Below are 99,117 nucleotides of genomic sequence, written 5' to 3' on the forward strand. Positions count from 1 at the left end.
CAGGATCTGGGTTGCCATTGTTGTCCGACACATGCCAGTCGCCGAGAAAGATTAACGCATCAATATGATTATGAGAGGCAGCCGCTTCCATGACTTGAATCGCCTTGTATTGGTCCGGCTCTGTGCCTCGACCATGGAACAGCGCCACGCCCATTTCGAACTTATGTTGTAAGCTCCCTTCAGATGCCGCTATGCAAACTTTCCAGAACTTAGATTGCTCTCTGAGAATGACGTCTTGCTGCATTTTGGCACTTAAGCGAATAATCCCATACATGCCTGTCACATTGTCCAACTTTGCCGCTTTGGTGTACCAATATAAGGCTTCTTTCGGTTTGGTTCGCTCTGCTTCTTTCGCCAAAAATAAGATCGTCGGAATGTGACCACCTTCCGCCTTATAAATGCGATCTTCGCGCTCCTGTTTGCGATTTTTCTCCATAGCTTTGCGATAAGCGATCTCTCGCTCTTTTCGTTCTTGTTCTAAACGCTTTTTGCGTACCGACAATGCCAGCATCCACAAGAACATGCAGAGTAATAGCAACCCCGTGATACCTATCGCAATACCTATAATATTCATTCAGACTTCTTTGTTTTTCTTCAACATTTGGTTATCGGCTGTCTGCCCAATAAATTGAGCGCTAACATCATACCCTATTTTGTATGCATATCACTTAAAGCTAGTCTATTGGCGAACATTTAGCGGTTGTATTGCCTTTATCATCATTGAAGCATCAAAAATTAACGGTGTGAATTAATGCCCTCCTGCCTCGAAATCAAGCTGCTAAACTCAATAACGACAACGTTTAACCGTGCAAAACTTAATCGCAAATCAAATTAATCAAGAAAATTTGACCGAAAACAATAGAAGATCGCAAAAACTTATTTTATAATGCGAATTAATGTTTCAGAGCATCATAAATTCTAATACTTAGGGGCAAAAAATGAGACTTATCCCGTTAAACCAAGCAGCACAAGTAGGTAAGTGGGCAGCAGCACACATCGTTAAACGCATTAACGACTTCAAACCAACTGCAGAACGTCCTTTCGTTCTTGGCCTACCAACTGGTGGTACTCCTCTTGCAACTTACAAAGCGCTTATCGAGCTACACAAAGCTGGTGAAGTAAGCTTCAAACACGTTGTAACATTTAACATGGATGAGTACATCGGCATCCCTGCGGATCACCCAGAGTCTTACCGCTCTTTCATGTACAACAACTTCTTCAATCACATTGATATCCAAGAAGAGAACATCAACCTTCTTGATGGTAACGCTGACGACAACGAAGCTGAGTGCAAACGCTACGAAGATAAAATCAAATCTTACGGCCGCATCAACCTATTTATGGGCGGTGTAGGCAACGACGGTCACATTGCGTTCAATGAGCCAGCATCTTCTCTGTCTTCACGTACTCGTATCAAAACGTTGACTGAAGATACTCGCATCGCTAACTCACGCTTCTTCGATGGCGACATCAACCAAGTACCTAAATACGCACTGACTATCGGTGTCGGTACTCTGCTTGATTCTGAAGAGATCATGATCCTAGTAACAGGTCACAACAAAGCGCTTGCTCTTGAAGCCGCGGTTGAAGGCAGCGTAAACCACCTATGGACGGTTTCTGCACTGCAACTGCACCCGAAATCAGTCATCGTATGTGACGAACCTGCAACGCAAGAGCTAAAAGTGAAAACAGTTAAGTACTTCACTGAGCTAGAAGCAAAAAACATCGAAGGTTTCTAAATTCTTAGAACGCCAGAATTAAAAAATCCGAGCCCTTATGGCTCGGATTTTTTCTTTTCACTCGAAGAGTGCATTCAGCATCAGCTTTCTGGCATTTCAGAACTGCCCTGATGAGGAGACGACGCGCTCCAGTGCTCATTCGGATCAAACGCCTCATCGCACAAATCGATAGAGTAGCCCATTTCCAAGACTTCTTTTATGGTTAGGTTATCGGCAACTTGGGTCACCTCACCTTTTTCATTACGTAGTTCCATAGTTCACCTTCCCAGTGTGTTGACCACATAGTCCATCACTACTTCGAGTATAGATGACATCGCACAATTATGGCTGCTGCTTAGTCGGTGCGAGCGCAATTTCACGCACACACACGTTTTGAGGTTGGTTGTAGGCAAACTCAACGGCTCTCGCAATATCATCCGCCGCGAGCACACCTCCCATCTCCTGTTTCCAATCGTCATAGCCCGCTTTGATTTCTTGCGACGTGGTATGAGAGAGCAACTCCGTTTCTACCGCGCCTGGTGCAATAGTTGTAACACGGACATTGGAAGCGGCCACTTCCTCACGAACATTTTCCGAAATCGCATGAACGGCAAACTTAGTACCGCAATAAGCCGCATGGTTTGGGAAGGTTTTTTTACCCGCAATCGAGCTGATGTTAATGATGGTACCGCTATTGCGCGCCATCATAGGAGCCAACACTGCCTGCATACCATTGAGCAATCCGATCACGTTAACGTCGAACATCTGTTTCCATTCGTTGGCCTCTTGGCTATCGATTTGGCCAAGAAGCATCACGCCCGCATTATTGACCAGTCCATCGACCGGACCAAATTGCTGCTCAGCTTTGGCAATCGCTGCTTCAAACGTAGTTTTGTCTGTCACATCGACTTTTTCACACAGTGTATTTGGAAGATTGAGTTCAACCAAACGCTCAACACGACGAGCAAGTAGAAGAAGAGGATGTCCAGCCTCACTGAGTCGACGCGCAATGGCTTCACCAATACCCGAGCTCGCGCCTGTAATTACGATAAGTTTTTTCATTGTCTATCTCTCACCTGTTCAACATTGCAGCTCAGTTTGGCTGCGATGGCGATATAGTAAAAAAATCCGGTTTGTTGATATATACGCCTACAGTTGAAACACTGTTGCTAGGGTGCAACAATAAAACACCTGTACAGGAGGGTCATGATGCTCAACCAAATCAATCTTGCCGATATTCGATCTTTCGTCCTTATTGCCCAATTAGGAAACTTTACCAAAGCGGCCGAGGCGCTGAACGTCTCTCGCTCTCATGTCTCGCGCCAGATCAGTCAACTGGAAAAACAGATGGGCGTTACCCTGCTGATCAGAACCACGCGGACGCTGAAACTAACCGACGCAGGAAGGCTCTTCTACCAACAGTGCGCTCACGCTCTGGGCACGATCGATCAAGCCTTGAGCGCCGCGACTGAAGACACAGAAACTCTTCAAGGCATGATAAAAGTGAATGCGGTTGGTGGTTACTTGGGTGAAGAGCTTGTAGCGGATTTGATTTCAGAGTTTATGATCAGCCATCCGAACGTGACGGTCAGTCTCGAATTTAGCAGCCATCGCGTTGACCTCATTGAAGATGAATTTGATATCGCGTTTCGAATGGGGCAACTTGAAGGTGCAGGATTTGTGGCACGCAAACTGATGAACGTCGAGATGGGCACATTGGCAAGCCCGAGCTACTTAGCAAGTTCGCCACCACTTGAACACCCCAACCAACTTCGCCACCACCAATGTTTAACAGGGTCAGTCACGCGTTGGAGCTTTGAACACCCGAGCACAAAGCAAGTCATGGATGTGAATATTAATGGCCACCTAAAATGCAAAAATGGCAGGGTGCTGGTTAAGGGGGCATTAAAAGATCATGGCATTATTCGTGTCCCTCTTATCTATTGCCAAGAAGAGCTGAAGCAGGGGGCACTCAAAGAAGTATTCCAAGATTGGCGCGTGCCCAGCGTTGAATTCTCTATGATTTATCCCAAAGACCGCTACCAACCCAAGCGGCTCAAATTGTTTATTAGCTTTGCAAGAGAGTACTTCCACAGACAAAACGAAAGGATTAAGGACAATGCTGCTCTCTAACGGCGAGAGCAGCAAAAGGAAGATTAACGGATAAACAACTTAGCCAACGCGCTCTGAGCGAGCTTTCGATATTTTAGTATCAGGCGGCTTCTTGGTAACCAGCTTGGCGTCATCAATACAGTTTTGGCTTTAGAAAACGTCATAAAACCTTCAATACCGTGATAATGGCCAAGACCAGACTCTCCAATTCCACCAAATGGAGCATCTTCAGCCGCAACATGCAGCAAGGTATCATTGATAGCAACGCCACCACTGTGCGTATGCTCGATAACTTGACGTTGGAGCACTTTATCATCGGACATCAAATACAGAGCAAGAGGTCTTGGCTTCGAGTTGATGTAGGCAAACACCTCATTAAGATGTTGATAGCCAATCACTGGCAAAATCGGACCAAAAATCTCTTGATTCATCACCTGCATCTCTTCCGTTGTTCCGGTGATTAAGTGCGGTAACATTCTGCGCCCAGATACCTCCACCCCTTCGATGGTATGAATACCCGCCCCTTTGGTTCTTGCATCCTCTAGCAACTGAGTTAACCGTTGGTACTGCGCATCATTGATGATCTGAGTGACCGAATCCGCGCCTTTTTTGTCTATATAAAGCGACTTGTAACGTTCTAAATAGAGGCGAATGAACGCAAGCTCTTTCCCCTTTGGCACCAGCACATAGTCGGGTGCGACGCATATCTGACCTGCATTGACCGATTTACCCAGCATGACTGCGTCGACGGCGCGGCGAAGCTCGATCTTATCGTCGACGATCGTCGGGGACTTCCCACCAAGCTCTAGCGTGACAGGGGTAAGATTTTTTGCCGCCGCCTGAGCAACAAGGCGGCCAACAGGAGTAGAACCCGTAAACATTAGATGATCAAAAGGCAATTGAGAGAAGTGACTGGCAATATCGGCTTCACCTTCCACTGAGTAAATCTGCTTATCTAGCTCACCAAAAATTTCACTCAGCACTTGGTTTGTATGAGGAGTATGCTCGCTGAGCTTCACCATCACTCGGTTTCCTGCCGCAATAGCGGTGACAATCGGCGCAATACTCAAAACAATCGGAAAGTTCCACGGCACAATCACGCCCACCACGCCCAGAGGTTGGTACTCAACGTTGACTGAAGATGGCGTTAGCAATAAACCCGCAGAGCGACGACTGGGCTTCATCCACTTTTTAAGATGCTTAATGGTATAGTTGATGTGCGAAACCGCTGGCAAAATGTCGCAGATGACGCTGTCAAACTGGCTGCGAAAACCGTAATCCTCACTGAGCGCATCCGCCAAGATTTGCTGCTTCGCCAACAGAGCACTTTTTAGCAACTTGAGTTGTTCAACTCGTGATTGATAATCAGGATAAGGTTGAGCGTTGTAGCATGCACTCACTTCGTGAAAGAGCAGCTTAAGATCATGCTCCGATTTGATGTGCTCTTTTTGCCAACGATTCAGGTCAACCACTCTTTCCATAACTTAGCCAATACTTGTAGATAATCTCGGCATAATCTTAGTCACAAATCCCCTGAAAGTCTCGCCTGCTTGGCTCTAGAGTGAGTGCTCTATCTCACTGTTTAACATTTATGCACATCGTAAGTTGGAAAGAGCACTGGTTGATATGGTCGTGGGGGTGTCAGGAGCATATTGCCAACCAGTGCCCGAGGTGTGGCAAACCACAGAGCCAGTTTGCCGAAAAAATAGGACAACTAAAACTCAACAATAAAAATAAATTCCTTCCTATTTTTACCACACATTCCTACCAACTAGCGCAATCTCGGCTGAAAAGCGCTAATATGAGGAACAAACAAACGGTTTCGCCTTCACCTATCTGGAGATTATTGTGTCTGACCTCACGCTACTTCGCTACTACACGCGTCTGGTGCCATTGGGCATAAACGAAGAGATCAAAACGTCCTTGCCGGAAGTGGCAGATGCCATGTTTACCAGCACTCGTCATGCACGTAACTTGTTGCAAGATATGCAAAAGATCGGATGGTTAACTTGGTCTCCAAAGGTCGGGCGAAACCAACGTTCCACGCTTTGTTTGGCATACTCTCTTAGCGATCTCAAAGTCCAACTTGCGACCTTACGTATCCAAGAAGGAAGATATGAAAAAGCACTCAGTTTATTAGACGGCGACCAACAAGCCTTTGGTCGACTACTGCAAAGCACCTCGGGGGCGACAGTACGGGAAGGTCAATTGCATATTCAGCTTACTTACAAACGACCTTTCGAACGCCTCGTTCCTCACCACCTGCAACGTTCGAGCGAACGCTACTTGCTAAGACAAATCTATTGCTGTTTGGTATCCAGTGGAGCCGACGGGGAACTTCAGCCTGAGCTTGCACACCATTGGCATTATGACCAAGCAAGGTACGAATGGACCTTCTATCTGCGACCTGGTCTCACCTTCCACAATGGTGCTCCGATTGACGCGATCAGTATTGCAACCTTGTTCAACCAGCTTAAAACATTGGAACACTACCAAAGCGAAATGTCGCACCTTATCGAGGCAACCGCGCCACTTAGCAACAAGGTGGTATTTAAGTTGGCCATACAAGACAAGGGATTTGGCGGTCTAATCTCTGGGGTGAAGTATGGCGTCCAGCCACCAGCACAATTGGAAAAAACTGCTTCAAAGCTCGTCACCGGTAGTGGCGCGTTTGCGGTGGTTGAGCACTCTGGCGAACGCCTGCGCTTAGAAGCCTTTGATCACTACTATGCGTGCCGAGCGTTGACCGACCAAGTCACCATTTGGCAGTTGGATGAGAAAGAAATGGTCAACAAGCAGATTGAAACCAATCAGCCAGAAGCGCGCGACCAAGGCTGTAACTATTACCTCTCTCACGCTGTGGAGCCAAAAGCGCAAGCAGCCAGCCAACAATCGCGAGTGGAAGATGGCTGTCTGTTTGTTCTGTTTAATCAGCAATCGCCATCGACGCTGAATGATAAACAACGTCGATATCTATCCAGTTTTATCCGTCCCGAAGTAATCTTACAGCAGCTCGAGCAAACCAATACGCTGTTTGGCTGCGAAATTGCCTCGAACCTCTTGCCCATGTGGCGCAAAATCGTCAGACCAGACGCGCCCAAAGTGGCGCTTCCAGAGCATATTTCCATTGCAGTATACGATTACACGGCCCTAAAAAACTGCGCATTGGCACTTCAATCCATACTTGAGAAGCAAGGAACGCACGTTAGCGTCAGCACCTACTCATTTCGTGAAATCAATCAGCTGGCTATGGAAGGAAAGCTCAACGAATCGCTTATTCTGACCAACATTAACTTGGACGATAATCGGCACGCGTCCGCCTTCAACAGCTTGTATCACAATCCAGTATTACAAAGCTGTATTGGTCATGAATCTAAGCTTTGGCTAACTCAGGCTTTAAGCGATTTGCGAGCACAAACACCTCTGCCAGACTACTTAGACGCTCTTGAGCCCATCGCCTCAGCCTTGATCAATCAATACTGGCTAACGCCGCTGTTTCATCATCGGCAAACGTTGCGCTTTCATGGTGTGCTCAAGGACGTAGAACTCACTAACTGGGGCTGGCCTGACATTAAGAATGTCTGGTCCGCAGATTAATCATTTGAGCTCGAACCAACAAAGTTGACATACCGATCTAACCCCAACTTTCATTAAGTAATAAAAGTAAATTCAACCGTACATTTGTGAAATTGATCACGTAATTATTGAACTCAAAGCCCAAAATCGACAATTTTTAATTTGAACTCTAATCATTAGATCTCTATTTTTATAAGGCATTCATTAAAAAGGGAAATTATGATGAGAGTAACAACGGCTGCATTGTTAGTAATGAGCGCAACCGCTCTAAATGCGCAGGCTAGCGAATGTGGCAAAGTGACCATCGCGGACATGAACTGGAACTCAGCGACGGTTATTGCCAACATTGACCGCTTTATTCTTGAGCATGGGTACGGCTGTGACGCTGAACTTATTCCTGGCGATACTATGCCGACAGGCACCTCGATGATTGAAAAAGGCCAGCCTGATGTGGCCCCAGAATTGTGGAGTAATAGCCTAAAAGATGCGCTCGACAAGGGGGTAGCAGATAAGCGCTTACGCTATGCTGGTAAATCTCTGGTCGATGGTGGTGAAGAAGGTTTTTGGGTTCCAGCAGCACTGGTTAAAAAGTACCCTGAGATTGCCACCATTGAAGGGGTGAAAAAACACGCAAAATTGTTTGAGCACCCAGAAGACCCCGATAAATCCGCTTTTTACAGCTGTCCAGCCGGTTGGAACTGTCAAATCAGCGCGGGTAACCTGTTCAACGCAATGGAGTTAGACAAAGCCGGATTTGCGATTGTCGATCCAGGTTCGAGCGCGGGTCTTTCAGGCGCTATCGCGAAAGCGAATGAGCGCGGAGAAGCATGGTTTGGTTATTACTGGGCACCTACTGCTGTATTGGGCAAATACGACATGGTGAAAGTTGACTTTGGCAGCGGTGTCGATGAAGAAGAATTCGTTAACTGTACCACTCAAAGCGAGTGTGCAAATCCAAAACCAACCATGTACCCACCTTCACCGGTTCATACTATTACCACTGAAGAGTTCGCAACGCGCGCGCCACAAGCCTATGACTACTTCAGTAAACGTGGCTTTACCAACGCAGACATGAACCGCCTGCTCGCGTGGATGGAAGATAACCAAGCCGACGGCGAAGAAGCGATGTTCCATTTCCTAGAGGACTATCCGCAAATTTGGCAAGCTTGGGTCTCACCTGAAGTCGCAAACAAAATCAAACAAGCTCTTTAATCCTGCTAGCCATTCAACGCTAAACTAAAGATGTACTCCTCACCCTACTCATCAACAGGGTGAGGAGAAGAAAAGGAATTTATAGATGTCTAACGAAAACTGGTTCAGTAGCTTTCCAGAAATGGATCGCTCCGATCTGAGGGCTATCCGCAAAACACTCGATGGTGCATATCGCGACTTTTCTCGCGAATATGGCGATATGATCGAATCCTTCTTTGATCCTCTGCTCTCGTTCCTAGTTTGGTTCGAAAAACTGCTTATTTCGACACCTTGGGTCATTACACTCGCGGTGTTTACAGCGCTCGTTTACTTTGCGAGTCGCTCATGGAAACTGGGTGTCGGTTGCCTAGTTTCTCTCTTGCTCATTGGTTATTTCGGCATGTGGGATGACACAATGCGCACGCTAAGCATCATTACCGTCTGTACCATGCTCTCCATTGTGCTTGGAATCCCCATTGGCATTGCCATGGCACGATCCAACCGTGTCCAATCGACGGTGACACCGATGCTCGACATTATGCAAACCATGCCAGCGTTTGTTTACCTGATCCCCGTGGTCATGCTACTAGGTATCGGTAAAATTCCCGGTCTCATCGCGGTCGTCATTTACGCCATCCCGCCCGTCATTCGACTCACCAATCTGGGTATTCGTCTAGTCGACAAAGAGGTATTAGAGGCATCGACTGCGTTTGGTGCCAACGCCAAGCAGAGACTGTTTGGTGTCCAGCTGCCGCTTGCCATGCCAACGATAATGGCAGGTATCAACCAAACCATCATGATGGCGCTTTCCATGGTCGTGATTGCGTCGATGATAGGCGTAAAAGGACTGGGGCAACCCGTTCTAAAATCCATTACTAACCAATACTTTACTCTTGGCCTTCTTAATGGTTTTGCCATTGTTGCATTGGCCATCCTATTTGACCGCGCGTCGCAAGCGTACGCCAAACGAACTCAGGCTCACTTAGGAGATCTAAAACATGACTAAGCCTCTTATCGAAATCAGTGGTCTGTACAAGGTGTTTGGTCCAAAACCCGCTTCGGTCATGGAGCGGGTGAAACGCGGTGACAGTAAAGACCAAGTTTTGGCTGATACTGGCCACACAGTAGGTCTCAAAGAGATCGACTTAAAAATCAATAAAGGTGAAATTTTCGTCATCATGGGGCTTTCGGGCTCAGGTAAGTCGACGCTCATTCGTCACTTCAATCGCCTTATCGACCCAACCGAAGGAAAAATTCTGGTGGAAGGCACCGACGTGATGCAGCTCAACCAAAAAGATCTTGAGCAATTTCGTCGCAAAAAGATGTCGATGGTGTTTCAGCGCTTTGGTCTTCTCCCGCACAGAACCGTTGTTGACAACGTCGCCTATGGGCTAGAGATTCAAGGACTCTCGAAACAAGAGAGAACAGACAAAGCGTTTCAGTGGCTCGATACTGTGGGTCTAAAAGGGTACGAAAACCAATACCCTTCGCAGCTATCTGGCGGGCAGCAGCAACGGGTTGGCCTAGCGCGTGCCCTGTGTACCGATGCAGAAATCCTGCTAATGGATGAAGCCTTCTCTGCGTTGGATCCCCTTATTCGCAGTGAAATGCAGGATCAATTGATCGAGCTGCAAGAAAAGCTGCACAAAACCATCGTGTTCATTACTCACGATCTCGATGAGGCGCTGCGCCTTGGAGACCGAATTGCCATTTTGAAAGATGGTTTACTCGTGCAGCAAGGCACGCCAGATGAAATCTTACTTAACCCGGCAGATGATTACGTTGAAGCTTTCGTCAAAGACGTGAATCGCGCGCGTGCATTGACGGTTGAAACGGTGATGAATCCCCCAGCGTCACGAATCACCGCAAACACGATTCAAGAAGCCATCGCGCAGATGAAAGGCATCAAACAAGATTACGCCTATCATGTGACCGACGAAGGCTATCAAGGCGTTTTGACCAAAGAGGGATTACTCGATGCTGCCAAGCAAACCTCTACGGAAGAGATCGGCGACGAAATATACGAAGAAGTCCCTGCTATCTCGCCAGACTCAGCGATTGAAGAAGTCTTGATGGAAAGTATTTCAAGCGATTATTCGCTCCCCGTCGTGGACGATGAAGGGAATCTTCAAGGCGAGTTGGAACGCAGTGCTGTTGCGGAAATATTTGCCGATAACGTGGAAGGAGAAAATCGCCCCGACCCAAAGCTCCATAAGGCTTCGTAGGCCGATTTTTAAAACATAACACCCGATAAAAAACGCTGGTCTCGCCAGCGTTTTTTATTAGTACTCAATACAAAGACAGACATGAATTAGAGTCAATTTCGTGATCAAACTTTAGTTTAATTACTATTTCTGTTAACCTTGTCGCGATTTTTTGTTTCGAACTCTAACTATTTGCGAGGATAAATGAGTAGTACTAAGGATAGGTATAGCATCGAAAACACTGATTACACTGTGGGTCAGGACAACGTCCAGAAATGGGGATTTGACGTTCACAACCCTGTGTTTGGTGCCAGTGCCGGATTAATCATCCTCTTTTTAATCGCCTTGCTGGTTGTGGATCCTGCAACAGCGAAAGCCTCTCTTGATGGCATCAAATGGCAAATCATCGGAAGTTTTGACAACCTCTTCATGTGGTCTGGAAACTTGTTCCTCATTTTCTGTATTGGCTTAGCGTTATCTCCCTACGGCAAAATCCGTATTGGGGGCGTAGAAGCCAAACCGGAACACTCCAATTTGTCGTGGATTGCGATGCTGTTCGCTGCTGGCATGGGTATCGGCCTTATGTTTTGGGGCGTGGCAGAGCCCGTTGCGTACTTTACTGGTTGGTATGAAACGCCGTTAAATGTCGAGCCATATTCTGAAGAAGCAGTACGCGTGGCATTGGGCGCGACCATGTTCCACTGGGGCTTACACCCTTGGGCAATCTACGCAGTGGTTGCCTTAGCCATGGCATTCTTTGCCTTCAATAAGGGCTTACCACTCTCCATTCGCTCCGTGTTTTACCCACTACTGGGTGACCGTACTTGGGGTTGGTTTGGCCATATCATCGATATTCTAGCCGTACTCGCGACTCTATTTGGTCTTGCGACCTCTCTAGGCCTTGGCGCTCAACAAGCAGCGAGCGGTATTGGTCATGTATTTGGCTTTGAAACTGGCCTTGGCCTGCAATTGGGTGTGATTGCGTTTGTCACGTCACTGGCGGTTGTCTCAGTGGTACGCGGTATCGATGGCGGAGTAAAAGTCCTCAGTAACACCAACTTGATTGTCGCTTTTGCCCTATTGATGTTTGTAATTTTGGCGGGTTTAGCCGCTGCACTGGGCTCAATTCCAGATACCTTGATTGGCTATGCGGAGAATGTCATTGCCCTGAGTAACCCTCATGGCCGTGAAGACGAAGCTTGGATGCATGGTTGGACCGTCTTTTACTGGGCTTGGTGGATCTCTTGGTCACCATGTGTCGGTATGTTCATCGCTCGCGTGTCAAAAGGTCGTACCGTACGTGAGTTCATTACGGCAGTAATCTTAATCCCAACCAGCATTACGCTAATTTGGATGTCGGCGTTTGGCGGTATTGCCATTGAACAGGTGATCAGCAAAGTGGGCGAACTCGGTGAAAACGGGCTCAGTGACATCACCCTTTCACTCTTCTACGCGTATGAAGCGATGCCAATGAGTGAGATCTTATCGGTGATTTCGATTGTGTTGATCATGGTGTTCTTTATCACTTCTTCAGACTCTGCATCACTGGTTGTTGATAGCATCACCTCTGGTGGTAAAGTTGATGCCCCTGTACCACAGCGTATTTTCTGGGCCTCCATCGAAGGTGCTATTGCCGCAGTATTACTGTGGGTTGGCGGTACCGAAGCGATTCAAGCACTTCAAGCTGGTACCATCTCGACGGGCTTACCGTTCACCGTGATCTTATTGGTCATGTGTGTCAGCTTAGTGATGGGAATGCGAACGGAAATGCAGCATCATAAATTAAGCTACGCGTAGTAGAATCAACAAGGCCTGCGATTGCAGGCCTTTTTATTGTTAATCTCGCGGTTTTTGACACTCTTTTTTGTCTTTGGTTAAGTTAGCCAGCGCTCTTGCTTCTATGTTTTCCGAGTCCTGATAAACCTCAAACGCATCGCCATTTTTATACCCCGCGAAATGCATGATTGACTGCAGCGCGCAGGTGAAAAATGCCATCACTGCAATAATGAACATCACGACACCGCCCACCTCTAACTGCATCATCAACAGCGCGAACCCAAACACAGCCGCCGCAACAATCGCTTTGTTTTTACTATTCATACCACTCCCTAACAACAACGAGTCTTTTGATTGATGGTACAAATAGTGAGTCACGCATAGTTTGAGTAAACACTCAGATGCTCATTGAGTTAGTAACAGTTGGCTCAAAAAGCCCCCACAGACTAGTAGAGGCTTCATCCAGATTTAAAAAACGGTGCTATGACAGGTTGAAAGTTAGGGTTTCAATTTCTGCCCCTGGTTTGACGAAATCTATCGACAGATGGTACTGGCCTTTTTCCAGTTGAACCTGAAGGCCATCAACGCGCACTGACTTTCCACCTGTGCCGTTAATTGCCAAACTCATACTGAACTCATCATCAATGTAAAGGCTGCATGACGACTGAGCCAACGCATCTCGCGAGTACTTCATCACCGCTTGGCATTGGTAAATACCCGCCTGTTCGACCACAATATCCAACTCGATATTCTGTGAGGCGCCGAGCTCCATAGGTACATCGACTGGATGTGCGGTCGTTATCTCCTCCTGTGTTTTGGCTTTAAAGCGTTTGATTGGCTCATAAGCGGTAAGCGGTCTTCCCATCACTGGCGCATTCAGAATAAAGCGACAAATGTTCATCGCACTGCGTTGCAACTCTGCAAGGGTTAAGGCTCCCGACTCCAGTGCTGCAAGGGTGTCATCTTCCATGGCATTGCGCTGCGCCCCATCATTCTCAACCACCATATAGAGATCGTTTTGCGCCCGCAGCATGTAGGAGGTGTAGGTTTTTGACTCCTCTCCCGCCGAGATTGGGTTGTTCATCTTCGCCCACCAGTCGGTCATCACTATGCCGCTAAATCCCCACTCTTCACGTAACAAGGTGGTATTGAGGTCGTAGTTTGAGGCAGCCCAATGGCCGTTAACCGGGTTATAAGAGGTCATGATTGTCGACGCTTTACCCAGTTTCACCGCCATCTCAAACGGTTTGACGTGAACTTCACGCAAGGCTCGCTCAGACATCACGCTGTCAACGTCTACCCTAGCCGTTTCTTGATCGTTCGCTGCATAGTGCTTAATTGTTCCTGACACACCCGCTTGGTGTAAACCTAGCGTTTGAGCCGATGCCATCATGCCAGTCAAAAATGGGTCCTCAGAGAAATACTCAAAGTTGCGACCATTTAATGGGTGGCGATGAATATTGATCCCGGGGCCAAGCAAGGTATCAATCTGATTGGCACGCAACTCTTGGCCAATGAGATTGAACAGTTGTTGGTTAAGCTCTCGGTTCCATGTACAGCCTAGCAATGTCCCTATTGGAACTTGCGTTGCTTTGTGTCCACTGTCCATGCGGATACCGGAAGGCCCATCGGCAGCCGCGGCAATAGGAATGCCAAATTCGAACAGACTGTCACACACACCACCAAACGCGGCCGCCGTGCCTGGGGTCACCTTAGGACTGCACATACCTTCGCCACGCACCAAAATCGCCATTTGCTCCGCCGATAATTGACCAACAAACGCCTCTAACGATGCCTTACCTGATTTAACGTCGCCCAGTTTTAAGCCCACGTCTCCCGTTTGCGCGATCTCACGCGGCTGATTGGCTTCTATGCGCTCTCGCATGCAAACGGTTCGCTTTGGCGTCACTTCATAGCGAGCCTCATAGACCGCGTGCTCATTCATTTGACCAGGCTTTAATCGCTCAATAGGCTCTATAGGCGCACAGACTTCCTGTAATTGCTCAATCACCAATAAAGTGGCCAAACACCAAGTCTCAGCAATGGGCTGCGCTTGACGCACGCTGCCACCAAGAAAGAAACGATACTCGCCTTCTTCGAGCAAATAACAACTCTTGTGACCCGTTACCCCACTGTCGTCATACGATGCGAGTCGATCAATAGGTACCACCAGATGGAGCACTTGCGACGTATGAGGAGCCAGCTTGAGTGTTTTATCAAAGGCGATCAAAGTACGCGCAGGTTTACCCAACTTACCTTGAGGCGCCTCTACATAGAGCTGAACAACCTCTTTCGCCGAGAAACGATCACCTGTATTGGTGACTTCAATGTCGACATGTAACGCTGCTTTTGCCCCTTCCCCCTCAACACGGAAATCAAGCACCCGCTTAGAAAACTCACTGTATGACAGACCAAAGCCAAATTCGAATTGGACGTGTTGCGGCGCAAAAGTTTCAAAGTAACGATACCCGACATAGATATCTTCTTGATAGACATTGCGCTGCTTGTCGCCAAAATTAGCGGAAGATGGATAGTGCTCAAGCCGATAGGCAATGGTATCTGTCAATCGACCACTGGGTGATTCGGTTCCGGATAAAACATCAGCCAGCGCATCTCCAGCTTCCATACCCGCAGCCCAACTGAACATCACCGCTTTAATTGACTCATGCCCCTCTAGCGTCTCCAGCCACGACATATCCATAATGTTGGTCACGTTCATCACGACAATCACGCAATCAAAATGTCGACACACTTCGACGAGTATCTGGGTTTCTTGGGAGGTCAATCGATAGCTGCCCGGCTGGTCGTCATTGTCTTGATCTTCACCCGCCGTTCGACCAATGAACACAATCGCCTTAGTCGAGTTTTGTGCCGCCTCGCTCACTAGAGTTGAAGTGACGGGCATCTCTTCTTGAAACCAAGGCTCTGCCGCCCAACCGCCACCGCCATCGTCAAAAGGATGCGCGTCAACCCAACGTCGATACGTTGCCGCTAACTCTGCATTAAGGGTGATGGCAGGGTGTGCCTCTAACCCGTCGAGCGCACTGATTGCGTACGGCACATTCACCGCACCGCCAGAGCCAGTGCCGCTTCGATAGGTGTCGATTTGGCAGCGACCAAACAACGACACCACATCATTGTCAGAAAGCGGTAACGCATGCTGTTCATTTTTAAGCAAGACAATTCCCTCTGTCGCCGCCTGACGACTGACAGGAACCAAGTTCTGTTGCGCGGATTGAATCTGTTTGTTTCGCATAATGGACCACATGATTGAATGATGAATACCTTGTGCGTCGCCCAATGTGAGTGACTCACTGTGCTTCTTATACAAAGCATAGTATGCTGACCGCGTTCGCTTATCTCCTAACAAAGCGACACAAATAAGGAAATTAACGACATGGCAATCCGATATAGACTTAGCTCACACCAACGGCACCAACATCTAAGTTTTGCCTTTGTCGATGGCGACCATCAGTCCGATTTCGCGCTGCATCAACATGACTTTTCTGAACTTTTTCTTGTGGTTGAGGGAAGTGGCAAACACTTGGTGGCAAACTACCAATATCCGCTCACCGCAGGGGATGTATTTGTTATAAAGGGCGAAACAGAACACGGCTTCAAAGACGTCAAGGATCTCAAGCTGATTAACTTGATGTTTGATGCCAACGCCCCTTTCTTCGAGCTTCCTTCTATGCGTGCTCTTTCGGGATACCAGGCGCTGTTCAACATTGAGCCTTTGGCGCGACAAACGACTGACTATCAAGCCAAGTTGACCCTATCCCAAGCTCAGCTGACGGATATCAAACACCTTCTTGAATCGATCCGAGTCGAGTACGAAACAGGGCGAGCTGGCTTTGAAGTGATGATCAACAGCTTAATGCAGCAATTGATTATCACCTTGGCAAGGATCTACGCCGATCAGCAAGAGGCAGCGCCGAAACCGACACACGCATTGAGCCGCGCAATGGTTTATATCGAGCAGCACTATACGTCTGGTGAGGTTTCTCCTGAGCATATTGCTCATGCCGCATTTATCAGCCAGCGTCAATTGGAGAGGCTTTTCAAACAGTATTTAAACAGCTCCCCCAACCAGTACGTCCGCCAACTGCAAATGTCCTACGCCCATAAGCTGATTACGGAAGAGAAACTCACCTCGGTGCAACAGATTGCCGAACAATCTGGGTTTCATGACAGCAACTACTTCTCAAAATGCTACAAGCAGCGCTTTCATCTCACCCCGCGAGAAGAAATAAAAAAAGCCGCTACTATGAGCGGCTAAGTGAGCGTTAGGAGCAGTCCCTAAGTCTTCAGAACGTGTTTGCCTGAACAGTTGCAACACGAAAAAGGATAGTATGAAAAAGGAAGGCATCCTGTTCTTGGCCACAAGACGCCTTCAACATTTGCGCTCGTCAGTGTATTACCACCACATATCCGCTTGGATACCCACAATAAAGTCGCCATCTTTGCCATTGCCATCACGGTCTTGTCCGTCAAGGTATGACGCTAGGAAGCGGATTTCTGGGTTAGGACCAAAGCCTGAGCTGACAACCATGGTTGGTGCGATAGTTAACTTGTAATCGTAAGAATCGGCTTTTTCGCCATTACGATCTTCGTAGTTGAACATGTAGCCTGCTTCTGTTGCGATAAAGAAGTTGTCAGACACAGGGAAGGTAGGACGTACCATCGCCGACACCCAACCATCACTCGCGCCATTGTCAAAGTCATTGTATTGAGTTTGTAGCGAGTGGAAGATGTTCACACCGTTATCGAAGAAATAGCCACCCCAAGCGAGCGCGCGGAAAGAAGTATCGTTGTCATCAACCGCTTTAACACATGAAGTGCCACAGCCCGAACCTGTGGTTAGCCAGCTTTGATAATCACTGCCTGGTTTGTAAGTATTGTATGTTGTAATCGTGCCACCTAGCAGGTTACCCGAGCCCAACCCTTTACCCGCTTGGGCGATGTACTTGGTAAAGCCTTTATCAGACAACCCAAATACCGAGTCGGTATGAACGATGGCTGTCATCTCGTAACCTTTTTCCGCAAAGGCCTCTTCACCCGCGCCAAAACCTAAATCAATCATGTTGTCTGGCATAAACTTCGCCATGGCATGCAGCTCGACGCTACCCAAGTTCACGCCAGTGTGGAACGCGTGCATGATGTTGTTGCCATCACCCCAAAAGCCGGTATCGCCAGAGTCATCACTCGCGATGTAAGCGAAATCCCATTTGTTGCCACCTAGCTCCACGCCTTCGATGCCCACACCCGTACCCGACATATCGGTGTAGAAAAAGTCGGTCATAAAGATGTAGTTATCTTTGCCGTAGAATCGTTTACCGCCCCATACAACGCCGGTATCGGAGACACCTTCAAACTCAACAAAAGTTTCCGCCATACCAATTTCACTGTTGGTGGCATCGGCGTTTGCACCTAACTGGTTAGTCGCGTATTGCGCGTTATCCGCAGCAGCGCGGGTTTTGATTCGGATCTGCTGGCCCGCGTCGTTGACAAAGTTCTTTTGCAGTGCCAATTCAAAGTGGCTATCAGATTCTACGCCTAATCGACCTAAACGCTCTTTCGATGCAGGGAACTTAGCACGCTTGAAGTCATCATTTTTGCTGTAAAGGACACCCGCACGGAAATAACCGTGAAATTCGAATCCTTCGGATTTTTCTGCTAACGCAGGTAGTGAGGTGACTCCAGTCGTCGCGATAAGGCAAGCAAGAGTAATCTTAGACAGTTTCATAGTAACTCCATGTTATTTCGCGCCAAAGAAAGCGCTTTCTTTTGTTTTGATATAAAAATCCAAAAATAAGCAGCATTCAAAAGCGTAGGGCATTCAATAGAGCGATACAGACTCAAATGAAGACAGAGTTGCTATTCATGTTTGGATTGAGGACAGAATACCCACCCTCAACCCCTACAAAAAGTTATTTAAATCACAAAGAAAACGCTTTCTTTTAAGATCGATCACAAATTCCAATCTGATGATAAGAAGCTCAGGAACAAAAATACCGCGCATCAGGCGCGGTATTTTACGGGTTGGTTGAAGAGCCAAGCAGCGATTACTTGGTCATTCGGATGTTATCCAGCAATATGCTCATTTCTCCGGTCGGCTCAAATACCAGCAAGTTATTGATGTTGGCGGGATCGGCGCTACCGGAAACATAGCGATTGCCCCCTGCAATGATATCGGCAACAGGGATTGAGATGGTTTGCCAATCGCTCGTTCCATCCAGAGGAACTGTAATATCACTGGTCGCAGGCCAACCACTGTCCATCTTCACGACCAACTCCACACCGGCACCGATGCTCTCGACTTTAACGTCAAAGCTCAGTACCCCCGATTCCAACCAAGAAGACAAATCGGTCTTTGGTGAGCGGAAGTAGAGGTTACCCCCACCATTGAGTTTCGAGATAGACAACACCTTGCCTCGGCTCGGTTCATCAACCTCCGCGTGTTCCACAATATCAGCCGGGTCATAACTGCCATAAGCTAAGCTGGTATTGAGTGAGTCCTCAAATATTATCAACTCGGGTCCATTCGCATAGCTGTCATCTTGAACCAAAATAGCAGGTGGTTGATTTCCTTTTACCAAAGTGGCGTTTTCTGAAGTAGCAGCGCAGCCCTTCCCTTTCCAGCGGTCAACTGAGCAGCGGTACACTTTGACATAATCAACCAACATGGTTTGCGGGAAAATGTCACTATTAACGCCTTTTTCATTCGCATTGGCCGCCCAAGAACCACCAACAGCGACATTGAGCAATAAGTGAAACTTCTCATTGAATGGCGCAAGCGTGTCGGCATTCACCAACTGCCCATCTTGTTCATACTGAGCGTACCAACCTTCATGGGTTTGCGTTGCATAGTGAATGTTGTCTACATACCAACGAATTTCGCCCTCTTCCCATTCAATAGCGTAAGTATGGAAATCGTCGGCTGGGTTAATCCCATTCGGTAAGGTGACGCCCAACCCACTGTGCACGTTATCTGGCCACGCTTTACCGTAATGCAGTGTCGCATGAATTCGGTTTTCTGCGTCACCCGGTTTCGCGCCTGGCGCATCGGATTGAGTGTTCAGGTTGACCGCTTCAAGAATGTCGATCTCTCCCGAGGCGGCCCAAGTGCCATATTTGCTATGTGTCGGCAGCATCCAAATCGCGGGCCACGTACCTTGCCCAGATGGCAGTTTGGCGCGAATCTCGAAACGACCATATTTTTGGTCACGCTTGCCTTTGGTTCTCAGCCTTGCCGATGTGTAGGGCAAGGTTTTCGTCGCGCCTCCCTTTATGCCGTCAGGGTTATCAGGTCCGGTAAATGACTCTTTGCGCGCAACAATATGAAGAAAACCGTCTTTAACAAAGGCGTTTTGCTCTCGGTCTGTGTAGCACTGTTGTTCATTGTTACCGCCGCCCCAGCAATTTTGCTCAAACGACCAGTAGCGAGGGTTAATACGCTCGCCATCAAAGTTATCTTGCCACGCAAGCTGCCATTTTTCGCTCGGCGTTATCGTCTCTTGCTTCAACGCCACTGGCTTTTTACCCGTGATAAATGACGCATCTGGGGTGTCTGTCGTACTGGCGCATCCCGCAATGATCGAGCCCGCAATTGCAGTCAGCATAAGCTGAGTAATCGGTGTTTTATCCAACATAATTATCCTTTCTAACGTGCGATAGGACCCAAGCCCTATCGCCTAAAACATCATGGGTGTTATTTCGAGTAGTAGACGTTGCTGACTTCGACCGTTACGCCATCTGGAATGTAGTTTTCTCCCGCTCCGTCCACTTCGCCAAGGAAGAACATCAATGCCACTACGGCGCTAAGGTCCATTTGCTCATAATTGGCAAGTTGTGACAGAGGAATGGAATAGCTTTGTGTTTCGGTAGAGATTGGGTACGCCGTGTTCCCGCCCACTTGAACGAAGTGGTTAACGGTGCCAGATCCTGCCGTTTGCATGCCCAGTTTGAACGTCACATCCGTTAGAGATTGCGTCGCTTTGATATCAAAATGTAAGCTGCCCTGTTCAAATCCCGTTAGATTGGCTTCAACGCTAGGCTGAACCCCCGCTCCCCACCAGCCAGGGAAGTTATCTGCACCCCCTGTCACCATAATTGATGAGCCTGATTCGCTGAGATAGATTCCCGAGTTCCCGCCCCACCAATAGAGATTGATTCCGTCAGCTAATGCGCTATCAATCACTGAATAACTGTCGCTGTTCACTGGTGCTTCTTCGTAAGGTGGTAGCTGAGCATCGAGCATAAGAGCATCAAGGTTGCCTGCGTAAGTTTTGCTGATCGCAATCGGGTTTCCATCACCATCTTGACCGCGAGTCAAGCCATCAAACGCTCCCTGATCAACCAAATCCCAAAGCAGGTACTTCGCTTGGCCATTCATATCGATCATGCCAAAGTGCTTTTCAGAATGGTTGCCATCGGCGTGTTCCCAACCCGCTTTCCACTGCTCATCAAACGCTTCAAAGAAAAACAGCGAGGCACCAAACTCATTTGACCACTCTCTCAACCCGTCGTAATACAGTTTCTGTTTGTATTCGTCCGATGCCTTGGTTCCTGTCGCCCCGAACCCGTCACTCGACACGGTTGACCAACCGGTTTCACCGATATGAATCTGTTTTGTTGCATCAATGGCATTCACATTGTCTTGAACCATTTTGACCTGACTTAAGAAGTGCGCTTGCGCTCTTTCCATGGCGGCCTCAAGCTGCTGTTGTTTTGGCAAGTCTTGTTCATCCAACGGTACCGCCCAAAAGTCGCCATTCCAGTGGGTATCATGAAATGGGTACGAATGGACCGAAACATAGTCGACCGCTTCAATAAGTGCTTTATAGTCATCGCCAGCATAATCGCCTTGCCCCGCCCAAACTGCAAAGTTGTCCGAACTGGTAATCCAAACGTCCGCAGGAAGTTCATCAACCAAGTCATCATAACCCTTGGTAAAGTCAGCCGTTTTGAGAGCCTGAAGTTGATTCACATAGCCTGTTACCACGGTTGGGGAAACATGATAGTTCGCCCAATGGACCATAGATTCATTCCCTACAGCGAGCACTTTGATGATTTCGGGGTAGAGGTTGACCAGTTCAATCGCCTTGTCCATTTCCGCTTCGCTGGTCGCACTGCCTTGGGTTCTATCGATGTCACCACCACCCCAAGCATTGACTGCATCGACCCAGATCCCCAACATGACAAACATTTTGAACCCTTCACGATAGTCCGGAGACGCGGGATTCATGAAAGCATCAATCGCAGCAAGGACTCGCTCGGTATCAATGAAATCTTGCGTGTGATAGGTACGAATCATCTTGATTCCCATCGCTTCCATTAACAGCAGATCTTCTTTTATCTCCTCAATAGACGGCGCATTGTCGCCACTGTCACGGACCGCTTTGCGAAATGATCCGTAAGAGATAGCCTGATAATCCGGATTGCCAAGCAGAAAATCAGAGCCCGCAGCACGACTCGCCGCAGCGTCATAACCATAGATATTGGGATAAGGGGCAACAGGGGCAGGTTGAGCAGCAAGCGTCACTCGCTCAGTGTTATCAGGTGTCGAGCTCGATTCCTCCAACAGTTCTGAGTTACAGCCAGCAAGTAATAAAGGCAAACAGACCAGTAGAGCACTATTTTTAAGTTTGAATTTTTGCATAGGGTGCATTTCCATATCGTTCCACTATTTCATCATCTGACACAGGAAAGCGCTTTCTTGTAAATTTTGTTAAACACTCACCTGATGATATCCAGTTGTCATTCGACTGTCTTTGCTCAATACTACTGCGCTTAATTTGATCAATGACTTAGAAATAACATTGGAATATGGCGATTTTGCCAACAGAACACCCCTACATTACGAGATCCAAATCATATTGAAAGCGCTTTCTTTGGTTTATGCTCACATTTATGGGGTAAAATGGAGATAAATGTAGAGTCCTCCAAGAAAAGCGAGTAAATAGTAAAACACCATGCACTCGTAAACGAATAACGACACCCTTTTTAAAAGAGTTAATGCCTTGATTACAATAAAAGAAGTCGCAGAGTTGGCCAAAGTTTCCCAAGCAACTGTCTCTCGTGCAATTAACAATCACCCGACTGTGAAAGAAGCGAACCGTAAGAAAGTGTTTGCTGCGATTGAGCAACTCGGATACAAGCCCAATGCATTTGCTCAGGCATTAGCATCCAGTCGTTCTAACAGCATCGGCATGCTTGTGGGCTCGTTAGATGGCCCCTTCTATGGTCCGTTAATGCACCACACGGAAGACACTATTCGCCGTAACAACAATCACTTGATTGTGACTAGCGGTCAGGAGTCTCACACCAAAGAGCGCGAGTCGATTGAATTTTTGCGCTCTAAACGCGTAGATGGCTTCATTTTGCACTCAGACAAACTCTCTGACGACGAACTCATTGAGGTAGTCAAAGAGACCCCTGCGACCATCATTTTGAATCGCTTTATCCCAGATATTGCTGACAACTGCATTTTTATCGACAACGAGTTGGGCGGCTATCTTGCAACCAAGCATTTACTCGACAAAGGCCATCAGAAAATCGCTTGTATTACGGGTCAACTCAGTAAAGGGGATAGCCGAGACCGACTGCAAGGCTATCGTCTAGCCCTTGCAGAAGCGGGGATCACCTATAATCCGTCCTATGTGATTGAAGGGCGATTTGACCATAATGGCAACCATGAACGCACTCGACGCCTTTTGGATCGCGCCCCAGACATCACCGCGGTCTTCTGCCAAAACGATAACATTGCCCTTGCGGTGTATGACGTTGCCGCTGAACGCAACATCACCATAGGCAAAGACTTGTCTGTGGTAGGCTTTGACAATGATTACCACAGCGCCCACATTCGCCCTAGATTGACAACCGTTAACTTCCCAGTCGAAGAGATGGGCAGGGAAGCGGCAAGAGGTGTGCTGGCGATTGTGCAAGACAATCCAGCGAATATGAAAAAGCAGCTTCAACCAGAGCTCATTGTGCGAGACTCTGTCGGCACGCTATAACCGCCGGAAATGATCGGCTCGTCATAGCGATAGATAACCGATTCAATCAGAGCCGTCGTCCACTTAGAACTATCGTCGAGAAAAAGCGGATTCACTCCGCTTTCTCACATGCCCATGTGGGCTCAAAAAGGCTCAGTTAACCGATACAAGTCCGCTTCAACAAGCGCCTCATACCCCTCTGGCAACATAGGATTGGTTAACGTCATCACCTGACGATGAGCCAAGTCTGCTTTTGCGATTGCTTCCCCATAGTGAGCGAAGAAATGCTCCGCCACCATTTGCTGTTTTTCCTGCCACTGTTGCCCTAAGCGCTCAGCTAACTGTGCCCCGTTTTTGTTCACATAAAACACAACTGGAAATGGATAATAGAGTGCCAGTGTTGGCTCGATGGCTAAATTACGCTTTTGCTGGTTGGGGTCAGCCAAAATGTCATGGATTTCATTAACTCCGAGCGTCATAAAGTCGACCTCACCCTGCTCGATCCAACCTAGCATATCGTCCAACGAGCCGCGCTCAACAACATCAAACCCGTTGGCACGAAAAAGCTCAGCATCGACCCAAGTGGCAGGCACACCCACTCGTTTAGATTTCAACTGCGCTAATGTTAAATCTCGAAACTCGTCGATACGCTCACGAGCAACCACCATTAAACGCCAACCAAGCAGCCCTCGACAAAGTGGAATCTTCACTTCAATCAAGGGTTTCCCAGCAAACTTCTTGTTTCCGGCAATCGTCACCAGCGCATCCGCACCATTGTCAAACACAGCGCCTTCATCTTCCGCAGCGGGATAGTCGGTAAGGTCGTTATGTATTGGTTCTAATTCCTTGCTATCTGTGGCCAACAGCTCGAATAATTGATACTCATATTCTTGCCTAGCAACAGACTTATTTCCGTTCCAAAAAGTGATCACGAGATTCCCCTAAGTGCACGACAGAAGTGCTAAGAATTTCCTTTTTGCCCCACCAAAGAAAGCGGTTTCTTTAATTTTGGTAAAATTTGTGAAGATCCGCAAATTTAACACATAGAAAAGAGTGATCGACATCTAAAAATGTCGTTTATTTCACCCTGCCTGTTGTAGCAAGCTAGCATAAAAACGCTCAAGGACACTAACAGTAAAAACGCGGAGTATCACTTTAAATTACTGATTATATTGAATAATAAATCAAATCTCATTCTAATTTCATTATCTTGGCACAAAGCAATGATCTGTGATCCAAGGTCTATTTTGAACACAAAAGTTTGTATTCATGACTTCATGAAGCTAAAACAACCTCAAGAAAGCGCTTTCTTTTAAGAAAAACGCTTCCGGGGGATGAATCAAACCAATAATGAAATAAGGACAATGTGATGCATAAGAAAACTCTGCTCGCGACTATTGCTGCCAGCATGCTGCTTTCAACGGCGGCTCAAGCGGAAGACATCAAGCAAGGTGGAACACTGACGGTTCCAATCATCAACACAGGCTTTGTGGAAAACTTCAACCCATACACCACCAAAGACCTGTACCACGGCATCATGTTTGAGCCACTTATGGTCTTCAACAATATGACCGGCGAAACAGACTTCCGCCTAGCCGAGTCATTTACCTACTCTGATGATCTTAAAACGATCACCCTAAAACTTAAAAAGGGCTTGAAATGGTCTGATGGTACGCCGTTAACTGCGCAAGACGTAGTCTACAGCTTCATGCTTACGAAAGAGGCGCCTGCCTTTGACCAAAAGGGGATTTGGTCGGGTAAGAACTTGCAAACCATCACAGCGACAGATGCAACCACGGTGGTTTTCGAGCTAGCGAAAGCCGATTCAACATTCGCTTGGAATCTAGAGCGTTACCACATTGTTCCAAAACACATCTGGTCAAAAGTTGATGACCTCACCACATTTACCAACCCTAACCCTGTTGGTAGCGGCCCAATGACGGTGGTGAAATACCTCAAGCCTCAGCAAATGGAACTGTGTCGCAATCCAAATTACTACCTTGAAGGTCGTCCTTACTTAGATTGTGTCAACTTCCGCTCGTACAACGACAACTCACAAATTCAACCTGCTTTGATCAAAGGCGAAATTGACTGGGGCTCCAACTTTATTGCCGACGTTGAGTCGACCTTCGTGGCTCAAGATAAAGCGAACAACCACTTCTGGTACCCAGCAAACGACGCGATCCACCTTTACGTAAATACCAAGCAAAAGCCATTTGATGATCTTCGCGTTCGTCAGGCGCTTTCAATGGCGCTAGACCGTGAAGCAATTGTTGATATCGCCGCTTACGGTTACCCAACAGCCAACTACAACCCAGGTGGCATCGCAGAGCTGTATAAAACGCACATTGATAAAAACGTGAACGACAAGTACGGCTACCTTACGCGCTACGACGCAGACAAAGCAAAAGCACTGCTTGATGAAGCAGGACTGGTCGATAAAAACGGCGACGGCTACCGCGACAATGCCGACGGCTCAGATATTTCTTTCGATATTGAAGTGGTGAACGGCTGGACCGACTGGATTCAAGTTGTGCAAATGGTCACCGAATACTTCGACGAGGTGGGCATTAAAGCCAATGTGAAGACGGTCGACTGGGCGGTGTATGACAAGAATCTTAAAGAGAGCAACTACACCATGTCGATTAACTGGTCGATGGTGGCAACCAACCCAATCTTAGCTTACCAAGAGTACTTCTCAACGTCGCGCATTGGTAAAACATGGCACGCGGGTCACGGCATTAACTCACCAGAGATCGACAAGCTGATCGACAGTTTCGGCAAGATTGGTGATGCCCAAGAACAAGAAGCGGTGATCTCTGAGTTGCAAGAATACACAGCTCAAAACATGCCATTTATCCCACTGTTCTCAAACCCGACATGGTTCCAATACAGCACCAAGAAAGTGGTGGGTTGGCCGAACGAAAAAGACCCATACGTTCAACCAGTTTGGTACGACGGCGGTAAGCGCGTGATTATTTTGAACAACTTACACCTTAAATAATCTCTCTCACTAGCAATTATAAGGAGCCTAAGTTGTTAGGCTCCTAGGTTAAAAGGTTCGTTATGTCGTTTTTAGTTCGCCGATTTGGCTTTTATTTCACCGCTTTTCTTATTGCCATATCCTTCAACTTTATGTTGCCAAGGTTAATGCCCGGAGATCCCGTGGATGCCTTGTTTGCTGCAGCCCAAGGTCGAATGGATCCTGCGCAAATGGATGCGGTGCGCGAAATGTATGGCTTTGTGGATGGCAACATCTTCGAGCAATACATCGCTTACATAAAAAGTGTTTTTACCCTCGATCTTGGCCCTTCCGTGCTGATGTTCCCTGTGAGTGTCTCTGAAGTGATCGCCAACGCCCTACCTTGGACCATGTTCTTAGCCTTGGGCTCTTTGATTGTCGCGCTTATCATCGGTGTCAGTATTGGTACTTATGCCTCTTACCGACGCGAAGGCTTTTTTGGTCAGGTAGTACCACCGGTTCTCGCGTTCATCAGTAACTTCCCTTACATCGTTACTGCGCTGCTGCTGTTTTACTTCTTTGGCTTAAAACTCGAGATGCTTCCCCTCGCCTACACCTATGACCCAGCACTCGACCCCGGCTTTACGTGGGAGTTTATCTCCAGTGTCGCGAAACACGCCGTATTACCCGTTGGTTCGATGGTGATCGTCGGAATCTCAACATGGGTGTTTAACATGCGTAACGCGATGATCAACGTCTTGGGCGAAGATTACGTCACCATGGCGGAAGCGAAAGGGTTAAGCAGCTACCGCGTCATGTCTCGCTATGCTGGACGCAATGCCATCCTTCCTGTCGCAACAGCCATTGCGATGGCGATTGGTTTCTCGTTTGCAGGCTCGATCATGACCGAAGTGGTATTTAACTACCAAGGACTTGGCAACATCTTGCTAAAAGGCATTGTGGCGCGCGATTACCCACTTATTCAAGCCATTCTACTCATTCTGGTGTCAGCGGTTCTGACTGCGAATTTCATCGCTGACTTACTCTACGTTTGGCTCGATCCACGTATTTCGAATTAAGGTGCATCATGGACAAACTCATTAACACGACTTCATCGTCCGCCCACGCTTTGACAAAACGTGAATCAAAGTTTTCGTGGCGACGAATCAAGAAATCGCTCGGCAAAGTGTACGCTTTCTTTTATGGCAACCCACCAGCCATCATTGGCGGCCTGTTACTCTCTATTGTATTGGCTGGCGCTATTTTTGCTCCAGTATTGGCAACGCATAACCCAGAAAAACGGGTCGCAAGACCACATGTCGCCCCCAACGCAGAGCATGTGCTTGGCACCACTCGTAGCGGACGCGACGTTTACAGCCAAGTGCTCTATGGCGCACGTAAATCGTTAACTGTGGCAATCTCTGCGGGCATCATTGCCATGAGCCTTGCGGTGATCATTGGCGTCTCATCAGGCTACTTTGGTGGAAAAATTGATGACCGTTTGAACTTTTTAACCAACGTTTTTTTGGTCTTCCCTCAATTGCCATTGTTGATTGTTCTGGCCGCGTTCTTAGGTCAAGTCGGGTCTCTGGTGATAACCATCCTCCTCGGGATCACCTCCTGGCCGTGGGGGGCGCGGGTCATACGCTCGCAAACCATGGCGATTCGTAATAAGGAGTTCATCATCTCTGCGGAAGTGATGGGCGAATCCAAAATCCGCATCATCCTCGTTGAGATCCTGCCAAACCTTGTCTCAATTGTGTTTGGCGGCTTCCTAGGCACGGTTATCTACGCAATGGGCTCAGAAGCGGGGCTAGGCATTCTCGGTTTGGGCGATGCAACCGAAGTGAGCTGGGGATCCATGCTCTACTGGGCACAAACCTCGTCAGCGCTGTACACCGGAGCGTGGTGGGAAATGCTGGTACCAGCGATGGCATTGGCAATTACCGGCGGTGCGCTTGCGCTCGTCAATATGTCGATTGACCAAGTGAGCAACCCGAAACTTCGTACCGGTCCGCACATCAAGCTGTGGCACAAACTGAAAAAAGAAGCCGATAAACGCCGAGGTCTAAGATGAGCAAGTTACTAGAAATCAATAATCTATGCGTTGACTATGTCTCTCCAAATGGCGTAGCTCGCGCGGTAAACAACGTCAGCCTGTCCATAGCACCGGGTGAAACCTTAGGTATTGCAGGCGAATCCGGCTGCGGCAAGAGCACACTCGCGTTTGCGATCTCTCGCTTGCACAAAGCGCCCGCGCTAATTTCCGAGGGTGAGATCATCTACAACGGCCAAGATGTGTTGAAGATGAATGATCGCCAGCTACGTAAGTTCCGCTGGAACGACGTCTCGGTGGTGTTTCAAAGTGCGATGAACTCACTTAACCCTGTGATTACCATTGGCGAGCAGTTAACTGACGTCATTCTTGCTCACCGTAAGATTCCATACAAACAAGCGTATGACCGTGCCGTAGAGCTACTAAACGTGGTGGGCATACATGGCGACCGTATGGCGAGCTTCCCACACCAATTAAGTGGCGGGATGCGTCAACGCGTGGTGATCGCAGTCGCGTTAGCCCTTGAGCCAAAACTGATCATTATGGACGAGCCAACCACCGCGCTTGATGTGGTGGTCGAGCGCGAAATCCTCAACGAACTGTATGAGCTTAAGAGCAAATTTGGTTTCTCGATTCTGTTCATCAGCCATGACTTGAGCTTGATGGGTGAAATTGCAGACCGAATTGGCGTGATGTACGCAGGCAATCTGATTGAACTTGGCGATGCCCAGAATGTTTTTGGTGACCCTCAGCATCCTTATACCAAAGGACTGATTTCGTCGTTCCCAACCATTCACGGACCAAAAGAGCGCTTGTACGGCATCCCGGGTAACCCAGTGAACTTACTGCAAATTCCACAAGGCTGTAACTTCCAAGAACGATGCAACGACTGCTTTGCCCAGTGCAAACAGGCAGAACCTGTATTGGCGCGTGTCAACAACGGCAACTTAGTCTCTTGCCACCTTGTTTAACAGGAGAGAAAACATGGAAAACGCAACAAATCCTGAGGTCATTCTCTCGGTAAAAAACTTGGTCAAAGACTTTCCACTCGGTCAGTCAGTGAAAAGCAATCTAATGCGCGCCGTAAACGACGTATCGTTTGAGCTGCGTAAAGGCGAAGCACTGGCCATTGTTGGTGAATCTGGCTCAGGAAAAAGTACTGGCGCACGCGTCTTAACTCGTATCTATGATAAAACTGGCGGTAATGTTGAGTTTAAAGGCCAAGAGCTCAGCGAGTACATCAAAGAGCATGGTGAGCTTGAATACGCACGCCAAGTGCAGATGATCTTCCAAGACCCATTTGGCTCATTAAACCCTGTTCATACCATCTATCATCACATCGCTCGCCCTTTGATGATTCACAATCGTGCGAGCAAAGAAGCGATCCCACAACTGGTGTATGAGTTGCTCGACTTGGTCGGTCTGTCACCAGTAAAAGAGACGGCAGAAAAGTACCCACATGAGCTAAGTGGCGGTCAACGCCAACGTGTCGCGATTGCCCGCGCGATTGCGGTCGATCCCGAGGTCATCCTTGCCGATGAGCCAATTTCAATGCTCGATGTGTCGGTTCGACTCGGCATCTTGAACTTGATGTCAGATCTTAAAGACAAACACGGCATTTCATTTATGTACATCACCCACGATATCGCTACCGCGCGTTACTTCGCGGAAAAGACCGCCGTGATGTACGTCGGGCACATGGTGGAATGGGGAAACAGCGACAGCGTGACGCAAAATCCACAGCATCCATACTCGCAGTTACTTCTTTCTGCGGTACCGGAAGTGGGCAACTCAGGAAAACGCGAGTTAATGGCAAAAAAAGGCGACATCCCACTGTGGAAACCCAGCAGTGTCGGCTGTCCGTTTGCCAGTCGCTGCCTAAAAGCGACCGAGCAATGTACGCAGTCCGTGCCCGAGCCAACCCAAGTCGGGCCAGACCATTACGCGCGCTGCCATCACCTATAACGATAAACAGATTTAAACAGACATTTCGCTCTAAGCTTAAAGAACCGGGGTTCACAGCTTGGCTACGGTTCTTATTGCTCAAAATCAGCGAAATGTAGGTATCAAGGAAAAAATTATGACTTTTGCTACTCCATCTCACTTAGCCGTTGGCGGTCAATTCGTTGACTTAGACGGTGAGCGATTTTACAAAATCAGCAACGTTGACCAGATGAAACCCTTCTTTATCAGTGTGGTTTCTGCCAGCGATCACTGGCTGTTTATCTCATCAACGGGGGCGCTTTCCGCAGGTCGCATTCGCCCAGAAAATGCCTTGTTCCCTTACCGCTCGGTCGATCACATTCATGAAAGTGCCGATAACACTGGCTCAAAAACCATCGTTCGAGTCAAACAAGACAACGGCGTTATGCTCTGGGAACCGTTTAACCCACACCACAATGGTCTGTACCAAACGGAGCGTAATCTCTACAAAAATACCATCGGGGACAAGATCGTATTTGAAGAGATAAACCACTCTCTACAACTGAAATTCAGCTACCGCTGGAGTTCAAGCGAGCGTTTCGGATTTGTGCGTCAGTGTGAGTTCACCAACCTGAGTGACCAAACTCGTGACATGGATGTGCTCGACGGGGTACAAAACCTGCTGCCGTCTGGGGCGCCTTTGCAGGCATTGCAAACTCGTAGCGCTTTGGTCGATGCCTACAAATGGAACGAACAAGTTGAAGCGTCCTCGCTTGCGCTTTACACCATGTACGCCAAGCTGAGTGATCGCGCAGAGCCTGCCGAATCTCTCCTTGCGACCACCGTCTTTGCGCTTGATCAGGGAGACCACCAGCTGTTACTGAGCAGCGAACAAGTGAACGCGTTTCGCCTAGGCCAATCAATCAACAGTGAGCCACTAACAAAAGGCGTACGCGGCAGCTATCTAATCCACAAAACACTTTCTCTTGCTCCAGGTGAAAAACAAGGCTGGTTGATCGTTGCTGACATCGACAAGAATCATCAAGCGGTCAGCGAACTGATTAGCCTGTTAGACAAACCTGCGGATCTGCGATTAAACGTCGAGCAAAGCATCGCCGACAACCAAAATGACTTAGTTAAGTTGATGTCGGGCGCGGACGCTTGGCAATTGACCAACGAAGAGAACACCAGCGTTCACCACTATGCGAACGTATTGTTTAACAACATGCGTGGCGGTGTGATTGAAAACAACTACGACTTAGATAAGCAAGATGTACTCAAGACGCTGCGCAACGCCAACCAAAAAGTAGTCGCAAAACACAGCGCTTTTTTCGCCGACCTGCCCGACTCTTTTACTCACGCCGAGCTCATCTCCGCGGCGAAAAACAGCCAAGACCCACAGCTTATCCGCCTCAGTTACGAGTACTTACCGCTGACGTTTGGTCGTCGCCACGGTGACCCAAGTCGCCCTTGGAACCACTACGAAATCAAACTCAAAGATGAAAATGGTGAGCGCTTACTTTCATATCAAGGTAACTGGCGCGACATTTTCCAGAACTGGGAAGCGATCGCCTTGAGCTACCCTGGTTTCATTCAATCCTTTATCGCCAAGTTTGTGAATGCCTCAACCATTGATGGCTACAACCCTTACCGCATTACGAAAGATGGCATCGACTGGGAACTGCTTGAGCCTGACGATCCTTGGAGCAACATCGGCTACTGGGGTGATCACCAGATCATCTACCTACTCAAGTTCCTTGAGCTGGCGAAAAAGTATCAGGGTGCGCAGCTGACTGAACAACTGTCGAGCGACATCTACAGCTACGCGAACGTCCCTTACAAGCTCTGTTCTGTTGAGCAGCTCTTCGCGAACCCGAAGGATACGGTCTCATTTGACCAAGAGCTGCAACACGAGATTGAACAACGTGTCGAAGCGCTCGGCAGCGATGGTCGCTTGCTCGTGGAAGGTGGCGATGAGGTTTACATGGTCAACTTGACGGAAAAGATTTTGGTTCCGCTGCTGTCAAAACTCAGCAACCTCGTGCTCGATGGCGGTATTTGGCTGAACACTCAACGTCCGGAATGGAACGACGCCAACAATGCCATCGTGGGTAACGGCTTATCCATGGTCACGCTCTACTACATGCGTCGCTACGTCGCCTTTACCCAAGCGCTGCTGGAATCGGCACCGGATTCGATCTCCATGTCGAAAGAAGTGTTCGATTGGATGCTTTCGATTCATAAAGTGCTGCAAGACGCGAGCAAAGAGATTCGCCAAGAAACCGTAACTCGCCAAACGCGCAAAGCCATTCTGACCCAGTTAGAGAAAGCGTTCGAACTCTACCGCAGCCGCGTCTACCGCATGAAAGGTTTCTCGGGCAAGACTCAAGTCGAGGTGAGCGCGATTTCCGACATGCTGGCCACCAGCCTTGATGTGCTCGACTCCAGCATTCAAAGCAACTTACGCCAAGACGGTTTGTACAACGCCTACAACATCGTCACCTACAGCGGCGAAACTCTTAATATTGAAGAGCTGTACCCGATGCTTGAAGGTCAAGTCGCGGTGCTCAGCTCAGGCGTACTTTCACCGAAGGAGGCGGTCAAATTGCTGGATAACCTCTTTGCCAGCGAAATGTATCGCGACGATCAACGCAGCTTTATGCTCTACCCAGATCGCGATCTGCCAAGCTTCATGGAGAAAAACCAAATCACTGCGGACCAGATTGCCCAATCGACACTGCTGTCTGCCATGCTCAAAGCGGGAGACCAACGCATTGTGAATCAAGACGCAACAGGCGCGGTCCACTTCAACCCCGCTTTTGAAAATGCCGAGTTCCTTACTGCGGCGCTCAACAGCATCGATAGCAATCAGTACAAAGCACTGACGGAAGAAGAGAAAGAGTCGGTTCATAACCTCTACGAACAAGTCTTCAATCATAAAGCCTTTACTGGGCGCTCTGGCACCATGTTTGGCTATGAAGGTCTGGGCTGTATCTACTGGCATATGGTGTCAAAACTACTTCTGGCGGTGCAGGAAAACTATCTCGCCGCGCGCGATCTCGATCCGAGCAGTAAAGAAACCGCTCAATTAGCGCACTACTATTATCAAGTTCGCGCCGGTATTGGGTTCAATAAAACGCCAGATAACTACGGCGCCTTCCCAACCGATCCGTACTCCCATACGCCAAAACAAGCCGGCGCTCAGCAACCGGGGATGACTGGTCAGGTAAAAGAAGAGGTCATCACTCGATTCACAGAACTGGGGATTGAAGTGGAAAATGGGGCAATTGGCATCAACCCAACACTGCTATCGCCACAAGAGTTTCTCTCTCAAGCGACTCAGTTTGATTGTTTGAACGTGTTGGGTGAGCGATGCAGCTACAAAGTTGATGAGAATCAGTTGGCATTTACCTACTGCCAAGTGCCTTTTGTTTATGAGTTGTCAGACCGTGCCGCCATTAGCTGCTTCTTCACAGATGGGAAGGTTGAAAACATCGAGGGCTTACTGCTGAGCGAATCGATAAGCCAGCACCTGTTTGAGCGTGATAATCAGATTAAAAAAATAAAGGTGTGTATTCCAAAACACCAACTCCTAACTCAATAATCGTCACGAGTTAGCTTCGCGAGCCATCCAGTTATTCGGGGGAGAACTGGGTGGCTCGCTTTTTTATCAACGTAAACTTTAGGGTCTGTTGATCTTTCGAGCTGATTTTTGCAGCAGTTTGTGGGAAATTTATACAAGGCAGAGGCTTTGAAGTGTAGCTAGCCTACATGAAAAGCCGATAACGCAGTAGAAATGAACCACAAACGCTGCCCGAAGGGTTCAGCTAAAATCGTTTTATGCTTTGTTAAGGGGTATTTACTTAGAATGACTAGGCTACACACCCCTTGCCGCGCCTAAAACGATTTTATCTCGAACAAAATTTAACCGCGAAAGGTCAACAGACCCTAGTGAAAACTAATATTTTAAACCCAATATAAAACAAGTAATTACCCTCAAAGCTGCCCTTTAGCCTCTCTATCAATTAAACAAAAAGACGATAACCAACAGCAGATTTACTGCTTTTGGTCTAGGTTTATTATTAGTTTCCTTACTAGGCGTAAATGAACCGATGAAAATATCGCTCAACATTGTTCAAAGAACGATTCTTGGCTATTTGGGTATGTTTATCCTCTTAGCCGCGCTAGGCGTTTTCAGTTACGTTAACCTCACCAAAGTCGATGCCAATATCGGCTCGATTACGCAAATCGCAACACCCCAGTTGGTGAAAAGTTCACAGCTTCGTACCTCTATTTTGAACAGTCAACGATTGCTACTCGAGTACCTCACTTTTGAAGATATTGACGCGCTCCCAGCCATCAAAGCGTCGTTTGACAACGAGCGAAAGGAGTTTGAGTCGATTTTCAAACAACTCAACGATGAGCAGTCGACCTCCAGTGGCAACATTGCCTCACTCACCTCCTCCTTTTATCAAGATGCACAGCGCATCATGAACCTACATAACGAATCACTTTATGCTCAGCAGAATCTCTATCTCGCTCAGGCAGAGTTTGTGAAATTTGAAGATGCTTTTCAAAGAGTCACTCAACAGCTGCTCACAAAGCTCAGTAAAAGCCGCTCGCAGAGCAACAAAGTCGACCGCCTAACCAGCGGCATAAAGCGAGACCTTAGAACACTGCGAGCCGCCAACCCCGATATGGATCTGGTCAAGCTGATCGATAACTTCAATCGCAACACCACTCTAGCGAAGGATGGTATACAAAACGTCAAACTCAGCGCAGGATTAATCAAACGGTTCGACACTGTGGTTGAAAAGCTAAAAATCGCCGGAGTGTCAGAAAAAGGCATGTTGCCCTTAATGCTCACGGTCAAGAATCAACAAGAAGAGATTCGAGCGCTTATTCGACAAGTTCAACAAAAATCACGCACCTTAGAGAAAGCGTTTGATCGCCTCGCTGACAATGCTTTGACGGCGGTAGACAACGCCAAAACCGCCACTGAGCAGTCAGTCTATTCTGCTGAGCGTTTAATTGTGATCCTCACTGTAATCTCTGCGCTTGTGGCTATGCTTATTGGCTATCTCACCGCCAAAGCCATTCACACACCACTCACTCTTATCAACCGCGTGTTGCGTTTGATGCGCGAGGGGGACATGACCCACAAAGTCCGTTATGAATCTAACTGTGAGTTCGGTGAACTCTCCCACTCTATCGACAAACTGGTCGGCGAAATGAAGCACTTACTTAGCCAAATCAACACAGGTTCAAAAGATTTGGCAACGCAAGCAACCAAAGCCTCGCAGATCAGTGATTCCACCATGAGCCGAGTGTCCTCCCAAGTTCAACAAATCGACATGGTCGCCGCCGCAATTTCACAAATGGAAACCAGTGTGACTGAAGTGCATCGGTCAACGGAGCAATCGCAAAACGAAGTCGAACAGGCAAATGAGAGTACCCTGATGAGTCGCCAGCAAGTGGCAAGCGGATTAACGCTGGTCGAGGAGCTGTTGGATTCCATCAACACCGCCACCGACATTACCAAGAAGTTGGATCAATACTCCGGCAACATTGGCAGCATACTGGATGTGATTCGTGACATCGCTGACCAAACCAACTTACTCGCGCTCAATGCCGCCATAGAAGCGGCTCGAGCAGGCGAACACGGCAGAGGCTTTGCGGTTGTCGCTGATGAAGTCAGAACGCTGGCCAATCGCACCCAACAATCGACCGTTGAGATTCAAGCGATGATAGAGCGTCTGCAATCAAGTTCAGACGAAGTGGTGGACGTTATGAACACCAGCCAAGAAAAAACCGAGCAGTGTGTTGAGCAAAATAGAGTGACAGACAAAACGCTCCAAACCGTTGTCGAACGAATGGGAACCATCAAAGAGATGAGCATTCAAGTCGCTCACGCGTCTGAAGAACAAATAAAAGTGAGCCAAGAAATTGCTCAAAGTATCAACGAAATTTCAGAGATTGCGTCGAAAACTGAGGTCGAAGCACAGGGTGCTGCATCGGTCAGTGACGCTCTGGCGCAATTAGCGCAGAACCAACGAACCCTAGTGAAGCGATTCAAAGTCTAACTCGCGGTAAAACAAAGGAACTTCATATGAGAGCAAAACCGATAGCCTTACTGGTAGCTACGTGCTGCTTCCCTAGCTTAGTCAGCGCTGGAAATCTCGTGATCGAGAGCTGGCGGGAAGACGGAAAAATCTGGAATGAAACCATTCTCCCAGCGTTCAACGCCAAACATCCCGGCATTACCGTGACCTACAAACACACGCCCGCCACCGACTACAATACCGCGCTAAATGAAAGACTTGCAGCGGGCAATGCTGGCGATATCATAACTTGTCGCCCCTTCGATGATTCTTTAAAGCTCTATCAAGAGAACAACCTTGTCGACCTCACCGATATTGATGGCATGGAAAACTTTCCATCATTCGCTCAGTCAGCTTGGCAAACCGACGACGGCTCTGTCACCTTCTGTCTGCCGCTAGCCTCCGTTATCCACGGCTTCTTCTACAACAAATCGATTTTTAAAGAGTTAGGAATCACGCCGCCCACCACCAATGAGGAGTTTTATGCCGCTCTGAGCAAAGTGAAAGCAAGTGGCAAATATACCCCGCTCGCAATAGGAACCAACGATAAGTGGGAAGCTGCAACCATGGGCTTTCAAAACATTGGTCCAAACTACTGGCAAGGGGAAGATGGGCGTTTCGCGCTGCTGTCAGGGGATGGCAAACTGACCAACTCTGAATATGTTGATGTTTTCAACCAACTCGCCATGTGGGGACAATACATGGGTGACGGTTATCAGACCCGAACCTATAACGATGCAATCGCTATGTTTGGTGGTGGTAACGCGGCGGTTTATCCTGCTGGGTCTTGGGATATTTTAGCCTTCAAAGACAAGATTGATTTAGGTGTTTTCCGCCCAACGGTTGCCAATAAAGGCGATGATTGTTTCATCAGTGACCATACCGATATTGGTATCGGCATTAATGCCAAGAGTTCAAACCCAGAAGATGCGAAAACCTTGATTCAGTGGATGGCCAGTGAAGAGTTTGCGGAGCTATTTACAAACGCGCTGCCAGGCTTCTTCTCGCTATCAAACCACTTCATCGAAGTGGAAGATCCCACCGCAAAAGAAATGCTCGCATGGCGTGATACTTGTGACTCCACAATTCGTAATTCTTATCAAATCCTTAATCGAGGAACGCCTAGTTTGGAGCTGGAAATTTGGGAAACCAGTGTTGGCGTAATTAACGGCACCATGTCTCCTCAAGATGCGACCAGTCGATTGCAAACGGGCTTAGACGGATGGTACAAACCATAACCCGCGGCTGTCTTTAATCACCCACCTCAGTCACTAAGCAACAAAGCCCCAAAGAGGGCTTTTTTGCTCCCTCACCAACGTCGAATAATACGTAAGATTTGCAAGCTAGGGGTAAGATTTGTAAGTAAAAGAAGCGGTTAGAGAATTCGGCTCTTATTATTGATGAAATTTTAGAAACCGTTGATGTAACAATGAAAAAACTCGCTTTACTCCTATTTCTGTCAATGCCCGCCGCAGCACAAACTAACCTTTACTTAGGCGTTGATAGCCTGTTAAGCGGCTCAAAGGGATCTGTTCAATATGGATTTCAGTTTGCAAACTCTAACGGTGATCGTTTCGGTTATGAGTTGGTGTATACCAAGTATGAGTCAGAATATTCTTACGGATTGAACGTGAAACCGTCCTTCCCACTAGTAAACAACTTCTTTGTCACTCCGATAGCGGGTTATCATAAATTTAGCAACGATAGATACAGCCCTGTCTATGGCATAGAACTGTCTCATCACTTTAACTTTTTCGAAATTCGTACGGGGGTTAAAAAGAATGATTCTGGTATCGATGACAACGTTAACTACTACGTTGGTGGAGCCATTAGATATTAATCATGAAAACAATTTTCTTTGCCACTCTTATTTCATTTTCTGCTATCGCGGACACCATCTCGGTTCAAAATGAATCGATCACGATTAACCTTCGCTTCAATGAGTTCCAAGGTTTAGATAAACAACGATATGTTGATGCGGCCAAAGAGTGGCTTGAGGTAGTCAAGTCCGTTGAGGGAAGAGAGCATCATACATTAGACATTGATGTTGTGGTGACAGATACGATCGAATCCGATGGCCTAGCCCTAGTAGAAGAGTCAGTGCCGATCAGCGGTCTAGAAATTCCAACATACGGCGTTATTTGGATGCACGCTAATACTCATCAACCCAATTTTGAGGTCGCGAGTTACAAAGGCACCATCTTGCATGAGATTGGCCACATTTTGGGGATTGGCTCCACCACAGACCCATTTATCGTGGATCACATCGATGAGATCAATGGCTCTGGCTTTTGTAAAGACAACAGCGTAGCACTGGCCACCTACAACCGACTCTACAACACCCAGTTTACGTGTTTACCCTTCTCGACCAATGGGCACTTATACGATGACATTCAATCTGAGGATGAACCTAGAGGGAACCATGTTCCACCTATGACTCAGGAAGTGATGGCAAACGGTAATGATATACGACCAATCACCCTAGCGGTGTTGGACGATATTGGTTACCAGGTGGATTACACACAGATCGATATGACACGAAAATAGTGCCAACTGATTTAAAACCCCTTTCCATGCCTTGTCACTTTCGATAAGGCATTTTTACTTTGATTGAACTAAATCATTTGAGCATTCCATAAAGTCAGGTAACTTACTGTCTGAAGTCCAATCAACAGTGTCCTCTGACTCTCTATACTATGTCACAACTCGATATTAAATTTGTCGCCGCCGATATGGATGGCACCCTGCTCGATGAAAACAGCCAACTCAATCCTGATTTCTTCGATATTTACCAACAACTTGAGAACAAAGGGATCCTATTCGCTGCCGCTTCGGGTCGCCAATACTACAGCTTGATCGACACCTTTGCGCCAGTAAAAGATAACATGCTGTTTGTCGCCGAAAATGGCACCTTAGTCATGCACCAAGGGCAAGAGCTCTACAGCTGCGAAATCGACAAACCCTCGATAAAAAGCATCATCCAGTTAGCTCGTAGCATTGAAGGCGCTCATATCGTGTTGTGCGGCAAAAAGTCTGCGTATATCGAAACAAAGGACTCAGCGGCAATCGAAGAGTTCGCCAAATACTACCACCGCTGTGAGTATGTTACCGATCTACTTAGCGTCGAAGACGACTTCATTAAGGTGGCCATCTGTCATTTTGGCGGCTCAGAAGAGCTGGTTTATCCAGCGTTTCATCAAGCCTTTGGTAAGACGCACCAAGTGGTGGTCAGCGCCAAGATTTGGCTTGATGTGATGAATGCCAAGGCGTCCAAAGGGGCTGCCATTGAGCATTTACAGCAATCACTTGGGTTTACTTATGAGCAAACCATGAGTTTTGGTGATTACCTCAATGATCTGGAGATGCTAAAAGTCAGTTATCACTCCTACGCCATGGAAAACGCCCACCCCGTGGTAAAAGAAACGGCTCGCTTTTCTGCACCGAGCAATGCAGAGGCAGGCGTATTCACGATCATCAAGGAACAACTGCTCGACTAGGCTTGGTAGAGTTCCAAGGGTAAGCCGTCTGGGTCTTTAAAAAAGGTAAACGGCTTACCCGTAAACTCATCGGTTCTACTCAATCACCAATGATCCATCGGCATTGAACTCCCAGCAATCACCGTACGCGACCTCCCACAGATAACCATCTGGATCAGAGAAATAACCACTGTACCCACCCCAAAACACATCTTGCGCCTCTTTTTCCAAGGTTGCGCCCGCTTGAACAGCAAGCGCGAGGACTTGATCGACTTCCTCCCTCGAACGCGTGTTATGCGCAAGAGTCACACCACTGAAACCATTTCGCGTAACCGCCTTATCAGCAGACACATCTTCTGCGAGTGCCGCGAGTGGGTATAAGGCAAGGCAGACCCCACCAGTTTTGAAAAATATGATGCCATCTTCCGGCGTTCTTGAGGAAGGGAAGCCAAGTTGGCGGTAAAACTGATACGAACACTCTAAATCTTCCACGCCCAATGTGATGATGCTGATTCTCGGTTCCATCTGATTCTCCTTGTCTAAGTCTGGTTATCATAGCGGTGAGAAACATAGGTGTCTGTTAACCAGCAGCAAAGAGACAAAAAAGGCCTGACATTTTGTCAGGCCTTTAGACAACTATGCGTTGCTAGAGAGGGTTAGGTTAGTTTGTAAAACACGGTCGCTAACGGTGGTAGACGAAGCGATAATGATTGAGCCAAACCTTCACTTTCAGTTTCATCGGATTCGACCTGTGCCAATACCTCAAAACCACTTCCGCAATACTCTGAAGAATCGGTATTAAGCAGAAGCTCATAACGACCCGCATTTGGTACACCAACTCTGAATGATTCATGTGGGACCGGGGTAAAGTTCGTGATAACGAGAATGCGTTCGCCGCTTTCACTGATTCGCTCATGGGCCAAAATCGATGCATCAGCGGCATCTTGCAGGCGCCATTCAAAGCCTGATGGCTCGCAATCAAGCTCATGCATCGCTTTCTCTTCACGATAAAGCTTATTGAGATCTCGAGTCAGTGCTTGGACACCTTGATGGCGTTCAAACTCAAGCAAGAACCATTGCAGTTGATCATCATGATTCCATTCTGCCGTTTGGCCAATCTCCGCGCCCATAAAGTTCAGCTTCTTGCCCGGCTGCGCGTACATGTACCCTAAGTAAGCTCGTAAGTTTGCTGTTTGCTGCCACTCATCACCCGGCATCTTGTTGTGAATGGAACCTTTGCCGTACACCACTTCATCATGGGAGAGCGAAAGCACGTAGTTTTCGCTGTGTGCGTAAACCAATGGGAAGGTAATCGTGTTGTGATGGTACTTACGGTGAACTGGATCTTCTTGAATGTATGACAGCGAGTCGTGCATCCAACCCATGTTCCACTTGAACCCAAAACCAAGTCCGCCCATAAAGGTTGGCGCAGAAACGCCAGGGAAAGCGGTCGATTCTTCTGCAATCGTCATCGCATTTGGGAAATACTTATAAACTTCTTCGTTCATCCACTTCAAGGTCGCAATGGCATCGTAGTTCTCGTTGCCGCCGTCGACATTTGGAATCCATTGGTCATGGCTGCGCGAGTAATCCAAGTACAGCATAGAAGCCACGGCATCCACGCGAATACCGTCAATATGGAACTGTTCGAACCAATAGAGCGCGTTGGAGACAAGGAAACGACGAACATGCTCACGACCTAAATCGTAAATGTATGAGTTCCAATCTTGATGCCAACCACGTCGAGGGTCTGGATCATGGAACAACGGCGTGCCGTCAAAATTCGCTAAGCCGTGGTCATCGGATGGGAAGTGTGCTGGCACCCAGTCAAGTACAACACCCAATCCCGCTTGGTGGCACTGGTCGACAAAGTACTTAAAATCATCTGGTGAACCATAACGGCTGGTCGGCGCGAACAAGCCTACAGGTTGGTAGCCCCAAGATCCGTAAAATGGGTGCTCCGAAACTGGCATAAGCTCAACATGGGTGTAGCCCATATCCACCAAGTAAGGAATCAACTCATCGGCTAGCTCGCGATAATTGAGAAAATCGCCGTTGTCGTCCCTTTTCCATGAACCGACATGCAACTCATAAAACGAGAGGGCTTCTTTGCGTTTCTCTGTGACAGGGCGGGTTTGCCACTTTTCATCTTGCCACGCGTAACGAGAGTGGTCATAGGTTAACGATGCAAACGACGGGAATTGCTCAGAGTGTGCGCCCCAAGGATCGGCTTTATGCGGTAGCCCCTCACCATTAGGTCCTTTCAACTCGAACTTGTATTGGGTCCCTTCAGGCAGGTTAGGCACAAACAAACCCCAAATACCGTAATCTAAACGCTGCATTGGCGTGCGGCGCCCATCCCACTGGTTAAAATCCCCAACTAAGCTACATGCGCTAGCATGAGGTGCGTAAACCAAGAAACGCGTACCGCTGATCTGCTTACCGTCACGTTCAAGGGTAATGAACTGCGCGCCCATGTGCTTGTACATCTCTTTTGGCGTATGCAGGTCATCGTATTCAGCGTAAATGTTGTGATACTGATAAGGGTCGTCGACGATTTGCTCTGTCTCTCCCCACTGCACTGCAAGTTGGTAGTGGGTGAAATGTAAGTCACGCTTGTCCGCAAGAATAAAGCCTGACGCATCTTCGCGCGTCAATTCAATCGGGTCTTCGCCATCAATCAACAACGAGACCGAGTCTGCGCCGGGCATCCATACTCGGATAGCGCCGTCGTCAGCATCAAGGTATGGACCAAGGAATGAAAATGGGTCAACAAACGTTGCATGAGAAAGCTGGTTATACGCTTGCGTTTTTTTGTCCAGAATAGCCGTTTTCAAATGTATCTCTCCCTAACCGAACTTTCATGTATCGACTTGGCACTGTGAATGGGTGAATTCTGTCCCTATCCCTCACCGTTGGGGCACGGTATTAGCAAGCAAAAAGAAACCATCACATAGGCTAAGTTGATATTATTGTTCTAATTTATAAAAAAGCCCGCCATATGATTGCGGGCTTAAAATAGCGTTCTGAAAGTGTACTGAATTACGCTTTTACATAGAGTGACTAAGTCGATATTTTTCTATGTAAAAGGTGAAAGCAGCGACTATTTGCTTACCTTAGCACGAACTTCTGTCAGCTTGTGAGCAATACGGTTCACGCCTTCCTGCGCAAACACTTCATCTAGGTTCATCGACAACTTACGACGCCAGTTTGGATACTCGTCGACCGTACCTGGAATGTTAACAGGTTGATCCATTTCCAACCAATCTTCTAACTGAACACTCAGCAAGGTTGAAGCGCCCGCAGCCACATGCAGCTGCAACGCTTCGGCTAAATATGAATCCATCGGAACGTACTGAGCGTCACGGCCCACGCCTTCTGGTAGGTAACCGTGCCATGCTACAGAATCTAGAATGCCTTGCTTACATTCTAAGCGGCCTTCAAACAAGCCTTTGAGCTGTTCTTCGTCAGGGTACAAGCCAAGCTCTTGACCCATTTTAAGGTCATCGCAGTGCCAGAAGCCTCTCAATGTCGGCATATCGTGAGTACATAGCGCAGACATAGATTGCTCAGCGTAATGCGCCGGAGAGATAAAGCCACCGTCATCTTCCGACGTTTCGAAGAAGAACACCTTGTAGGAGTGAACGCCCGCATCACGAAGAATTTCAACGATTTCATCCGGCACGGTTCCTAAATCTTCACCAATCACACTACATTGGTGACGGTGCGATTCAAGCGCCAAGATTGCCAGCATGTCTTCAACTGGGTAGTAGATGTACGCGCCTTTGGTCGCGTTTTCACCTTTTGGAATCCACCATAGACGCAGCAAACCAAGTACGTGGTCAATGCGAAGTGCACCACAGTGTTTCATGTTGGCACGCAGAAGCTGGATGTACGCATCGTAGCTTGTCGCTTTCAATACTTGAGGGTTAAGTGGTGGTAAGCCCCAGTTTTGACCCAATGGACCTAAGATATCTGGTGGCGCGCCGATGCTGGCATCAAGGATCAAGTTGCCATTATCCGCCCACGTTTCCGCGCCAGAGTCCGCCACGCCAACCGCTAGGTCACGATACAGCCCCACAGACATGCCTTTCTCTTCAGCCAGTGCTTGCGCTTCTTTGATTTGAGAGTCTGCAACCCACTGCAAGTACATGTAAAGATGCACTTTATCTTGGTTCTGGGTAATAAACTTCTGTACTGCGGCATTGTCAAATTGACGCAGTTCTTCAGGGAATACAGGCCAGCCCCAAACGTTGTTATCTTCAGCATGCAACGTCGCATGCAGCGCATCAAATGCCGCTTGGTGGACTAGGCTGTCGCCACCTTGTTCAACAAAGGCCAAGAATGCTTGAGCGCGCTCGCTGTTTTTGTCGAGGTGACGTTTCTTAAACTCATTGAACAACAGTGGCAGCACACTCATTTTCAGTTCTGACACTTCGGTGTAGTTGACCCAGTGAGAGTCACGCGCTTTTTGTAGGCGTTGCTGGAACTCCGCACTACCCACCATTTGCTGCGCTTCAATGCTCAACGAAAACTCAGGCACTGAGCTCACGTCGATGTATAGGATGTTTAACCAACGACGAGAAGACGGGCTATATGGGCTCGCCCCTTCTGGGTTGGCAGGAAAGAGTGAGTGAATTGGGTTTAAACCAACAAAATCACCACCGCGAGAGGCGATATCCGCAACCAGCTGTTTTAGGTCGCCAAAGTCACCCATCCCCCAGTTGTGCTGAGTGCGAAGTGTATAAAGTTGGACACTTGGGCCCCACATTTTTTTGCCGTTTTCGATGTCTGCTTGCTTGAAACACGCTTTTGGCGTCACGATCAGCGTCATCTCGTATGGCGACTTGCGACGCTTACGTGTCACGGTCAATTTGTGGTAACCCCAAGGCAAATCACTTGGTAGTGCAAACACTAAAGGGCCACCCTCTTTGCGCTCATCACGCACGATCTGAGACTGAAGATAGCCTTCAAGTACCTCTCCTTGCTCAGTCGCCAGCTGCCAGCTAAACTCGCTTTCTCGGGCACTTGCACCCAAGTTCAATGCCACCTCTACAGGCTCGCCATCACGAATTACTAATACTGGTTCAAGCACATCTTTCTTATGCTTTTTCTCTGCCGATTGTAGAAGAGTTTCATCATTGGTTACGTCGTAGCCTAAAGACGCAAGTAAGTGACGGATCGTTTCGTCCTCAACTTTTGCTTCATCTCCCCACGCGCTTACGTAGCTGTCGGCAATTCTTGCCATTTCAGCGACTTGTTTTAATGCGTTTTGTTCTTTCATCGCTCTCTCCGAAGGACTGCGTATACCTTCAAAATGTAGGGTATTTAATAGATTAAAAGAGTGAGCCAAGACCCGAAGGTCTTGGCTTTATGAGTAAATTAGCGTTTTACTGACTCTAATTTCCAAATGTTGTTCACATAGTCTCGAATTGAGCGGTCTGATGTGAACTTGCCAACCAAGGCGGTGTTGAGAATGGCTTTCTTCGCCCAACCTGCTTGGTCTTGGTATTGTTTGCCCATCTCTTCGTGCGCTTGAACGTACGATGCAAAGTCAGCCAAACATAGGTATGGGTCTCCACCATCAAGCAGGCTATCGAATGTTGCTCGTAGCAAGCCAGGTTGACCTGGAGTGAACTCATCACCCGTTAGCAAATCAAGCGACGCTTTCAGTAGTGGATCCGCGTGGTAGTAGTCGTAAGGGTTGTAGCCTTGTGCTTTCAGCGCTTGTACACCCTCAACGTCTAGACCGAAGATGTAGATGTTTTCTTCGCCAACTTCTTCACGAATCTCTACGTTCGCACCATCCATCGTACCAATCGTTAGCGCACCGTTTAGTGCCATCTTCATGTTACCGGTACCTGATGCTTCTTTACCCGCTAACGAGATTTGTTGAGAAACATCTGCCGCTGGGATGATGATCTCTGCCATGCTCACGCGGTAGTCAGGAATGAAGACCACTTTTAGCTTGTTGCCAATACGTGGGTCGTTGTTGATCTTCTCAGCAACCTTGTTGACCGCAAAAATGATCTCTTTCGCTAGGTGGTAACCCGGCGCAGCTTTCGCAGCAAAGAAACACACACGTGGCGTACATTCAAAGCTAGGATCATTGATGATGCGGTGGTAAAGCGACAAGATGTGTAGCAAGTCTAGGTGTTGACGCTTGTACTCGTGCAGACGTTTAATTTGAACGTCGAAGATCGCGTTAGTATCAAGCTCGATGCCCATGTTTTCTTGAACCCAATCCGCCAAGCGCTGTTTGTTTTGCTTCTTAACGGCCATAAATGCTTTTTGGAATTTCGCATCCGTCGCGTATTGAGCAATGCCTTCAAGTAGCTCTAGTTTTGCAGGCCATTCTGTGCCGATTTTCTCTGAGATGAGGTTAGACAAACCTGGGTTACAGAACTTCAACCAACGACGTGGTGTAATACCATTAGTTACGTTTGTCAGTTTACCTGGGAAGATCTCATTGAACTCAGGGAACAGGTCTTTTTTAACCAGTTGTGAGTGCAGCGCCGCCACGCCATTCACCTTGTATGAGCCAATCACACATAGGTTTGCCATGCGAACCATGCGGTTGAAACCTTCTTGGATGATAGAAAGCTTCGCTTGCTTCTCACCATCACCAGGCCACATCTTACGAACTTCTTGTAGGAAGCGGTGGTTGATTTCAAAGATGATTTCCATATGACGTGGAAGTAGACGTTGAATCAACGACTCTGGCCATGTCTCTAATGCTTCTGGTAATAGCGTGTGGTTGGTGTACGCAAAAGTATTCGCGCTGATTTCCCACGCTTTATCCCAAGACAGACCTTTCTCATCGACAAGGATGCGCATCAATTCAGGAATCGCAATCGTTGGGTGCGTATCGTTTAGCTGAATCGTTTCTTGCTTTGGAAGATCCGCGAGTGCAAAACCTGCCGCTTCATGACGACGTAGAATGTCGCGTACTGATGCTGCTGAGTGGAAGTACTGCTGCATTAGACGCAGAGTTTTGCCTTTCTCGTGGTTGTCGTTCGGGTACAGAACTTTGGTAATGTTACCTGCATCGATAAGTGAGTGCTGCGCTTCAAAGTAATCACCGTTGTTAAAGCTCGCAAGTGAGAATGGAGCAATCGCCTGACATTCCCAAAGACGCAGTGGGTACACCGTGTCTGATTCGTAGCCCACGATTGGTAAGTCCCAAGGCATCGCTTTTACTGTCATGCCTGGTACCCATTTACGAACTTCTTTGCCATTCACATATTCAACGTCAACGTGACCGTAGAAACCAATCTCTTGTGCCAATTCTGGACGAGCCACTTCCCAAGGGTAGCCTTCAACACCACGCCATGCGTCTGGCGCTTCTTTTTGACGGCCTTCTTCGAAAGATTGCTTAAACAAACCGTACTCGTAGTGCAGACCGTAGCCCACAGTTGGGAATTCTTGAGCCGCACATGAATCCATGAAACACGCCGCAAGACGACCTAAACCACCATTACCTAGCGAAGGGTCACGCTCTTCTTCAAGTAGGTCCGTCAGGTTTTGGCCTAGCTCAGCCATCGCTTCAGTGATTTGCTCGTAAAGGCCCATGCTGATGAGGTTGTTACCCGTCAAGCGGCCAATGAGGAATTCAAGTGATAGGTAGTTAACGCTTTTTGCGTTTTGGATTTTAGGATCTTGTTCCGTTTTTAGCAGATCGAGTGTCGTTATCTCTGCTAACGCCTTACCCATTGCTAGGTACCATTCACGTGACGTTGCTGTCTCTTCGGTCTTTGCATACGTTGCTGAAAGGTGCATTTTCACGTCATGTTGGAAAGTCGCTTTATCAAAGCTTGTCTGTTGCGTAGGTTTCATTAGAGAAATCTCACTTATTGGTTCTAATTCATCTGAGGCATATCGTGCATGGGCACGGCTAGCAAAACATCCTCCTCCAAAACGGCTTATTAGGAGGAGGGCTCAGGGCGTAGAGGGAGGACACCTCAAAGCAGAGTGATCTGACTCTCAGTTCACTATTCCTGAGCGCAGACCCTGGTGATTGAGATCACACCATCAACGAATTAACCCTACATCCTGTTTATGAAACTTGTTGGTTCAGAAAAACAACCAATTGATGAATATGTATACTTGATCACATTAAGTTTTCATCTGTTACTCAGTTTTCATCATTTTCGGTGCAACAAAGGATAGAAGTCGCACTCACAACCCGCAACAAAGGTGACAAGAGTCACAATTTAGGGGCGTAGATAACAACAAAGTGTGAATTACACAAAAATCTCGTGGTTGATCAATAACTGTGGGGTTCGTTCTCAAGTAACATCGCTGTCAACAAGGCCTATTGGCTATTTATTCACCACCCCTAGCAGAGTGAATAACAACAATTAGGGGTATTGAGCAGGGAAAAGAAGATGTGGATTCCTTCTAAGTTAACCCGACCGGGTCGATTACATAATGCTATCGTTCGTCCGCGAGTTTTAGATTTGTTGCAACAAGCCCCTTGCTACAAACTGGTCCTTTTCCGCTCTCCGGCGGGGTATGGCAAAACCACGATGGCGGCTCAATGGCTATCGGACAAAGTTAACGTCGGTTGGTACAGCATAGACGAAAGTGACAACGACTCTTTCCGTTTTATGAACTACCTATTGCAAGCATTGAACAAAGCAACCAACAACGCTTGCCCTAACGCGCAAAAACTCGCCGAGAAACGCCAGTTCTCCTCTCTTCATTCTCTGTTTGGCGAAGTCTTCTCTGAAATGTCGGCGTTCCATCAAGAGTGCTACCTCGTGCTCGATGATTATCACCTGATCAGTGATGAAGAAATCCACGAAGCCATGCGTTTCTTCCTTAAGCACATGCCAGACAACCTAACGCTTGTCGTCACGAGTCGCGCCGCGCCTCCATTGGGCACCGCAAACTTGCGCGTTCGTGACTTGATGATTGAAATTGGCAACGAGTTGTTAGCGTTTGATACCGAAGAGACCACAAGATTCTTTAATCAGCGTGTGGCTGATGGCATTGATGACATTACCGCAAACAACCTACGAGCGTACGTTGAGGGGTGGCCTTCCGCATTGCAACTTATCGCGTTGCAAGCGCAGCATCAGCATAAAACCTTAGCCCAGTCCGCCGAGTCATTTTCTGAATTTAATCATGCTCATCTTTGGGATTACCTTGTCGAAGAGGTGTTTGATTTACTGGATGCAGAAACTCGCTTATTCCTACTCCAGTGTTCTATCCTTGATCACTTCAATGATGAGTTGGTGTCTGCCCTTACCCAGCGTGATGATGCGCTGAGCATGATTGAATCGTTAAACCGCTTTGGTCTGTTCATTCATCCACTGGAAGGCGAACAAAACTGGTATCGCTTCCACAATCTGTTTGCGGAGTTCTTAACGCACGAACGCTCTGCGCGTATTCCCCAGCAGGAAACCGAGCTACACCAAACCGCAGCGAAAGCGTGGCTGAAGCTCTCTTCTCCCCATCAAGCGCTTTACCATGCGCAAAAAGCACAAAATAGCCAGTTAATTGCCGACATCTTGCTGCAATATGGGTGGAAAATGTTTAATGGCGGCGAACTGCAAAGTGTCGAAAAAGCCATTGAGACGCTCAGCCCTGAGCAACTCTACAGCGAACCGAAACTGTGCATGCTTCAGGCTTGGTTAGCGCAAAGCCAGCACAGATACAACGATGTCGGCGATTTGCTCTCTAAAGCCGATGCGCAAATGAAAGCCTTTAACGTGGTCTTAAGCACCAAAGAGCAAGGCGAGTTCAACGCACTACGTGCCCAAGTTGCAATTAACCAGAATGAGCCTGAAAAAGCCCTTGAGCTAGCGGAATTGTCACTGAGCCAACTCGACAGTACCGTCTACCGTAGTCGTATCGTTGCGACCTCTGTTGTGGGCGAAGTTAACCACGTATTAGGCCACTTGAGCCGTGCACTGCCAATGATGCAACAAACCGAAAAGCTGGCAAGACAATACCAAGTCTACCACCAAGCCTTATGGGCCATGCTGCAACAAAGCGAAATCTTGATCGCTCAAGGTTACGTTCAAGCCGCGTACGAAGTACAAGACAATGCCTTCAAACTGATAGAAGAGCAGCAGTTGCAGCAAGTGCCCCTGCATGAGTTTTTGCTTCGTGTTCGAGCGCAAATCCTCTGGTGCTGGAACCGATTAGATGAAGCGGAAGAGTGCGCATACAAAGGGCTTGATATCCTAGGGAATCACAGTCCAAGTAAGCACTTACATAGCTACTCAATGTTGGCGCGTATTGCCATTGGCCGAGGGGAACTCGACAAAGCGGGTAAGTTCATTGACCAAATTGTGCATCTGCAGAAACAGTCAACCTACCACGTTGATTGGACAGCGAACGCCTCACTGTCATTGATTTTATTCTGGCAAGCGCGCGGCGATCTGGAGGCTATTCGTCAATGGTTGGACACCACCGTCAAGCCAGAGCAAGCGTGTAACCACTTTACTCAACTGCAATGGCGTAACATTGCCCGCGCGCAGATTGCACTGGAAGAGTTCGAGCAAGCGGAGCAAACCTTAGCGTTCTTGCAGGAACAAGCAAACAATAACGAATTGCTTACCGACACCAACCGCAACTTGATTGTGGAGGCGGTTCTGGCTATTTCTCTCAAGGACGAAGAGAAAGCCCGAGATCGACTTAAGCAGGCGTTGGCGCTCACCAATCAGACGGGTATGTTGGGCAACTTCTTGGTTGATGGCGCGAAGATTGGCCATATTCTGGAGAAACTCAATAACAAGAATGAACTTGGGGACCTAGAACGTCACAGAGCTCAGCAACTGCTGAAGGACATTTCCACCACTCAGCGTAGCCGCTCGGTACATTTCGATGAAGAGTTCGTCGAGAAGTTGGTTAATCACCCAAACATCCCTGAACTTGTTCGTACTAGCCCACTCACACAGCGAGAGTGGCAAGTGCTGGGTCTGATTTACTCAGGGTTTAGCAATGAACAAATCGCCCAAGAGTTGGATGTTGCAGGGACAACCATTAAAACTCACATTCGCAACTTGTACCAAAAGCTTAATATCGCCAACCGCAAAGAAGCCATCAAAACCGCTGAAAACTTGCTTCAATTGATGGGCTATTAGCTCAAATAGAAACAAAAAGCGCAGCGATACCGCTGCGCTTTTCTCACCCATAAAAGAAGAAGTTAATCATCGATCTCTGGCAAACTCGCCACTTCAATGTCTAACTGTGCACCCCATGATGGGTCATCACGCTCTTGCTTCACAACACCACGATTGTTTAGCCAAACAACGTTCTTGTCTGTCACAGGGTTAGCAGCGCCAGCTCCCCAATGGGTGTAACTGACCATATGACAAACATCAAACTCACCCGCCGCCACTTCAATCGAACGTTTGCCTAAGAACTGTTGAGTATAGGTAAAGTATTCCGATTGAAGCTGCTCAACCAAGGTACCTTCCGCTGCCTCAGTCACTTGAGTTAAGCTCGCGACTGCTGCGTCTTCATGCTCAACCGTTTTGCCCAACAGCAGTTCAGACTTCGCGACAGGGGTTGGTAGAACCACTTTGACATTACCCCAGCTGTTGCCACTTTCATCACGACCAATTTGACCGTAGTAATGATCTTGGTCTTCATACTGCGCTTCCACAAACACCACGCTATTGGCTTCATCATAGCCTTTCACTCGTGTTTGAGTTAGCGCTCCAGACGCATACTGCGCAGGTAAATCAGTGACATTGGAATCTGCAAGCCAAGAGAAGTTATCTCCCATATGCTCTAAGTGATACGTCCAATGCTGAGTATGACCCACCCAAGACATATTACGCGTTACATTTTGAACCCAAGTATCGCCTACTTGTTTTTCATAGTCGGCATCAGACAATGAGTCTAGACAAGCTTGAAGAGTGAAAGGTTGGTAACTCGAGACAATAAATTCAGCAGCGGTTGAACCAAATAGATACTCATCCCCTTCTGCCTCATCACCATCGACATACCAAGTCACGCGCACGAAATCGTTATAAACAGCGAGGTAAAGCTTGTTATCCTCTCTGTTGAAATCACTCCAAGTTAGGTCATCTTCGAACGCTTCAGGGAGCGTGATTTCACGCAAGGTCTGGCCTTTATGTTCGATATCTTGCCAACTTCCTTGCGCCGCAAACTTGGTCAAAGCTTCCTCACCTTGATAGGCGTAATAAACAACGTCACCCACCGTTGTTAGCTGCGCGTATAAAATACCGTGGCTCGTTCCAGCCAATGGGATCAAGTCGGCGGTATCATGTGTTCCACTGCGGTCAGAGTCATTCACCGCAATCGTTGATGCAAGCGTCTTCAACCATACGCCGCCGGCACTAATACCGTTACACATGTTTCCTAGAGCTTGGTAACGATCCGGATCGTACTTCTCACACCAATCTCCTTTGTTGAAACCGTAGTACCCCTCTTCAACCATGCTTGATTCAACTTTATAGGCCACACTATTGACTGGGAAAACGAGATCGCTATCAATGTGGTCAAGCCAATATTCAGAGTCATCCGCATCTTCTAGGATTTCACGCACATTCAAGTTGCTGATATTGACACGATCCGCGGAGATTTCCTGATCCAGTTCAGACAGCGCTGTTTTGACCAGTACGCTGCCATCTTCACGACTCACCACTTCAACAACCGTATCATCCGCTGCAACCCAACCTTCTGCGCTTAGGAGCATTTGACCATCATCAGAGCCCGGCTCTTGGTGATGTTGCTCGAAACCACCGGTTTGGTAGTCGTAGAAGAATTGAAGCTCTTCCACTTCAGATTCTTTGTTCACGCGGATGGCGCCAAACTCCAACTCAGGTGGAGCGTAGTCCTCTGCGTAGCTGTCAAACCAAACTAAACCGTCCGATTTTAGAACCTTAAGCAGGTCAACATCTTCACTGTTTTTAACCGCATCAAGCTCATCAAGTTTGTCTTTCAAGTTTTCTTGAGCAAGGTCTAACGGGAGTTCCTCAAGAATCTTGTCAATGTCGATGTCATCTTCTGCATTCCCGATATGAGACAACACGTCATCGACCACCTGCATCACTTGCTCGATGATCAGCTCCTTAAGCTCATCATCTTCAATGCCGGCCTTTGAAGCATCCAAAGAGTCGGTCGCGTTGGCCATCACCGATGCCGCAACTTGTGCAACCTTGTGAAGAGACATGTACGCTTCGCGTTCCTCTTGAGTCATGGTGCTCGAAGCCTTTGCCGCAACATAGTCTTGTTCTAGGTCGACTTTGCCACCTAAGCTACCAAGTTGTCCTTTCACGACCGCTTTTGCATCTTCTAAGCTCTTGCCCTTTTCCACTTCATTTTGAACCAGTGTCGTCAACGGGCTAACAAATTCTGAGCCCGGAGGCGCGGTAAGTGTGTAGGCTTTAGTGAGAGGAGTGTCTGGGTTGTCTTGGTCAATGGTTTGACCTGGTATCACTTCAATCACAACCACGCCATTTTGGCGCTGCTGAGCGGTCAGATTTGTTAGAGTGAACTCGCCATTTTCATCGGTCACCGCTGATGGCTCATCCGCATCACATGCCTTGTTCGCATTCAGATCCAGACACGCTATCGCGCCCTCTAGATAACCATCTGCCGCCCTTGCGGTAAAGGAAGATGTTGCCGGTGCGGTCGGGTCCGGATCCGAGCTTCCACCTCCGCCGCCACAAGCAGTTAAGCCGATTGCCACAGCCATCGCTAATACGGTACGTTGTGTGTTCATATCATTTCTCCGTTGAGTGAACTAATTCTTATAGCGCAGAGATATATAACCAACACTTAATATAATCATTCAGTTACATTACAAGCGCGAATATGTCGCAAACATAGCAACTCAACCTAGGTCGAAATAATACCGATATCGAATTTCATGATAAGGGGAGCAAGAACCCATCAAGAACAGATATGAATTGCGGCGCACATCTAAACTTTGATGTCCGTTGACAATAATTTTCACAACGCTCACTGAAAATAACGACCAACTCCCGCTAATTGGCATTTCACTGCATATCACCAAATTCACCCCTGATATTGCACTCTCTCTCAAAGCTGCCAAAATGCACATTGGTCACGGTGTAATAGGATTAAATTCAATGGGTTGGTTTCGCTCTAATAAGCTCAATCTCGCTGTTTGTGCAGCACTGGTTCTCCCGGCAACAGGTCATGCCGAAGTGGGTCAAACCCCTCTAATCGGAGGGTTGTTTAACTCATCTGAGGTACTGAAAAACCAGATCGCTGACTCACTCTCTTATTCGACGCGCTTTGCCCGAGACATGACTCTGTTTACGGTTGGCGGATTGACGCTCGAAGCCTACCTGCTCACTCTGCCACTTGACGCCAAAACCAAAGCCAAAGTGATGGCTCAGCTTGCCAATCCAAACTACGCCATTCCTTTGGGTTATTTTCTCTATCAGTTTTATGACCGTTATACTGGCATCGGCAACGAAGATACGTTTAAGCAATATTTGAAAACCGTCTACGACGATGAGGTACTGACCGGATTTGAGCACTCACTGTTTACGCTTAGTGAGCAAAGCGCCCAGCCGGAAAAAGAGCACCACAAAGACCAAGCACACCGAGAAGGCTTAAAAGTCGATCGCCACTTTATGGCGTCAATGGTGACGGTCTATGATGCGTTGGTTCAGGTTGGCGAATGGCAAGACCTCGACCGCCTACCAGACACCTATACCTATTTATCCAACCGCCCAGAAGACTTAGCGCTGGTTGCCAAAATTCAACCCATTGTCGTCGGTATCTTGAATCAAGTTGGTCAGGGTATGGATGAGGGCGACATGAAGAACGCCATTTTGGCCATTGCTCAAGATGGTTTGCCACAGTATGTCGACAAAACCAACAACAAAGCGCAAGCGATTACCATTAGTTTGATCGATTTTGTGCGACTCAATGTGCTTAAAGCATATCGACAGTTTGTGTTTCAAGATGAAAGGCAGCACAAGCTGAACAACTGGCTGCAAACCAACTTTGATGACAACCCAGAGTCGGTGATTGCTTTCTTAGAATCGCAGCAGAATCGACGCTTTGCCGTTCAGATCACGGTCGACGGGTTACAACAAGGTTTGATGGAAGGCTTAGTCGCCCCTGAGAAACCTTTCATCAAGCACGCGTATCAACAGCATCTTACACTCACCGCCAAGCAGCCTGCTTTTGCTCAATCCACGCCAGATCATGTCCAAAGCGTTCGATTCTTAGAGATCTTATCTGAGCAAACCTACAAAGATCCGCACTACCTGCCGTTCTTCAAACGCCTTTACCGAGACCATTCTGATTCCATCGCTCAGGTTGGCATCTCTTCTACGCCAACCATCAGTGTGCGTAATCTACCCATCATTAAAACGGGCGCAAAGGTCTCTGGAAAAGAAGGGACTGGTATTCCCAATTTCCACTTTGTTGACCGAGAGCAGGACCGCGCCTACTACTTCTTTGGCAACGATGCGCTGCAACTCGATAAGTTAATGCACGTCAACAAGGTTCAAACCATGTTTGATCGTCTTGTACACCTTAAAACTCTTAACTGTAACGCGCAGTACGATTGGAACGCGCACACTAGCTATGATGGATTAGTCAACCTAGGTGCAGGCGAAGCGTTGAGGGACTTTGGCGAAAAACGCTGCCTAAGAGAACTAGACGAGCGCTCTGTGGTTGAGGCTGAGTTAACCAAAAAACGTCAATCTCTGATCGATAACATCCAAGGCTATCAAGACATCCCAGTGTGGGACTTCTACACCCGCTTAACGCGCAAATGGAAAATTGAACAGGATTTGGAAGACTACACCAAACTTGATGGCAAAGGGATGCCCGATTTCACCTTAATCTATAACCCTTGGCCGGATCACTTTGCCCATTTTGTTGGCCCGTTTAGTGATGAAATCATCATGCCAAGCGGTGAGCTAAATAGACTCGATTACTGGATTACCTCAGTTGAGCAAGCCTATAAGCGCGCTGGGGTGTATCACAACACCTTATTCGGCATGGCAGGCGATCATGGTTTAGCGCCGGTCTATCATGCGCTTAACCCTGAAAAAGCCATTTTCCCACCGCTGGAGAAACAGCTCGGCTACCCGCTAATCATCCGCAAAATTTCATCGGACGAAGGGGAAGGTCCTAAGATCACCAATGCGCTTAGCTATCCAAGTAACAAGAACATCGATGTGGTTGTCGCCTCGACAGCTGGCGGTAATTTCATGATGGATATGTTTAACTCGCAGCAAGGTTGGCATGTACAACCCGTCTACCATGAGTTGACACAGTGGGCGCCTGTCAATGCGCCACAAGGTGAAACCGTTGATATTATTCAACGCTCACTGGATTACTTGGGCACAAGTTTAGACTACCTCGTGGTGCGAGAGTCTCAGTGCAGTGAACAGTCTTGCCACATTCGTTTGGTATCGACTCGAGAGGGTCAACGCGTTGATGAGGAAATCATCCGCAAAGGAGACAGGTTCTTCTATCGTGGGCTCAACGACAAACCTCGCTTATTGCAAACCCAAATATTGAACCCATACCTACCAGCGCCGACGGATGCCGCCATGTCACGATTTGGTCAGTTGGTCGACAAATGCCTCTACCAAGCCGAGGTCAGCAATCCGAACTCTTGGTGTAACGCGGAAGAATGGAAGTCACTGACTCGCTTCACGCCTCGCCCAGACTCTGTCGTCGAGCTGGCTCAGTTATATGCAGAAGATAGAGCAGGCACCATTAACTTGTTCCCAGCAGAAGGCGTCGGTTACAACACCAAGGTGCCCGGGCGACATGCAGGTGAAAACTATTTAGAGAAAGACGCATTTATCGGTTTTTGGGGCGAGCCCATTGGCAAAAACGTTACGCCATTGCAGAGTGAGGCGAATGGTTCGCTGGCGCCAACACTGTATCAGTACCTAACGGGAGAAGAGGTGGTCGTAAACGAGAACGGCTGGGGCTATCCATCCTTACTGAACAAGCTAGACATCCAATAAGCAAAAAGCGCCGTGAAGGCGCTTTTTTTATGAATCTGATTAAAATGGTTTAGGTGCGTAACCTGTCATCACTTTCAGGTGAAGCTCTTTGCCTAATTTTGTCATTGGGTGAACCACAACCAACCCTTTTACTGACTTTTTGAGTTTACCCATATCAGCCTGCTCTGCTTTAGTGATTTCGCGCGAAAATGGCATGTCCAACAAGCTCTTACGCTCCTTGTTCATATCATATTGCTGCTTGTGTTTAACCGAGCTCGCTTTCTTGGTCAGCTTTTCAATCTCATCAGTAAACTTAGAAATCATTTCCTGATCACCACGACCTTTCGCTGCATCCAGCTTACGTTGACACGCGTCTAGACGGTTATGAAGGTTTTGCAGTTCTTTCTTTAGGCTCATGGTATATATCTCACTGTGACAGAAAAGGGCGGCGAGTGTAGCACAAGCTGCCCCACCACCCTAACAATTATCTAAGCGACTTGCCTTAATCGCCCGAGGACCATTCAGTTCACCAACCGTATCAATGTTGAGTATCGGAGTAAGCGAAAAGCCCATTTTTATGTCAGTATAAAGTAAAGCTATCGATTGATTAGAATAATAAGGATTTTTTATGCTTTCTCGTTCTCTGCTGCTTGTTGGCACATTGCTTAGCGCACAGGCGGTCGTAGCCAGCGACAATATCACCATTCGTTACCTTGAGCCACTTGATGCAAAAGAAGCACAGGCACTCAAAGAGATTCAGCAAAGCGGCGTCAACGACACAATGCTCGCCTTATCCGAACGCTTGATGTCGTTTAACAAGCCGCTTGTTATTGAGTATGGCAGTGATGAAGGGCCACTCTACGATCCGCAAAAGCATGTCGTTCAAATGCCTTACACCTTCTATCAAGAGGCATGGAGCTACTTCAAAAAGAACAAATACGATGAAAAGTATGGTAAGTCTGCCGAGCTTGGTGCAATCGACACCATACTACATACCCTCATTCACGAAGCTGGGCACGCCTATATCGCGGATCAAAACATTCCCATTCTCGGAAAAGAAGAAGATGCTGTAGACAACTTAGCCGCTCTGCTGATGATTGATTATGTCGACAACGGAGACGATGCCGCGATCAGTGCCGCCGACATGTTTGCTTTTGAATCGGGAGATAAACCCGACTATTACGAATTTGGCGAATACATTGACGAGCACAGTTTTGACTTGCAGCGTTACTTCTCTACTTTGTGTCTGGTGTATGGCAGCGATCCAGAAAAACACAAACAACTTTTGGATGAAGTCGAAAAAGATTACCTAACGGAGCGCAAAGACTTTTGCATCTATCAATATCAAACCATTAGCCAGAACTGGCACCACTACTTAAAGCAGGCGGATTCAAAAGAATAGATTAAAATCGTCGTAGAAAGTCTCATGCATTTCCAGACGATGTGCATGCCTTTCTTCGACGGCTACTTTTAAACTTTGGCTCTCATCCAACGACTCCAGCCCATTGTTAAAGGAGGGTAGATTTAGCTCTTACCCATTTTCGCTTCCTACGTTCGCCATTCCATTTCAGACAGTTTCATATTACCGTGATTTCCATCACTTAAACTCAAATACAACTAATATTTATTATCATTAGCATTTTTATGAGTTTGTTTTCTTGTGATAATCCACACGTATACAAAACGGATGGAATACTATGTTTAATAAATCAATCGCATTGCTAGCCACTTTATGTTTAGCGTTTAGCGCTAATGCCAAAATAACGGTTCAAGATGAACTTGGTGAACTGGTTTTAGAATCGGTACCAAAAAGAGTTGTTGCCCTAGAATTTTCTTTTGTTGATGCCCTAGCTAACTTAGACGTTAAACCCATTGGCGTCGCCGATGATGGTGATAAAACACGAGTAATAGAGCCGATTCGCGCTCGAATTGGTGACGATTGGACATCACTTGGTAAACGTTCTCAGCCGAGCTTAGAAGTGATTGCATCACTAAAACCGGATCTCATCATTGCTGACCGCGAACGTCACGAAGCTATTTACGAAGACCTCAAACGAATTGCACCGACTCTAATCCTCAAAAGCCGCGGGGAAACTTACGAGGATAACCTCAAGGCTGTCGTGAAAGTCGCAGCCGCATTTGATCGTGAAGATGAGATGAAACAGCTGGTTGCCGAGCACAGCGCTCGCATGGATGAATACGCCACAAAAATCAATTCTGACGCCTCAGTCCTTTTTGCCGTATCAAGTTCACGCGGCGTCACCATGCATACTCCTAAAGCCTACGCAGGTGGTGTCATTAATCGATTGGGCCTAAATTCCCCAGTGCCGGAAGAAACGGAAAAGGCTTATGTGCGTATCACCATGGAGCGCCTATTAAAAGCTAACCCTGACTACTTATTGGTTGGTGAGTATGGCGATGAAACAGCGATTGACGAGTTTAAGAAAAACGGTCTTTGGAAGGTGATGACAGCGGTCAAAAATGACAAATATGTTGAAACCGATCCACGTCTATGGTCTCTCAACCGTGGGATGATCGCCGCTGAAATCATGGCAGAGCAAGTCGTAAATCTGGTTCAGTGATGTCTCAATTAGCCCTCTCCGCGCCAGCGTCCCGCTGGCGTTTTTCTGTTTTCATCCCTGTCGTTTTAGGGCTACTCGTGCTCGGCTTTGGCTGGTCTTTGTTTGTTGGCTCCGATTTCGAAATGGGGTGGATTGACGTTTGGCATTGGTTAATCGGTGCAACGGGTAACGAAATCCATCAGCACATCATCAAGGAAGTGCGCCTACCGAGAGTGTTGTGCGCTGTTGGTGTGGGAGCCAGTCTGGCTGTCGCGGGTTTATTGATGCAGGCATTGACAAGAAACCCTATCGCTTCCCCCTCAGTTTTTGGTGTGAGTGCAGGCGCTTCCTTTGCGTTTGCTTTTGCCTCTACCGGACTTATCGGCTGGTTTTCCGCTCTACCGATATTGGTCGTCACCTTTATCGGCGCAACGATCGCGGGGCTTGCGGTCTTTTTCCTTGCAGGGTTGCACCAACATCAAGTCAATCCCGTGCGCGTTGTGCTCGCGGGCGTTGCTCTGAACTTCCTTTTCTTATCTCTTACTCGTGCCGCCGTTATTCTTGCCGACGAAAGCGCTTATGGGGTTATGCATTGGATAACAGGTACGATAGCGAATGTAGATTGGGGCCACGTACAGGTGCTCTATTGGAGTTTGCTTGTCGGTCTTGCCGCTGCACTGTACCTAAGCTACCAACTTAACCTGCTTGCCTTGGGTGAATCCATGATGAAAAACTTGGGTGGGAAGCTTGCCCTCGTACGCATCGGTACGAGTTTAACGCTCATTTTGCTAATCGCAGCGTCTGTGTCTGTAGCGGGGCCCATCGCTTTCATTGGTCTAGTCATTCCCCATCTTTCGCGCAGCTTAGTCGGGCATGATCTTCGCCTACTCGTGCCAGTCTGCGCTCTACTTGGTGCCAATTTATTGGTCTACGCAGACGCAATTACTCAACTACTAGCCCGAGGTTCAGAGAGTCCAGTCGGCATTCTGACTAACTTTATTGGCGCGAGTTTCTTCCTCCTACTGGCCAAAAAACAGGTTAAAAAGCAATATGCCTAACGCGATCAAAGTAACCTTGTCCCTTTTTGTTGTCTGGCTTCTATTTGCAATCTGGCATGTTGGAGCGGGCGCAGTACAAATATCAGCGACAGAGGTGGTCAATACACTGCTTGGCGATTCTAGTGATAATGAGTTCATTGTCATGGGTTACCGTCTACCCCGAATGTTAGTCGCAACACTCGTGGGTGCTTCGTTAGCTTTATCTGGATTGCTGGTACAAGGTATTGTCAGAAACCCTCTCGCGTCGCCCGATATTCTTGGCGTTACGACTGGAGCGAGTTTAGCGGTCGTAGCAGTGAATGCCATGTTTCCCGATGTATCCGCGACTCTGTTTCCCTTCATTGCTATGATGGGCGGTGGTATCGCAACGTTAGTACTATTTTCCCTCGCCAGGCACGTTCTCAACCATGCAGCCGCTCTCGCACTGATTGGGGTCGCTCTGGCGGCGCTATTTAGCGCAGGCGTCGATTTTCTTTTGCTTGCTTTCCCCTTGGAAATCAACGTTTCAATGATTTGGTTAACGGGGTCCGTTTGGGGGCGTAACTGGACGCACATTCCCTACCTTATCGGCTTCTTATTAGCATTGCTGCCTATCGCGGTTGTTCTTGCCTACAAGTTGGATTTGTTCGCATTAGGCGATGAAACAGCACAGGGGTTAGGTGTGAACATCGATAAAGTGAGACTCCTGACCTTGTGCGTTGCAATCACCCTGGCTTGTGTCGCGGTATCCGTTTGCGGCAACATCGGCTTTATTGGCCTAATTGCACCTCATGCGGCACGTTTTCTTCTGGGGAACCGGCACATAGCATTGATACCTGTATGCATGTTGATAGGCGGCAGCTTACTGTTAAGTGCCGATTTGTTTGCCCGAATTCTAATGCCCCCAACCGAGCTCCCTGCTGGTGTCATGACTGCCATGATCGGTGGTCCATACTTCATTTTCTTATTAAGCCGCTACAAACATTGGTAATCGATATGAACGCAATCAATATCCTAGATCTCACTGTACGTTATAGCGATAAGCTAGTGTTAGACCAAGTTAGCTGCGCATTTAAAAACAATCACCTAACCGCATTAATTGGTGCAAATGGCTGTGGAAAATCAACACTGCTCAAAACAATTAATGGCAATATTCGCGCTCAATCCGGCCAAATAACATTGGCTGATGGTCAAAACACATACCAAATAGACACCAAACTGTTAGCAAAAAGAATATCTATGCTGCCACAAACGCCCATTACCCCTGAAGGCGTAACGGTAAAACAGTTGGTCAGCTACGGACGTGCGCCGTACTTAAACTTTCTTGGTCAACTCAGTGATGACGACAAGGAACATGTCGACAAAGCGATGAAGCTCGCAGATATAAGTGACCTAGCTGATCGCTCAGTGTCCGCTCTATCCGGGGGCCAAAGACAACGCGCTTGGATAGCTATGGTGCTCGCACAAGACACTGAAACCATTTTGTTGGATGAGCCCACCACCTATTTGGATATGTCACACCAATATGAACTTTTAGACATTGCAAGAGACTTAGTAGACCGCTATGGAAAAACCGTCATCGTCGTGCTTCACGATCTAAATCAGGCATGTCGATATGCTGACCAACTCGTGATCGTGCATAAACAGACTATTTATGACCAAGGCTCACCAAAAAAAGTATTCACAGAGCAGATGCTTTCTGAAGTGTTTAATTTAGACGCCAGAGTGATTGAAGATCCGGAGAGCAAAACACCGATGACAATTCCTCGCGCTACACGCCAAACACCAACAGCGGCTCTTATCTAAACACTCTTACCCTATAAACCTTATGTGGGTGCGAAACCGCACCCTTTGTCATTTCCCACTCCACCTCGTAAACCAGCAAAAAAGCCACCGCTATACCGTCTCTAAGTGGCTGACAGGAAAGAGTAAATGTGACAGCGGTCAATGTTCCCGCTGACCTAGTACTAATGTCTAATAACTGATGCCTAATTAATCATCAAGAATCACAGATGACTGCCGATAAATTAGCTAATCTTATGCACGATAAACTTAAGATTGACTACTATTAAATCTATAACAACAACTACTTTAACAACACTTAACGACAATTACTGTGTTAAGGCATCACGGAATCAGGATGTTTGTATGAGTCTTACAATCAAAAGCCGCCTCTATATTTTAGCGCTTGTGCCACTGCTCGTTATTGCTTTGGGCATGCTCAGTTTTACGTACATCAAAACCAATGAACTGAACAACGAGCAAATCGAAATCACCCGCACCAACATGATGAACATGAAGAAGGCGGAATTAAGAAACTATCTGCAAATGGCAAAATCAGCCATTCAACCCTTCCTTGATAAAGGCGCTTCATTTGAAGAAGCGTACCCAACGCTGAAAACCCTAGAATACGGCAAAACAGGCTATGTATTCGGCTACGACTCCAAAGGGATTCGCCGAGTACAAGGGAAAAGCGAAGCAGGGATTGGTGACAATATGTGGAACCTGCAAGATAAGCAGGGGAACTACCTTATCCAAGACCTGATTCGCAATGCGAAAACGGGTGAGTTCACCACGTATTACTTTCCAAAGCCTGGTGAAACGGTAGCCCTGCCAAAGCTGAGTTACTCCATTTTTGTTCCAGAGTGGGATTTAATGCTTGGCACAGGCTTTTACACCGATGACATCGACGCGATCATTGCCGAGATGGAAGAAGCCACCAACAGCGCACTACAAACCACACTTTCCGCTATTATCGTTTTCTGTTTAGTTATCGCGATCATTGTTGGTATCTTCGCCGTTGCGGTTAACCGCACCATCATGAAACCGCTGGAGATGTTTGACGACTCAATCCGTTCGTTTGCTAGTGGTGATGCAGATCTAACGGCACGAATGGAAGATTTCAAAGCGCCTGAATTCGCCCAACTCAGCAAAAACTTCAACGCCTTTGTTTCCAGCCTGCAAAACATCATTCGTAGCGTGAGTGATGTGGGCCAACAAGTCGTGTCAGAAACAACCAACATGTCTCAACGTGCAGCCAAGGTAGATGAACTCGCATCAGGTCAACGTGAAGAAACAGAGCAAGTTGCTACAGCAATGACAGAGATGACCACCACGGCAACCGAGATTTCAAGCAACGCGAATCAAGCCGCTCAGTCAGCAAAAGAAGCGGACGATAATGCCAAAGACGCGCAAAATATTGTTAACTCTGCGGCGCAATCGGTGGAAGCGCTAGCGGAAGAAGTCTCGCAGGCTAGTGGGGTAATTTCTCGCTTAGAAGGCGATGTCCAAAACATTTCATCTTCTCTTGAGGTTATTCAAGATATTGCCGAACAAACCAACCTGTTAGCACTGAACGCAGCGATTGAGGCAGCACGAGCAGGGGAGCAAGGCCGAGGCTTTGCTGTCGTTGCCGATGAAGTCCGTAAACTGGCGAGCCGTACTCAAGACAGTACGGGTGAAATCCATAAAATGATCGAGCAATTAAAAGCCGCTTCTGACGACGCTGTAAAAGCCATGGAATCCAGCCAAAAACGTGGCGCGGGCACCGTTGAAGAAGCCAACGCAGCCGCTCGAGCATTGATTCAGATTCAAGAGTCGATTGGCACCATCATGGACATGAACTCCCTGATCGCAACGGCAACCGAAGAGCAAAGCCTAGTGGGTCAGGAGATTTCACAGCGCATCGTGGTGATTTCAGACCAAAGTGCACAGTCTGCTGAACTGGCGAACGAGAACCGTGCGGGCAGCCAAGAGCTCAACCACAGAGCCAACGAGCTATACGAATTGGTTGACCGATTTACAGTGTAATTTGAGCTTTATAAGACAAAGCCCGCGACACAGTCGCGGGCTTTTTTGATCCACTATTAGGGGCAAGAAGGCTGTGTGATGTGCGACAGAAAAGCTTGGCACTCTTTCGGACTACCAAGCCGAATAAAGTGGATGTGTTGATAATCAGGGTTGCGCATGTCGTCTAAGTATCGTTCTCGGTTTGAATAATACGTTCTTATTGTCCAAGCAATAATGGAGTCTTTGCTACAAAACGATTTTTGGAATGTCTCTCTATTGCCCGTATTTGGCCAAAGCTCTTGACCGGTCCACACTCGGTGAATCGCCCGCTTTACCGCTTGAAGCAAAGTTCGAGCGAAGGAGTAGTCAATCCAGATCACCGTATCAACATCTCTCCATTTGGTTTCACGAGTACGATTGTAATTACCATCCAATACCCAACTAGGGCAGTCTAACGCACGTTCAATATTAGAGAAAAACACCTCATCGCTAGACTCTTGCCAATTCGGTAGCCAGAAAAGAGTATCCATTTCGATATGCTGACAACCCAGCACTTTCGCAAGCTCGGCACTAAACGTCGATTTACCACTTCCACTGGTGCCAACCACATTTACTCTACGCACTGCAACTCCTTGTATAGGCAATAAAATTGGGGGCGAGAGTAGAGCACACAATAAACGGTGGTTCAATGCCTTTTATGCATATTTTTCGAGCATTTCACGCATCCACTCCAGTTGAAAGGGTTTCGCCAACACATCATCAAACCCTGCACTCAAGTACGCGTTCACATCACTATCAAAGGTATTGGCGGTGAGTGCAATAATGGCTGAGTTTGGCGCGAGTTGATGGCGCGTGATCTGCTTGAGCGTTTCTAACCCATCCATAACGGGCATTTGAATGTCCATGAAAATCACATCAAATTCTTGGTTTTGCAGACAGTCGAGACACTCTTGGCCATTATTGACAATGGTCGCGTCCACATTCAATAGTGATAACATCTTCTGCGCGACGATCTGGTTAATTTCCATATCCTCAACCACCAGCACACGCAAGGAGTTAGGAAATGACTGCGAATCGGTGTCGGGCACTCGCTCTGCTCCCATAGCCATTGAACCAATGGCATTCGCGACAGAGAAAAAGTCGTAGGGTTTGCTCACTCTGAACACATCATCTTGGTCAAGGGCCATTGTCGCGTTGCACAACACAATATGATGTCGATTCAGCGCCTCATTCGGTAGCGCTTCTCTGCCTGAAAGATAAGTGAGCGTCATCTCCGCGTCCTCATCATATAAGTCTGCATTGATTAACTCACGCTTGATAAGGCGCTCAGCAAATTCGTTGGACGCCTGTACTCGTACTTTTTGTCCTGTAGCGGCGGTGGGGACTTTCGGCTTTTGCTCCATTAACATCACAGGAACTCGGACGGTAAAGGTTGTCCCTTTCTCAAGCTCACTCTCAACGTCGATTTTGCCTCCCATTAGTTCAACTAACGATTGGCTAATCGATAAGCCTAAGCCGGTTCCCCCGTAAAGACGAGAAATAGAATCGTCCGCTTGGGTAAATTCATTAAAGACCTGCCCAAGTTGCGCTTCGCTCATGCCTATCCCGGTATCGGAGACGGTCAGAATCAACCTTTGTAATTGAGAATCCAGCGTAAGATTGACTTCAACATGGCCATGGTGGGTAAACTTTAGTGAGTTGTAGCCAAGGTTTGTAATCACTTGCAGCAACTTAGTTTTATCGGCCATAAGCAAATAGTCAGCCGCTAATTGATGGGAAAAAAACACATCCACATCCTCTTTACCCGCCTCCACAAAAACAGTCTTGGCGGCATCGATGAGCTCGCTGCAGTAGAAGCGCTCTTCGTACAAAGTGACATTTCCTTGCTCAATCTTACTGAGATCCAACACACTGTTGATCAATTTCAATAAGTGCTGACCAGAACGATTAATTAATGACGCATAGTTTTTTACTTGTTCATCGCTCGCGAGATAATGCTCTTTCTGGCTCAGCCCGATGATCGCGTTCAGAGGGGTACGCATCTCATGGGACATGTTAGCTAAAAATCGTGCTTTCGCTATTGCACTTTGCTCTGCAAGCTGCCTTGCCTCTTCCAGCTTTAACGTCCGCTCGGTTAAGTCTCGGCTCAACTTGGTCTGACTAAAGTACAACCACGAAACAATCAATATCATCGCGATGGTACACAGCAAAATAATACCTAAATTGAAAAACTGTCCTTTGTAGATATCTTCTTTGTGTTGATTGAACTGCAATTGGTCTTTTTGAACTTGAGAAATGAAGTGGGAGAGATAGCTGTTGAGCATCACATAGATATCATCCACTTTTTGAGAAGCAATTTTAAGGGGCTGACTGTTGTCTAGCGTTATCTGCTGGATCAACGCGGATGACACTTCCAACTGGGAAACGATTTTTTTCAGTATGGTAACGTCACCATACTGCTCGTGAACATTCAATGTCCGCCTAGAGTTAAAATCTTGCAGTATGCTGGACTTGTAAACTCTCGCTTTTATTTGCAAACTTCGTAACGATTGAACCGATGGCGCCAGTTCAAAACGCTGTAACTCCGCTTTTAACAACAGAAGCTTGTTTTTAGCCGCTATGTTATTGCTCACAATGGTGACGTAAGGCTGAGGAGAGATGTTGCGGATTTCGATTAATGATGAAAAGAAGTTCACAATCAATAAAATAAGCGCAAAGCACAGTGCCCCGATTGCAACCATAACAAGTCGCCGAACATGTCGGTGTTGACTTACCCGTGTGCTATTCAACAAACACTTCCTTCACTTGCCATACAGATAGGCTGTAATAAAGATCGTTTCTTAACTCTGGATAATCGCTAAATGGAAACACCACGAATAATGGGCCTTTGTCATCAAGCGTCATTTTGTTTCCCGCTTCATGGGTTGCCAGTAGGACGCCGTATTTCTCTATATCACTGACGGCTATCCTCACTACATAATCATCCCACGCAGTAATACGAACATGTGTGCCTTTCGCACCCACATAATCAAGCAAACTCTTGAACGTCGGGCCGCGATACTCCACCGCTTGGCTGACAACATGATTGCTTGTCGTGATACTTTGGATATCTAGCGATTGCAGCATTTGCTCATCAAACACAACGCCATCACCTGTATTGAGTTGGCTCAGATTGCCGTTGACCCACAAAATGGGCTCACCTTGTGGGGTGGGTATACTGTATGCGTTAAAGCTCACCACCAACGCGAATAATGTAATCAGCCGATGAATCATGTGTATGCTCTTCCTTGAGTTAATGACCGAAAAGACGCTCTAACAAGTATAGACAAGGAAAACCCACTACCTGAAACGACTGCCTAATTTTCAAATATTTACTTGCACCCCCTTAATGACAATCGTCCGCACACTGAGTAACGAAAATGGTGTATCACTCGACGTTATAGATGACTGGCGTTTTAGACTGCCATTGTTGCCACAGAGAGCCGTCCAACACCAACTGACATAGCGCGTGAGCAACATTAATTCGACTCGTCTCCCCTGCGTTAAACAATGCGCTCCGTGTTGGGCTAGAGTGCCATGAGTATTCGCTAACCTCGCCCCTATCAATTAACGTGTCTGGGCGCACCATCACCCATTGGAGAGCGTGATGGCGACTTCCTTGACGTTGGAGAAACTGCGCAGCGCGTTCATTGTCGCGATGAGGAGGGAGCAGCCAGCGCAGCAAGACATTGATCGACCGTTCTAGCGATGGAACAGACTCTTTTAACAACACGTTGCGAACGCCCGTGGAGCTCATTAATGCGATCTTAAGCGGTTGCTCTCTCTTCACTGAGAGTAAAGACGCCACTCTCTGCAGGCTATCTCGGACAAGCATTCTGGGTGCGCCATACACACCTTGCAACGTCAGGTTATGGCCTAAACAACAGACAAGCGCATCACTGTCGGCCAGTAAGGACTCAAGCTGTTCACTCTCCATTGATAAGGCGGTTTCCTTAACCTGTTGAAGATGTGCATGTGCCTCTAACACACTTAAGTTTCTCACCAGCGCAGTCACTTGGCACCCAGAGTCCAATAACTGCGCGACAACCAAACGTCCCGTTGCACCTGTTGCGCCTAAAACCACCACTTTCATCGCCATTTCCTTCATCTATTGGATGAGCAGTCAGTTTAACAATTCAAAATTGTTTGGAAATCCACCAGTAGTGTATAACAATCATTCATTATTGAATGGATTAGGAACGATTCATGGATTGGAAACACATTCAGTTTGATTGGAATCATGCTCGCGCCTTTCTTGTGGTTGCCGAGGAAGGGTCATTCTCGGCTGCCGGACGAGCGCTCAATATGAGCCAGCCAACGCTTGGACGCCAAATTGCGGCCTTTGAGCACGAGCTAAAACTCACGCTGTTCGAGCGAGTAGGCAAGAAACTGGTACTTACCGACAGTGGCCAAAAACTCTATCAGCATGTGAGCCACATGGCCGAGTCCGCCAACCAACTGTTACTGACTGCTCTTGGCCAAGATGAAAGCATCGCGGGTAAAGTGAGTATTTCTCTTACCGAGCTCGATGCGTTTTTTCGCTTTCCGCCGTTAGTCAGTCAGCTTAACGAGTTAGCGCCAAACATCGATATCGAATTGATCGTCTCCAATCAAGTCAGCGATTTGAAACGTCGAGAAGCGGATATCGCCCTGCGCTATCAAAGGCCCACCGACCTTGATCTGATTGCCAAAAAAATCGGCCGGGAGACCGTGTACCTTTATGGGCGCAAAGAGTTGGTCAACAGCTTTGAAGGTAAGTCACCGAACGAGGTCGCTAACGTCCAGATCATCGGTTTTGATTACACAGACCATCTAACACAACACCTCAAGCACTCGAACTGGCAACTCAAACACAATCCATTTACTCTAGTGTGCAACAATCAATTGGTTCAATGGCAGTTGGCTCTACATACGCGAACGCTCATCCTCTTACCCGAGCACATTGCTCGCGCCCATCCAGATTTACGCATCGCGTTTAAAGAACACTTCAACCCTTTTGAAATCGATGCGTGGCTGGTGAGTCACCGCGAATTGCACACCAGTAAAAGAGTCCGCTTAGTGTATGACTTTTTGGCGCAGCATATGGCCATCTAATATTGATAGAAAGCCACAACAAGTTTCCTCGTAGCTGTGACCTTACTAAATATAAGCTCAGCAATTATTTGTTAGCTTACGTATAAATTAAGGCAATAAAGTTGGATGCCGAATGCTGACAAACAATGAAACGCAATATTGCTCGCACTGTGATATGAGCACCAATCACATTGTGGTACTCGTCCGAGATGAGCCCAAGGCAAATAAAATCAAAGACTTCTTCAGCGGCTTTATTAAGAGCGCTGCAGTGGGCGCATTTGAAGCGACAATGGATGACTTCTCGCGGCATAGCATCTGTGAAAAGTGTGGTAAGAAGACCATCAATGACAATCTCACCTAAGGTGTACTTCAGGGCTCAACAACTGACTTAGTTTGATGTGAACACGCCCTACGACTCTGACGATCTTTTCACAAGGAGAAAAAGTGGATTACTTTCAATACTATGGCATTGACTGGATAGCAATGGTGCTGACGTTTCTTGCCATTTGGCAGATAGGAAACAAAAACAAAATCGGCTTTGTTTTGATGATGTGTGGTAACACTAGTTGGGTAGCAGTGGGATACCTTACCGAAAGTTTAGCAATGATCATTGCTAATATTATTTTCTTCTCGATGAACCTCAGAGCGATTATCAAATGGTCCAAGCCAGAGCCTAGCGCTGACCCCGCCGAAGTTTAACCATTTAACTAAATGAAAAAGGGTAAGTGACGAATCACTTACCCTTTTCAGTACTTTTGGATCAATCAATAGTACTTAACGAAAAGCCATTGCACCTTTACCAACACCTTCATAGGCAATGATTTGCAATGATTGCCCGGCGTCTAAAGTCGGTTTAACCTGATCAGCAATATAGCCTGCAAGCAGCTCAACGGTGGTATCTGTTGGCAGAATCTCGGTTTCGCTCTTTGCAATGGCTAACTCAAACTCACCTTGAGGCGCGGTATAGCGAAAACCATAATGACTCTCATCAGTAATGGCACTAGCGTTGTCACTTAGGTTCAGCGTATCCAGCGTCACTACGTCCTCTTCTGATCCTAAATAAATGTCTTCCCAACGCTGGGCAAACGCCGCTTCTCGCTCACTGTCACGTTGACCATCCACCAAAATTTCTACTGGCGAGCGGTGACCGTGGGCAATACGCTGGCAGTTACCATCGTGCTTTTTCAGACCATGGGTATAGTGATAAAACGCCCCGTCGATATTCTCATGGCGTAGAGTAATCTCGATACCAGTCACGTTGCTTGGCAGGTTGTCACGAAGGATGTCATACACATGCTTGGTAATGCTCTCGATCGTAATCTTGTCAGAGTCAATTAAGCAGTAAGCTTCATTTGGGCAATGAAGGTGAAGGCTCTTCTCTCCGCGCAGTACATCGAGCATTGCATAGCCCGCTTTGCTTGGTTGATACACAATGGCTGTGCTTTGCATCGGCACAAGCAGACGGTGATCGACAAATTCATCCACCAGATGCTTGATCTGCTTTTTAACGCGACCAAAGTCCAGCACCATACTCATCTCATTAAGCTCACCAGACATGGTGACGTCTAAAATCCAACTATCTCCTACGACCCCTCTGGTTTCACAGATGTATGAAGAATCGATAACGGTAAGATCTCTTACAAATAGGTTCAAGTTGAACTCCTTACTACTTAATGAGATACGGGAGGCTGATTAAATGTTCAGCAGGCACTTCGTCTCATTGATTAGGTTGAATGAATTAGGAGCGGCAGGATGGAACAACGCCTTCGCAAAGTCCACCTTTTTCATGCTGCTCACTCAAAGTAAACGTTTAAATGGCTTAATTTTCCATTAATCAAACTTTAGCAGCAACATAACCCTGCGAGCCGAAATGGAATAAAGCACAGCACAACTCGCCAAATATAGCAGAAAGCCCCTATCCCAAAAAGCAAGCACACTAGCTCGCTCTATCTTGCAACCATTGTCTGGGCGACACACCACAAACCTGCTGAAACGCTCGCGCAAAACCCGAGTAGCTACTGTACCCCACTTCATCGGCCACCCAGTTGAGAGGTTTACTTTGTAGCAGCAAGGACTGAGCCACCGAGATTCGCCATTTCTGAACGTACTCCCCTGGCGTCTCTCCAACCGCTTGTTTAAATGTCTCCGTAAACTGACTGCGAGACATCGCGGCCAATGCGGCCATCTCTGCAATTTGAAAATGACGAGCAGGAAGCTGATGCACTGCACTCACTACCGGCTCTAGACGCGGATGCGCCAATGCGGAAAACAGCCCCCGTTCGATTTTTTGTGCCTCAATGAGATAGCGGAAGATCAGCGCCATCAGCGTATCGCTCAATGTATCCATTAAAAACTGCTGACCTACGCTCGCGCTGTCTGACTCTGTAAACAACATATCGACAACCGACGTTAAACTCGGCGCAGACTCAAAGGGAATAACGATCAACTCCGGTAACGCAGACAACAAGGGATTCATTTTCCCCGCTCGATACTCCACATTGGCACAGACCAACTCTACACCTTCTCCAGCCGCTTCAATCGTGTGGGGGGCACTATTCGGCAGATAAATGATACAAGGCTGGGTAAAGAGCTGAGCTTTCCCCTCGCCGTTAACCAGTTTTAAGTGACCCGCATTCAATACATGCAGATGGCCCTGATTGATACTGCGATCTTTAAATGAGGAGATGCCGCACAGGCGCCCCGAATGAAACACGCCTGTGCGTATTGAAAAGTGTTCCATCAACTGAGAAAGCAAATCCATGTAACCTCCGGACGATTCGCGCAGTTTTTCGGTTTTTAGTCCCTCTACAGACCGGAGAGGTCGGCTAATTTATTCATCAGAGATAACTCATACAGACAAGGAGCTTGTTATGTCTCACACCAAATCGACCGGAAAAAAATTGACGCTGATGACAGCGTTGCTTGGTACTAGCTTTTCACTGATGGCGGCAGACATCGACATGAGCGTAGACGCGAACGATCTTGCCATTAAAGGCTATGACCCTGTCGCTTACTTCACCGAAGAAGGCGCCGTTCAAGGTAATCCACAATTTACCGCCACATACAAAAATGCCATTTACCATTTCGCGAGTAGTGAAAACCGAGATCAGTTTAAAGCCGATCCACAAGCGTATGCACCGCAATACGGTGGCTACTGTGCGTTTGGCGTGGCGATGGGTAAGAAGTTTGAAACCGACCCTCAAGCGTGGAAAGTGGAAGATGGAAAACTCTATTTGAATCTTGATAAAAGCGTCCAGAAACGCTGGTTAGAAGATACCCAAGGCTTCATTCAAGATGCCGACAACAACTGGCCGACCATTAAAACAGTCTCGGCAGATAAGTTGTAATTCGGCTCCCACTGCCTTTCTCCCCTTTCCTCCCACGGAAACGCTGGCGCTTTTCCGTGGGCTTTTTGATTACGCTGTGAAAGTCTACTTATGACGTGGTAAGTGAACCGAGTTTGAGCCTATTGCCCCGTTTGTAGCGTGAGTAATATCTCGGAAAGCGGTGTGGACTGGAAATTCTCACCCAGCGCCTTTCTCATCTTTTTACCACTCAGAATAACCGGTTGTTGCCACAAATATCGCATCTTAACCACTTCGCCAATTACTGGCTTAAAAAAGCCAATGACTTTCAGCAACCACCAAGAAAAGTGCGTTGTTTTGAGCAACTGCCCATTGGCGAGAAAAGCCTGCTGCCAATCCTTTTGACTCAGTGTTAATCCTTCGTCATGCCAGACTTCAAAACGCGATTGTGGGAGCGACATCAGCTTCGCAGTATTTGCGCAAAAGTCAGGAAGATAACACCAGAAATGCACGTGCTGCTCATCATGAGGAAGTTGCATCGTAGCGCGATCCTGTTTTTGCTTTAAGATGGCATCGAGCCAACCGAGCTGTGTCTTTGGCCCGATGTAATCCCCAGCCCGCACAATGGTAATACTTGCTCCTTGCTGACTCGCCAAACGAAGCCTCTGCTCCATGTTCACGCGGATAACGCCTTTCTCTGTAACAGGGGACATCGAGGTATCCTCTGTGATTGGCTCAGAACTTGGGGCGAAGTTGTATACGTTGCCAGGAAACAGCAAGCGCAGATTGCGCTTTTCCGCAACCCGAACCGATGGTTCTAGCAGCCTAAGCGCATCTTGTGGCCAACGGTCAAAAGTGGGATTAACGCCGTAAACAATCAAGTCAACGCCAGCCGCCGCTTGCTCCACAGCCTTCTCATCACTAGCATCACCCACCCAAACATTCTCTGATGAGATCCAATTTGGCGCTTTCGATTTATCTCGGACTAACGCTCGTATTTGCCAGTTTTCCCCATGCAAGGCCATTGCCATCTGCGCGCCAAAATTACCAGAAATTCCTAAAATCAGTGCAGTTTTCATCTTGTTCCCTCCAGTCGATAACACTATTCTAAGATTCATCTGAGAATAATGAAGCCGTATTAATTACTAGTGGATATGCAAAAATGAATAGCAATTGGCAATGGTGGCACTACTTTCTGGCGATCGCCGAGCACGGCAGTCTCAGCCAAGCGGCAATCTCGTTAGACGTCTCTCAGCCAACCTTGAGCAGGCAACTGCAGCTTATGGAAAAGCGCCTTGGACAACCCCTATTCGATCGCAGTACGCAAGGCCTAACACTGACTGGATTTGGCGAAAGCTTATTGGAAGAGTGCCGCAACATGCAGGCGAGCGCAGAGCGTTTAGCGCGTCTTGCGGCGGGGCAAGCAACATCACTGAGTGGACGAATTCGACTTTCAGCAAACGAACTGATTGCGCTGCATTATCTGCCTAAGATTTTGCCTCTTTTCATGGATACCTACCCAGAAGTGTCACTCGAAGTGGAAGTAAGTAATCAAGTAAGCAGTCTGGACAAGCGTGATGCGGACGTGGCGATTAGAATGTTTCCACCCACACAGCAAGATTTAATCTGTCGACGCCTGTTTGACATCCCTTTGGGCTTTTTCGCAAGCAGCGACTATTTGCGTGTCAATGGCACGCCAGATAACGCTCAAGCGCTGTTTCAACACCGAATTATCGGCTACGACCGAGACCGACAATTTGAGAAAGGCGGGCAAGAGTTGGGTTGGCAAATCCGCAATGAACAATTTCTCTTTCGTACTGATTTTATGCCAATGCACCTAGAATTAGCCCGAAATCACGGCGGTATTGTGGTCTCGCATAAACACTTGTGTGAAGCGTTCGGCTTGCAAGAGATCAAGGTTGGCATCGACATCCCCAAACTTCCCCTGTACCTAGCGTGTCACCGAGACGTTCAACACAATAAGAAAATTCGTGTACTGATGGACTTTTTAGCTGAGCATCTACCAAAAACTTATCGAGAGACTCACAACAGCTAGCCTAATTTCAGGGGAGAAAACCGCTCAAGTTTGAGAACGGAAATCATGGAAAGGTCGCTACTTGACGTAGTCTTCAGGAAGGAGAGCCTCTCCCTGACTTTCGGCCAGATACATCAAGGCATCAATCACTCGCAACGGCGTTAAGAGCGTCTCATCGTTACAGTCTTCAAGTTCAAAAGCAAGGTAGAGGTTATTGCTCTCTACTTTTAGGAACAAATTGCCTTGTGGTGCGCGTTCTTGTGAGAGAGCAAACACGCCAACACCAATAAAGTGTGAGCAACTACGGTTACTGGTCGCGTAAATATCGCACCGGAGCTTGTGGGCGAGCGTTAGAAAATCAAGCGCTAAATTGAGTTGTTCATCCGAGACACTGTCCACTTCAATCATCTGCGTTTCCTTGCAGAAACGATCCAAATAGCGCAGCATATCGTCGATATTGTTGTTAAATAGCATGGTTTATTGCCCGTCGTGTGGAGTTCGCAATTGTACCGCGAATGCCGGCCATAACAACATTCATCTGCAAGCCCCCCTTCAATCGCAATTGTACCTATTGAAAAATAAGCACCCGCTTACGTTAAAAAAATCTGTTATATTCGCTTGTCACTCAATACGACAAAGAGCGATATCCAACGCAACAGTAAGGATACCTATGAGCAATCAAGATTTATCTCGAATGGGTGCAGCCAGAGTCTCTATTGAGATGATTGACGGCGTCGAGTGCATCCGAAAACGTGGCGCTTCTGAAGTAGAAATCAATCTTTATCAAACCGCCGCTCCACATCTGACTGGCGTAAACATTCCAACTCTAGTTAAACTTGATGAGAAAGATCTCTATATTGAGCGGGTGCCCAACCCAATATCCTTAACTGCTCTACGCTCAAAGCCTAGGGAGCTGTTCTCTCAACTGGCGAGCCTTCATCACTCAAACTATTCGCCCCCGTTCTCTGTTAAAACGCACCAATGGACAACAAAAGCAACGGAAGACGCTCTCAATGTATTGCGCCTTCCGGAGTACCACGCGTCGAAAGTTATCGAGATACAACAGCTGTCGTCATGCTTATTTCAGCAGCCAAACCTAATATCTGGTGATACCAATGACGGGAACTGGGGGACAAGAGCCAACGGTGACCTTGTGTTGTTCGATTGGGAACGATTCGGGAAGGGAAGCCCTGCTATCGATCTCGCTCCCTTAGTTGCTTGCCTTGGGACCTTAGAAGATTATAGAGAGATCATTCGGCAATATACTCAATACAGCACGTTGTTGACGAAACAAGAGCTTGAAAGACACCTTGTCATCGCGAAGTGTTGGATCATCATTGAAGTTGTCAACATTCTAGTCAGCCGCGACAACTCCGATAAAGAAAAATACATCACTTGGTATCGCAACCACATACCCGATTGGCTTGATAGGGTAAGACATGTGTTGTGATTTCAACCCATATGTCGGCGAAATTTAAACCTATTCCGCAAATGGTTCAAATCTGATTACTTAGTATCTAAAGAAGACTCAAACCACGAATTCGGAACTCGCACCGCCACCACATTAGCTCGGCAACAGACTTGCGATTGCGAGTAGAGTTCGCATTCTATGGTGATCTTCTTATCTGAGGCTTCTAAAACGCGAGCCATGAGCTGAACGGGATGATGAATAGAAACGGGTTTTAAGAAAGAAACCTCAAGGCTGCCTGTCGCATACCAAACCGGGGCACCAACGCCGACCTTTTGTCCCTGCAACTCGTAACCTTTCGCGATCGCCATACACACACAATGACAGTCAATAATGGTGGAAATGATCCCACCGTTTAGAAAGTGGGTGGGGCCAGCACAATGATGATGAGAGGGAGTAAAACTGCAGTTTGCTTCGCTGTCAGATTGCCAATAACTTTTGATTTGCAAGCCCTGCTCGTTCAAAGTGCCGCAGCCGTAGCAGTGGTTGTTGGGGATCTGATCTTGAATCGCCAAACTCATCGCAACCTCTTACCGAAAACCATCTAGGAATCTTATAGTTATAGTACATAGATGAGATGTTGATGAAGCTAGAGCGCCACTGATTATGAGAACTAAAAAAGCAGCCAACATTGGTTGGCTGCTCAAACTAGTGAATGACCCGAGACGGCGCGCTTTGTCGCAATACCTGTGACAGATCAATCGTGAAAATCATCACGGTCGGCTTACGTGGCAAGGATCCCATAATCGAGAACTCCTGCCCGGATGGAACGAGAGGGAAATTCAGTGAAGCCGGCCAATCAGATGACGCTTCACCACGACCTGATATTGAGAACGAAAACGCGGGTAAACGGACCATAACACTCACCTCAACACGGTAAGTTAGCGGGTTTACAAGCCCGCTAACTGTAGGCTCAAAGACTTAATATTATTTAAGTAAGACCATTACTTATCGTGTTCTTTGTCTTCCACCAAATCCGACACCATTGCCTCAGTGGTGATCATTAGACCTGCAACCGATGCGGCGAATTGCAATGCTGAACGCGTCACTTTGGCTGGGTCAAGGATGCCCATGTCAATCATATTGCCATATTCACCAGTCGCAGCGTTGTAGCCGTATTCGGCATCACCCGCTTTAACCGCATTGGCAACCACAGACGCTTCATCACCTGCGTTGATGGCAATCTGACGCAATGGCTCTTCCATGGCACGAATCGCCACACGAATCCCCATATTTTGATCGTCGTTGTCACCGCGTAGATCAGAAAGCTCTTTCGCGATTTTGGTCAGAGCCACACCGCCGCCAGCAACAATGCCCTCTTCAACCGCCGCTCTGGTCGCATGAAGCGCATCATCAACACGATCTTTCTTCTCTTTCATCTCAACTTCGGTCGCAGCACCAATCTTGATCACCGCAACGCCACCAGACAGTTTCGCAATGCGCTGTTGCAACTTGTCTTTGTCGTATTGAGAGGTGGTTGCTTCGATTTGCTTCTCAATCGATGCGACTCTGTCAGCAATGGTGCTCGCCTCTGCAGCGCCGCCCACAATCGTGGTCGCGTCTTTTGTGATGGTCACTTTCTTCGCTGAACCCAGTTGTTCAAGCGTTGTTTTCTCAAGCTCTAGGCCGAGGTCTTCAGAAATCACCGTGCCCGCAGTAAGGACAGCAATATCTTCCATCATCGCTTTACGGTTATCACCAAAGCCAGGCGCCTTCACCGCACTCGCACGGACGATGCCACGCATGTTGTTCACAACCAATGTCGCAAGCGCTTCGCCTTCAATATCTTCCGCGATGATTAATAGTGAGCGAGATGCCTGAGCCACCGCTTCCAACACAGGGAGCAGTTCACGAATATTACTGACTTTTTTATCCACCAACAGGATGTAAGGATTGTCGAGCTCGACAGTGCCGTTATCTTGGTTGGTAATAAAGTATGGCGATAGATAGCCACGGTCAAACTGCATACCTTCGACCACGGACAGTTCATTATCCAGGCCTTGGCCTTCTTCAACGGTGATAACGCCATTACGCCCCACCTTTTCCATTGCCTCAGCAATGATTTCACCAATCGCTCGATCGCTGTTGGCGGAAATACTGCCCACTTGCGTGATCGATTCTTTATCACTGCATGGCTTCGACATATCCCGCAGCTTGCTTACTGCCGCTTCGGTTGCTTTATCGATACCGCGTTTTAGATCCATCGGATTCATGCCCGATGCGACCGCTTTAAGCCCTTCGTTAATAAATGCTTGCGCCAATACCGTGGCCGTTGTGGTGCCATCGCCTGCTTCATCGTTCGCTTTGGATGCCACCTGCTTGACCATCTGCGCACCCATGTTTTCAAACTTATCTTTTAGCTCGATCTCTTTAGCAACCGAAACACCATCTTTGGTGATGGTCGGCGAGCCGAACGATTTATCCAGCACCACATTGCGACCTTTCGGCCCAAGCGTCACCTTTACGGCATCGGCAAGCAGGTTAACCCCTGTAAGCATCTTTTGACGTGCGTCATTCGCAAATAAGACTTCTTTAGCAGCCATGATTTATCTCCTTAAAACGACCAAAAACCATTACTCGACGATAGCTAACACATCAGATTCCGACAGAATTAAATATTCGGTCCCATCTATCTTTTCGGTTTTCACACCGTATCCGTCATTAAAGATGATGTCGTCGCCAACCTTAACTTCCATCGCGGCACGATCACCATTTTCAAGACGTTTACCTAGGCCCGCGGCAATGACTTTGCCTCGGTTGGACTTTTTGACAGATTGGGAAGTGAGAACAATCCCCCCTTCAGATTTGTTTTCCACTTCTTGTCGTTCAACAAGCAGCTTGTCATTTAAAGGACGAATTTTCATATTGAAGTGCCTCCTACTTAGTACCAAAAATAAAAGACAGGGTTAGACAATTGATTGATTTGCGAATGGGTCAACTCGCTTTCGGTAAAATAAATAGGGTCACGAAAAACAAGTTCAAGGGTCAATTTTGATAAAAAATATTTATCGTTGTAATTAAAGTTAATAATCGAAATTTCAGTAACAACGGATATTGAAGCAGCAGAGTTAGATCCTCCCCTCATCGCCCCAACCTAACAGCACGTATAATCAGTGTCAGACCGTTGCAAAAAGGGTACTAAGAAGAATGAAAAACCAAATTGCTATTGTATTGACTTGTTTGAGCTTGAGTTGTGTTGCGCCAACGGTGGTGGCATCAGAGCGGGCTGATATCGGTTGGGAGTGGATTGAACAAGGCGCAGTGATTGTTGATGTCCGCACACCTCAGGAATTTGCCGCTGGCCACTTAGATAACGCCAAGAACTACCCGTTGTCAGAGCTGGACAAACACTTTGCCAACATCGACAAAGATACCCAGCTCGTGCTGTATTGCCGCAGTGGCAATCGCTCTGGTCAAGCCTTCCGTTATCTTCAATCACAAGGCTTTACCAACCTTCACAACGCGGGTGGCTTGGTGGAAATGCAGCAAGCCAAATAAGACGTATGATGTAAGCGAGTAAGCACCTACTCATTGCGTTGCTTACTCAATTCTCTGCAAAACAGGAGGTCGATACATTTCGATACCTAATCGGTCAATGTTCTCGTTGTTTTTTCGGCTTTTTTCACAGAGTCCAGAGAACTTCACCATACAATTCGCCTCTAAGCAGTGAAATGTAGTAGAGTCTCATTCCTATTTATAAAATCCATCAGCAAAAGGAAAGGCTATGCATTTAAAGGCCTTAGCTCTGGCGACCTCCGTCTTACTTGGCGGAAGCATACCAACCGCACTTGCAAATCAAACCGAACAACAACAGGTACAGCAGATGACAATACAATATCCGAACACCAAAACAGTGGACGTGGTGGACGAATACTTTGGCACTCCCGTCAAAGATCCTTACCGTTGGTTGGAAGACGACCGCAGCGCAGAGACCGCAGGCTGGGTTGAAGCTCAGAACAAAGTCACCAACGACTATCTCGGCCAAATTCCGTTTCGCGACCAAATCGAGAAACGCCTTACCCAGTTGATGGACTATGAAAAAGTGGGCAGCCCTTTCAAAGAAGGGAAATACACCTACTTCTACAAAAATGATGGTCTTCAGAATCAAGATGTTCTGTATCGCCAGCTTGGTGACGGCGAGCCTGAAGTCTTCCTTGACCCAAATACGTTTAGCGAAGAAGGCACAACCTCGCTGGGTGGAACAAGTTTTTCTAAAGACGGCTCTCTGTTCGCGTACAGCATATCTGAGGGTGGCAGTGACTGGCGCAAAGTGATTGTGCTCGACACAGAAACCAAACAACAGATTGGTGAAACCTTGGTTGATGTCAAGTTCAGCGGCATTAGCTGGCTCAACAACGAAGGTTTTTACTACTCAAGTTACGATAAACCTGAAGGCAGTGAGCTATCGGCAAAAACAGACCAACACAAGCTCTACTTCCACAAACTGGGCACCAAGCAAAGTGAAGATACGCTTGTATTCGGTGGCACAGAGCAAGAGAAACATCGCTACGTGGCAGGATACACCACAGAAGATGGTCGCTACTTGGTGATAGGCGCGATGGAATCGACGTCGGGCAACAAACTCTACGTGAAAGACTTAACCAAGCCAGACAGCGAGCTCGTTACTGTGTTGGACCATACCGATTCAGACACTTGGATCATCGACTCGCAAGGTGACACCCTATACGTCGAGACCAACCTCGACGCACCAAATATGCGTGTTGCGAAGTTCAATCTTGCCAAGCCGCAACCTGAGCAGTGGCAAGACGTGATCGCAGAAACCAAGCACGTGCTCAACGTCTCTACCGCAGGTGGCAATTTGTTTGCGCAATACATGGTAGATGCGACTTCACAAGTCAAACAATACGACATGGATGGCAAATTCATTCGCGATATTGCTCTGCCTGACATCGGTAGCGCTCACGGCTTTGGCGCTAAAGAGCACGAAAGCGAGCTTTACTACACCTTTACCAACTACAAGATGCCGGGCACAACCTACAAGCTGAACATCAAAACGGGCGAGAGCAGCGTTTATCATGAGTCAGCGGCGCCATTCGACTCCGATCTGTTTGAGTCTAAGCAAGTCTTCTACACCTCGAAAGATGGCACCAAAGTACCGATGATTTTGACCTACAAAAAAGGCATCAAACTCAATGGCACAGCGCCAACCATTCTGTATGGCTACGGCGGCTTTAACGTCAGCTTAACCCCTGGCTTTAGCCCAAGCCGCGCAGCGTGGTTAGAGCTTGGCGGCATCTACGCGGTAGCCAACCTTCGTGGCGGCGGCGAGTATGGCAAAGCGTGGCACAATGCAGGCACACAACTACAAAAGCAAAACGTATTTGATGATTTCATTGCCGCAGCAGAGTACCTGATTGATGAAGGCTACACCTCGTCAGACAAACTCGCCATTCACGGTGGTTCCAATGGCGGACTCCTCGTTGGCGCCGCAATGACGCAGCGTCCAGAGCTGTTCAAAGTGGCTCTACCAGCGGTCGGGGTACTGGATATGCTTCGCTACCATACGTTTACCGCAGGTGCTGGCTGGGCGTATGACTACGGCACCGCCGATCAAAACAAAGAGATGTTCGAGTATTTGAAAAACTACTCGCCTGTGCACAACGTGAAAGCGGGAGTTGAATACCCTGCAACAATGATTACCACCGGAGATCACGATGACCGCGTTGTACCAGCCCACTCGTATAAGTTTGCCGCGGAGTTGCAATCTAAGCAGTTTGGTCAGCAACCTAGGTTGATTCGAATCGAAACCGACGCAGGCCATGGCGCGGGCACCCCGACCAGTAAGGTGATCGACCTTTATGCCGATATGTACAGCTTTACCCTGTTTAATATGGGGGTGAAAGCGATTTAATCGCTTATCGCTGACTATGTTTCAAAAGCACCGCAACGTCGGTGCTTTTTTATACATAATGAGCACTTATTCTCTGATTAATATGAACCGGCAGGCAAAATTTAGTCTTTAAGCTGCACATTGGTTCATCTGCCGCTAGACTCTGCCCCATCGAATCACCAAAAGTGGCAACACTTGCAACGAAATTAAGGAGGAATTTATGTCTTTGTGGTGTTCAATCAACCCACGTTTTTATGGCATGAAGGACCGCTCAAGAGTTTCAGATTTCGCGCTGCGATAATCTCGACTTGAGCGAATAATTACCTTTCGACGAAAACACGTCCCGAGTACTATCCCTCAAGCTCGAAGAATTATTGTCAGCTATGACAATGGCGTCTTACGCCCAGAATTCTTGAGAACATTATGAGTACTTTTTTAACTGCACAATCACTAACCCTCTCTCACACAGCAACACCCATCTTCAAAGATCTAACGTTTACGATTCATCGTGGCGACAAAATTGGTCTTATCGGTCATAACGGCTGTGGTAAAAGCTCCCTACTCAAACTGCTTAGCGGTCAATTTGAACCAAGCCAAGGCACGGTTGCCAGAGCCAGTTCATGTTTGATGCGTTATGTTGAACAGCATTTACCTGAATCTTTAAGCACACATTCCGTATTGGACGCGTTAGCGGAATCCTTATCCGATGATGAGATTTGGCGCGCCGAACTCTTATTGGATGAACTAGGCTTTTCGACCACAGAGCGACAAATGCCGGTTGAGAATTGCAGCGGTGGTCAGCAAATGCGACTGCTGCTTGCGCGTGCGATTATCCATCAACCTGACTTACTGCTTCTGGATGAACCAAGCAACCACTTGGACTTGCCATCGCTCCTTTGGTTAGAGCAATTCCTCTCAAGCTGGAAAGGCTCATTCGTGTTGGTATCTCACGATCAAACCTTACTCGATCGCGTCACCAACACCACTTGGGTCATGCGAGATCGCGCTCTGCATCATTTCTCTCTGCCTTGTTCTCAAGCAAGACAAACATTGAAAGAGAAAGATGAAACCGATCAACTTCGCCATGCCAGCGAGCAGAAAGAGATCGACCGAATCGAAAAAAGCGCCAAGCGTTTAGCCACTTGGGGCAAAGTCTACGATAACGAAGATCTTGCTCGAAAAGCCAAGACCATGTTTGCGCGCAAAGAACGTTTAGAGGAAGAACAAACCGAACTGACAGAAGGCACACCGTGGGCGCTACAACTTCAAGGTGAATCAATGCCAGCCAATCGACTGTTAGAGGTTTTGCCTTTCTCGGTAACGCCACCCAACAGTGATTATCATTTGTTTGATATGGCAGAAATGCGCGTCAAAAGTGGCGACCGAATTGCCGTTTTAGGCAGTAATGGTTGCGGTAAATCGACTTTGTTGAATCTGCTTTATCGTCAGTATGAAACCATCCAAACCGACCTAGGCAACCAACATGAGAGTGTAACTTTCCACGACCGCTGCCGCTTGGGTTACTACGATCAATCCCTAAAGCAACTCGACGATGCTCACTCCATCACAGATGCGTTGCAGTCGTTTGCCGGCATCAGCAGTGAACAGGCAAAACGTTCGCTAATTGGTGCAGGGTTCGAGTACGCAAGACACGAACAGAAAGTCGTCAGTCTAAGTGGTGGAGAGCGAGCAAGGCTGCTGTTTGTGGGCTTAACCCTCGCTCGGTATCACATGCTGTTTTTAGATGAACCGACCAACCATTTGGATATGGAAGGCAAAGAAGAGCTGATTGAAACTTTGCAAAGCTTCGAAGGTGCCGCCCTGTTGGTGAGTCACGACCGAAGCCTGATAGAGCAGAGCTGTAATCGATTCTGGTTTATTGAAAATGGTTTACTGACCGAGTACCTGTCTGCGGAAGAGGTGTACCAACGCATAACCGAGACTTCTCCAAAATCTGCCATGTCGCATCATGCAAACGATGCTGTGGCAGTTGAAGCCGAAACAAGCGCCGATGAGCAATCCGAAGAGCAAATGCTGGAAAGGCTGTTGGAACTGGAAACCTTGCTGGAAGCGGATCTAGGGCGAAAACCTAAGCATCAAAAACCAGCGATGCAAAAGCAGTGGCAGCAAGAGATCTCGCAGATTATGGAGCAGCTTTAACACCAAATGGTATAGCCCAAAAAACACAAGGCCAGAGTCTGACTCTGGCCTTGTGTTATCAATGGAATCATCACCAATTAGAGAGATTCTATCTCTTCAGTGCTTGGCACATATTCCAAAATATCCCCGGGTTGGCAATCGAGATGCTTGCAGATAGCTTCCAGCGTCGCCAGCTTTACCGCTTTCGCACGCCCGTTTTTCAGTATCGACAAGTTTTGCTCGGTAATGCCCACCCGTTTTGCTAACTCATTTGAGCGCATTTTCCGTTTGGCTAACATTACGTCAAGATTGATTACAATCGCCATATTTGTTCCGTTAAATCGTCAGCTCACTTTCTTGTTGAAGTTCTGCTGCTCTTTCCATTACCACCGCGATAACACGGACAATAAAACCGATTACCATCATTGTGATGTCCACGTCATCGACTTGTACCGAAAAGTACCAAGACTCACCATTGTACGATAAAGCGAGGCTAAGCAGTAGGTCACTCAACGCACCAATAAAAGGAGTTGCGATCAATAAGTAACTCAGTTTCTTGTAACAGCAGGCATTTTTCTGCTCAAAAATCTGGCCTTGCTCGTAGAGTCTGAACAACACGATCAACTGCCACAGCATCGCCATTGTCAAAAATGCAGAGAACATACTCGGGATATACCCGACCAATGAGCGAGTGACCGACAAGGGTAACTCCACCTCAACAGGGAAGCCAGCGGTAAACCATTGCGCATTAAACATGGTGGCGCTAAACCATAAAGTGGTATCAAGTGCAGCGACGAAAAAGAAAGAAAACCAAAACAAAATAAGCAACTTACGACTAAAAGTACTAATGGATTGGTGCGACATAGTAAGCCTCATAACAAATAATTCATGTGTATATTAGTGGCCAAACCATAAATAAACAATAAAAACTTATCGTTTTACGATAATTTTTTATTGATTTAATCGACACTAACATTTACCTTATAAATCAAATTTAGCTCAACCATTGATTATTTGAGGTCCCTATGTCACTAAAACACTCCGCCTTGAGCACCTTAATGATTTTGTTCTCTTGCTCTGCAATGGCAGATGATGCGTTGTTAAAAAGCATCGAGGCCAATAACTACCTGATCGACTCGATGAGTAAGCTCGACAGTCCATCTAGCCTACCCGGCCAACAAGGATTTGCTGGACACGACTGCTATGGTTCCACCAGCCGACCATTCAGTGGCAGTGGCATGTCAGCAGTCCATGGCAGCACAGATTGTTACGTGACGGAGTATGATTTGGGCGATAGCAATATGAAGACTTACTATCATAGTGATGCTTATGGAAGTTACGGGGTTGGATTCTCTTGGAGCTTTGAATAACACAAGCGTCAGCGCAAAACGACACCGCGCAAACTAAAGTAAGGCTCAGGTTGGTCTAAACGGAGACTAGCCTAAATAAAAATATCTTTTTATTCATAATGTTAAAGTCCAGTCAGTGCGGCATCTCTCAGATCATCGTTCGGTTTTCTTTTACCATCCCAGCAAAGAGTTCCTAGCAAGATCTGAGGCGATATGCGTAAAATAAATGACTTTGACTTAAAGCTGCTCCACCTATTTCTTACCATCGCCGACTCCGGCGGCTTTTCCGCAGCGCAATTCAAACTCAACATGCATCAGTCTACAATCAGTACCAGAATGAATGATTTGGAGACCCGCTTGGGGATGACGCTGTGCCATCGAGGACGTCGAGGATTTCGGCTCACGCCCGATGGTTTGAAGGTGTACCAACTTAGCAAGCAACTGTTCGACAATATTCATTGCTTTGAGAATCAGCTTGATGACATTCGCAAGATTTCTCATGGGCACGTTAAATTGGCGCTTACCGACAACCTTGCCACCAACCCAAAATGTCGCATTCAGCATGCGATTGGCAGTTTTTGTCACGATCACCCGAAAGTCACCCTCGACACTGATATTTGGGATTCCTACAAGATAGAAATGAAACTGCTTGAAGGAGAAATTGACTTGGGTGTCACTTCGTCGGAAGTGCAAAAAGATGGACTCAACTACCACCTGTTGTTCAACGAGAAACAGTGCCTATATTGTACGCCCGATCACCCTATCTTGAACCTAAAGCATGAAATCACGACCCAAGACTTGATTCGATTTCCTATCGTCGATCGCGGCTTGCCGCACAAGATTACGCCGTTCAGTGACACAAAAAACCTATCCCATCTTGCCAGTAGCACCAACATGGAAGCCACCGCGCATTTGATTCTCTCTGGTACTTTTGTCGGCTACTTACCCGATCACTATGCCGAAATATGGGAACTACGGGGAAAAATGGTCAAGATCAACGCGCCATCGTTGGAGTATCTCGCATCGTTTCACCTGACAACGTTGGACTCACAGGAACGCTCTCTCGCGGCCACGGAGTTGATGAATAAAATTGCTGCTGTTCATTCATTAAAACACAACCCGCGTGCCGAAAGCCCTGTTTTGAACTCAACAAACATCGCCAACAGCTAAGCCTCATCAGCCATTGCGTATATTTGATGGCAAAGCACATCCATCGGCTTTGCCAACAAATATGCGCATAATATCTAACATCGAAAACTGGCAAAGTATCTATAAATAACCCGTTATTTATCTTACCCATCAAAAAGCGCCAAATGCATATAAATATCACAATTCAACATAGGTATTTATATGGACCATTACCCATGCATTAATATTCATTTGGATACGATCACCCACAATGCACACAATCTGGTTAGCGCGTGCGAGCGCTTTGGTGTTAAACCCGCAGGCGTCACCAAACTCGCCTGTGCCTATCCGGAAGTGGGAGAAGCGATCCTCGCCGGAGGCATTGGCATTCTCGCCGACTCTAGAATTCAAAACCTGAAAAAACTTCGTCACCTTGATGGTGAAACCATGCTGCTGAGAATTCCAGCCATTAGCCAAGCAAGAGAAGTAGTGCAATACGCGGATATCTCTCTCAACTCAGAGCTAGAAACTCTTCAAGCACTGGCGGTCGAAGCGGTCAAACAGCACAAGCTCCATCAAGTCATTATCATGCATGACATGGGAGACCTTCGTGAAGGTTCGTTCTACCAAGAGGAAACTTTACAGCTGGCGCGAGAAGTTATGAAACTTGAAGGGCTTCAATTAGTTGGCCTTGGCACTAACCTCGCCTGCTACGGTGGTGTTGAACCTTCAATAGACAACCAAACCCAGTTGATTGCACTGGCGCAGCAGATCGAAACAGAACACAACATCACGTTGAGTTACCTCTCAGGGGCAAGCTCTGCTGGGCTACCTTTAATGCTACGCGGTGAACTCCCCAAAGGCATCAACCAGCTAAGACTTGGCGCTTCTGTGCTTATGGGCATCGGATTAAATGACGACCCTGTGCCCAACACCCGCCAAGACACCTTTGATTTAACGGCTGAGATTGTCGAAATCAAAGTAAAACCTTCCGTACCTGCCGAATCAACCGCACTAGATGCTTTTGGCCACAAACCTACCTTCACCGATCGCGGTCTTCGCAAACGCGCGATTTGTGCCATCGGCAAGCAAGATATCGATATCAGCCAAATGACCCCAAAAGATAGGAACATCATTGTGATTGGCGGCAGTAGCGATCACCTTATTCTCGACATCAACGACAGCGATATGCCTTACCACGTGGGCAGCCTCATTGAGTTTGAGCTCTCATACGGCGGCGTATTGCAGTGCATGACTTCCGAATACATCACCAAACGTTTTCTCTAGAACTTCATTGAGCAGTGCGAGTACAAACGCTCGTTAAGGACACACTATGTTCAAAATAAAGAAATTTCCCAACACCTTTACCATTCTTTTTCTGTTGATCGCCTTTTTCGCCACCCTCACTTACTTGTTGCCCGCAGGAAAATATACCCGAGAGATGAACGAGAACTTAGGCAGAGAAGTCCCGGTTCCCGGCTCCTATCATGTGATTGAGTCATCTCCACAAGGTTTCTTTGACACGCTAATGGCACCGATTTCTGGTTTCTATGACCCTGCATCTGGGCTGATTGGCGCAATCGATGTGAGCCTGTTTGTGCTTATGGTGGGCGGTTTTCTTGGCATCGTGACACAAACAGGCGCGATCGACACGGGTATCGCGCGGATTATGGTGCGTTTAAAGGGCAGAGAGATTTACATGATTCCCATCTTGATGGTGCTGTTTGCATTAGGTGGAACCTCATATGGCATGGCAGAAGAATCTCTCGCGTTTTACGGTTTGTTGATTCCGATTTTCATGACCGCTCGCTTTGATCCTATGGTCGCCGTCGCCGTTATCTTCGTGGGTACAGGGGTCGGAACATTAGGCTCAACCATTAACCCGTTTGGCACTGTGATTGCCTCTAACGCAGCGAGCGTCGATTTCATTAGTGGCATTGAGCTCAGATTCGCCATTCTCGCCATTGCTTTAGTCGTTTCAATCGCTTACGTGATGCGTTATGCAAAGAAAGTTCAAAACAACCCAGAGCTTTCTTTGCTTGCTAACCTGCGCAAAGAAAACGAAAAGCACTTTCTTGGTGACAAAGATCCAAGCGCGCAGTTACCAGAACTCACAGGTTCGCAGAAGGGGGTATTGGTTCTATTCATTCTCACCTTTGCCATCATGATTTATGGCGTCTCCGCACTCGGTTGGTGGATGGCAGAGATGGCGACCCTGTTTATCTTTATGGGTATTCTGTGTGGTATTGTGGGCCGTTTAGGCGAAGAAAAGCTGATCAACGCTTTCGTTGCTGGGGCTGCCGATTTGATTGGCGTCGCGCTGATTGTTGGCGTGGCTCGCGGTATCGTTGTGGTCATGGAAGCGGGCAACATCACCGATACCATTCTTCACTATGCAGAAGGTCTGGTTGCAGGTAAAAGTTCGGTACTCTTTATCAATACCGTTTACGTAATTGAAATGATGCTGTCTTTTATTGTCCCATCAACGTCTGGTCTTGCCGTCATGAGCATGCCAATCTTGGCGCCACTGAGTGATTTTGCCAACACAGGCCGAGAGCTTGTCGTGACTGCGTTTATGAGCGGTATTGGTACGATTCTGTTTATCACCCCGACCTATGGAGTATTGATGGGCGGTTTGGCGATTGCTCGAATTCCTTACATTACTTGGCTCAAATTTATTGCGCCTCTGGTGGCTTTCTTTGTCGTCCTTAATAGCGTTGTGCTCTCGCTTGGCGTCTCAATGGCAGGCTAATCAAGGGGTCGTCTGCTAACAACTCACATAAATCGTTCTAATAAAAATAACAAAAGGCTGCTAAGTTTCCTTAGCAGCCTTTCTTCAACACTATTCGTTTTATGCGTTCGCCGCGTCTTCGACCATTGCTTTAGACAGCGCTTCCGCCACCTTGATGCCATCGATACCCGCAGACAAAATACCACCAGCGTAGCCTGCACCTTCACCTGCAGGGTAGAAGCCTTTTAGGTTAACACTCTGAAAGTCTTTACCACGCTTGATGCACACAGGAGAAGACGTACGAGTCTCAACACCCGTTAACAGAGCATCTGCACTCGCAAAGCCTTTGATCTTTTTATCGAACGCAGGAATCGCTTCACGAATCGCTTCGATTGCGAAATCCGGTAGCGCTTTCGAGATGTCCGTTAGGTGGATACCCGGCGTGAAAGACGGTTGCACATCACCGAGCTCACTTGGATCGCGACCTTTCAGGAAGTCACCCACTTTCTGCGCTGGCGCATCGTACGTTTCGCCGCCCAGTACGTAGGCACCTGACTCAAGTTTACGCTGCAACTCGATACCTGCGAGTGGATGCTCTGGGTAGTCACGCTCTGGGTCGATACCAACCACGATAGCCGCGTTGGCGTTACGCTCTGAGCGAGAGTATTGGCTCATGCCGTTTGTTACCACGCGATTTTCTTCAGACGTTGCCGCCACGACCGTACCACCTGGGCACATACAGAAGCTGTAAACCGTGCGACCATTCTTACAGTGGTGAACCAATTTGTAGTCTGCCGCGCCTAAGATTGGGTTACCCGCATTTGGTCCGAAACGCGCTTCATCGATCATCGCCTGTTTATGTTCGATACGGAAGCCAACCGAGAAAGGTTTTGCTTCCATGTACACGCCGCGATCGTGGAGCATTTCAAACGTATCACGCGCACTGTGGCCAACCGCAAGCACCACGTAACGAGATTTGATCTCTTCGCCGTTAGACAGCGTTAAACCAGTGATTTGATCGCCATCCATATGGATATCATCGACGCGAGTGCTAAAACGGATTTCACCACCCAGTTCGATGATTTTCGCGCGCATTTTCTCGATCATCGTCACCAGCTTGAACGTACCGATGTGCGGCTTACTTACGTAGAGAATTTCTTCTGGTGCGCCTGCTTCAACAAACTCAGTGATCACTTTGCGACCGTAGAAGTTTGGATCTTTGACTTGGCTGTAAAGTTTACCGTCGGAGAACGTACCTGCACCACCTTCACCAAACTGAACATTTGATTCCGTGTTCAGTGTGCGCTTACGCCAGAAGCCGAAGGTATCTTTCGTACGCTCGCGCACCTCTTTACCACGCTCAACCACAATAGGTTTAAAGCCAGCTTGGGCAAGAATCAGCGCAGCAAACAAACCACATGGACCAAAGCCAATAACCACTGGACGCTCTGTGAGATTTTCAGGCGCTTTGGCGACGAACTTGTACTCCATGTCTGGCGTTTCTTTCACGTGCGGGTCGCTCACGAACTGCTCTAACAATGCCGCTTCGTTTTCAACGATCACGTCTAGCGTGTAGATAAGGAGAATATTGGCTTTCTTACGAGCATCGTAACCACGACGGAAAACATTGTAAGAGATGACTTGGTCTTCAGAGATACCAAGTTTCTTGGTGATGGCAGCGGTCAGCGCCTCTTCCTCATGATCAAGAGGAAGTTTGATTTCGTTTAAACGTATCATGTAGATGTCTCGTATAGATAGGTGTCTTAGCCAAAACCGCTTGAGAGGCGGTCAGCTCACAATGGCGCGCATTTTACGAGAAATTGATTTGTCTGTCATACTAAATCAAACATATTGAATTTTGGCAGGGGATGAGTATTATCCCATTCCTTAATTTTGACTAAAGATAAGAGACCCATCATGGCGTTTGTCGTAACCGATAACTGTATCCAATGTAAATACACTGACTGTGTCGCTGTATGTCCGGCAGATGCATTCCATGAAGGGCCAAACTTTATGGTCATTAATCCAATCGAGTGTATTGATTGCGGTCTTTGTGTTGACGAGTGTGACGCGCACGCGATCTTCCAAGAAGATGAAGTGCCAGAGGACCAAAAAATCTACATAGAACTCAATGCAGAGTTAGCGGAGCTTTGGCCAGTACAAACCGAAGTCAAACCAGCAATGGATGAAGCAGAAAAATGGAATGGCGTGCCTGATAAGTTAGGTATGCTTGAGAAGTAACGAGCACCATTCTGCACATAACGAGAAACACAAAGAGGGCTGACAGTGATTGTCAGTCCTCTTTTCGTTTTAGTGGTTATACACTTGCTATGATGCGTGTCGTCCCACTTCAATCCGCTCACAGGCCGACTATGGCCTCGATTTCTATCTGCAAATCCGGATGAATAAGTTTAGAAACCTCTACCAGAGAACATGCTGGCAAGTGACCGTCATAGAAATCAAATAGAAGCTCTCGGATGCTACCTAACATAGACATGTCGCGAACGAAAATAGTGAGTTTGATTAAATCACTTTTTGAGCGTTCTTCTACCTTAAGGATTTCTGAGAGTTGTCCGAGAATCTCTTGGGTCTGCTCTATTAAACCAGACGCTTGAGCACCCGTTCCATAAGCTGTAAGCCCAGAGACATAAAGTGTTTTGTTATGCTTTGCCGCATGAACGTAAGGCCCTGCAATTTGAGGTAACCCCTCGTAAGTCATCCTTTCTACCACTTAACTTCTCCCTAAAACTTAACGCATGGTAAAAATCCACACGCTGTGAATCATTCTTAAATGCTTTCGCACAATTTCTGCCAAACTAATTGGATACGAAAATAGCAAGCCCTTTAACTCTAGTATGTCGGTCACCAGAACTAGCGAAGCCCAAACTGCTAGAGTTAGCGTTAAGATTGATGACACTGTAAGTTGTCACCGTACCACTACGTTCCCTAATTTCGGTGAGGAGGATACCATTTGCCCCAACTTTAGATGCCTCGAGTTTGAGTCGAGACAATGCTTCATCAACAAGTTCGCCATCCCCCTTAAAGTCATGCCCAGCGCTGGCACTAACCATTGCAATTTCCTCATAACTATCTGGGGCAGCTCTGTATAAGCGAACGTCTTCTATTGTCGTTGGCTGACGAGTCTCTCCAATCACAATTGAGGAGCTGTCAACTATCGTACATCCTGTAATATAAAGTGCGATACTTACTATCACTGCGTAAAATTTACACTTCAAACCTAGCCTCATTAATTTAGTTGTGTTTGGGGGTGGCATACCCCTGTTAAGGTCTTAACAACATAATTCTAAAGACAATGCATATTAATCATTCATACCAACGCGTAGAAAAAAGTCCATGTGATGGGCATTAATCTAAAACCGTTTGTCATACTTTATTTTTACCCATCAAAGATGCAAGACCTGTTAGAGAGTTAGTATTACTTGTTGACTCTTTAAGGCTAGCCAGTCCCAACGAAAGTAAGTTTGGCTGAGATTCTGCAGCTTCGACAGACCGCCTCAAGTTCGTTTGAGGTTTCAACGTAGTAAGTTCATTCTCCAGTTTTTTAATTTTTGAATTTAACTCTAATTTATCAGAGGTTAGCTTTTTTAAGCCTGAGCGGTAGATAGCAATCAGAGATTTATCTAGCTTATAGGCTAACTCTTCTGGAGATGAGTAATACGCGGGATTGTGACGACTCGACACGACATTTTTAAAGTGTTCAAATAGCTTTCTTTTCTTAGCATACTCTTTGTCACTTTTATCATCATGATATATAGGGTCAGAGCTAATGCCAGATTTGAAATAAGCAATCACAGGCTTGCCCATTTTCAAGGCATTCTCGTATTCCCAAAACGTAATACTTAACGTCAAGCTCCCCGTCATCCTCGGCAAAATTGACCCGTATCTGTCGCCAATAATGAGAACTACAAAATCACTTTCGCGTATGCCAGTTAAGATTTCATCCTTAGATGTTTGGCTAGATGCCGGTTGAATATCCAAAGCATTGACATTCAACCCTCTATCAGTAAGTGCTCTTGCAACTTCAGCTCTATCAGACTTCAAATCAACAAATGTTGAACTAATAAAAGCTGAAGGATGAGATGTATGCATATTTATTTTCATTATCTTGACTACTCTGAAAACTACCTTAAAGCATAATTATTAGCTTAACTGAACCGGTCTAACCTTTTTCGACTAGGTCGCGATACAGCACGGCGCTATCTAACAATTTATGTGCAAATCATATCACATGGGAAAAGTAGCTTGAGTGGCATTCTGTATAACGCTCTCACACGGTAAGAAACCGTCATCAGGCAGTCGAGAAGCATTGAAATTCCGTAGGCACAAAAAAAGCGCAGTGACTGGTCATCACTGCGCTTTTTTAACATCTTGATTTGTCTTAACTGTGCTGACGGCGCAAGTTATCCAAAATAATGCCTGTGGCCATCGCGACATTCAGTGACTCTGCGCCACCAAATGCCGGAATGGTAATTTTGTCGGTCACGAACTTAGCCGCTTGCTCACGAATGCCGTGAGACTCACTGCCCATCAACAAAATGCCTTCGGCAGCAAACTCGGTTTTATGCACGCTTTCACCTTCTAGGAATGCACCATAAACCGGCAGATTAGATTGTTCTAAATAGCTTGGTAAATCTAGCTGGCTTACTGTCACACGGCCAAAGCTACCCATTGTCGCGCTGATGGTTTTTGGGTTGTATGGGTCAGCACAATCAGTGCTCGCCACAATGTGCTTGATGCCATACCAATCAGCAACACGAATAATCGTACCTAAGTTGCCCGGGTCAGACACGCCATCTAGGGCAATCATCAAGCCTTGCGCTTTTGGTGTTTCAACACTTGGAATTTCAACCACAGCGATGGCCGCATTGTTGCTAACCAGCGTGCTCGCTTTAGTTAAGTCATCAAGCGACGCTTCAATGCACTCAAAGCCGCTCAGTTCACTGCGATTCTCGGCCAGAAACTCTTGCGTGGCAAAAATCTGCTTAACCGTTAACGAGCTATTAGCCAACTCAAGTACGTTCTTTTCTCCTTGCACCAAAAACAGGCCAAGCGCTTTACGCTGTTTCTTTTGGCCAAGAGCTCGAAGTAATTTAAGTTGGTTTTTTGAAATCATAATTTGTCCAAGGTAATAGGGGTAACCCAAATAAAAGCGCGGCAATTATAGAGTAAAGCCTTGGTGAGCTAAAGAGGCGAACTTCGATTACTGGCCACTTCCCCATCCTCTTCGCCACCACTTTAGGACCTTGTACACAGCTTGCCACAAGTTGTCGTGATACCATCTCTGCATAATCGTTTATGGAACAATAAGATGGTGACAATCGAACACTTCGAACCTCAGCTTTTGGCATTTATTCGCCAAGAGATGGTCCAAGACCCTGCACATGACCTTAGCCATGTCGCTAGAGTCGTCACAACCGCTCGCGAATTGTGCGCGCAGGAAGGCGGAAAAATTGACATTGTCCTTCCTGCTGCCTATTTGCATGACTGTTATACCTTCCCCAAAAACCACCCTGATCGCGCCAAAAGCTCTCTTATGGCAGCGGACAAAGCGACGCAGTTCTTAAACCGCATTGGCTATCCGGAACAATGTCTAGGGGAGATTCACCACGCCATTTGCGCCCACAGTTATAGCGCTAACATCACGCCAACCACGTTAGAAGCCCAGATCGTTCAAGATGCGGACCGATTGGATGCGTTGGGCGCAGTCGGAATAGCCCGATGTTTGCAAGTGAGTGCTAGCTTTGGCTCTAGCCTTTATCACGTTGATGAGCCATTTTGTCACCAGCGCGAATTGGATGACAAACGCTACACGGTGGACCACTTCTATAACAAGCTGTTTAAACTTGAAGCCATGATGAACACACCGGCGGCAAAACAAGAAGCGAAAAGACGCACTGATTATATGAAAGGCTTTCTTGAGCAACTCAAAGGGGAAATTGCTCCCTAAAACAGCCCACGATTTGGATTGTGGGCTGGGTCCTCACTGCTAATCCTCAGCCATGCGTCATTTGAGTCGCCACTGCAAATCGATTCCACGCGTTGATCATGATGACTTGCATCATCGCCTGAGCAAGAAGCGGTTCTCCCAATTCCGCCAGAGCTGCGTCATACACTGGCTCAGAAACGCCGTGTTGCGCGATCTGCGTCATTTCATCGGTTAAGGCAAGCACTGCGCGCTCTTGCGGATTAAACAATGGGGACTCTCTCCATGCGGCTAACGCGAACAATTTCTGCGTAGACACGCCAACATTGTCCGCTTCTGCCACATGCATCTCGATACAGTAAGCACATTGGTTGATCATCGATGCGCGAACCTTAATCAGTTTCTTTAATGACGTAGGTAACTCCGCACCCTCCAAGTAGCCTTCCACTTCCAACATGGCTTTGAGCGCTTTAGGTTCAACACTGGCAATATTAATTCGTGAATTCATCTTCGTTCCTTTTCATTTCTGTGAAGTCAAATTCATTGTGCATCAATCCAAATATCTGCAGAATACCAACCAAACGCAGTTTAATTTTGCATAAAACGCAAAGGTGAGACATGGCATGTTTGAGTTGATTAGAGTGTTCAATCAGGTGGTCGAATCGGGGAGCTTTTCTCAAGCGGCGAATGCACTGAGCATGGCGCCTTCTTCGGTGGCACGAAACATAGACAACCTAGAGGCAAAGCTGCAAACGACTCTGTTTAAACGCAGCACCCGCCAACTGGTTCTCACTGACGAAGGGCGTTATTTTCATCATCAAGCCTTATCTCTGGTGGAAGAAGCGGATGCATTGGTCAATCAAATGAAGCAATCACCTAGCCAGCCCCAAGGATTACTTCGTATTTCAGCATTTGAGAGCTTTGGTAATGTCTTCCTAGCACCTTTGATCCCAAGGTTTCTTGCCCAATATCCAAAAGTTCAAATCGAGCTTGAACTCGATAACCATGTGGTCGACTTAAATAGTGACAACATCGATTTAGCCATTCGCATTGGTACGCCTAAAGACAGTCGATTAAAGGCACGAAAACTCCTCACTAACCGCACCGTATTAGTCGCATCACCTCAGTACCTAAAAACGCACCCAGCCATCACTGAGCCAAACGATCTGAGTGGACACAATTGTTTATTGATTAGCCAGCAGCGGCAGAAGTGTCATTGGTATTTCAGCCGAGAAAACGAGCGACACAAAGTTCAAGTAACGGGTAATTTTAGCTCAAGAGGTGGCTCGCCCATATTGCAAGGCGCACTGCATGGTAGCGGCGTGTTGCTGCTGTCAGATTGGATGGTCGCTCCCTACCTAAAGCAGGGAACGTTGACGAATATTTTGCCCGAATGGCAGGTCTCTTATGGAGAGAAACGCAGCGATGAAATCTACGCGCTGTACAAGCCATCTCACTACCCGAAACCTCACATTCGCGCATTTATCGATTTTATTGTCCAACACTTGGATTCGATTGATGGATCAACTGGCGAGTAGCCAGACACCGACGCCCATCATTAATGTGCCAGCAATCCGGTTCATTAAACGCACGTTCTGAGATTGACCAAGAAGACGCTTTAAGCCTTTTCCGCCTGTGGCGTAAAGTGTCATGCAGATAAATTCGAACAACAATATGATCGACACCAAGACAATCAACTGAGGCGTAAGAGCCGCATTTTGGTCGATAAAAGGCGGCAACAGCGAGATCATAAATGCCCATCCTTTCGGGTTGGCAATCGCAGTAACAAACCCTTGTACGACCAAGTCCCAATCGCTTTGCGGCGCCGAGTCTTGTTGTTCAACGTTAATCGCCAGTTTGCCGCGCGAGCGCCACATTTGAACACCCAAGTAGAACAGGTATCCTCCGCCAATCAACTTCAATGCGACAAACAACCAAGGGTAGTTGAGCATCACTGCGGCGATTCCGAGTACCGCCGCCACTGCCACCAGCCCCACACCGACAAGCTCTCCGGCCATCATCCATAAGGTGCGTTTGTAGCCCACACTCATGCCAAGTGTCAGCGCCAACGTCATACACATCCCCGGCGTAATCGAAACAAAAAAGAAGGTTGGAATAAACATTCCCAGCAAAGCGGTATTCATGGTTGAGTCTTTATATGGTTATTAGTTTGTTAGGCGAGATTAACACGGTTCACTGACAAGAGAACTAGAGATTGAGCGGTTTCTCAACATGATGGTCACGGATTCACCCGCAGCAAATTACCATTGATAATGGTTTTCGATTTACCCGTTTAGCAAATACCGTTATGGTGAATTCGTAACCCTATCGAATAACAAAAACAAGGACGTCATGCCATCATGAACAGTACCATTGAAACCATTCTCAGCCATTGCTCCATTCGAAAGTTCACTCAAGATCCAATTGAAAGTGAGCAGTTACAAACCATCATTCAAGCGGGCTTAGCTGCCTCTTCTTCGAGCTTATTGCAGGTTGTGTCGATCATCCGCGTTACCGACAAAGAAAAACGCAAACAACTGGCACAATACGCGGGTAACCAAGCGTATGTTGAAAGCGCGGCAGAGTTCTTGGTGTTTTGTATTGACTATCAACGCCACACGGCCATCAGACCGGATGTGCAGGTAGATTTCACCGAGTTGACGCTTATTGGTGCGGTGGATTCAGGCATCATGGCGCAAAACTGCTTACTGGCCGCAGAATCGATGGGACTAGGCGGGGTGTATATTGGCGGTCTAAGAAACAATGCGGCGCATGTGGATGAACTGCTCGGTTTACCTAGCAATACCGCGATTCTGTTTGGTATGTGCTTAGGGCACCCTGACCAAAAACCCGAGGTAAAACCGCGGCTACCCAGCGAAGTTATTTTGCACGAAAACCAATATCAAGCGCTCGATTTAGAGGCGATTAAAACCTATGACCAAACTATGCAAGACTACTATGCGAATCGCTCTAGCAATCAGAAGCAAAGTACTTGGTCACAGGAAGTCACAGGAAAATTAGCGGGCGAGTCTCGCCCTCATATTCTGCCTTACTTGCACAGTAAAGGGTTGGCAAAACGCTAGCACGAAAGGAAGTCGAAGAGGTTTGTTTGAGTCTTCTATAGTGACAATGTTGAGCACCAACCTCACAAGACTGACGTTGGTTGCTCAATCATCACTTTTTGAGCATGTTGGCTAAATCCGCAAATGGATTGTACGTCGCTCCTTGGTGGTCATCTTCACCCGGTTTTACTTCACTGCCATAGCGTTCATGTTCTAGGTATTTACTGTGCTCATGATCGTGACAATAAAGGCACAATAGCTCCCAGTTGCTGCCATCTTCTGGGTTGTTAGTGTGGTCATGATCTTTATGATGAACGGTGAGCTCGCGCAGATTTGAGTAAACAAATTCTCTTGCACAGCTTCCGCATACCCAAGGATAGAGCTTTAGCGCTTTTTCTCTGTAACCCGCTTCTTGGCGCTTGTAACTTGCGCTGGTTCCGTAACGATCTGATGACATGTTTGTACCTTAAGTCGAAATCAAGGTTCGATGCTAGCACGAGCGCAAACCGGAAAACAGTGAACTGGGCGACACCCCAATTGAATGTTCGCGCTTAGCGAGGGTCTGTTGACCTTTCGC

The 99,117-nt window shown here is 47.4% G+C and carries 83 protein-coding genes (1 of these 83 only partly in view); 45 read left to right on the forward strand and 38 right to left on the reverse strand.

Going from position 1 to position 99,117, the window contains the following annotated elements; all coding sequences use genetic code 11:
• Positions 1 to 574 carry the 5' portion of a tetratricopeptide repeat protein gene (locus RJ47_RS03530; protein WP_039481430.1) on the reverse strand. Its footprint begins 566 nt before the window's first position, so 574 of the gene's 1,140 nt are visible here — the first part of the coding sequence; it begins with the start codon at positions 572 to 574; its stop codon lies beyond the left edge, outside the window.
• A 364-nt stretch (positions 575 to 938) separates the two neighbouring features.
• On the opposite strand from RJ47_RS03530, the gene nagB reads away from it, so the two are divergent.
• Entirely contained in the window at positions 939 to 1,739 is an 801-nt protein-coding gene (gene nagB, locus RJ47_RS03535; RefSeq protein ID WP_005469082.1) for a glucosamine-6-phosphate deaminase, read from the forward strand.
• A gap of 80 nt (positions 1,740 to 1,819) precedes the next feature.
• Here nagB and RJ47_RS21380 read toward each other — a convergent pair whose 3' ends face one another.
• On the reverse strand, positions 1,820 to 1,993 hold the full coding sequence (locus RJ47_RS21380; RefSeq protein WP_005469303.1) for a hypothetical protein: 174 nt from the start codon (positions 1,991 to 1,993) through the stop codon (positions 1,820 to 1,822).
• Between the two features lie 67 nt (positions 1,994 to 2,060).
• The gene (locus RJ47_RS03540) at positions 2,061 to 2,780 is read right to left on the reverse strand and encodes an SDR family oxidoreductase (protein WP_039481433.1); all 720 of its coding nucleotides are present in this window, start codon (positions 2,778 to 2,780) and stop codon (positions 2,061 to 2,063) included.
• Between the two features lie 147 nt (positions 2,781 to 2,927).
• Between RJ47_RS03540 and RJ47_RS03545 the strand changes: the two genes are divergently transcribed.
• Positions 2,928 to 3,851, forward strand: a complete 924-nt coding sequence (locus tag RJ47_RS03545; RefSeq protein ID WP_039481436.1) for a LysR family transcriptional regulator — start codon at positions 2,928 to 2,930, stop codon at positions 3,849 to 3,851.
• A gap of 23 nt (positions 3,852 to 3,874) precedes the next feature.
• On the opposite strand, the gene RJ47_RS03550 is transcribed toward RJ47_RS03545, so the two are convergent.
• The gene (locus RJ47_RS03550; protein ID WP_039481438.1) at positions 3,875 to 5,311 is read right to left on the reverse strand and encodes a coniferyl aldehyde dehydrogenase; all 1,437 of its coding nucleotides are present in this window, start codon (positions 5,309 to 5,311) and stop codon (positions 3,875 to 3,877) included.
• A gap of 367 nt (positions 5,312 to 5,678) precedes the next feature.
• Between RJ47_RS03550 and RJ47_RS03555 the strand changes: the two genes are divergently transcribed.
• The 5 genes from RJ47_RS03555 (at position 5,679) to RJ47_RS03575 (ending at position 12,598) form a co-directional block, all read left to right on the forward strand.
• Entirely contained in the window at positions 5,679 to 7,427 is a 1,749-nt protein-coding gene (locus tag RJ47_RS03555; RefSeq protein WP_039481441.1) for an SgrR family transcriptional regulator, read from the forward strand.
• Between the two features lie 201 nt (positions 7,428 to 7,628).
• The gene (locus tag RJ47_RS03560) at positions 7,629 to 8,618 is read left to right on the forward strand and encodes an ABC transporter substrate-binding protein (protein ID WP_039481443.1); all 990 of its coding nucleotides are present in this window, start codon (positions 7,629 to 7,631) and stop codon (positions 8,616 to 8,618) included.
• An 85-nt stretch (positions 8,619 to 8,703) separates the two neighbouring features.
• Entirely contained in the window at positions 8,704 to 9,603 is a 900-nt protein-coding gene (locus tag RJ47_RS03565) for an ABC transporter permease (protein WP_005469046.1), read from the forward strand.
• Complete coding sequence (locus tag RJ47_RS03570) at positions 9,596 to 10,822, forward strand: quaternary amine ABC transporter ATP-binding protein (protein ID WP_005469405.1); 1,227 nt, start codon at positions 9,596 to 9,598, stop codon at positions 10,820 to 10,822. Before RJ47_RS03565 ends, RJ47_RS03570 begins: the two co-directional genes overlap by 8 nt.
• 183 nt (positions 10,823 to 11,005) lie before the next feature.
• On the forward strand, positions 11,006 to 12,598 hold the full coding sequence (locus tag RJ47_RS03575) for a BCCT family transporter (RefSeq protein WP_039481446.1): 1,593 nt from the start codon (positions 11,006 to 11,008) through the stop codon (positions 12,596 to 12,598).
• A gap of 39 nt (positions 12,599 to 12,637) precedes the next feature.
• Here RJ47_RS03575 and RJ47_RS03580 read toward each other — a convergent pair whose 3' ends face one another.
• Together RJ47_RS03580 and RJ47_RS03585 are read right to left on the reverse strand one after the other, a co-directional pair.
• Positions 12,638 to 12,901 (reverse strand): hypothetical protein, encoded by a 264-nt coding sequence (locus RJ47_RS03580; RefSeq protein WP_039481449.1) that lies wholly within the window; start codon positions 12,899 to 12,901, stop codon positions 12,638 to 12,640.
• Between the two features lie 157 nt (positions 12,902 to 13,058).
• Entirely contained in the window at positions 13,059 to 15,833 is a 2,775-nt protein-coding gene (locus tag RJ47_RS03585; protein ID WP_039481688.1) for a glycoside hydrolase family 3 protein, read from the reverse strand.
• A 141-nt stretch (positions 15,834 to 15,974) separates the two neighbouring features.
• Here RJ47_RS03585 and RJ47_RS03590 point away from each other — a divergent pair, with 141 nt between their 5' ends.
• Positions 15,975 to 16,856, forward strand: coding sequence for a helix-turn-helix domain-containing protein (locus RJ47_RS03590; RefSeq protein WP_039481452.1), 882 nt, complete (start codon positions 15,975 to 15,977; stop codon positions 16,854 to 16,856).
• Positions 16,857 to 16,994: 138 nt separating this feature from the next.
• Here the strand turns inward: RJ47_RS03590 and RJ47_RS03595 are convergent, their stop codons facing one another.
• From RJ47_RS03595 to RJ47_RS03605, 3 genes are all read right to left on the reverse strand, one after another.
• A complete protein-coding gene (locus RJ47_RS03595) occupies positions 16,995 to 18,323 on the reverse strand; it encodes a carbohydrate porin (RefSeq protein ID WP_039481455.1) in 1,329 nt (442 codons plus the stop codon).
• 319 nt (positions 18,324 to 18,642) lie between these two features.
• Positions 18,643 to 20,229: a glycoside hydrolase family 16 protein gene (locus RJ47_RS03600; protein ID WP_039481458.1), complete on the reverse strand. Its 1,587-nt coding sequence runs from the start codon at positions 20,227 to 20,229 to the stop codon at positions 18,643 to 18,645.
• 59 nt (positions 20,230 to 20,288) lie between these two features.
• Positions 20,289 to 22,238 carry a hypothetical protein gene (locus RJ47_RS03605; RefSeq protein ID WP_052237905.1) on the reverse strand — a complete coding sequence of 650 codons (1,950 nt, stop codon included), beginning with the start codon at positions 22,236 to 22,238 and terminating at the stop codon, positions 20,289 to 20,291.
• A gap of 361 nt (positions 22,239 to 22,599) precedes the next feature.
• Here RJ47_RS03605 and RJ47_RS03610 point away from each other — a divergent pair, with 361 nt between their 5' ends.
• On the forward strand, positions 22,600 to 23,595 hold the full coding sequence (locus RJ47_RS03610; protein ID WP_039481461.1) for a LacI family DNA-binding transcriptional regulator: 996 nt from the start codon (positions 22,600 to 22,602) through the stop codon (positions 23,593 to 23,595).
• A gap of 122 nt (positions 23,596 to 23,717) precedes the next feature.
• Here the strand turns inward: RJ47_RS03610 and RJ47_RS03615 are convergent, their stop codons facing one another.
• Positions 23,718 to 24,506 (reverse strand): hypothetical protein, encoded by a 789-nt coding sequence (locus tag RJ47_RS03615; protein ID WP_039481464.1) that lies wholly within the window; start codon positions 24,504 to 24,506, stop codon positions 23,718 to 23,720.
• A gap of 437 nt (positions 24,507 to 24,943) precedes the next feature.
• On the opposite strand from RJ47_RS03615, the gene RJ47_RS03620 reads away from it, so the two are divergent.
• The 11 genes from RJ47_RS03620 to RJ47_RS03670 all read left to right on the forward strand — a co-directional run bounded on the left by RJ47_RS03620 (position 24,944) and on the right by RJ47_RS03670 (position 40,113).
• Positions 24,944 to 26,578 (forward strand): ABC transporter substrate-binding protein, encoded by a 1,635-nt coding sequence (locus tag RJ47_RS03620; RefSeq protein WP_039481467.1) that lies wholly within the window; start codon positions 24,944 to 24,946, stop codon positions 26,576 to 26,578.
• 62 nt (positions 26,579 to 26,640) lie between these two features.
• The gene (locus RJ47_RS03625) at positions 26,641 to 27,615 is read left to right on the forward strand and encodes an ABC transporter permease (protein WP_005469054.1); all 975 of its coding nucleotides are present in this window, start codon (positions 26,641 to 26,643) and stop codon (positions 27,613 to 27,615) included.
• An 8-nt stretch (positions 27,616 to 27,623) separates the two neighbouring features.
• Positions 27,624 to 28,613: an ABC transporter permease gene (locus tag RJ47_RS03630; RefSeq protein ID WP_005469426.1), complete on the forward strand. Its 990-nt coding sequence runs from the start codon at positions 27,624 to 27,626 to the stop codon at positions 28,611 to 28,613.
• Positions 28,610 to 29,563 (forward strand): ABC transporter ATP-binding protein, encoded by a 954-nt coding sequence (locus tag RJ47_RS03635; RefSeq protein ID WP_005469434.1) that lies wholly within the window; start codon positions 28,610 to 28,612, stop codon positions 29,561 to 29,563. Before RJ47_RS03630 ends, RJ47_RS03635 begins: the two co-directional genes overlap by 4 nt.
• 13 nt (positions 29,564 to 29,576) lie before the next feature.
• Positions 29,577 to 30,557: an ABC transporter ATP-binding protein gene (locus RJ47_RS03640; protein ID WP_038135361.1), complete on the forward strand. Its 981-nt coding sequence runs from the start codon at positions 29,577 to 29,579 to the stop codon at positions 30,555 to 30,557.
• A gap of 115 nt (positions 30,558 to 30,672) precedes the next feature.
• Entirely contained in the window at positions 30,673 to 34,119 is a 3,447-nt protein-coding gene (locus tag RJ47_RS03645; RefSeq protein ID WP_039481470.1) for a hypothetical protein, read from the forward strand.
• A gap of 508 nt (positions 34,120 to 34,627) precedes the next feature.
• Positions 34,628 to 36,598, forward strand: a complete 1,971-nt coding sequence (locus RJ47_RS03650; RefSeq protein ID WP_197058122.1) for a HAMP domain-containing methyl-accepting chemotaxis protein — start codon at positions 34,628 to 34,630, stop codon at positions 36,596 to 36,598.
• A 26-nt stretch (positions 36,599 to 36,624) separates the two neighbouring features.
• Complete coding sequence (locus RJ47_RS03655) at positions 36,625 to 37,854, forward strand: ABC transporter substrate-binding protein (protein ID WP_039481472.1); 1,230 nt, start codon at positions 36,625 to 36,627, stop codon at positions 37,852 to 37,854.
• Positions 37,855 to 38,045: 191 nt separating this feature from the next.
• Entirely contained in the window at positions 38,046 to 38,456 is a 411-nt protein-coding gene (locus tag RJ47_RS03660; protein WP_038188122.1) for a hypothetical protein, read from the forward strand.
• A 2-nt stretch (positions 38,457 to 38,458) separates the two neighbouring features.
• Positions 38,459 to 39,163 carry a hypothetical protein gene (locus tag RJ47_RS03665; RefSeq protein ID WP_038212742.1) on the forward strand — a complete coding sequence of 235 codons (705 nt, stop codon included), beginning with the start codon at positions 38,459 to 38,461 and terminating at the stop codon, positions 39,161 to 39,163.
• A gap of 149 nt (positions 39,164 to 39,312) precedes the next feature.
• The gene (locus RJ47_RS03670; RefSeq protein WP_038135373.1) at positions 39,313 to 40,113 is read left to right on the forward strand and encodes a Cof-type HAD-IIB family hydrolase; all 801 of its coding nucleotides are present in this window, start codon (positions 39,313 to 39,315) and stop codon (positions 40,111 to 40,113) included.
• Positions 40,114 to 40,188: 75 nt separating this feature from the next.
• On the opposite strand, the gene RJ47_RS03675 is transcribed toward RJ47_RS03670, so the two are convergent.
• From RJ47_RS03675 to RJ47_RS03690, 4 genes are all read right to left on the reverse strand, one after another.
• Complete coding sequence (locus RJ47_RS03675; protein WP_039481477.1) at positions 40,189 to 40,617, reverse strand: VOC family protein; 429 nt, start codon at positions 40,615 to 40,617, stop codon at positions 40,189 to 40,191.
• Between the two features lie 131 nt (positions 40,618 to 40,748).
• Positions 40,749 to 42,929, reverse strand: a complete 2,181-nt coding sequence (gene glgB / locus RJ47_RS03680; RefSeq protein ID WP_039481479.1) for a 1,4-alpha-glucan branching protein GlgB — start codon at positions 42,927 to 42,929, stop codon at positions 40,749 to 40,751.
• Positions 42,930 to 43,195: 266 nt separating this feature from the next.
• On the reverse strand, positions 43,196 to 45,376 hold the full coding sequence (gene malQ, locus RJ47_RS03685; RefSeq protein WP_005469296.1) for a 4-alpha-glucanotransferase: 2,181 nt from the start codon (positions 45,374 to 45,376) through the stop codon (positions 43,196 to 43,198).
• A gap of 98 nt (positions 45,377 to 45,474) precedes the next feature.
• A complete protein-coding gene (locus RJ47_RS03690) occupies positions 45,475 to 47,928 on the reverse strand; it encodes a glycogen/starch/alpha-glucan phosphorylase (protein ID WP_039481482.1) in 2,454 nt (817 codons plus the stop codon).
• A gap of 551 nt (positions 47,929 to 48,479) precedes the next feature.
• Here RJ47_RS03690 and malT point away from each other — a divergent pair.
• Complete coding sequence (gene malT / locus RJ47_RS03695) at positions 48,480 to 51,188, forward strand: HTH-type transcriptional regulator MalT (protein WP_038135386.1); 2,709 nt, start codon at positions 48,480 to 48,482, stop codon at positions 51,186 to 51,188.
• A 62-nt stretch (positions 51,189 to 51,250) separates the two neighbouring features.
• Here malT and RJ47_RS03700 read toward each other — a convergent pair whose 3' ends face one another.
• Positions 51,251 to 53,800 carry a hypothetical protein gene (locus tag RJ47_RS03700; protein ID WP_039481485.1) on the reverse strand — a complete coding sequence of 850 codons (2,550 nt, stop codon included), beginning with the start codon at positions 53,798 to 53,800 and terminating at the stop codon, positions 51,251 to 51,253.
• A 370-nt stretch (positions 53,801 to 54,170) separates the two neighbouring features.
• Here RJ47_RS03700 and RJ47_RS03705 point away from each other — a divergent pair, with 370 nt between their 5' ends.
• Positions 54,171 to 57,050: an alkaline phosphatase family protein gene (locus tag RJ47_RS03705; RefSeq protein WP_039481488.1), complete on the forward strand. Its 2,880-nt coding sequence runs from the start codon at positions 54,171 to 54,173 to the stop codon at positions 57,048 to 57,050.
• Positions 57,051 to 57,089: 39 nt separating this feature from the next.
• Here RJ47_RS03705 and RJ47_RS03710 read toward each other — a convergent pair whose 3' ends face one another.
• Positions 57,090 to 57,446, reverse strand: a complete 357-nt coding sequence (locus tag RJ47_RS03710; protein WP_038135393.1) for a YibL family ribosome-associated protein — start codon at positions 57,444 to 57,446, stop codon at positions 57,090 to 57,092.
• Positions 57,447 to 57,657: 211 nt separating this feature from the next.
• Between RJ47_RS03710 and RJ47_RS03715 the strand changes: the two genes are divergently transcribed.
• The 6 genes from RJ47_RS03715 (at position 57,658) to RJ47_RS03740 (ending at position 64,437) form a co-directional block, all read left to right on the forward strand.
• On the forward strand, positions 57,658 to 58,431 hold the full coding sequence (locus RJ47_RS03715; protein ID WP_039481491.1) for a DUF4344 domain-containing metallopeptidase: 774 nt from the start codon (positions 57,658 to 57,660) through the stop codon (positions 58,429 to 58,431).
• A gap of 295 nt (positions 58,432 to 58,726) precedes the next feature.
• The gene (locus RJ47_RS03720) at positions 58,727 to 59,611 is read left to right on the forward strand and encodes a Fe(3+) dicitrate ABC transporter substrate-binding protein (protein ID WP_039481493.1); all 885 of its coding nucleotides are present in this window, start codon (positions 58,727 to 58,729) and stop codon (positions 59,609 to 59,611) included.
• On the forward strand, positions 59,611 to 60,648 hold the full coding sequence (locus tag RJ47_RS03725; protein WP_039481496.1) for a FecCD family ABC transporter permease: 1,038 nt from the start codon (positions 59,611 to 59,613) through the stop codon (positions 60,646 to 60,648). Before RJ47_RS03720 ends, RJ47_RS03725 begins: the two co-directional genes overlap by 1 nt.
• On the forward strand, positions 60,641 to 61,618 hold the full coding sequence (locus tag RJ47_RS03730; RefSeq protein WP_039481499.1) for a FecCD family ABC transporter permease: 978 nt from the start codon (positions 60,641 to 60,643) through the stop codon (positions 61,616 to 61,618). Before RJ47_RS03725 ends, RJ47_RS03730 begins: the two co-directional genes overlap by 8 nt.
• Positions 61,619 to 61,623: 5 nt before the next feature.
• Entirely contained in the window at positions 61,624 to 62,433 is an 810-nt protein-coding gene (locus RJ47_RS03735; protein ID WP_039481501.1) for an ABC transporter ATP-binding protein, read from the forward strand.
• A 342-nt stretch (positions 62,434 to 62,775) separates the two neighbouring features.
• Positions 62,776 to 64,437, forward strand: a complete 1,662-nt coding sequence (locus RJ47_RS03740; RefSeq protein ID WP_038188090.1) for a methyl-accepting chemotaxis protein — start codon at positions 62,776 to 62,778, stop codon at positions 64,435 to 64,437.
• Positions 64,438 to 64,493: 56 nt separating this feature from the next.
• On the opposite strand, the gene RJ47_RS03745 is transcribed toward RJ47_RS03740, so the two are convergent.
• From RJ47_RS03745 to RJ47_RS03760, 4 genes are all read right to left on the reverse strand, one after another.
• A complete protein-coding gene (locus RJ47_RS03745; protein ID WP_039481504.1) occupies positions 64,494 to 65,039 on the reverse strand; it encodes an AAA family ATPase in 546 nt (181 codons plus the stop codon).
• 72 nt (positions 65,040 to 65,111) lie between these two features.
• The gene (locus RJ47_RS03750; RefSeq protein WP_039481507.1) at positions 65,112 to 67,157 is read right to left on the reverse strand and encodes an ATP-binding protein; all 2,046 of its coding nucleotides are present in this window, start codon (positions 67,155 to 67,157) and stop codon (positions 65,112 to 65,114) included.
• A gap of 40 nt (positions 67,158 to 67,197) precedes the next feature.
• Positions 67,198 to 67,689, reverse strand: a complete 492-nt coding sequence (locus RJ47_RS03755; RefSeq protein ID WP_039481510.1) for a hypothetical protein — start codon at positions 67,687 to 67,689, stop codon at positions 67,198 to 67,200.
• Between the two features lie 154 nt (positions 67,690 to 67,843).
• Positions 67,844 to 68,548 carry an NAD(P)-dependent oxidoreductase gene (locus RJ47_RS03760; protein ID WP_038212147.1) on the reverse strand — a complete coding sequence of 235 codons (705 nt, stop codon included), beginning with the start codon at positions 68,546 to 68,548 and terminating at the stop codon, positions 67,844 to 67,846.
• Between the two features lie 113 nt (positions 68,549 to 68,661).
• Here RJ47_RS03760 and RJ47_RS03765 point away from each other — a divergent pair, with 113 nt between their 5' ends.
• The 3 genes from RJ47_RS03765 to RJ47_RS03775 all read left to right on the forward strand — a co-directional run bounded on the left by RJ47_RS03765 (position 68,662) and on the right by RJ47_RS03775 (position 70,227).
• Complete coding sequence (locus RJ47_RS03765; RefSeq protein ID WP_039481513.1) at positions 68,662 to 69,549, forward strand: LysR family transcriptional regulator; 888 nt, start codon at positions 68,662 to 68,664, stop codon at positions 69,547 to 69,549.
• Between the two features lie 112 nt (positions 69,550 to 69,661).
• Positions 69,662 to 69,889 (forward strand): hypothetical protein, encoded by a 228-nt coding sequence (locus RJ47_RS03770; RefSeq protein ID WP_038212151.1) that lies wholly within the window; start codon positions 69,662 to 69,664, stop codon positions 69,887 to 69,889.
• An 83-nt stretch (positions 69,890 to 69,972) separates the two neighbouring features.
• Positions 69,973 to 70,227, forward strand: a complete 255-nt coding sequence (locus RJ47_RS03775) for a nicotinamide mononucleotide transporter (RefSeq protein WP_038135425.1) — start codon at positions 69,973 to 69,975, stop codon at positions 70,225 to 70,227.
• A gap of 75 nt (positions 70,228 to 70,302) precedes the next feature.
• On the opposite strand, the gene RJ47_RS03780 is transcribed toward RJ47_RS03775, so the two are convergent.
• Positions 70,303 to 71,181 carry a 6-pyruvoyl trahydropterin synthase family protein gene (locus RJ47_RS03780; protein ID WP_039481525.1) on the reverse strand — a complete coding sequence of 293 codons (879 nt, stop codon included), beginning with the start codon at positions 71,179 to 71,181 and terminating at the stop codon, positions 70,303 to 70,305.
• Positions 71,182 to 71,464: 283 nt separating this feature from the next.
• On the reverse strand, positions 71,465 to 72,289 hold the full coding sequence (locus tag RJ47_RS03785) for an AraC family transcriptional regulator (protein WP_039481528.1): 825 nt from the start codon (positions 72,287 to 72,289) through the stop codon (positions 71,465 to 71,467).
• A 109-nt stretch (positions 72,290 to 72,398) separates the two neighbouring features.
• Here RJ47_RS03785 and RJ47_RS03790 point away from each other — a divergent pair, with 109 nt between their 5' ends.
• On the forward strand, positions 72,399 to 72,875 hold the full coding sequence (locus tag RJ47_RS03790; protein ID WP_038135431.1) for a YHS domain-containing (seleno)protein: 477 nt from the start codon (positions 72,399 to 72,401) through the stop codon (positions 72,873 to 72,875).
• Positions 72,876 to 72,994: 119 nt separating this feature from the next.
• On the opposite strand, the gene RJ47_RS03795 is transcribed toward RJ47_RS03790, so the two are convergent.
• A complete protein-coding gene (locus RJ47_RS03795; RefSeq protein ID WP_039481531.1) occupies positions 72,995 to 73,912 on the reverse strand; it encodes an NAD(P)H-binding protein in 918 nt (305 codons plus the stop codon).
• Between the two features lie 83 nt (positions 73,913 to 73,995).
• Here RJ47_RS03795 and RJ47_RS03800 point away from each other — a divergent pair, with 83 nt between their 5' ends.
• On the forward strand, positions 73,996 to 74,889 hold the full coding sequence (locus RJ47_RS03800) for a LysR family transcriptional regulator (protein ID WP_039481534.1): 894 nt from the start codon (positions 73,996 to 73,998) through the stop codon (positions 74,887 to 74,889).
• 57 nt (positions 74,890 to 74,946) lie between these two features.
• Here RJ47_RS03800 and RJ47_RS03805 read toward each other — a convergent pair whose 3' ends face one another.
• Complete coding sequence (locus RJ47_RS03805) at positions 74,947 to 75,342, reverse strand: hypothetical protein (RefSeq protein ID WP_005469325.1); 396 nt, start codon at positions 75,340 to 75,342, stop codon at positions 74,947 to 74,949.
• A 196-nt stretch (positions 75,343 to 75,538) separates the two neighbouring features.
• Here RJ47_RS03805 and RJ47_RS03810 point away from each other — a divergent pair, with 196 nt between their 5' ends.
• Complete coding sequence (locus tag RJ47_RS03810) at positions 75,539 to 76,318, forward strand: phosphotransferase family protein (protein ID WP_039481537.1); 780 nt, start codon at positions 75,539 to 75,541, stop codon at positions 76,316 to 76,318.
• A gap of 56 nt (positions 76,319 to 76,374) precedes the next feature.
• Here the strand turns inward: RJ47_RS03810 and RJ47_RS03815 are convergent, their stop codons facing one another.
• From RJ47_RS03815 to RJ47_RS03825, 4 genes are all read right to left on the reverse strand, one after another.
• Positions 76,375 to 76,857, reverse strand: a complete 483-nt coding sequence (locus tag RJ47_RS03815; protein ID WP_039481541.1) for a PaaI family thioesterase — start codon at positions 76,855 to 76,857, stop codon at positions 76,375 to 76,377.
• A gap of 127 nt (positions 76,858 to 76,984) precedes the next feature.
• Complete coding sequence (locus RJ47_RS20760) at positions 76,985 to 77,194, reverse strand: hypothetical protein (protein WP_072036312.1); 210 nt, start codon at positions 77,192 to 77,194, stop codon at positions 76,985 to 76,987.
• 86 nt (positions 77,195 to 77,280) lie between these two features.
• Positions 77,281 to 78,879, reverse strand: coding sequence for a chaperonin GroEL (groL, locus tag RJ47_RS03820; protein ID WP_039481544.1), 1,599 nt, complete (start codon positions 78,877 to 78,879; stop codon positions 77,281 to 77,283).
• 30 nt (positions 78,880 to 78,909) lie between these two features.
• The gene (locus RJ47_RS03825) at positions 78,910 to 79,200 is read right to left on the reverse strand and encodes a co-chaperone GroES (RefSeq protein WP_038212165.1); all 291 of its coding nucleotides are present in this window, start codon (positions 79,198 to 79,200) and stop codon (positions 78,910 to 78,912) included.
• 283 nt (positions 79,201 to 79,483) lie between these two features.
• Here RJ47_RS03825 and RJ47_RS03830 point away from each other — a divergent pair, with 283 nt between their 5' ends.
• From RJ47_RS03830 to RJ47_RS03840, 3 genes are all read left to right on the forward strand, one after another.
• Entirely contained in the window at positions 79,484 to 79,834 is a 351-nt protein-coding gene (locus tag RJ47_RS03830) for a rhodanese-like domain-containing protein (RefSeq protein ID WP_039481547.1), read from the forward strand.
• Between the two features lie 226 nt (positions 79,835 to 80,060).
• A complete protein-coding gene (locus RJ47_RS03835) occupies positions 80,061 to 82,208 on the forward strand; it encodes a prolyl oligopeptidase family serine peptidase (protein WP_039481550.1) in 2,148 nt (715 codons plus the stop codon).
• Between the two features lie 402 nt (positions 82,209 to 82,610).
• The gene (locus RJ47_RS03840; RefSeq protein ID WP_039481553.1) at positions 82,611 to 84,347 is read left to right on the forward strand and encodes an ABC-F family ATP-binding cassette domain-containing protein; all 1,737 of its coding nucleotides are present in this window, start codon (positions 82,611 to 82,613) and stop codon (positions 84,345 to 84,347) included.
• A 77-nt stretch (positions 84,348 to 84,424) separates the two neighbouring features.
• Here the strand turns inward: RJ47_RS03840 and RJ47_RS03845 are convergent, their stop codons facing one another.
• On the reverse strand, positions 84,425 to 84,652 hold the full coding sequence (locus RJ47_RS03845; protein WP_005469338.1) for a helix-turn-helix domain-containing protein: 228 nt from the start codon (positions 84,650 to 84,652) through the stop codon (positions 84,425 to 84,427).
• A gap of 10 nt (positions 84,653 to 84,662) precedes the next feature.
• A complete protein-coding gene (locus RJ47_RS03850) occupies positions 84,663 to 85,190 on the reverse strand; it encodes a DUF2975 domain-containing protein (RefSeq protein ID WP_039481557.1) in 528 nt (175 codons plus the stop codon).
• 161 nt (positions 85,191 to 85,351) lie between these two features.
• Between RJ47_RS03850 and RJ47_RS03855 the strand changes: the two genes are divergently transcribed.
• The 4 genes from RJ47_RS03855 (at position 85,352) to RJ47_RS03870 (ending at position 89,555) form a co-directional block, all read left to right on the forward strand.
• Positions 85,352 to 85,696 (forward strand): hypothetical protein, encoded by a 345-nt coding sequence (locus tag RJ47_RS03855; protein WP_039481559.1) that lies wholly within the window; start codon positions 85,352 to 85,354, stop codon positions 85,694 to 85,696.
• Between the two features lie 192 nt (positions 85,697 to 85,888).
• A complete protein-coding gene (locus tag RJ47_RS03860) occupies positions 85,889 to 86,845 on the forward strand; it encodes a LysR family transcriptional regulator (protein WP_039481563.1) in 957 nt (318 codons plus the stop codon).
• A 180-nt stretch (positions 86,846 to 87,025) separates the two neighbouring features.
• Positions 87,026 to 88,090: an alanine/ornithine racemase family PLP-dependent enzyme gene (locus RJ47_RS03865; protein WP_039481564.1), complete on the forward strand. Its 1,065-nt coding sequence runs from the start codon at positions 87,026 to 87,028 to the stop codon at positions 88,088 to 88,090.
• Between the two features lie 46 nt (positions 88,091 to 88,136).
• Positions 88,137 to 89,555 carry a YfcC family protein gene (locus tag RJ47_RS03870; RefSeq protein ID WP_005469217.1) on the forward strand — a complete coding sequence of 473 codons (1,419 nt, stop codon included), beginning with the start codon at positions 88,137 to 88,139 and terminating at the stop codon, positions 89,553 to 89,555.
• Positions 89,556 to 89,654: 99 nt separating this feature from the next.
• Here RJ47_RS03870 and RJ47_RS03875 read toward each other — a convergent pair whose 3' ends face one another.
• Positions 89,655 to 91,271 carry an NAD(P)/FAD-dependent oxidoreductase gene (locus RJ47_RS03875; protein WP_039481566.1) on the reverse strand — a complete coding sequence of 539 codons (1,617 nt, stop codon included), beginning with the start codon at positions 91,269 to 91,271 and terminating at the stop codon, positions 89,655 to 89,657.
• Between the two features lie 180 nt (positions 91,272 to 91,451).
• On the opposite strand from RJ47_RS03875, the gene fdxA reads away from it, so the two are divergent.
• Positions 91,452 to 91,775: a ferredoxin FdxA gene (gene fdxA, locus RJ47_RS03880; RefSeq protein ID WP_038135464.1), complete on the forward strand. Its 324-nt coding sequence runs from the start codon at positions 91,452 to 91,454 to the stop codon at positions 91,773 to 91,775.
• A 118-nt stretch (positions 91,776 to 91,893) separates the two neighbouring features.
• Here fdxA and RJ47_RS03885 read toward each other — a convergent pair whose 3' ends face one another.
• The 4 genes from RJ47_RS03885 to RJ47_RS03900 all read right to left on the reverse strand — a co-directional run bounded on the left by RJ47_RS03885 (position 91,894) and on the right by RJ47_RS03900 (position 94,668).
• Complete coding sequence (locus RJ47_RS03885; RefSeq protein ID WP_039481569.1) at positions 91,894 to 92,265, reverse strand: RidA family protein; 372 nt, start codon at positions 92,263 to 92,265, stop codon at positions 91,894 to 91,896.
• Between the two features lie 85 nt (positions 92,266 to 92,350).
• Positions 92,351 to 92,605, reverse strand: a complete 255-nt coding sequence (locus RJ47_RS21175) for a hypothetical protein (RefSeq protein WP_156137136.1) — start codon at positions 92,603 to 92,605, stop codon at positions 92,351 to 92,353.
• Positions 92,606 to 92,918: 313 nt separating this feature from the next.
• On the reverse strand, positions 92,919 to 93,656 hold the full coding sequence (locus tag RJ47_RS03895) for a DUF4062 domain-containing protein (protein ID WP_082016322.1): 738 nt from the start codon (positions 93,654 to 93,656) through the stop codon (positions 92,919 to 92,921).
• A 277-nt stretch (positions 93,657 to 93,933) separates the two neighbouring features.
• On the reverse strand, positions 93,934 to 94,668 hold the full coding sequence (locus tag RJ47_RS03900; RefSeq protein WP_039481575.1) for an RNA methyltransferase: 735 nt from the start codon (positions 94,666 to 94,668) through the stop codon (positions 93,934 to 93,936).
• A 195-nt stretch (positions 94,669 to 94,863) separates the two neighbouring features.
• Here RJ47_RS03900 and RJ47_RS03905 point away from each other — a divergent pair, with 195 nt between their 5' ends.
• A complete protein-coding gene (locus RJ47_RS03905; protein WP_039481578.1) occupies positions 94,864 to 95,502 on the forward strand; it encodes an HD domain-containing protein in 639 nt (212 codons plus the stop codon).
• Positions 95,503 to 95,548: 46 nt separating this feature from the next.
• Here the strand turns inward: RJ47_RS03905 and RJ47_RS03910 are convergent, their stop codons facing one another.
• The gene (locus RJ47_RS03910) at positions 95,549 to 95,986 is read right to left on the reverse strand and encodes a carboxymuconolactone decarboxylase family protein (RefSeq protein ID WP_039481582.1); all 438 of its coding nucleotides are present in this window, start codon (positions 95,984 to 95,986) and stop codon (positions 95,549 to 95,551) included.
• A 115-nt stretch (positions 95,987 to 96,101) separates the two neighbouring features.
• On the opposite strand from RJ47_RS03910, the gene RJ47_RS03915 reads away from it, so the two are divergent.
• Complete coding sequence (locus RJ47_RS03915) at positions 96,102 to 97,016, forward strand: LysR family transcriptional regulator (RefSeq protein ID WP_039481584.1); 915 nt, start codon at positions 96,102 to 96,104, stop codon at positions 97,014 to 97,016.
• On the opposite strand, the gene RJ47_RS03920 is transcribed toward RJ47_RS03915, so the two are convergent.
• Positions 97,002 to 97,622 carry a LysE family translocator gene (locus tag RJ47_RS03920; protein WP_038135482.1) on the reverse strand — a complete coding sequence of 207 codons (621 nt, stop codon included), beginning with the start codon at positions 97,620 to 97,622 and terminating at the stop codon, positions 97,002 to 97,004. The two genes, RJ47_RS03915 and RJ47_RS03920, sit on opposite strands and share 15 nt — an antisense overlap.
• Positions 97,623 to 97,838: 216 nt before the next feature.
• Between RJ47_RS03920 and nfsA the strand changes: the two genes are divergently transcribed.
• Positions 97,839 to 98,561 carry an oxygen-insensitive NADPH nitroreductase gene (nfsA, locus tag RJ47_RS03925; RefSeq protein WP_038188026.1) on the forward strand — a complete coding sequence of 241 codons (723 nt, stop codon included), beginning with the start codon at positions 97,839 to 97,841 and terminating at the stop codon, positions 98,559 to 98,561.
• Between the two features lie 91 nt (positions 98,562 to 98,652).
• Here the strand turns inward: nfsA and RJ47_RS03930 are convergent, their stop codons facing one another.
• Positions 98,653 to 98,997, reverse strand: a complete 345-nt coding sequence (locus RJ47_RS03930; protein WP_038188024.1) for a YajD family HNH nuclease — start codon at positions 98,995 to 98,997, stop codon at positions 98,653 to 98,655.
• Positions 98,998 to 99,117: the final 120 nt, after the last annotated feature.

This window comes from Vibrio sinaloensis (assembly GCF_000808535.1).
Taxonomy (GTDB): Bacteria; Pseudomonadota; Gammaproteobacteria; order Enterobacterales; family Vibrionaceae; genus Vibrio; species Vibrio sinaloensis_D.

What these genes read in the sequence shown, in the direction of transcription:
- RJ47_RS03930 (WP_038188024.1), bottom strand. Translation starts at nt 98,997, where the DNA reads ATGTCATCAGATCGTTACGGAACCAGCGCAAGTTACAAGCGCCAAGAA.
- RJ47_RS03810 (WP_039481537.1), top strand. Translation starts at nt 75,539, where the DNA reads ATGAGCAATCAAGATTTATCTCGAATGGGTGCAGCCAGAGTCTCTATT.
- RJ47_RS03660 (WP_038188122.1), top strand. Translation starts at nt 38,046, where the DNA reads ATGAAAAAACTCGCTTTACTCCTATTTCTGTCAATGCCCGCCGCAGCA.
- RJ47_RS03815 (WP_039481541.1), bottom strand. Translation starts at nt 76,857, where the DNA reads ATGAGTTTGGCGATTCAAGATCAGATCCCCAACAACCACTGCTACGGC.
- RJ47_RS03540 (WP_039481433.1), bottom strand. Translation starts at nt 2,780, where the DNA reads ATGAAAAAACTTATCGTAATTACAGGCGCGAGCTCGGGTATTGGTGAA.
- RJ47_RS03595 (WP_039481455.1), bottom strand. Translation starts at nt 18,323, where the DNA reads ATGAAACTGTCTAAGATTACTCTTGCTTGCCTTATCGCGACGACTGGA.
- RJ47_RS03830 (WP_039481547.1), top strand. Translation starts at nt 79,484, where the DNA reads ATGAAAAACCAAATTGCTATTGTATTGACTTGTTTGAGCTTGAGTTGT.
- RJ47_RS03665 (WP_038212742.1), top strand. Translation starts at nt 38,459, where the DNA reads ATGAAAACAATTTTCTTTGCCACTCTTATTTCATTTTCTGCTATCGCG.
- RJ47_RS03585 (WP_039481688.1), bottom strand. Translation starts at nt 15,833, where the DNA reads ATGCGAAACAAACAGATTCAATCCGCGCAACAGAACTTGGTTCCTGTC.
- RJ47_RS03790 (WP_038135431.1), top strand. Translation starts at nt 72,399, where the DNA reads ATGTCTCACACCAAATCGACCGGAAAAAAATTGACGCTGATGACAGCG.
- RJ47_RS03870 (WP_005469217.1), top strand. Translation starts at nt 88,137, where the DNA reads ATGTTCAAAATAAAGAAATTTCCCAACACCTTTACCATTCTTTTTCTG.
- RJ47_RS03725 (WP_039481496.1), top strand. Translation starts at nt 59,611, where the DNA reads ATGTCTCAATTAGCCCTCTCCGCGCCAGCGTCCCGCTGGCGTTTTTCT.
- malQ (WP_005469296.1), bottom strand. Translation starts at nt 45,376, where the DNA reads ATGAAAGAACAAAACGCATTAAAACAAGTCGCTGAAATGGCAAGAATT.
- RJ47_RS03765 (WP_039481513.1), top strand. Translation starts at nt 68,662, where the DNA reads ATGGATTGGAAACACATTCAGTTTGATTGGAATCATGCTCGCGCCTTT.
- RJ47_RS03575 (WP_039481446.1), top strand. Translation starts at nt 11,006, where the DNA reads ATGAGTAGTACTAAGGATAGGTATAGCATCGAAAACACTGATTACACT.
- RJ47_RS20760 (WP_072036312.1), bottom strand. Translation starts at nt 77,194, where the DNA reads ATGGTCCGTTTACCCGCGTTTTCGTTCTCAATATCAGGTCGTGGTGAA.
- RJ47_RS03835 (WP_039481550.1), top strand. Translation starts at nt 80,061, where the DNA reads ATGCATTTAAAGGCCTTAGCTCTGGCGACCTCCGTCTTACTTGGCGGA.
- RJ47_RS03910 (WP_039481582.1), bottom strand. Translation starts at nt 95,986, where the DNA reads ATGAATTCACGAATTAATATTGCCAGTGTTGAACCTAAAGCGCTCAAA.
- RJ47_RS03735 (WP_039481501.1), top strand. Translation starts at nt 61,624, where the DNA reads ATGAACGCAATCAATATCCTAGATCTCACTGTACGTTATAGCGATAAG.
- nagB (WP_005469082.1), top strand. Translation starts at nt 939, where the DNA reads ATGAGACTTATCCCGTTAAACCAAGCAGCACAAGTAGGTAAGTGGGCA.
- fdxA (WP_038135464.1), top strand. Translation starts at nt 91,452, where the DNA reads ATGGCGTTTGTCGTAACCGATAACTGTATCCAATGTAAATACACTGAC.
- RJ47_RS03590 (WP_039481452.1), top strand. Translation starts at nt 15,975, where the DNA reads ATGGCAATCCGATATAGACTTAGCTCACACCAACGGCACCAACATCTA.
- RJ47_RS03770 (WP_038212151.1), top strand. Translation starts at nt 69,662, where the DNA reads ATGCTGACAAACAATGAAACGCAATATTGCTCGCACTGTGATATGAGC.
- RJ47_RS03600 (WP_039481458.1), bottom strand. Translation starts at nt 20,229, where the DNA reads ATGTTGGATAAAACACCGATTACTCAGCTTATGCTGACTGCAATTGCG.
- RJ47_RS03740 (WP_038188090.1), top strand. Translation starts at nt 62,776, where the DNA reads ATGAGTCTTACAATCAAAAGCCGCCTCTATATTTTAGCGCTTGTGCCA.
- RJ47_RS03730 (WP_039481499.1), top strand. Translation starts at nt 60,641, where the DNA reads ATGCCTAACGCGATCAAAGTAACCTTGTCCCTTTTTGTTGTCTGGCTT.
- RJ47_RS03750 (WP_039481507.1), bottom strand. Translation starts at nt 67,157, where the DNA reads ATGGTTGCAATCGGGGCACTGTGCTTTGCGCTTATTTTATTGATTGTG.
- RJ47_RS03755 (WP_039481510.1), bottom strand. Translation starts at nt 67,689, where the DNA reads ATGATTCATCGGCTGATTACATTATTCGCGTTGGTGGTGAGCTTTAAC.
- nfsA (WP_038188026.1), top strand. Translation starts at nt 97,839, where the DNA reads ATGAACAGTACCATTGAAACCATTCTCAGCCATTGCTCCATTCGAAAG.
- RJ47_RS03705 (WP_039481488.1), top strand. Translation starts at nt 54,171, where the DNA reads ATGGGTTGGTTTCGCTCTAATAAGCTCAATCTCGCTGTTTGTGCAGCA.
- RJ47_RS03875 (WP_039481566.1), bottom strand. Translation starts at nt 91,271, where the DNA reads ATGATACGTTTAAACGAAATCAAACTTCCTCTTGATCATGAGGAAGAG.
- RJ47_RS03905 (WP_039481578.1), top strand. Translation starts at nt 94,864, where the DNA reads ATGGTGACAATCGAACACTTCGAACCTCAGCTTTTGGCATTTATTCGC.
- RJ47_RS03850 (WP_039481557.1), bottom strand. Translation starts at nt 85,190, where the DNA reads ATGTCGCACCAATCCATTAGTACTTTTAGTCGTAAGTTGCTTATTTTG.
- RJ47_RS03710 (WP_038135393.1), bottom strand. Translation starts at nt 57,446, where the DNA reads ATGAGCCTAAAGAAAGAACTGCAAAACCTTCATAACCGTCTAGACGCG.
- RJ47_RS03760 (WP_038212147.1), bottom strand. Translation starts at nt 68,548, where the DNA reads ATGAAAGTGGTGGTTTTAGGCGCAACAGGTGCAACGGGACGTTTGGTT.
- groL (WP_039481544.1), bottom strand. Translation starts at nt 78,879, where the DNA reads ATGGCTGCTAAAGAAGTCTTATTTGCGAATGACGCACGTCAAAAGATG.
- RJ47_RS03650 (WP_197058122.1), top strand. Translation starts at nt 34,628, where the DNA reads ATGAAAATATCGCTCAACATTGTTCAAAGAACGATTCTTGGCTATTTG.
- RJ47_RS03675 (WP_039481477.1), bottom strand. Translation starts at nt 40,617, where the DNA reads ATGGAACCGAGAATCAGCATCATCACATTGGGCGTGGAAGATTTAGAG.
- RJ47_RS03570 (WP_005469405.1), top strand. Translation starts at nt 9,596, where the DNA reads ATGACTAAGCCTCTTATCGAAATCAGTGGTCTGTACAAGGTGTTTGGT.
- RJ47_RS03670 (WP_038135373.1), top strand. Translation starts at nt 39,313, where the DNA reads ATGTCACAACTCGATATTAAATTTGTCGCCGCCGATATGGATGGCACC.
- RJ47_RS21175 (WP_156137136.1), bottom strand. Translation starts at nt 92,605, where the DNA reads ATGGTTAGTGCCAGCGCTGGGCATGACTTTAAGGGGGATGGCGAACTT.
- RJ47_RS03920 (WP_038135482.1), bottom strand. Translation starts at nt 97,622, where the DNA reads ATGAATACCGCTTTGCTGGGAATGTTTATTCCAACCTTCTTTTTTGTT.
- malT (WP_038135386.1), top strand. Translation starts at nt 48,480, where the DNA reads ATGTGGATTCCTTCTAAGTTAACCCGACCGGGTCGATTACATAATGCT.
- RJ47_RS03630 (WP_005469426.1), top strand. Translation starts at nt 27,624, where the DNA reads ATGGACAAACTCATTAACACGACTTCATCGTCCGCCCACGCTTTGACA.
- RJ47_RS03915 (WP_039481584.1), top strand. Translation starts at nt 96,102, where the DNA reads ATGTTTGAGTTGATTAGAGTGTTCAATCAGGTGGTCGAATCGGGGAGC.
- RJ47_RS03860 (WP_039481563.1), top strand. Translation starts at nt 85,889, where the DNA reads ATGCGTAAAATAAATGACTTTGACTTAAAGCTGCTCCACCTATTTCTT.
- RJ47_RS21380 (WP_005469303.1), bottom strand. Translation starts at nt 1,993, where the DNA reads ATGGAACTACGTAATGAAAAAGGTGAGGTGACCCAAGTTGCCGATAAC.
- RJ47_RS03845 (WP_005469338.1), bottom strand. Translation starts at nt 84,652, where the DNA reads ATGGCGATTGTAATCAATCTTGACGTAATGTTAGCCAAACGGAAAATG.
- RJ47_RS03640 (WP_038135361.1), top strand. Translation starts at nt 29,577, where the DNA reads ATGGAAAACGCAACAAATCCTGAGGTCATTCTCTCGGTAAAAAACTTG.
- RJ47_RS03655 (WP_039481472.1), top strand. Translation starts at nt 36,625, where the DNA reads ATGAGAGCAAAACCGATAGCCTTACTGGTAGCTACGTGCTGCTTCCCT.
- RJ47_RS03855 (WP_039481559.1), top strand. Translation starts at nt 85,352, where the DNA reads ATGTCACTAAAACACTCCGCCTTGAGCACCTTAATGATTTTGTTCTCT.
- RJ47_RS03565 (WP_005469046.1), top strand. Translation starts at nt 8,704, where the DNA reads ATGTCTAACGAAAACTGGTTCAGTAGCTTTCCAGAAATGGATCGCTCC.
- RJ47_RS03840 (WP_039481553.1), top strand. Translation starts at nt 82,611, where the DNA reads ATGAGTACTTTTTTAACTGCACAATCACTAACCCTCTCTCACACAGCA.
- RJ47_RS03785 (WP_039481528.1), bottom strand. Translation starts at nt 72,289, where the DNA reads ATGGATTTGCTTTCTCAGTTGATGGAACACTTTTCAATACGCACAGGC.
- RJ47_RS03645 (WP_039481470.1), top strand. Translation starts at nt 30,673, where the DNA reads ATGACTTTTGCTACTCCATCTCACTTAGCCGTTGGCGGTCAATTCGTT.
- RJ47_RS03715 (WP_039481491.1), top strand. Translation starts at nt 57,658, where the DNA reads ATGCTTTCTCGTTCTCTGCTGCTTGTTGGCACATTGCTTAGCGCACAG.
- RJ47_RS03580 (WP_039481449.1), bottom strand. Translation starts at nt 12,901, where the DNA reads ATGAATAGTAAAAACAAAGCGATTGTTGCGGCGGCTGTGTTTGGGTTC.
- RJ47_RS03795 (WP_039481531.1), bottom strand. Translation starts at nt 73,912, where the DNA reads ATGAAAACTGCACTGATTTTAGGAATTTCTGGTAATTTTGGCGCGCAG.
- RJ47_RS03865 (WP_039481564.1), top strand. Translation starts at nt 87,026, where the DNA reads ATGGACCATTACCCATGCATTAATATTCATTTGGATACGATCACCCAC.
- RJ47_RS03720 (WP_039481493.1), top strand. Translation starts at nt 58,727, where the DNA reads ATGTTTAATAAATCAATCGCATTGCTAGCCACTTTATGTTTAGCGTTT.
- RJ47_RS03805 (WP_005469325.1), bottom strand. Translation starts at nt 75,342, where the DNA reads ATGCTATTTAACAACAATATCGACGATATGCTGCGCTATTTGGATCGT.
- RJ47_RS03700 (WP_039481485.1), bottom strand. Translation starts at nt 53,800, where the DNA reads ATGAACACACAACGTACCGTATTAGCGATGGCTGTGGCAATCGGCTTA.
- RJ47_RS03900 (WP_039481575.1), bottom strand. Translation starts at nt 94,668, where the DNA reads ATGATTTCAAAAAACCAACTTAAATTACTTCGAGCTCTTGGCCAAAAG.
- RJ47_RS03690 (WP_039481482.1), bottom strand. Translation starts at nt 47,928, where the DNA reads ATGAAACCTACGCAACAGACAAGCTTTGATAAAGCGACTTTCCAACAT.
- RJ47_RS03625 (WP_005469054.1), top strand. Translation starts at nt 26,641, where the DNA reads ATGTCGTTTTTAGTTCGCCGATTTGGCTTTTATTTCACCGCTTTTCTT.
- RJ47_RS03635 (WP_005469434.1), top strand. Translation starts at nt 28,610, where the DNA reads ATGAGCAAGTTACTAGAAATCAATAATCTATGCGTTGACTATGTCTCT.
- RJ47_RS03545 (WP_039481436.1), top strand. Translation starts at nt 2,928, where the DNA reads ATGCTCAACCAAATCAATCTTGCCGATATTCGATCTTTCGTCCTTATT.
- RJ47_RS03800 (WP_039481534.1), top strand. Translation starts at nt 73,996, where the DNA reads ATGAATAGCAATTGGCAATGGTGGCACTACTTTCTGGCGATCGCCGAG.
- RJ47_RS03825 (WP_038212165.1), bottom strand. Translation starts at nt 79,200, where the DNA reads ATGAAAATTCGTCCTTTAAATGACAAGCTGCTTGTTGAACGACAAGAA.
- RJ47_RS03550 (WP_039481438.1), bottom strand. Translation starts at nt 5,311, where the DNA reads ATGGAAAGAGTGGTTGACCTGAATCGTTGGCAAAAAGAGCACATCAAA.
- RJ47_RS03620 (WP_039481467.1), top strand. Translation starts at nt 24,944, where the DNA reads ATGCATAAGAAAACTCTGCTCGCGACTATTGCTGCCAGCATGCTGCTT.
- RJ47_RS03560 (WP_039481443.1), top strand. Translation starts at nt 7,629, where the DNA reads ATGAGAGTAACAACGGCTGCATTGTTAGTAATGAGCGCAACCGCTCTA.
- RJ47_RS03895 (WP_082016322.1), bottom strand. Translation starts at nt 93,656, where the DNA reads ATGAAAATAAATATGCATACATCTCATCCTTCAGCTTTTATTAGTTCA.
- RJ47_RS03605 (WP_052237905.1), bottom strand. Translation starts at nt 22,238, where the DNA reads ATGCAAAAATTCAAACTTAAAAATAGTGCTCTACTGGTCTGTTTGCCT.